The sequence below is a fragment of the Agrobacterium sp. LMR679 genome (assembly GCF_027157905.1).
Classification (GTDB): Bacteria; Pseudomonadota; Alphaproteobacteria; order Rhizobiales; family Rhizobiaceae; genus Agrobacterium; species Agrobacterium leguminum.
Map to the genome: position 1 here is coordinate 109,372 of NZ_JAPVOJ010000002.1, position 111,050 is coordinate 220,421.

General features: G+C 59.9%; 116 protein-coding genes, 4 tRNA genes, 2 pseudogenes and 1 riboswitch (2 of these 123 only partly in view). Of the genes and pseudogenes, 41 read left to right on the forward strand and 81 right to left on the reverse strand.

The window, feature by feature from the left end:
- Both alaS and recA read right to left on the reverse strand, forming a co-directional pair.
- Positions 1-1,230: the 5' end (the start) of an alanine--tRNA ligase gene (alaS, locus tag O3W47_RS11325; protein WP_137003705.1), read on the reverse strand. It extends 1,434 nt beyond the left edge of the window; 1,230 of the gene's 2,664 nt are visible here — the first part of the coding sequence; the start codon lies at positions 1,228-1,230; its stop codon lies beyond the left edge, outside the window.
- Between the two features lie 231 nt (positions 1,231-1,461).
- Positions 1,462-2,547: a recombinase RecA gene (gene recA / locus O3W47_RS11330; protein WP_003525161.1), complete on the reverse strand. Its 1,086-nt coding sequence runs from the start codon at positions 2,545-2,547 to the stop codon at positions 1,462-1,464.
- Between the two features lie 246 nt (positions 2,548-2,793).
- On the opposite strand from recA, the gene O3W47_RS11335 reads away from it, so the two are divergent.
- Together O3W47_RS11335 and O3W47_RS11340 are read left to right on the forward strand one after the other, a co-directional pair.
- A complete protein-coding gene (locus O3W47_RS11335) occupies positions 2,794-3,735 on the forward strand; it encodes a carbohydrate kinase family protein (RefSeq protein WP_269313801.1) in 942 nt (313 codons plus the stop codon).
- Positions 3,736-3,764: 29 nt separating this feature from the next.
- Complete coding sequence (locus tag O3W47_RS11340) at positions 3,765-4,688, forward strand: pseudouridine-5'-phosphate glycosidase (protein WP_269313802.1); 924 nt, start codon at positions 3,765-3,767, stop codon at positions 4,686-4,688.
- Between the two features lie 259 nt (positions 4,689-4,947).
- Here the strand turns inward: O3W47_RS11340 and O3W47_RS11345 are convergent.
- Positions 4,948-7,225, reverse strand: a pseudogene (locus tag O3W47_RS11345) (OmpA family protein).
- Positions 7,226-7,561: 336 nt separating this feature from the next.
- Between O3W47_RS11345 and O3W47_RS11350 the strand changes: the two are divergent.
- The 5 genes from O3W47_RS11350 to O3W47_RS11370 all read left to right on the forward strand — a co-directional run bounded on the left by O3W47_RS11350 (position 7,562) and on the right by O3W47_RS11370 (position 11,422).
- Positions 7,562-8,335, forward strand: coding sequence for an ABC transporter substrate-binding protein (locus O3W47_RS11350; RefSeq protein WP_269313803.1), 774 nt, complete (start codon positions 7,562-7,564; stop codon positions 8,333-8,335).
- 112 nt (positions 8,336-8,447) lie between these two features.
- Positions 8,448-9,251: an ABC transporter permease gene (locus O3W47_RS11355; protein ID WP_059760406.1), complete on the forward strand. Its 804-nt coding sequence runs from the start codon at positions 8,448-8,450 to the stop codon at positions 9,249-9,251.
- The gene (locus tag O3W47_RS11360; RefSeq protein WP_269313804.1) at positions 9,248-10,078 is read left to right on the forward strand and encodes an ABC transporter permease; all 831 of its coding nucleotides are present in this window, start codon (positions 9,248-9,250) and stop codon (positions 10,076-10,078) included. The genes O3W47_RS11355 and O3W47_RS11360 overlap by 4 nt, the downstream gene beginning before the upstream one ends.
- 168 nt (positions 10,079-10,246) lie before the next feature.
- Positions 10,247-10,513, forward strand: coding sequence for an usg protein (locus tag O3W47_RS11365; protein ID WP_003522173.1), 267 nt, complete (start codon positions 10,247-10,249; stop codon positions 10,511-10,513).
- Between the two features lie 84 nt (positions 10,514-10,597).
- Positions 10,598-11,422: a class I SAM-dependent DNA methyltransferase gene (locus O3W47_RS11370; RefSeq protein ID WP_269313805.1), complete on the forward strand. Its 825-nt coding sequence runs from the start codon at positions 10,598-10,600 to the stop codon at positions 11,420-11,422.
- A gap of 171 nt (positions 11,423-11,593) precedes the next feature.
- On the opposite strand, the gene O3W47_RS11375 is transcribed toward O3W47_RS11370, so the two are convergent.
- From O3W47_RS11375 to O3W47_RS11390, 4 genes are all read right to left on the reverse strand, one after another.
- Positions 11,594-12,559 carry an aliphatic sulfonate ABC transporter substrate-binding protein gene (locus O3W47_RS11375; protein ID WP_174022478.1) on the reverse strand — a complete coding sequence of 322 codons (966 nt, stop codon included), beginning with the start codon at positions 12,557-12,559 and terminating at the stop codon, positions 11,594-11,596.
- Between the two features lie 286 nt (positions 12,560-12,845).
- Entirely contained in the window at positions 12,846-13,334 is a 489-nt protein-coding gene (locus O3W47_RS11380) for an Lrp/AsnC family transcriptional regulator (RefSeq protein WP_003507846.1), read from the reverse strand.
- A 70-nt stretch (positions 13,335-13,404) separates the two neighbouring features.
- Complete coding sequence (locus O3W47_RS11385; protein WP_269313806.1) at positions 13,405-14,052, reverse strand: uracil-DNA glycosylase family protein; 648 nt, start codon at positions 14,050-14,052, stop codon at positions 13,405-13,407.
- Positions 14,045-14,638, reverse strand: coding sequence for a thermonuclease family protein (locus O3W47_RS11390; protein WP_269313807.1), 594 nt, complete (start codon positions 14,636-14,638; stop codon positions 14,045-14,047). Before O3W47_RS11390 ends, O3W47_RS11385 begins: the two co-directional genes overlap by 8 nt.
- Positions 14,639-14,746: 108 nt before the next feature.
- Here O3W47_RS11390 and pdhS2 point away from each other — a divergent pair, with 108 nt between their 5' ends.
- Complete coding sequence (gene pdhS2 / locus O3W47_RS11395) at positions 14,747-16,282, forward strand: two-component system sensor histidine kinase PdhS2 (protein WP_137453045.1); 1,536 nt, start codon at positions 14,747-14,749, stop codon at positions 16,280-16,282.
- 61 nt (positions 16,283-16,343) lie between these two features.
- Here the strand turns inward: pdhS2 and O3W47_RS11400 are convergent, their stop codons facing one another.
- A complete protein-coding gene (locus tag O3W47_RS11400; protein WP_020012886.1) occupies positions 16,344-16,748 on the reverse strand; it encodes a diacylglycerol kinase in 405 nt (134 codons plus the stop codon).
- A gap of 8 nt (positions 16,749-16,756) precedes the next feature.
- Positions 16,757-17,791: a nicotinate-nucleotide--dimethylbenzimidazole phosphoribosyltransferase gene (gene cobT / locus O3W47_RS11405; RefSeq protein WP_020012887.1), complete on the reverse strand. Its 1,035-nt coding sequence runs from the start codon at positions 17,789-17,791 to the stop codon at positions 16,757-16,759.
- A gap of 152 nt (positions 17,792-17,943) precedes the next feature.
- On the opposite strand from cobT, the gene O3W47_RS11410 reads away from it, so the two are divergent.
- The 4 genes from O3W47_RS11410 to ribB all read left to right on the forward strand — a co-directional run bounded on the left by O3W47_RS11410 (position 17,944) and on the right by ribB (position 20,718).
- Positions 17,944-18,729, forward strand: coding sequence for an adenosylcobinamide-GDP ribazoletransferase (locus tag O3W47_RS11410; RefSeq protein WP_331283560.1), 786 nt, complete (start codon positions 17,944-17,946; stop codon positions 18,727-18,729).
- A 19-nt stretch (positions 18,730-18,748) separates the two neighbouring features.
- The gene (locus O3W47_RS11415) at positions 18,749-18,940 is read left to right on the forward strand and encodes a DUF1289 domain-containing protein (RefSeq protein WP_080816691.1); all 192 of its coding nucleotides are present in this window, start codon (positions 18,749-18,751) and stop codon (positions 18,938-18,940) included.
- The gene (locus O3W47_RS11420) at positions 18,937-19,644 is read left to right on the forward strand and encodes a TIGR02281 family clan AA aspartic protease (protein ID WP_269313809.1); all 708 of its coding nucleotides are present in this window, start codon (positions 18,937-18,939) and stop codon (positions 19,642-19,644) included. The genes O3W47_RS11415 and O3W47_RS11420 overlap by 4 nt, the downstream gene beginning before the upstream one ends.
- Before the next feature lie 160 nt (positions 19,645-19,804).
- Positions 19,805-19,955: riboswitch (FMN riboswitch) on the forward strand.
- 121 nt (positions 19,956-20,076) lie between these two features.
- Positions 20,077-20,718 carry a 3,4-dihydroxy-2-butanone-4-phosphate synthase gene (gene ribB, locus O3W47_RS11425; protein WP_080816685.1) on the forward strand — a complete coding sequence of 214 codons (642 nt, stop codon included), beginning with the start codon at positions 20,077-20,079 and terminating at the stop codon, positions 20,716-20,718.
- A gap of 223 nt (positions 20,719-20,941) precedes the next feature.
- Here the strand turns inward: ribB and O3W47_RS11430 are convergent, their stop codons facing one another.
- The 4 genes and pseudogenes from O3W47_RS11430 to O3W47_RS11445 form a co-directional block, all read right to left on the reverse strand.
- Positions 20,942-21,730 carry an SDR family oxidoreductase gene (locus O3W47_RS11430; RefSeq protein WP_080839166.1) on the reverse strand — a complete coding sequence of 263 codons (789 nt, stop codon included), beginning with the start codon at positions 21,728-21,730 and terminating at the stop codon, positions 20,942-20,944.
- A gap of 14 nt (positions 21,731-21,744) precedes the next feature.
- Positions 21,745-23,223 (reverse strand): sugar ABC transporter ATP-binding protein, encoded by a 1,479-nt coding sequence (locus O3W47_RS11435; RefSeq protein WP_127758016.1) that lies wholly within the window; start codon positions 23,221-23,223, stop codon positions 21,745-21,747.
- Between the two features lie 119 nt (positions 23,224-23,342).
- Positions 23,343-24,272: a sugar ABC transporter substrate-binding protein gene (locus O3W47_RS11440; RefSeq protein WP_137453042.1), complete on the reverse strand. Its 930-nt coding sequence runs from the start codon at positions 24,270-24,272 to the stop codon at positions 23,343-23,345.
- Between the two features lie 132 nt (positions 24,273-24,404).
- Positions 24,405-25,384: pseudogene (locus O3W47_RS11445) on the reverse strand (ABC transporter permease).
- 230 nt (positions 25,385-25,614) lie between these two features.
- On the opposite strand from O3W47_RS11445, the gene O3W47_RS11450 reads away from it, so the two are divergent.
- The 5 genes from O3W47_RS11450 (at position 25,615) to O3W47_RS11470 (ending at position 30,756) form a co-directional block, all read left to right on the forward strand.
- Positions 25,615-26,424 (forward strand): transketolase, encoded by an 810-nt coding sequence (locus O3W47_RS11450; protein ID WP_137453041.1) that lies wholly within the window; start codon positions 25,615-25,617, stop codon positions 26,422-26,424.
- Positions 26,424-27,380, forward strand: coding sequence for a transketolase family protein (locus O3W47_RS11455; RefSeq protein ID WP_137453040.1), 957 nt, complete (start codon positions 26,424-26,426; stop codon positions 27,378-27,380). Before O3W47_RS11450 ends, O3W47_RS11455 begins: the two co-directional genes overlap by 1 nt.
- Positions 27,381-27,496: 116 nt before the next feature.
- A complete protein-coding gene (locus tag O3W47_RS11460; RefSeq protein ID WP_269314826.1) occupies positions 27,497-28,966 on the forward strand; it encodes an FGGY family carbohydrate kinase in 1,470 nt (489 codons plus the stop codon).
- A gap of 21 nt (positions 28,967-28,987) precedes the next feature.
- Positions 28,988-29,947, forward strand: a complete 960-nt coding sequence (locus O3W47_RS11465; protein WP_046798190.1) for a sugar-binding transcriptional regulator — start codon at positions 28,988-28,990, stop codon at positions 29,945-29,947.
- Between the two features lie 23 nt (positions 29,948-29,970).
- On the forward strand, positions 29,971-30,756 hold the full coding sequence (locus O3W47_RS11470) for an SDR family oxidoreductase (protein WP_269313810.1): 786 nt from the start codon (positions 29,971-29,973) through the stop codon (positions 30,754-30,756).
- Positions 30,757-30,922: 166 nt separating this feature from the next.
- On the opposite strand, the gene O3W47_RS11475 is transcribed toward O3W47_RS11470, so the two are convergent.
- From O3W47_RS11475 to O3W47_RS11495, 5 genes are all read right to left on the reverse strand, one after another.
- Complete coding sequence (locus O3W47_RS11475; RefSeq protein WP_003520396.1) at positions 30,923-31,684, reverse strand: ABC transporter permease; 762 nt, start codon at positions 31,682-31,684, stop codon at positions 30,923-30,925.
- Positions 31,681-32,607 carry an ABC transporter ATP-binding protein gene (locus O3W47_RS11480; protein WP_078052751.1) on the reverse strand — a complete coding sequence of 309 codons (927 nt, stop codon included), beginning with the start codon at positions 32,605-32,607 and terminating at the stop codon, positions 31,681-31,683. The genes O3W47_RS11475 and O3W47_RS11480 overlap by 4 nt, the downstream gene beginning before the upstream one ends.
- A gap of 104 nt (positions 32,608-32,711) precedes the next feature.
- Positions 32,712-33,533 carry a sulfite exporter TauE/SafE family protein gene (locus tag O3W47_RS11485; protein WP_035261319.1) on the reverse strand — a complete coding sequence of 274 codons (822 nt, stop codon included), beginning with the start codon at positions 33,531-33,533 and terminating at the stop codon, positions 32,712-32,714.
- A gap of 495 nt (positions 33,534-34,028) precedes the next feature.
- Positions 34,029-35,357 carry an extensin-like domain-containing protein gene (locus O3W47_RS11490; RefSeq protein ID WP_269313811.1) on the reverse strand — a complete coding sequence of 443 codons (1,329 nt, stop codon included), beginning with the start codon at positions 35,355-35,357 and terminating at the stop codon, positions 34,029-34,031.
- Between the two features lie 237 nt (positions 35,358-35,594).
- The gene (locus O3W47_RS11495) at positions 35,595-37,409 is read right to left on the reverse strand and encodes a methyl-accepting chemotaxis protein (RefSeq protein ID WP_269313812.1); all 1,815 of its coding nucleotides are present in this window, start codon (positions 37,407-37,409) and stop codon (positions 35,595-35,597) included.
- A 241-nt stretch (positions 37,410-37,650) separates the two neighbouring features.
- On the opposite strand from O3W47_RS11495, the gene O3W47_RS11500 reads away from it, so the two are divergent.
- Positions 37,651-37,965: a DUF1883 domain-containing protein gene (locus O3W47_RS11500; RefSeq protein WP_127758023.1), complete on the forward strand. Its 315-nt coding sequence runs from the start codon at positions 37,651-37,653 to the stop codon at positions 37,963-37,965.
- 113 nt (positions 37,966-38,078) lie between these two features.
- Here the strand turns inward: O3W47_RS11500 and O3W47_RS11505 are convergent, their stop codons facing one another.
- Together O3W47_RS11505 and O3W47_RS11510 are read right to left on the reverse strand one after the other, a co-directional pair.
- Complete coding sequence (locus O3W47_RS11505) at positions 38,079-39,395, reverse strand: replication-associated recombination protein A (RefSeq protein ID WP_269313813.1); 1,317 nt, start codon at positions 39,393-39,395, stop codon at positions 38,079-38,081.
- Positions 39,392-40,798, reverse strand: a complete 1,407-nt coding sequence (locus O3W47_RS11510; protein WP_137453035.1) for a DegQ family serine endoprotease — start codon at positions 40,796-40,798, stop codon at positions 39,392-39,394. Before O3W47_RS11510 ends, O3W47_RS11505 begins: the two co-directional genes overlap by 4 nt.
- Before the next feature lie 174 nt (positions 40,799-40,972).
- On the opposite strand from O3W47_RS11510, the gene O3W47_RS11515 reads away from it, so the two are divergent.
- A complete protein-coding gene (locus O3W47_RS11515) occupies positions 40,973-41,323 on the forward strand; it encodes a lysozyme inhibitor LprI family protein (RefSeq protein ID WP_080816653.1) in 351 nt (116 codons plus the stop codon).
- 5 nt (positions 41,324-41,328) lie between these two features.
- Here the strand turns inward: O3W47_RS11515 and O3W47_RS11520 are convergent, their stop codons facing one another.
- Positions 41,329-42,330, reverse strand: a complete 1,002-nt coding sequence (locus O3W47_RS11520) for a serine hydrolase domain-containing protein (RefSeq protein WP_269313814.1) — start codon at positions 42,328-42,330, stop codon at positions 41,329-41,331.
- 229 nt (positions 42,331-42,559) lie between these two features.
- On the opposite strand from O3W47_RS11520, the gene O3W47_RS11525 reads away from it, so the two are divergent.
- Entirely contained in the window at positions 42,560-43,042 is a 483-nt protein-coding gene (locus O3W47_RS11525; protein WP_269313815.1) for a GNAT family N-acetyltransferase, read from the forward strand.
- A 61-nt stretch (positions 43,043-43,103) separates the two neighbouring features.
- Here the strand turns inward: O3W47_RS11525 and ilvD are convergent, their stop codons facing one another.
- Positions 43,104-44,939 carry a dihydroxy-acid dehydratase gene (ilvD, locus tag O3W47_RS11530; protein ID WP_003521018.1) on the reverse strand — a complete coding sequence of 612 codons (1,836 nt, stop codon included), beginning with the start codon at positions 44,937-44,939 and terminating at the stop codon, positions 43,104-43,106.
- A 312-nt stretch (positions 44,940-45,251) separates the two neighbouring features.
- Here ilvD and msrP point away from each other — a divergent pair, with 312 nt between their 5' ends.
- The 3 genes from msrP to O3W47_RS11545 are packed head-to-tail and all read left to right on the forward strand — an operon-like array spanning position 45,252 to position 47,178.
- Positions 45,252-46,193, forward strand: coding sequence for a protein-methionine-sulfoxide reductase catalytic subunit MsrP (gene msrP / locus O3W47_RS11535; RefSeq protein ID WP_269313816.1), 942 nt, complete (start codon positions 45,252-45,254; stop codon positions 46,191-46,193).
- A 2-nt stretch (positions 46,194-46,195) separates the two neighbouring features.
- Positions 46,196-46,861: a protein-methionine-sulfoxide reductase heme-binding subunit MsrQ gene (gene msrQ, locus O3W47_RS11540; protein ID WP_137004353.1), complete on the forward strand. Its 666-nt coding sequence runs from the start codon at positions 46,196-46,198 to the stop codon at positions 46,859-46,861.
- Complete coding sequence (locus O3W47_RS11545; protein ID WP_269313817.1) at positions 46,858-47,178, forward strand: hypothetical protein; 321 nt, start codon at positions 46,858-46,860, stop codon at positions 47,176-47,178. Before msrQ ends, O3W47_RS11545 begins: the two co-directional genes overlap by 4 nt.
- A gap of 82 nt (positions 47,179-47,260) precedes the next feature.
- Here the strand turns inward: O3W47_RS11545 and rplQ are convergent, their stop codons facing one another.
- From rplQ to rpsL, 31 genes are all read right to left on the reverse strand, one after another.
- Positions 47,261-47,686 (reverse strand): 50S ribosomal protein L17, encoded by a 426-nt coding sequence (gene rplQ / locus O3W47_RS11550; RefSeq protein WP_003521014.1) that lies wholly within the window; start codon positions 47,684-47,686, stop codon positions 47,261-47,263.
- 120 nt (positions 47,687-47,806) lie between these two features.
- Positions 47,807-48,817 carry a DNA-directed RNA polymerase subunit alpha gene (locus O3W47_RS11555; RefSeq protein ID WP_003495228.1) on the reverse strand — a complete coding sequence of 337 codons (1,011 nt, stop codon included), beginning with the start codon at positions 48,815-48,817 and terminating at the stop codon, positions 47,807-47,809.
- 195 nt (positions 48,818-49,012) lie between these two features.
- A complete protein-coding gene (gene rpsK / locus O3W47_RS11560; RefSeq protein WP_003521013.1) occupies positions 49,013-49,402 on the reverse strand; it encodes a 30S ribosomal protein S11 in 390 nt (129 codons plus the stop codon).
- A 137-nt stretch (positions 49,403-49,539) separates the two neighbouring features.
- A complete protein-coding gene (rpsM, locus tag O3W47_RS11565) occupies positions 49,540-49,908 on the reverse strand; it encodes a 30S ribosomal protein S13 (protein WP_003516122.1) in 369 nt (122 codons plus the stop codon).
- Between the two features lie 302 nt (positions 49,909-50,210).
- Positions 50,211-50,801, reverse strand: a complete 591-nt coding sequence (locus O3W47_RS11570) for an adenylate kinase (RefSeq protein ID WP_003507790.1) — start codon at positions 50,799-50,801, stop codon at positions 50,211-50,213.
- Positions 50,798-52,138 carry a preprotein translocase subunit SecY gene (gene secY / locus O3W47_RS11575; RefSeq protein WP_269313818.1) on the reverse strand — a complete coding sequence of 447 codons (1,341 nt, stop codon included), beginning with the start codon at positions 52,136-52,138 and terminating at the stop codon, positions 50,798-50,800. The genes O3W47_RS11570 and secY overlap by 4 nt, the downstream gene beginning before the upstream one ends.
- A 328-nt stretch (positions 52,139-52,466) precedes the next feature.
- Positions 52,467-52,946 carry a 50S ribosomal protein L15 gene (gene rplO / locus O3W47_RS11580; protein WP_003521009.1) on the reverse strand — a complete coding sequence of 160 codons (480 nt, stop codon included), beginning with the start codon at positions 52,944-52,946 and terminating at the stop codon, positions 52,467-52,469.
- 16 nt (positions 52,947-52,962) lie between these two features.
- Positions 52,963-53,169, reverse strand: coding sequence for a 50S ribosomal protein L30 (rpmD, locus tag O3W47_RS11585; RefSeq protein ID WP_003495212.1), 207 nt, complete (start codon positions 53,167-53,169; stop codon positions 52,963-52,965).
- 11 nt (positions 53,170-53,180) lie between these two features.
- Complete coding sequence (gene rpsE / locus O3W47_RS11590) at positions 53,181-53,750, reverse strand: 30S ribosomal protein S5 (protein WP_004442585.1); 570 nt, start codon at positions 53,748-53,750, stop codon at positions 53,181-53,183.
- Positions 53,751-53,869: 119 nt separating this feature from the next.
- Entirely contained in the window at positions 53,870-54,232 is a 363-nt protein-coding gene (gene rplR, locus O3W47_RS11595; protein ID WP_003521008.1) for a 50S ribosomal protein L18, read from the reverse strand.
- Between the two features lie 12 nt (positions 54,233-54,244).
- Entirely contained in the window at positions 54,245-54,778 is a 534-nt protein-coding gene (rplF, locus tag O3W47_RS11600; RefSeq protein ID WP_003495204.1) for a 50S ribosomal protein L6, read from the reverse strand.
- A gap of 43 nt (positions 54,779-54,821) precedes the next feature.
- Positions 54,822-55,220 carry a 30S ribosomal protein S8 gene (gene rpsH / locus O3W47_RS11605; RefSeq protein WP_003521007.1) on the reverse strand — a complete coding sequence of 133 codons (399 nt, stop codon included), beginning with the start codon at positions 55,218-55,220 and terminating at the stop codon, positions 54,822-54,824.
- A 12-nt stretch (positions 55,221-55,232) separates the two neighbouring features.
- The gene (rpsN, locus tag O3W47_RS11610) at positions 55,233-55,538 is read right to left on the reverse strand and encodes a 30S ribosomal protein S14 (protein ID WP_003507785.1); all 306 of its coding nucleotides are present in this window, start codon (positions 55,536-55,538) and stop codon (positions 55,233-55,235) included.
- 33 nt (positions 55,539-55,571) lie between these two features.
- A complete protein-coding gene (rplE, locus tag O3W47_RS11615; RefSeq protein WP_003495201.1) occupies positions 55,572-56,126 on the reverse strand; it encodes a 50S ribosomal protein L5 in 555 nt (184 codons plus the stop codon).
- The gene (gene rplX, locus O3W47_RS11620; protein ID WP_003521006.1) at positions 56,119-56,427 is read right to left on the reverse strand and encodes a 50S ribosomal protein L24; all 309 of its coding nucleotides are present in this window, start codon (positions 56,425-56,427) and stop codon (positions 56,119-56,121) included. The genes rplE and rplX overlap by 8 nt, the downstream gene beginning before the upstream one ends.
- Before the next feature lie 12 nt (positions 56,428-56,439).
- Positions 56,440-56,808, reverse strand: coding sequence for a 50S ribosomal protein L14 (gene rplN, locus O3W47_RS11625; protein ID WP_003495199.1), 369 nt, complete (start codon positions 56,806-56,808; stop codon positions 56,440-56,442).
- A 234-nt stretch (positions 56,809-57,042) separates the two neighbouring features.
- On the reverse strand, positions 57,043-57,279 hold the full coding sequence (gene rpsQ, locus O3W47_RS11630; RefSeq protein WP_003495195.1) for a 30S ribosomal protein S17: 237 nt from the start codon (positions 57,277-57,279) through the stop codon (positions 57,043-57,045).
- Between the two features lie 11 nt (positions 57,280-57,290).
- Positions 57,291-57,491 carry a 50S ribosomal protein L29 gene (rpmC, locus tag O3W47_RS11635; RefSeq protein ID WP_003495193.1) on the reverse strand — a complete coding sequence of 67 codons (201 nt, stop codon included), beginning with the start codon at positions 57,489-57,491 and terminating at the stop codon, positions 57,291-57,293.
- A gap of 12 nt (positions 57,492-57,503) precedes the next feature.
- Positions 57,504-57,917, reverse strand: coding sequence for a 50S ribosomal protein L16 (gene rplP, locus O3W47_RS11640; RefSeq protein WP_003495190.1), 414 nt, complete (start codon positions 57,915-57,917; stop codon positions 57,504-57,506).
- 38 nt (positions 57,918-57,955) lie between these two features.
- Entirely contained in the window at positions 57,956-58,687 is a 732-nt protein-coding gene (gene rpsC, locus O3W47_RS11645) for a 30S ribosomal protein S3 (protein WP_004442600.1), read from the reverse strand.
- Complete coding sequence (rplV, locus tag O3W47_RS11650; RefSeq protein ID WP_003521005.1) at positions 58,687-59,076, reverse strand: 50S ribosomal protein L22; 390 nt, start codon at positions 59,074-59,076, stop codon at positions 58,687-58,689. The genes rpsC and rplV overlap by 1 nt, the downstream gene beginning before the upstream one ends.
- Positions 59,077-59,078: 2 nt before the next feature.
- Positions 59,079-59,357 carry a 30S ribosomal protein S19 gene (gene rpsS, locus O3W47_RS11655; protein ID WP_003507772.1) on the reverse strand — a complete coding sequence of 93 codons (279 nt, stop codon included), beginning with the start codon at positions 59,355-59,357 and terminating at the stop codon, positions 59,079-59,081.
- A gap of 15 nt (positions 59,358-59,372) precedes the next feature.
- On the reverse strand, positions 59,373-60,209 hold the full coding sequence (gene rplB / locus O3W47_RS11660; RefSeq protein WP_003521004.1) for a 50S ribosomal protein L2: 837 nt from the start codon (positions 60,207-60,209) through the stop codon (positions 59,373-59,375).
- Between the two features lie 43 nt (positions 60,210-60,252).
- Positions 60,253-60,546, reverse strand: coding sequence for a 50S ribosomal protein L23 (locus tag O3W47_RS11665; protein WP_003521003.1), 294 nt, complete (start codon positions 60,544-60,546; stop codon positions 60,253-60,255).
- A complete protein-coding gene (gene rplD / locus O3W47_RS11670) occupies positions 60,543-61,163 on the reverse strand; it encodes a 50S ribosomal protein L4 (RefSeq protein ID WP_003495173.1) in 621 nt (206 codons plus the stop codon). The genes O3W47_RS11665 and rplD overlap by 4 nt, the downstream gene beginning before the upstream one ends.
- A gap of 12 nt (positions 61,164-61,175) precedes the next feature.
- Complete coding sequence (rplC, locus tag O3W47_RS11675; RefSeq protein WP_003507769.1) at positions 61,176-61,817, reverse strand: 50S ribosomal protein L3; 642 nt, start codon at positions 61,815-61,817, stop codon at positions 61,176-61,178.
- 204 nt (positions 61,818-62,021) lie between these two features.
- Positions 62,022-62,330 (reverse strand): 30S ribosomal protein S10, encoded by a 309-nt coding sequence (gene rpsJ, locus O3W47_RS11680; RefSeq protein ID WP_003507767.1) that lies wholly within the window; start codon positions 62,328-62,330, stop codon positions 62,022-62,024.
- Between the two features lie 311 nt (positions 62,331-62,641).
- Entirely contained in the window at positions 62,642-63,817 is a 1,176-nt protein-coding gene (gene tuf / locus O3W47_RS11685) for an elongation factor Tu (protein WP_003525183.1), read from the reverse strand.
- 65 nt (positions 63,818-63,882) lie between these two features.
- Complete coding sequence (gene fusA, locus O3W47_RS11690) at positions 63,883-65,982, reverse strand: elongation factor G (RefSeq protein ID WP_003523732.1); 2,100 nt, start codon at positions 65,980-65,982, stop codon at positions 63,883-63,885.
- 34 nt (positions 65,983-66,016) lie between these two features.
- Positions 66,017-66,487 carry a 30S ribosomal protein S7 gene (rpsG, locus tag O3W47_RS11695; protein WP_003507761.1) on the reverse strand — a complete coding sequence of 157 codons (471 nt, stop codon included), beginning with the start codon at positions 66,485-66,487 and terminating at the stop codon, positions 66,017-66,019.
- 78 nt (positions 66,488-66,565) lie between these two features.
- Positions 66,566-66,937, reverse strand: a complete 372-nt coding sequence (gene rpsL / locus O3W47_RS11700; RefSeq protein ID WP_003507760.1) for a 30S ribosomal protein S12 — start codon at positions 66,935-66,937, stop codon at positions 66,566-66,568.
- Between the two features lie 526 nt (positions 66,938-67,463).
- On the opposite strand from rpsL, the gene O3W47_RS11705 reads away from it, so the two are divergent.
- The 3 genes from O3W47_RS11705 to O3W47_RS11715 all read left to right on the forward strand — a co-directional run bounded on the left by O3W47_RS11705 (position 67,464) and on the right by O3W47_RS11715 (position 69,303).
- On the forward strand, positions 67,464-67,757 hold the full coding sequence (locus O3W47_RS11705; RefSeq protein ID WP_003523731.1) for a hypothetical protein: 294 nt from the start codon (positions 67,464-67,466) through the stop codon (positions 67,755-67,757).
- A gap of 11 nt (positions 67,758-67,768) precedes the next feature.
- Positions 67,769-68,119 (forward strand): VOC family protein, encoded by a 351-nt coding sequence (locus O3W47_RS11710; protein ID WP_262533109.1) that lies wholly within the window; start codon positions 67,769-67,771, stop codon positions 68,117-68,119.
- A gap of 98 nt (positions 68,120-68,217) precedes the next feature.
- Positions 68,218-69,303, forward strand: coding sequence for a helix-turn-helix transcriptional regulator (locus tag O3W47_RS11715; protein ID WP_269313819.1), 1,086 nt, complete (start codon positions 68,218-68,220; stop codon positions 69,301-69,303).
- A gap of 140 nt (positions 69,304-69,443) precedes the next feature.
- Here the strand turns inward: O3W47_RS11715 and rpoC are convergent, their stop codons facing one another.
- The 9 genes from rpoC to O3W47_RS11760 form a co-directional block, all read right to left on the reverse strand.
- Positions 69,444-73,652 carry a DNA-directed RNA polymerase subunit beta' gene (rpoC, locus tag O3W47_RS11720; RefSeq protein ID WP_080816633.1) on the reverse strand — a complete coding sequence of 1,403 codons (4,209 nt, stop codon included), beginning with the start codon at positions 73,650-73,652 and terminating at the stop codon, positions 69,444-69,446.
- A 180-nt stretch (positions 73,653-73,832) separates the two neighbouring features.
- A complete protein-coding gene (gene rpoB, locus O3W47_RS11725; RefSeq protein WP_003523727.1) occupies positions 73,833-77,969 on the reverse strand; it encodes a DNA-directed RNA polymerase subunit beta in 4,137 nt (1,378 codons plus the stop codon).
- A 262-nt stretch (positions 77,970-78,231) separates the two neighbouring features.
- Entirely contained in the window at positions 78,232-78,609 is a 378-nt protein-coding gene (gene rplL / locus O3W47_RS11730; RefSeq protein WP_004442635.1) for a 50S ribosomal protein L7/L12, read from the reverse strand.
- Positions 78,610-78,668: 59 nt separating this feature from the next.
- Positions 78,669-79,187 (reverse strand): 50S ribosomal protein L10, encoded by a 519-nt coding sequence (gene rplJ / locus O3W47_RS11735; RefSeq protein WP_003523725.1) that lies wholly within the window; start codon positions 79,185-79,187, stop codon positions 78,669-78,671.
- Positions 79,188-79,540: 353 nt separating this feature from the next.
- Positions 79,541-80,236, reverse strand: coding sequence for a 50S ribosomal protein L1 (gene rplA / locus O3W47_RS11740; RefSeq protein WP_003523724.1), 696 nt, complete (start codon positions 80,234-80,236; stop codon positions 79,541-79,543).
- Positions 80,237-80,238: 2 nt separating this feature from the next.
- Complete coding sequence (rplK, locus tag O3W47_RS11745; protein ID WP_003523723.1) at positions 80,239-80,670, reverse strand: 50S ribosomal protein L11; 432 nt, start codon at positions 80,668-80,670, stop codon at positions 80,239-80,241.
- A gap of 144 nt (positions 80,671-80,814) precedes the next feature.
- On the reverse strand, positions 80,815-81,345 hold the full coding sequence (gene nusG / locus O3W47_RS11750; protein WP_003523721.1) for a transcription termination/antitermination protein NusG: 531 nt from the start codon (positions 81,343-81,345) through the stop codon (positions 80,815-80,817).
- Positions 81,346-81,390: 45 nt separating this feature from the next.
- Positions 81,391-81,591, reverse strand: coding sequence for a preprotein translocase subunit SecE (gene secE, locus O3W47_RS11755; RefSeq protein WP_003523719.1), 201 nt, complete (start codon positions 81,589-81,591; stop codon positions 81,391-81,393).
- A 186-nt stretch (positions 81,592-81,777) separates the two neighbouring features.
- Positions 81,778-81,853: transfer RNA gene (locus tag O3W47_RS11760), tRNA-Trp, on the reverse strand.
- A 185-nt stretch (positions 81,854-82,038) separates the two neighbouring features.
- Here O3W47_RS11760 and O3W47_RS11765 point away from each other — a divergent pair.
- The gene (locus O3W47_RS11765) at positions 82,039-82,626 is read left to right on the forward strand and encodes a histidine phosphatase family protein (RefSeq protein WP_174023634.1); all 588 of its coding nucleotides are present in this window, start codon (positions 82,039-82,041) and stop codon (positions 82,624-82,626) included.
- Between the two features lie 69 nt (positions 82,627-82,695).
- Here the strand turns inward: O3W47_RS11765 and tuf (O3W47_RS11770) are convergent, their stop codons facing one another.
- On the reverse strand, positions 82,696-83,871 hold the full coding sequence (gene tuf, locus O3W47_RS11770) for an elongation factor Tu (RefSeq protein WP_003525183.1): 1,176 nt from the start codon (positions 83,869-83,871) through the stop codon (positions 82,696-82,698).
- A gap of 402 nt (positions 83,872-84,273) precedes the next feature.
- Between tuf (O3W47_RS11770) and O3W47_RS11775 the strand changes: the two genes are divergently transcribed.
- Positions 84,274-84,906 (forward strand): TerC family protein, encoded by a 633-nt coding sequence (locus tag O3W47_RS11775; protein WP_035263395.1) that lies wholly within the window; start codon positions 84,274-84,276, stop codon positions 84,904-84,906.
- A 474-nt stretch (positions 84,907-85,380) separates the two neighbouring features.
- Here the strand turns inward: O3W47_RS11775 and O3W47_RS11780 are convergent, their stop codons facing one another.
- A complete protein-coding gene (locus O3W47_RS11780; protein ID WP_080816625.1) occupies positions 85,381-85,749 on the reverse strand; it encodes an MliC family protein in 369 nt (122 codons plus the stop codon).
- Between the two features lie 628 nt (positions 85,750-86,377).
- Positions 86,378-86,827, reverse strand: coding sequence for a hypothetical protein (locus tag O3W47_RS11785; RefSeq protein WP_035263391.1), 450 nt, complete (start codon positions 86,825-86,827; stop codon positions 86,378-86,380).
- Between the two features lie 317 nt (positions 86,828-87,144).
- Between O3W47_RS11785 and O3W47_RS11790 the strand changes: the two genes are divergently transcribed.
- Both O3W47_RS11790 and O3W47_RS11795 read left to right on the forward strand, forming a co-directional pair.
- Complete coding sequence (locus tag O3W47_RS11790) at positions 87,145-87,471, forward strand: BA14K family protein (protein WP_262533119.1); 327 nt, start codon at positions 87,145-87,147, stop codon at positions 87,469-87,471.
- 129 nt (positions 87,472-87,600) lie between these two features.
- Positions 87,601-87,795, forward strand: a complete 195-nt coding sequence (locus tag O3W47_RS11795) for a hypothetical protein (RefSeq protein WP_035263387.1) — start codon at positions 87,601-87,603, stop codon at positions 87,793-87,795.
- A gap of 179 nt (positions 87,796-87,974) precedes the next feature.
- On the opposite strand, the gene O3W47_RS11800 is transcribed toward O3W47_RS11795, so the two are convergent.
- Positions 87,975-88,048: transfer RNA gene (locus O3W47_RS11800), tRNA-Gly, on the reverse strand.
- A 25-nt stretch (positions 88,049-88,073) separates the two neighbouring features.
- Positions 88,074-88,158, reverse strand: a tRNA-Tyr gene (locus O3W47_RS11805).
- A 209-nt stretch (positions 88,159-88,367) separates the two neighbouring features.
- Between O3W47_RS11805 and O3W47_RS11810 the strand changes: the two genes are divergently transcribed.
- Together O3W47_RS11810 and O3W47_RS11815 are read left to right on the forward strand one after the other, a co-directional pair.
- Entirely contained in the window at positions 88,368-89,255 is an 888-nt protein-coding gene (locus O3W47_RS11810) for a TrmH family RNA methyltransferase (RefSeq protein WP_080816616.1), read from the forward strand.
- Between the two features lie 75 nt (positions 89,256-89,330).
- Positions 89,331-89,723 carry an acyl-CoA thioesterase gene (locus O3W47_RS11815; RefSeq protein WP_035263398.1) on the forward strand — a complete coding sequence of 131 codons (393 nt, stop codon included), beginning with the start codon at positions 89,331-89,333 and terminating at the stop codon, positions 89,721-89,723.
- Positions 89,724-89,808: 85 nt separating this feature from the next.
- Here the strand turns inward: O3W47_RS11815 and O3W47_RS11820 are convergent, their stop codons facing one another.
- Entirely contained in the window at positions 89,809-90,468 is a 660-nt protein-coding gene (locus O3W47_RS11820) for a hypothetical protein (RefSeq protein WP_127757212.1), read from the reverse strand.
- 337 nt (positions 90,469-90,805) lie between these two features.
- On the opposite strand from O3W47_RS11820, the gene O3W47_RS11825 reads away from it, so the two are divergent.
- Together O3W47_RS11825 and O3W47_RS11830 are read left to right on the forward strand one after the other, a co-directional pair.
- Entirely contained in the window at positions 90,806-91,210 is a 405-nt protein-coding gene (locus O3W47_RS11825; RefSeq protein ID WP_269313820.1) for a DUF2946 family protein, read from the forward strand.
- A 47-nt stretch (positions 91,211-91,257) separates the two neighbouring features.
- Positions 91,258-92,622 carry a PepSY-associated TM helix domain-containing protein gene (locus O3W47_RS11830; protein ID WP_269313821.1) on the forward strand — a complete coding sequence of 455 codons (1,365 nt, stop codon included), beginning with the start codon at positions 91,258-91,260 and terminating at the stop codon, positions 92,620-92,622.
- Between the two features lie 66 nt (positions 92,623-92,688).
- Here O3W47_RS11830 and O3W47_RS11835 read toward each other — a convergent pair whose 3' ends face one another.
- Both O3W47_RS11835 and O3W47_RS11840 read right to left on the reverse strand, forming a co-directional pair.
- Positions 92,689-93,165 (reverse strand): nuclear transport factor 2 family protein, encoded by a 477-nt coding sequence (locus O3W47_RS11835; protein ID WP_080816607.1) that lies wholly within the window; start codon positions 93,163-93,165, stop codon positions 92,689-92,691.
- A 12-nt stretch (positions 93,166-93,177) separates the two neighbouring features.
- The gene (locus tag O3W47_RS11840) at positions 93,178-93,789 is read right to left on the reverse strand and encodes an NAD(P)-dependent oxidoreductase (RefSeq protein ID WP_269313822.1); all 612 of its coding nucleotides are present in this window, start codon (positions 93,787-93,789) and stop codon (positions 93,178-93,180) included.
- A gap of 154 nt (positions 93,790-93,943) precedes the next feature.
- On the opposite strand from O3W47_RS11840, the gene O3W47_RS11845 reads away from it, so the two are divergent.
- On the forward strand, positions 93,944-94,327 hold the full coding sequence (locus O3W47_RS11845; RefSeq protein ID WP_065655871.1) for a winged helix-turn-helix transcriptional regulator: 384 nt from the start codon (positions 93,944-93,946) through the stop codon (positions 94,325-94,327).
- A 17-nt stretch (positions 94,328-94,344) separates the two neighbouring features.
- Here O3W47_RS11845 and O3W47_RS11850 read toward each other — a convergent pair whose 3' ends face one another.
- Positions 94,345-94,767: a GNAT family N-acetyltransferase gene (locus O3W47_RS11850; RefSeq protein ID WP_269314827.1), complete on the reverse strand. Its 423-nt coding sequence runs from the start codon at positions 94,765-94,767 to the stop codon at positions 94,345-94,347.
- Positions 94,768-94,873: 106 nt separating this feature from the next.
- Positions 94,874-95,227, reverse strand: coding sequence for a DMT family protein (locus tag O3W47_RS11855; RefSeq protein WP_003507620.1), 354 nt, complete (start codon positions 95,225-95,227; stop codon positions 94,874-94,876).
- Positions 95,228-95,495: 268 nt separating this feature from the next.
- Between O3W47_RS11855 and uvrB the strand changes: the two genes are divergently transcribed.
- Positions 95,496-98,462, forward strand: a complete 2,967-nt coding sequence (gene uvrB, locus O3W47_RS11860; RefSeq protein WP_174023644.1) for an excinuclease ABC subunit UvrB — start codon at positions 95,496-95,498, stop codon at positions 98,460-98,462.
- An 83-nt stretch (positions 98,463-98,545) separates the two neighbouring features.
- Here the strand turns inward: uvrB and O3W47_RS11865 are convergent, their stop codons facing one another.
- Entirely contained in the window at positions 98,546-99,322 is a 777-nt protein-coding gene (locus tag O3W47_RS11865) for a hypothetical protein (protein WP_269313823.1), read from the reverse strand.
- Here O3W47_RS11865 and O3W47_RS11870 point away from each other — a divergent pair.
- A complete protein-coding gene (locus O3W47_RS11870; protein ID WP_174023646.1) occupies positions 99,321-100,289 on the forward strand; it encodes an alpha/beta hydrolase in 969 nt (322 codons plus the stop codon). The two genes, O3W47_RS11865 and O3W47_RS11870, sit on opposite strands and share 2 nt — an antisense overlap.
- Positions 100,290-100,325: 36 nt before the next feature.
- Here the strand turns inward: O3W47_RS11870 and O3W47_RS11875 are convergent, their stop codons facing one another.
- Complete coding sequence (locus O3W47_RS11875) at positions 100,326-100,751, reverse strand: DUF1801 domain-containing protein (RefSeq protein WP_174023648.1); 426 nt, start codon at positions 100,749-100,751, stop codon at positions 100,326-100,328.
- Positions 100,752-100,893: 142 nt separating this feature from the next.
- On the opposite strand from O3W47_RS11875, the gene O3W47_RS11880 reads away from it, so the two are divergent.
- On the forward strand, positions 100,894-101,349 hold the full coding sequence (locus O3W47_RS11880; RefSeq protein WP_003522438.1) for a PRC-barrel domain-containing protein: 456 nt from the start codon (positions 100,894-100,896) through the stop codon (positions 101,347-101,349).
- Between the two features lie 159 nt (positions 101,350-101,508).
- Positions 101,509-102,117 carry a DUF922 domain-containing Zn-dependent protease gene (locus O3W47_RS11885; RefSeq protein ID WP_269314828.1) on the forward strand — a complete coding sequence of 203 codons (609 nt, stop codon included), beginning with the start codon at positions 101,509-101,511 and terminating at the stop codon, positions 102,115-102,117.
- 8 nt (positions 102,118-102,125) lie between these two features.
- Here O3W47_RS11885 and O3W47_RS11890 read toward each other — a convergent pair whose 3' ends face one another.
- Entirely contained in the window at positions 102,126-102,728 is a 603-nt protein-coding gene (locus O3W47_RS11890; protein ID WP_003522436.1) for a J domain-containing protein, read from the reverse strand.
- A gap of 396 nt (positions 102,729-103,124) precedes the next feature.
- Here O3W47_RS11890 and O3W47_RS11895 point away from each other — a divergent pair, with 396 nt between their 5' ends.
- Positions 103,125-103,478 (forward strand): nuclear transport factor 2 family protein, encoded by a 354-nt coding sequence (locus O3W47_RS11895; RefSeq protein ID WP_003522435.1) that lies wholly within the window; start codon positions 103,125-103,127, stop codon positions 103,476-103,478.
- Positions 103,479-103,534: 56 nt separating this feature from the next.
- Here O3W47_RS11895 and O3W47_RS11900 read toward each other — a convergent pair whose 3' ends face one another.
- Complete coding sequence (locus O3W47_RS11900) at positions 103,535-104,104, reverse strand: hypothetical protein (protein ID WP_080816595.1); 570 nt, start codon at positions 104,102-104,104, stop codon at positions 103,535-103,537.
- Positions 104,105-104,375: 271 nt separating this feature from the next.
- Positions 104,376-104,451, reverse strand: a tRNA-Thr gene (locus O3W47_RS11905).
- 213 nt (positions 104,452-104,664) lie between these two features.
- Between O3W47_RS11905 and O3W47_RS11910 the strand changes: the two genes are divergently transcribed.
- Positions 104,665-106,404 (forward strand): GGDEF domain-containing protein, encoded by a 1,740-nt coding sequence (locus O3W47_RS11910; RefSeq protein ID WP_269313824.1) that lies wholly within the window; start codon positions 104,665-104,667, stop codon positions 106,402-106,404.
- Between the two features lie 29 nt (positions 106,405-106,433).
- On the opposite strand, the gene O3W47_RS11915 is transcribed toward O3W47_RS11910, so the two are convergent.
- The 4 genes from O3W47_RS11915 to O3W47_RS11930 form a co-directional block, all read right to left on the reverse strand.
- Complete coding sequence (locus O3W47_RS11915; protein ID WP_120947559.1) at positions 106,434-107,543, reverse strand: endonuclease/exonuclease/phosphatase family protein; 1,110 nt, start codon at positions 107,541-107,543, stop codon at positions 106,434-106,436.
- Positions 107,544-107,758: 215 nt separating this feature from the next.
- Entirely contained in the window at positions 107,759-108,787 is a 1,029-nt protein-coding gene (locus O3W47_RS11920) for an ABC transporter ATP-binding protein (RefSeq protein WP_137453011.1), read from the reverse strand.
- Positions 108,775-110,469 (reverse strand): ABC transporter permease, encoded by a 1,695-nt coding sequence (locus tag O3W47_RS11925; protein WP_137453010.1) that lies wholly within the window; start codon positions 110,467-110,469, stop codon positions 108,775-108,777. The genes O3W47_RS11920 and O3W47_RS11925 overlap by 13 nt, the downstream gene beginning before the upstream one ends.
- Positions 110,470-110,478: 9 nt before the next feature.
- Positions 110,479-111,050, reverse strand: the 3' portion of a protein-coding gene (locus O3W47_RS11930; RefSeq protein WP_269313825.1) for an ABC transporter substrate-binding protein. 412 nt of this gene lie beyond the right edge of the window; only the last 572 of its 984 coding nucleotides appear in the window; its start codon lies beyond the right edge, outside the window; the stop codon is at positions 110,479-110,481.

The window sequence follows — 111,050 nt, forward strand, 5'->3', positions numbered from 1 at the left end:
TTCGCGGGCGCGCAGCGCATCCTGCGTCAGGTCGAGCGGGAAACCATAGGTGTCGTAGAGCTTGAAGGCGGTTTCGCCATCCAGCATGTCGCCCTTGTGCAGGGTCGAGGTGGCGTCTGACAGCAGCGACAGGCCGCGTTCCAGCGTCTTGCGGAAACGGGTTTCCTCAAGCTTCAGCGTCTCGGAAATCAGCGCCTCGGCACGGACCAGTTCCGGATAGGCGCGGCCCATCTGCTGCACCAGCGCCGGCAGCAGCTTGTAGATCAGCGGCTCGCGCGCGCCGAGAAGTTCGGCATGGCGCATAGCGCGGCGCATGATGCGGCGCAGAACATAACCACGGCCCTCATTGGACGGCAGGACGCCATCGGCGATCAGGAAGGCGGACGAACGCAGATGGTCGGCGATGACGCGGTGGCTGGCGCGCTTTTCGCCTTCGGCCGGAACGCCGGTCGCTTCCACGGAAGCGGCAATCAGCGCGCGGAACAGATCCGTATCGTAATTGTCATGCTTGCCCTGCAGCAGCGCCGAAATACGCTCAAGACCCATGCCGGTGTCGATCGACGGACGCGGCAGGTCGATGCGCTCTTCCTTCGTCAGCTGCTCATATTGCATGAAGACGAGGTTCCAGATTTCGATGAAGCGGTCGCCATCTTCTTCCGGCGAACCGGGCGGGCCGCCCCAGATATGGTCGCCATGATCGTAGAAGATTTCCGAACAGGGACCGCAGGGGCCGGTATCGCCCATCGCCCAGAAATTGTCGCTGGTCGGGATGCGGATAATGCGGTCGTCGGAGAAACCGGCGATCTTCTTCCAGAGATTAAAGGCCTCGTCGTCGGTGTGGTAGACGGTGACCAGCAGACGGTTGCGGTCGATGCCGAATTCCTTGGTGATCAGGTTCCAGGCATGGGTGATCGCCTCTTCCTTGAAATAATCGCCGAAGGAGAAATTGCCGAGCATTTCGAAGAAGGTGTGGTGACGGGCGGTATAACCGACATTGTCGAGGTCGTTATGCTTGCCGCCGGCGCGCACGCATTTCTGCGCCGAAGCGGCCGTGGAATAGGGACGGCTTTCAAGACCGGTGAAGACGTTCTTGAACTGCACCATGCCGGCATTGGTGAACATCAGTGTCGGATCGTTGCGCGGCACCAGCGGGCTGGAGGGCACGATCTCGTGTCCGTTCTTCTTGAAGTAGTCGAGAAAGGTCGACCGAATTTCATTCACACCGCTCATGCCCACACACCGCTCACAGCTGGAGTCCATCACTTCCACCCCGAAGGATGGCTATATTGCAAAATCACTGGCTTTTATCGTCCGCACCTGGCCCTGTCCAGCCATGGAGGCCCGCGAAGGCGCGCCGACAAACAAAAAGGGCCATGCGAGGCAAATCGCACGGCCTTTTGTAATGCCAATTCATGTCGAGCGCAGCAGCCGGGCGGAAAACACCCCGCGGCATCACCCAGATCAGCCGTCGTCACCGTCGCTGTCACCGGCTTCCGGGCCGCCATTCTGCAGGAAGCGGTCGGCGATCAGGCCGGCATTCTGGCGCAGCGCCAGTTCGATCTCATTGGCCGTTTCCGGATTGTCGCGCAGGAATATCTTGGCGTTTTCACGCCCCTGCCCCAGACGCTGGCTGTTATAGGAGAACCATGCACCGGACTTTTCGACGATGCCGGCCTTCACGCCGAGATCGACAAGCTCACCGGTCTTGGAAACGCCTTCGCCATACATGATGTCGAATTCCACCTGCTTGAAGGGCGGCGCCATCTTGTTCTTGACGACCTTGACGCGCGTCTGGTTGCCGACAACCTCTTCGCGCTCCTTGACGGAGCCGATGCGGCGGATGTCGAGACGAACGGACGCATAGAACTTCAGAGCGTTACCGCCCGTCGTCGTTTCCGGCGAACCGAACATGACACCGATCTTCATGCGGATCTGGTTGATGAAGATCACCATGCACTTGGACTTGGAGATCGACGCCGTCAGCTTGCGCAGCGCCTGGCTCATCAAACGCGCCTGAAGACCCGGCAGGCTGTCGCCCATCTCACCTTCGATTTCCGCCCGCGGCGTCAGCGCCGCAACGGAGTCGACGACCAGCACGTCGACCGCGCCGGAACGCACCAGCGTATCGGTAATTTCCAGCGCCTGTTCGCCCGTGTCGGGCTGCGAGATCAGAAGGCCCTGCAAATCCACACCGAGCTTGCGGGCATAGACCGGATCGAGCGCATGTTCGGCGTCCACGAAGGCGCAGATGCCGCCCTTTTTCTGGGCTTCGGCAATGGTCTGCAATGCCAGCGTCGTCTTGCCCGAGCTTTCCGGACCGTAAATTTCAATGATGCGCCCCTTCGGCAGACCGCCGATACCGAGCGCGATATCCAGGCTGAGCGAACCCGTCGAAACGGTCTCCACTTCAACCACGTTTTCATTGGAACCGAGCTTCATGATCGATCCCTTGCCGAACGACCGTTCGATCTGGGAGAGCGCCGCTTCCAGTGCCTTGCTTTTATCCACCGATTTATCCTCTACGAGACGCAAAGAATTTTGTGCCATCCGAACCACCTTTAGGTTATTGAAGCCGCACAGGCAATGAAGCAGTATGGAAACGGTATGTACTCTATTTGTTCTCATTTCGCAAGGCTGAGCCAGCATATTGAAAACAAATAGCGATAAGTCGTTTGTTCTGCTTTCGTTTTTCTGTGCCCGGCCCATGGCCGCAAACCGGATGCGAGGTCAGGAAGACGTCAGTTTAGGCCGAATCGTCCGGTCTTTCCATCCGCCAGAGAGGGAAACGCAAGCGTGAAGAAAATACTCGTTCTGGGCGGCGCGCATATCGACAGGCGCGGCATGATCGAGACTGAAACGGCGCCCGGCGCGAGCAACCCCGGCTCCTGGATGGAAGAGGCCGGCGGCGGCGGTTTCAACGCCGCGCGCAATCTTTCCCGCCTCGGTTTTCAGGTCCGCATCATCGCCCCGCGCGGCGGCGACGCGACCGGTGACGCGGTGGCGGAGGCCGCACGGCAGGCGGGCGTGGAAGACACACCCTTCACCTTCCTGGACCGCCGCACGCCAAGCTACACCGCCATTCTGGAGCGCGACGGCAATCTGGTCATCGCGCTGGCCGATATGGACCTTTACAAGCTCTTCACCCCGCGCCGCCTCAAGATACGCGCCGTGCGCGAGGCGATCACGGGGAGCGATATGCTGCTCTGCGACGCCAATCTGCCGGAAGATACGCTGACGGCGCTCGGCCTCGTCGCCCGCGCCTGTGAAAAGCCGCTGGCGGCCATCGCCATATCCCCCGCCAAGGCGGTGAAGCTTAAAGCGGCGCTCGGCGATATCGACATCCTTTTCATGAACGAGGCGGAAGCCCGCGCGCTGACCGGCGAGACGGCGGCCAATGTCCGAGACTGGCCCGACATTCTGCGCAAGGCCGGGCTTTCCGGCGGCGTCGTTACCCGTGGCGCAAGCGAGGTGGTGGCCTTCAGCAGGACGGAAACGGCGATCCTCCACCCGCCTCTCATCCGCGAGGTCAAGGACGTGACCGGCGCGGGCGACGCCATGGCGTCGGGTTATCTCGCCGCCATCGCCGAGGGAAAGACGATAGCGGAAGCGTTGCGGCAAGGCGCGGCGGCGGCCGCCATCACCGTGCAATCGCCCTTCGCCACCTCCCACGAACTATCAAAAGACAGTGTCGAAGCCATGTTGGGGCTTGTTCCCAGGGCTGAAATGCTGGCATGAACCCGCTTTTAAAAACTGGAACAGATGAAATGACCCGCCCTATCTCCCCGCTCCTGCCCATCGTCTATTCTCAGGAAGTCGCCGCCGCCAAGCAGCGCGGTGCGCCGATCGTGGCACTTGAATCGACCATCATCACCCACGGCATGCCCTATCCCGGCAATATCGAGATGGCGGAAAGCGTCGAACAGATCATCCGCGATCAGGGTGCGGTTCCGGCCACCATCGCGGTCATTCACGGCACCCTGCATATCGGCCTTGAGAAAGACCAGCTCGAGGCGCTGGCCAAGACCACCGACGCCATGAAGGTCTCGCGCGCCGATATCGCCTTTGCGATCGCCGAGCGCCGCACCGGCGCCACGACGGTGGCCGCCACCATGATCGCCGCCGCCCGCGCCGGCATCCGCGTTTTCGCCACCGGCGGCATCGGCGGCGTGCATAAGGGCGCGGAAGAGACCTTCGACATCTCCGCCGATCTGACCGAGCTTGCGAAGACCGGCGTGATCGTCGTCTGCGCCGGCGCCAAGGCCATTCTCGATATTCCGAAGACGCTCGAGGTTCTCGAAACCAATGGCGTGCCGGTCGTCACTTTCGGCTCGGAAGAATTCCCGGCTTTCTGGTCGCGCTCCTCCGGCCTGCCGAGCCCGCTCTCGCTCAACAGCCCGGCGGCAATCGCCAATTTCCAGACAACCCGCGAACAGCTGGGTATCGAGGGCGGTATGCTGGTGGCCAATCCCGTGCCGGAAGAGGACGAAATTCCGCGCGAGGAGATGGAAATCTACATCAACCGCGCCATCTCCCACGCCGAGCGCGACGATATCACCGGCAAGGAAGTCACCCCCTACCTGCTCGGCGACATCTTCCGCCTGACGGATGGCCGCAGCCTGGAAACCAATATCGCGCTGGTGCGCAACAATGCGCAGCTGGCTGCGGAAATCGCGGTGGCGCTGAACTGAGGGGCACACATCTCCTCTTCGGGCCGTTCGGCAGCGGACCCCAAAGAGATTGCTGTCGGAGCTTTGGAGGCTGGAACAAACACGTCTCCCGTCATGCTCGGGCCTGTCCCGAGCATCTGCTACGTCTCGACTGGAGGAAACGTGATTAGATCCTCGCCACAAGGGCGAGGATGACGTCGCGTATTTGGAAAGCCTGTCCCAATGAAAAAGGCCCGGAGAGCTTGCGCTTCCGGGCCTTTGTTTTTCCTGTCGAACCCGATCAGTTCTGGGCGACCGGCTTCACCAGCGGCGTCACGCGGCGGATGGTGACGCGGCGGTTCTGCTGTTCCGGGCCGAGCGTCTGGACCTTCAGATAACGCTCACCATAGCCTTGCGTCGCGAGGTTTTCCGGCGGAATGCCGTAAACATCGGTCAAGACATTGGCGACGGAAGCGGCGCGCTCGTCAGAAAGAACGAGGTTGCTTTCATCCGAACCGACGGCGTCGGTATGGCCTTCGATCAGGAAGGTTTCACCGGGATTCTTGTCCAGCGCCTTGTTGATCGCATCCGCCACCTTGCGCAGCGAACGGGCCTGCGTCATCGGGATTTCGGCGCTGCCGGTGGCGAAGGTGATGGTATCGAGGTCGATACGGCGCACCTTGTCGCGGATACGGGCCGAATAACGCACTTCATCCAGCGAATAGACACGCTCCACCGGCTCGACCGGCGGCTGTTCCAGGAAGCGGTAATAATCGCGGTCCGGATCGCTAGAGGTGTCGATGATGTAGTCCGTCACGGGAATGCGCAGACGCATCGGCGGCAGGTCGAGGCCCGGATCGCGATAGACGTAATCGCGGTCGGGATCTTCCATCAGCTCCGGCGCATAGAACAGCACATATTCGCGGCCGCGATCGTCGATGCGCGAGCGCTGGATCACGTCGCCATAACGGTTGCGGATCGTCACCACCTGCGTTCCGTCACGACGCTCCACGGTTTCGCGGACACGGCCGCCGGGCAGACGCTCGTAGTAGGGCTCGCCGCCATCGCGGATGAAGCGCTGGTTGTCGTCGCCGCGCACCACGACGCGGTCGCCGAATTGCAGGATGATCGGCGCATCGCGATCGCGGTCACGCGGACGGCCTTCGCGCGGCTGCCATTCGCGCACGCCTTCCGGCCGCTCATATTGCGGGCGACGGTCGACACGCTCGCCCTGCTGCGAAGTGATGGCTTCCATTTTGACGGGCGGCGGCGGGGCTTTGCCTTCAGCGGCGCCGGCGCGCTGCGCCTCGGCGTCGGAGGTCGGAACCTTCACGTCACCGGCCTGTTCGCGTTCGCGACGGCGCTCCTCGCGGGTCTGGCGATTGCCGGAGCGTTCCACTTCCTTGTCGCTGTCGAGCACGGCGGCGCCCTTGTCGACCGGCAGAATGACGGTATCGGCGGTCCTGGAGGGATCCTTGGCGATGGCCTTGGCCTTGTCCAGCTCTTCCTTCGTCATCGGCGGCGCTTCCGTTTGCGGCGTGGCTACCTGATTGGGAACGGGTTCACCGGCCGGCGCCTGTCCGGTCGTCGCACCGTTCGGCGGCGGCGTCGGCGCGCCCGGCAGCGGGGCTGCGGGTTCGGTTCTGCCCTGACCCTCTACCGGCGGCTGTTCCGAAGGCTGACGGCCGGGTGCGGGGTTGGGCTGGGCTTCAGGTGCCGGCGGACGCGCGGGCGTCGGCGCTTCGGTCGGAACCGGTGCTTCCTTCGCGGCGGGCTCGGGGGCGGCCGGTTTTTTCTCTGGAACGGCTTTTTCGGCCGGTTCGGCTTTCTGTTCCGGGGCCTTTTCCTCTACCGGTGGCTTTTTGGCAGGCGCCGGTTCGCGGGGCTTGGCCGGCTCGCCCGGCATTTTCAGGCCGTGCTGCGGGCTCCTGTTCGGCGGCAGGATCCTTGGCGCGCTCCTTGCGCGGACGCTCGGGACGCTGCTCGCCCTCACCTGCGGGCTGCTCGGCCCGTTCCGGCTTGCGCGGACGTTCTTTCGGCTGCTCTTCGGCAGGCGCGGCTTCGGGTGCGGCCTCGCGCTGGCGTGCGGGGCGCTGTTCGCCCTCGCCCTGCGGCTCCTGCGCGCGTTCGGGTTTGCGGGGACGCTCCTGCGGCTGCTCGGCCGGCGCGGGCTCCGGGCGAGCCTCGCGCTGCTGCGGTTCCCGCTGGGGTTCGGGCTGCGGCTCCCGCTGGGGTTCCCGTTGCGGCTCAGGGCGCGGTTCGGCAGGCGCGGCCTCGCGCTTGGGCTCCGGTTCACGCTGCGGCTCCGGCGCACGCTCCTGTCGTTGCGGCTCGGCCTGCGGCTGCTCCTCTTCGGCCTGCTTGCGGCGTTTGCGCAGTTCTTCTTCCGGGTTCGGTTCTTCCGGCTGCGCCTGCGCCAGAATCATCCGGCCGCTCGCAGCATCGCCGGGAAGCGCCTGCGACACCGGCGTCTGCGCCCGCGCAGCACCGGCAAAACCGGCCGCTGCCGGCTCCACCGCAATCGCCAGCGACATGAGGGGGAAAACCACCCCCGTCAGCAATGTGTTCTTCTTCAGCATCGGTGTTTCCTCATCTGCCATTATTGGTCGCCAGTCTTGCGACATCTTGATTCCGGCTGCGCGTGCAGGCGCTGGTCAACGCCTCGCACACGCTTCGGTTCCCATGATGGACAAAGCCTTCTGTACCGGAAATGAACAGATCAAGGCGTTTTCGTGGAAGCTCTGCGGCACAATCGCGGTCACTAATATTGCAGTTGCATTTTTTGACCAACCGGATGAATAATCGCATCCGCGCTGAAGGCTACAGGCGGTATCATCCGCTGCGCCCTGCGCCCATGGCGTCCGCACTGAAAACAACAACAGACCGCGGATGAACGACCAAAAGAGAGGATCGAAATGCCTATTTCCACCCGTCTGCTCGCAGCCGTATCGATTGCCGCCATCTCGCTGTTTTCCGGCGCAGCCCTCGCGCAGGACAAGATCGTCATCGGCACCGAAGGCGCCTATCCGCCCTTCAACAATCTCGAAGCCGACGGCACGCTGACCGGCTTCGACATCGACATCGCCAAGGCGCTGTGCGAACAAATGAAGGCCGAATGCACCTTCGTCACCAATGACTGGGACGGCATCATTCCCGCCCTTCAGGCCAAGAAGTTCGACGCCATCATCGCGTCCATGTCGATCACGCCCGAGCGTCTCGAGAAGGTCGACTTCTCCAAGAAATATTACAACACCCCGCCGGCCATCGCCGTGCCGAAGGATTCGCCGATCAAGTCCGTCGACGATCTGAAGGGCAAGTCGCTCGGCGCGCAGGGTTCCACCACCCACTCCAACTATGCCGAAAAGCATTTCCCCGATGCCGACGTGAAGATGTATCCGACCGCCGACGAATATAAGCTCGACATCGCCAATGGCCGTATCGACGCCGTCATCGACGATATCGTCGTTCTGTCGGAATGGCTGAAGACGGATGCTGGCACCTGCTGCAAGATCCTGACGCCGCTTCCGGTCGATGTCGAGATCAACGGCAATGGCGCGGGCGTCGCCGTCCGCAAGGGTGACACGGCGCTTGCCGACAAGTTCACCGCCGCCATCGCCGGCATTCGCGCCAGCGGCAAGTATCAGGAGATCAACAAAAAATACTTCGATTTCGACGTTTACGGCGAGTAAGCCCGTTCGATCTGTTGAAATCTCGTGGCGGAAGGCTTGCCCTTCCGCCATTTTTGTTTGAAAACGTCACGATAACAATCACGGCGGCTTAAGACCGCAGGGGAAAATTGGCATGAGCGGAGCATTTTCCGCCATAGGTGCGTTCTGGACCTATGTCTCGACACTTCTCGATCCCTTTTGCGGGCCGGTCGGTCTCTTCTCGCTTTTCGGAAACGGCACCCTGGTCGCCTGCGGCGATGCGGGCTGGGGCGATGAAATCGCCTTCGGCGTCAAGGTCACCATCTCGCTGGCGCTCGCCACCCTGCCCGTCGGGCTGCTGATCGGTTTCCTCATCGCGCTCGCCGCGCAATCGGAAGAAAAATCGCTGCGGCTGGCCACCGGTATCTACACCACCATCTTCCGCGGCCTGCCGGAACTCCTGACGCTCTTCATCGTCTATTACGGCATCCAGATGCTGCTGCAATCGGTGGCGGGTTATGTCGGCATCACCGGTCCGGTTGAGATCAACGCCTTCGTGGCGGGCATGGTGGCGCTGTCCGTGGTGTTTTCGTCCTATGCGTCCGAAGTGCTGCTCTCCGCCTTCAAGGCCATACCGAAAGGGCAATATGAGGCGGGTGCGGCACTGGGGCTTTCGCGGGGCCGCACCATGGTGCTCATCATCATTCCGCAGTTGGTCAGGATCGCCCTTCCCGGGATGACCAATCTCTGGGTCATCCTGCTGAAAGACACGTCCTACGTCTCGATCATCGGCCTTGCCGATATCGTTCGCCAGACCGGCATCGCCGCCCGCGTCAGCAAGGAAGCCTTTTTCTTCTACAGCATCGCCTGCCTGCTCTATCTCATCCTCGCGCTGCTTTCCTCCATCGGCATCGGCTTCATCGATCGCTGGTCGCGCAAGTCGGAGGTGAGCCGATGAGCCATATTCAGGAACTCATTCCCGCGCGCCCCGCCCCGGCCGTCGCGGACAAGCCGCTCAATATTTCGCGCATCGTCGGCATCGCTGTCATCACGCTCTGGCTGCTGCTCGCCGCCGCGCTGATCTTCGCCATGATCGAGGGCTGGGACTGGGATAAATTCCAGCGTTACGGGCCGCGCTATATCGATGGTCTCATCACCACCATCACCCTCGTCGGCAGCTCGATCATTCTCGGCGCCATTCTTTCCGTGCCGATCGCCTTCGGCCGCATGTCGGAAAACCGCATCATCGGCGCACTGGCCTATGCCTATGTCTACGTCTTCCGCAGCACGCCGCTTCTGGCGCAGCTTTTCCTGATCTATTACGGCCTCGGCAGTTTCCGCCAGGGGCTGGAAACCGTCGGCCTGTGGTGGTTCTTCCGCGAGGCCTGGTATTGCGGCCTGTTGTCGCTCACCCTCAACACCGCCGCCTATCAGGCCGAAATCCTGCGCGGCGCGATCCGCAGCGTGCCGCGCGGCCAGCATGAGGGCGCCGCCTCGCTCGGCCTGTCGAAACTCGTCACCTTCCGCAAGATCATCCTGCCCCAGGCGCTCATCGTCGCGCTGCGTCCCTATGGCAACGAAATCATCCTGATGATCAAGGGTTCGGCGGTGGTCTCCATCGTCACGGTCTTCGACCTGATGGGCCAGACCCGCTACGCCTTTTCCCGCACCTTCGATTATCAGGCCTATCTCTGGGCCGCGATCTTCTACCTGACGATCGTTGAAACGCTGCGGCATGTCTGGGCATGGCTGGAAGCCCGCCTGACCCGGCATCTCAAGCGCTAGTCGCAACGTTGGCAGCACTCATCAATGAAGGCTGCCAACATTTTGAAAAATATAAATATTTTGTGACAGTCCATGTCTTTGGCAAGCTTGGATTAACCATGACGTGTTCCCATATTCGATACAGCGGTAACGCTGTGATCGGCAATCATGGAAACGGGAACCGCCGTCATGAACAAGGACATGGAAATGATGCTGAGAGGCTACGGCCTCACCACCGCCCAGATATTTTATCGCCTGCCGGATCATCCGCTGGTTCTCCAGACCTATGTCTGGCAGGACTATGATCTTGCCCCGGACTTCCCTGAGATGCATGGCTTCCTCAAATTCTGGAAAGAAAAGCTCGACGGACCGCTGCACTCCGTCCGCTACGTGCACCGGCAGGTAATCTCGGCGCAGGAATGGCGCGCGCTCAAGGGGGAGTTCATCATCCACTGAGCCATCGCGCCACATAAACATTGCGCCCGTCCCCGATGCGGCTTACAGCAAACCTCAACTGAAGATGCTGACGGATAAGGCACGATGACGAAGAACCAGAAGATCGACGAAGAGGCGCTTGCCGAGGCCTATAACCGCGCGCTCGCGCTTGAAAAAGCCGGCGATGTGGACGCGGCGGTTAAGGCCTATGAAGAGGTTCTGGTCATCGATCCGGACGATCACGGCGGAGCGGCCGTTCGCATCGCCGCCATGGGCCGGGGCGAAACCCCGCCAAAGGCGCCCGACGCCTATGTCGAAACCCTGTTCGACCAGCATGCCGAAGCTTTCGAGGATATTCTTGTCGAACAGCTCGGTTACGCCGTGCCGATGATGGTGCGCCAGCGGCTGCAGACGCTGAACCTCGGCCCCTTCAAGCGCCTGCTCGATCTCGGCTGCGGCACCGGCCTTACCGGCGAGGCGCTGCGCGACATGGCCGACGATATCACCGGCATCGATATTTCCGAAAACATGGTCGAGATCGCCCATGAGAAGGACCTCTACGAGACGCTCTACGTCGCCGAAGCCGAGGATTTTCTCGAGGATAATGACGACGAACCTTTCGACATCATCACCGCCACCGATGTGCTGCCCTATCTCGGCGCGCTGGAACCGCTGTTTTTCGGCGCCGCCGAAAACCTCAATGCCGGCGGCCTGCTGATCTTCTCGTCGGAAACCCTGCCCGAAGAAACCCTGGCCGGACGCCCCTATATGGTCGGCCCGCACCAGCGTTTCGCCCATGCGGAAACCTATGTCCGCGAAAGACTGGCCGCGACCGGTTTCGAGGTTCTCGAAGTGACTGACATCAACGTACGCATGCAGGACGGCAATCCGACACCCGGCCATCTGGTGATTGCCAAGCTCAAGGGCTGATGCGACATAGGAGGCTTGTGCCCCCGACGTTTCGGCAGTTTTCTTCTCCCCGCCGGGGAGAAGAAACAAGCGGCACGGGCTCGCCCTATGCGGCAAGAATGGCATTTTCCTGAATCAACCTCTCAGCAACACCCGCCAGCAGGTTGAAGAGACTCACCTTTTCGGGCCCCCTCAGCTCGCCTTCGGCCGCCACACGATATCCGCCACGGTGAGTTTCTTCGGCACGATCTTCAGATCGTAGAACTCATCCGCAAGCGCCTGCTGATAGGCGATGGCCTCATCCGGAACCAGCGAAACCCGCCCGAGATCGGCGCCCGGCCGCGTCAGCGAGACCTTGGTGACATCCTCGGGAACACCGGTGATCGACGCCAGCGACTTTGCCGTTGCATCGATATCGGCCTGGGCTTTCGCACCCACATTAGCCAGCTCCTTGAGGATCAGCGGCACGAGATCGGGATTGGCCTCCACAAAATCGCCATTGGCAAGGAAATAACTCCACGGATCGACGATGCCTTCGGCGGTCGAAAGAACCCGTGTCGTCGGCTCTTTTTCCGCCACGGCGAAATAAGGATCCCAGATCGACCAGGCATCGATGCTGCCGCTGCGGAAGGCGGCGGCCGCATCCGGTGGAGCAAGATCGACGGGCGTGATGTCGCTCAACGTCAACCCTGCCTTTCGCAACGCCTTGACGGTGACATTGTGGGCGCTGGAGCCGCGCTTGAAGGCGACTTTCCTGCCTTTCAGGTCTTCCAGCGTCTTCAGCGGCGAATCCTGCTGCACGAGGATGGCCGATCCGCCGGCCGCCGCTTTGTAAGTGCCCACATAACGCAGATTGCCGCCCGCAGCCTGCGCGAAAAGCGGCGGCACATCGCCGGTCGGGCCGATATCCAGCGCGCCGGCACCCAGCGCCTCGAGAAGCGGCGGCCCGGAGGAGAATTCCGACCATTTGACCTCGATGCCGCGATCCTTCAGCAGCGCTTCGAGCGCACCCTGGCTTTTCGCGAGCGCTATCACGCCATTCTTCTGCCAGCCAATCCGCAATGTGGTGGTTGCGGCACTCGCCCGCCGGATGTGCGGCAGAAACACCGCCCCGGTCGCACCTGCAATCAGTCCCAATGTTCCGCGTCGTGTAAGCATATGGATATCCCTCGCTATTCCATCCTTCGACAGTAAAAGCGTAGATATTCGAGAGATTTTATCAAAATCCCAGTTTGCGCGGAGACAGGGCCGAGAGAATTGAATGTGCGAATTTGCCACTATGCGCGGAATAGAATTGTCGTGCCCCGGCAGCGGCCAACGGATAGACCTTCCGACAGGATCGCCCTGCGATGAGCCAGATCGGCGAGGAAAAGGTACCCGCAAATGAAAATGCCCTCCCCGGCAACCGGAAAGGGCATGGGTCGAAAAACTGACCGGCGGCGGATCACTCCTCGCCGGATTTCGGATTGTCCAGCAGCATGTAGTCGAGCGGCAGCTCGGTCGTATATTTGATCTGCTCCATCGCGAAGGCAGAGGACACGTCGCGAATTTCGATCTTGGCGATCATGCGCTTATAGAAGGCGTCATAGGCCGCAATATCAGGCACGACGACGCGCAGCAGATAGTCGACATCGCCGCTCATACGGTAAAATTCGACGACTTCCGGAAACTCGGAAACCACCTCGGAGAAACGCTTCAGCCATTCGATGGAATGGGAGGCGGTGCGGATGGAGACGAAAACCGTGACCTTGGTGTTGACCTTGACCGGATCGAGCAGCGCCACGCGCCGGCGAATAACGCCGTCTTCCTCCATCTTCTGGATACGCCGCCAACAGGGCGTCGTGGAAAGGCCGACCTTTTTCGCCAGATCGGCAACGGCCAGCGTGGAATCCTCTTGCAGAATGCGCAAAATCTTACGGTCTAGGCGATCCAATGCGTCTATCCTCCTGAATTAATTTCCTTTTAATACACTAATTCTTGCAGAAAAACAGAAAATTGTTTCACTAAAGCCGCATTTCCACATGTTGCCGTAGAACCGGCAGCAGTTCCTCCGTGAACCATGGGTTCTTTTTCAGCCAGCCCGTGTTGCGCCAGCTTGGATGCGGCAGGGGAAAAATGCCGGGGCCGGAATTGGCATGGAGAAAGCTGCGCCAGTCCTGCACCGTTTCCGTCATGGTCTTGCGCCGCCTTTCCCCCAGATGAAAAGCCTGCGCATATTGGCCGATGGCGAGGATCAGCTCCACCTGCGGCATCGCCATCATTACCCGCTCACGCCATTGCGGCGCGCATTCGCGCCGGGGCGGCAGGTCGCTGCCCTTGTCGTCATAACCGGGGAAACAGAAGCCCATGGGCACGATGGCGAAACGATCCGGATCGTAGAACGTCTGCCGATCGACATTCAACCATTGCCGCAACCTGTCGCCCGAGGCATCGTTGAACGGCAGCCCCGTTTCATGCACGCGAAGCCCCGGCGCCTGCCCGGCAATCAGGATGCGCGCCTTGGTCGACATGACGACCACCGGCCGGGGTTCGTGCGGCAGGCGATCGGCCATTCCCCTGAGCGGCTTGTCGCGACAGAGACGGCAGCGGGCGATTTCTCCGCGCAATCCGTCCAGCCCGTCATCACACGCGCCCTTCTCTCCTTCAACCATGATCCCACCCCAGAAGATGACGGACAACGGTGAGGAAACCTGCAGCAGGCGTTTCCAGATCCGCGGCACGGTGTTCCCGCCGCCACTGCGACGGTTTCTCGAACTCTCCCACCCAGATGCCGCGTGCCTGCCTGCGCGCCGCCGCCTGCTCGCTGGAGAACTGGAAATAACCGGATGCGACGGCAAAACCCGCCGACACCATTTCCGATGAGGCATCCCTGCCGCCGACGGAACAATAAACCAGCAGCCGCCCGTAACGGTCTCTCGAACTGCCGGAACAGGAAAAACCATCAGCCCCGGCCAGCCTTTGCAGAACACGGCGCGCTTCCTCGCCGCACGGCCAGCTTTCGCTGCCGCGCAGGCATGTCTGCGCAAGCTCCGGCGCATCGATGCCGAGCAACCGGAAACGTTCCTCACCCTTCGACAGCGTATCGCCATCGATCACGAAGAAGCGGCCGCTATAGGTTTCACTGTTGATCTGGTCGAGCTTGGCCGCGATCAGAATGCCGAGAAAAACCATGGCGAGAAAAAGCCCGCCATCGCGAAATGCCGAAAACCGCCTGCCCTTGCCTCCATTTCGTCTCATGTAACAACAAACCCTTGTCAGAAATGGCAAACAAATCCTTTCACGGCAGCATCTTCTTAAGATTTTGCGCGTAGTCTGCAAGGGTTCATGTCACCCTGCGTTGTAACAATGAGTAAAAGCGTCAGCACGTCCACCGACAAGATCATCGTCGACCGGTCGAAAAAGCACCGCAACAAGGCGGTCTTCGACACGGTGAAGACGACGCGTGAACGCTTGCAGCAGGGGGCCGGCGCAAGCGACGCCTATGAACGCGAAATGCTGACCATGCACATCGCCGAGACCTTGCAGGGCGCGATGATCATGCCGCTTTTCATCCTGCTCGCCTCCATCATCGGCCTTTATATCACCCGCGACATCAGCCTGATCATCTGGTCGCTGATTGCGCTGAGCTTCCACGCCTTTTCCCTGCTCTTGGCCAAGCGGGCGGCAAAACAGGAGATCACGGCCGACAATCTTCAGCACTGGAAAAGTCTCTTCCTCGGCATGCAGATCCTCATCGGCTGCGCCTGGGCAATGTTTGCGCTGGCCGAACCGGTGCGCAACGACCCGACGCTCGTTCTTTTCTTCAAGGGCTCGACGCTGCTGATCGCGCTTTCGCTGACCGCCATGGCCAATTTCATGCTGCGGCGGGCGACCTTCATGACCTTCCTGCCGGTGCTGGCGGCTCTCTGCATAACCTCGGCCATTTCACGCGATCCCTTCGATGTCGGCTTGGCGCTGATGTTCGGCATGGCGATCCTCTTCTGTCATCGCATTACCAGCCGGCTTTACCAGACCAGCATCAAGCTCCTCTCCTCGCAAACGGAAAAGGACGACCTGATCGCAGAACTCGAAGTCGCAAACTCGGTTTCGGACGAGGCGCGGCGGCGCGCGGAAGAAGCCAATCTGGCGAAATCGCGCTTCCTCGCCTCCATGTCGCATGAGCTCAGAACCCCGCTCAACGCCATTCTCGGTTTCTCCGAGGTCATGTCATCAGAGGTGCTCGGTCCGCTCAACAATCCGCTCTACAAGGAATATTCCGGCGATATCCATCGCTCCGGCCAGCATCTGCTTGATCTCATCAACGAAATCCTCGACCTGTCGCGCATCGAGGCCGGCCGTTATGACCTGAACGAAGAAGCGATCTCGATGCTGGAAATCGCCGAGGATTGCATCGGCATGATCCAGCTTCGCGCCCGCGCCAAGAACATCAAAATTTCCCAGCAGTTCGAAAACAGCCTGCCGCAGGTCTGGGCCGATGAGAAATCCATCCGCCAGGTCATCCTCAACCTGCTGTCCAACGCCGTGAAATTCACGCCGCAGGGCGGCGAAATCCTCGTGAAAGCCGGCTGGACCGCGGGCGGCGGCCAATATGTCTCGATCAGGGATAACGGTCCCGGCATTCCCGAGGACGAAATTCCCGTGGTGCTGTCCGCCTTCGGTCAGGGATCGATCGCGATCAAGAGCGCCGAACAGGGAACCGGCCTTGGCCTGCCCATCGTTCAGGCCATTCTCGCCAAGCATGACGGCCAGTTCATCCTGAAATCGAAACTGCGCGAGGGCACAGAAGGCATCGCCATCCTGCCAGCCAAACGTGTGCTGCAAAGCCTGCCCGCCGTGGAAGAAACCCACGCCATCCAGCCGCGCCGGCGGTCCTTCGCTTAGGGCATTTCCAGGAAAAGTGGGCCCCGGTTTTCCGTCCGGAAATGCCTTAAGGCTAACAACTTCAGAAGAATAACGTCGTCACGAGCGAATACAGCACGAAAAATCCGTTCGCCATCAACAGGCAGAAGACGGCAAAGGAACCGAGGTCCTTGGCATGCCGCCCGACCGAGGAGATTTCCGGTGAAATACGGTCCACCAGCTCCTCGATGGCGGTATTCAACGCCTCCACCGAAAACAGAAGCAGCATCAGCACCGTAAAGACAAGAAGATGCGCAAACGGCGCGCCGACGACCAGAAGCAGGGCAAGCCCGACGCCGAAGGCGAGAACCTCATGCCGGAACGCCGCTTCCTGCCACAGCCGGCCAAGCCCCTGCACGGAATAGCGCGCGGCGGCAAAAAGATGCCGCCAGCCTTTTTCCTTGCGAAAGGCGGGTTCCGGTTGCTTCTTTTGCGGCGTCACGTCCATCTTCGGCCTCAATGGTCGGTGCGGGAACTGATGCGGGTGTCCACACCCGCCGCTTCGAATGTCGCCATGCCGGAATGGCAGGCGGCGGCGGCCTTGACAATGCCGGCGGCAAGCGCTGCCCCCGTGCCTTCGCCAAGCCGCATGCCAAGCGCCAGAAGCGGCGTCTTGCCGAGCTTTTCGATGGCGGCCAGATGGCCGGGCTCACCCGAGACATGGCCAATCAGGCAATGGTCGAGCGCCGAAGGATTGGCAGCCTTGAGGAGAGCGGCAGCGGCCGTCGCTACATAACCGTCGATCAGCACGGGAATCCGCTGCACGCGGGCGGCAAGGATGGCGCCGGCAATCGCGGCGATCTCGCGTCCGCCGAGACGGCGCATGATCTCCAGCGGATCGGACAGATGATCCTTGTGGAACTCCACCGCAGCTTTCACCGCCGCGATCTTGCGGGCCATGACTTCGCCTTCCGAGCCGGTGCCCGGACCGGTCCATTCTTCCGCCGTGCCGCCATAAAGCGCGAGATTGATCGCCGCCGCAATGGTGGTGTTGCCGATGCCCATTTCGCCGACACAGAGAAGATCGGTGCCACCGGCAATCGCCTCCATGCCGAAGGCCATGGTGGCGGCGCAGTCGCGCTCGGAAAGCGCCGGCTCGCAGGTGATGTCGCCGGTCGGGTAATCGAGCGCCAGATCGAAGATTTTCAGACCAAGATCATTTGCAACGCAGATCTGGTTGATCGCCGCGCCGCCTGCCGCGAAATTTTCCACCATCTGCTGGGTCACGGAGGTCGGATAGGGCGTAACGCCGTGCCGGGTAACGCCATGATTGCCGGCGAAGATCGCCACCAGCGGACGGGTGACGGCCGGAGAACGGCCGGACCAGGCAGCCAGCCACATGGCGATTTCTTCGAGACGTCCGAGCGAACCGGCAGGCTTGGTCAGTTGCGCATTGCGCTCCTTGGCCGCCACAAGCGCGTGCGTATCCGGGCCGGGAAGCTCGCGCAGCAGCGCGCGGAAATCGTCGAAGGGCAATCCGCTCATGCTCATGATATCTGTCTTTCTCGTCGTCGGGTTGGCTGTCGCATCGGCTCATGCGTCCGGAACTTGTGTTTTCCGGCAAATCGGTCTTTGTTGCGCCTCTCATAATCGCGGATGCGCCGCGGAACAACCGGAAATGCAGCGACTGCAACGGAGAGAGCATGAAGGCCGGGGATTTTATAACAGATGTCATGCATTCCCTCGCCTTTCTGAGCCGCCTGCCCGTTCCCTCGCGGTTTTTCGATGATGCCGAGGGCGTGTCGATGCGCCGCACCGCCCGCGCCTTTCCCGCCGCCGGCCTGCTGATCGCCCTGCCCGCCGCTTTCCTTGTTGTGGTTTTCGCAGCCTTCGACGCCTCTCCGCAACTTACCGGCTGGCTCGTCATCGGCCTGACGGCGCTCATCACGGGCGCGCTGCACGAAGACGGCCTGGCCGACATGGCCGACGGTTTCGGCAGCGGCAAGGAAAAGGCGCGCATGCTTGAGATCATGAAGGACAGCCGCATCGGCAGCTATGGCACGATTGCCATCGTCCTGTCCTTTGCACTCCGCGCCACCGCGCTCGCCTCGCTCATTGAGACGCTGCCGGCAAAGACCGCCGCCGCTGCCCTGATCGCCGCGCTTGTCCTCAGCCGCGCCCTGATGGTGTGGCACTGGCAATCCCTGCCCGCCGCCAAAACCTCCGGCATCGCCGCCGGCGCCGGTCAGCCGGGCACAAGCGAGCGCAACATCGCGCTGGTGATCGGGTTTTTGCTTTTCACACTCTTCACGCTGCATGCCCTGCCGCTCCTGTCGATTGCCCTGGTGCTGGCGGCAGCCTTTCTGGCGGCGGTGCTTTTCGGCAGGCTCTGCGACAGGAAGATCGGCGGCCATACCGGCGACACTATCGGCGCGTGCCAGCAGATCACGGAGATCGTTACCCTCATCGCCCTTGCCCTTGCGGCGTGACGGCCTGATATAAATCATCATGGAAACACCCTGCATCCATATCTGCCGCCTCGATGAAACCATGAGCCTCTGCATCGGCTGCGGGCGAACGCTGGATGAAATCGGCGGCTGGGCAGGGTATAGCGACGAGAAGCGCCGCGACATCATGCGGTTGCTGCCGCAAAGACTGGCAAACCTGCCCGAGACCGCCAAGGAGACGCATACCGCATGAACAGGCTGACCATCGTTCTCCTCCTGCTGGCCGTCGGCCTTGGCCTGCTTCTCATCAATCACGACGGCGGCCGAACGCTCGGCATCGATAATGATCAATTCGCCCACGTGCTTTATCTTCTGCCCATTGCCGGCCTATTATCCGCCGGCATTCTGGCGGGAAGACGCGGCAGTTTCGGCACCGTCATCCGCCAGCTCGCCGTATGGCTCGTCATCATTCTCGGCCTCGTCTCGCTCTATCTCTATCGCTACGACCTGCAATCCTTCGGCGACCGGTTGCTAGGCGGCCTGATGCCCGGCCGCGCCGTGGTGGTGACGACGGCTAGCGGCGAACAGGAAATCGTCCTGCACAAATCGATGAGCGGCCATTTCGAGGCAAATGTCGGCGTCGAGGGCAAGACGATCCACATGCTCGTCGATACCGGTGCAAGTTCCGTGGTGCTCGCCAATGCGGATGCGGCCGCAATCGGCATCGACACCGCAAATCTCCGCTATACCGTACCGGTGATGACCGCGAATGGCCGCACGGCGGCAGCGCCCGTTACCCTTTCGGAAATCAGCATTGGCCCGATCATGCGACGCAACATCCCCGCCCTCGTCGCACAGGATGGCCAATTGGGCCAGAGCCTGCTCGGCATGAGCTTCCTGTCGACGCTCGGTTCGCTGCAGATGCAGACCGATGAATTGCGGTTGCGGGATCGGTAAACCTCAGGCATCACGGGGTCCGCCGCAACACCCCGCACTCGTCATCGGCTGTAGAAAGGAAATACCCCGTTTTAGGCACAATCGGGATGTTCTTTTCGCACCGACCGGTCGTCGCAGAGCATTGCCCCTTGATTACTTCCCATTTGATAATTTATGTTGGTTCCGTTCTCAGGGCGGGGTGTAATTCCCCACCGGCGGTATCGGGATTTTTCCTGGAGCCCGCGAGCGCTTCCGGTCTCCAAAGCCGGAAGGTCAGCAGATCCGGTGAGAGGCCGGAGCCGACGGTATAGTCCGGATGGAAGAGGACAAGGCATAAGGCGCCCGCGCGTGAGCGGGCTTCGCATTGCATTGTTCGCCCAAGGGATATTTGGCGCTTCTTGAAGCGCGAAAATGCCGCAAAACGGCATAACCCCTTGAAAGGCTTGAAATAGAATGACCATTGCTAAAATTGAAGACGCGATCGACGCCATTTCCCGTGGCGAGATGGTGATTGTGGTTGACGATGAAGACCGCGAAAATGAAGGCGATATCATCGCCGCTTCCGACAGCATCACGCCGCAGCAGATCGCTTTCATGATGAACCATGCGCGCGGGCTGGTCTGCGTCGCCATGCCGGGTGAGCGCCTCGATGCGCTCGACATTCCGCTGATGGTGTCGCGCAACACCGAATCCCTCAAGACGGCTTTCACCGTCTCGGTGGACTATATTCCGGGCACAACGACAGGCATTTCCGCCGCTGACCGGGCAGAGACAGTGCGTGCGCTGGTGTCGGAGGGTTCGCGCCCGGAAGACTTCGCCCGTCCCGGCCACATCTTCCCGCTGCGCGCCAATCCGCAGGGCGTTCTCGGCCGCACCGGCCACACGGAAGCCGCCGTGGACCTCTGCCGCCTTGCCGGGAAATTCCCGTCCGGCACCATCTGCGAAGTCGCCAATGACGACGGCACCATGGCCCGCCTGCCCCAGCTCGAAGTCTTCGCCGAACGCCACGGCCTGCTCGTCGTGACGATCAAGGACCTCGTTGCTTACCTCAAGGGCGAGGTTGTTGAAGACGTGGTGCAGAAGCAGGTTGCGTGAACTGCTGCTTGTGGTGTGAATACGAAAACGCCCGGCGCAAGCCGGGCGTGAAATTGAGGTAGACCTTACCTCTTACGCAACGTCATCCTCGGGCTTGTCCCGAGGATCTAAACACGTCTCGTAAAATCAATAGGTTGCAGATTCTCGGGACAAGCCCGAGGATGACGCCGGTAAGCTTCTCAGACCTCGTTAGCCTTTCAAGCAGCGTTACCGCACCAAAACCCTACCAGCAGCAGAAACCACCATCCACCAGCAGATCCACGCCCGTCACGAAGCTCGCGGCGTCGGACAGCAGGAAGATCGCCGGGCCGACCATCTCATCCACGCCCGCCATGCGCTGCATCGGTGTCTGCTCTTCGAACAGCTTGGTCTGGTGCACCATTTCCGGCCGTGTATTCATCGGCGTTGCCGTGTAACCTGGCGAGATGGTGTTGACGCGGATGCCGCGCCCCACCCACTCCATCGCCATGGATTTCGACATGTGGATGACGCCGGCCTTCGAGGCGTTGTAATGGCACTGCATCAGCCCGCGATTGACGATGACGCCGGACATGGAGGCGATGTTGACGATTGCGCCGCGGCCGTTCTTCAGCATGGCACTGGCTTCCGCCTGGCAGGAGAGGAAAACGCCCTTGAGGTTGATGTCCATCATCGTCTGGAACTGGCTTTCCTCCATCTCCTCGGCCGGATTGGCATTGGCGATGCCGGCGGCATTGACAGCGAGTGAAAGCGCGCCAAGCTCGGCCTCAGTACGCGCAACCGCTTCAGTCAATGCCTGCTTGCTGGTGACGTCAGCCGCAATCTGGATCGATTTGCGCCCGGCCTTGGCGATGAAATCTGCCGTCTGCGCCAGACCGTCATCGGTGCGGCGATCAAGCAGCGCGACATTGGCGCCGGACTGGGCAAGCCCCATGGCGATGCGCTGGCCGATGCCGGAGCCGGCACCGGTGACAAGTGCCACCTGGCCGGAAAGATCGAACAGTTTCGGCGCGTTGAGCGTGATGGTGGACATCGGTATTTCCCTCTTCAAATGGTAGCCAGTTCCATGACCGAAACGTCGTTTGCTTCGTCACGGTTGAGGATGCCGGCCTGTTTTCCCTGCGCGAGCACGAGGATGCGGTTCGATACGCCCAGCACTTCCTCGAGATCGGAACTGACGACGATGACGGCCACGCCGCTTTTGGCCAATCCGACGATGATATCGTAAATGCCCGCGCGTGCGCCGACATCGATGCCGCGGGTCGGCTCGTCCAGCACCACCACGCGCGGATTGCGGGCAAGCCATTTGGCAATGACCACCTTCTGCTGGTTGCCACCGGAAAGATCCGACGCCGGCTGTTCGCTACGGCCCTTCACCCCGAATTTGGCGATGGCTTCCTTGGTAAAGGCGCGCTTGATGCGCGGCGTGATCCAGCCAGTGCCGACGCGGTCGAGATTGGCATAGATCAGGTTCTCGCCGATCTCGTGCTCCACCACCAGCCCCTGCAATTTGCGGTCTTCCGGCACCATGACGATGCCCTTCTCTATCGCGTCCGCCGGGCTTTTCAGCGTCAGCACCTTGCCATCCAGCAGCACCTCACCCGCACTCGTCGGGTCGGCACCGGATATCGCCCGCACCAGCTCGGTGCGTCCCGCGCCGATAAGACCGGCGATACCAAGGATTTCGCCGGCGCGAACGCCGAAGCTGATGTCGCGGAAGGCATTGGTCGCGCCGGTCAGCCCTTTTACCTCCAGCACCACCTTGTCCTGCGGTTCCGGCAACGCCGGGAACAGGCGCTCCAGCGAGCGGCCGACCATGCTTTCAACGATGGTACGCACCGGCGTCGCGCTATCGGCAAATTCATGCACCCGCTCGCCGTCGCGCAACACGACGATGCGGTCGGTGATCTGTTTGATCTCTTCCATGCGGTGGGAAATATAGATGATGCCGACACCCTCGGCGCGCAGCTTGCGCACCTGCTCGAACAGCGCCTGCGTTTCCGCACCGCCAAGCGCCGCCGTCGGCTCATCGAGGATCAGAAGTTTCGCATCCAGCGCCAGCGCCTTGGCGATTTCGATCAGCTGCTGGTTGGCGGTCGAAAGGCCGGCCACCTTGCGGGTGGCGGGAATGTGGAGATTGAGGCGCGCCAGCTGCTGCTGGGCTCTGCGCACCATCTCGGCGCGGTCGATAACGCCGTTCTTCATCAGCCAGCGGCCGATGAACACGTTCTCGGCAATGGAAAGCTCCGGCAGAAGCTTCAGCTCCTGGTGGATGAGCACGATGCCCTTGTCGATCGCCTCGCGTGGCGATGCAGGCGCGTAAGGCTGCCCAAGCCATGTCATCTTGCCCTCGGACGGCTCGCGCGAACCGGCGATGATACCTGACAGCGTGGATTTGCCCGCGCCGTTTTCACCCAGCAACGCCACCACTTCGCCCGGATAGACATCGAGATCGACGGCTTTCAGGACCTCAAGCGGACCATAACGTTTGCTGATGCCACGGAGCGAAAGAACCGGCTCGCGCATGACGGGACCTCCCAGGACACCTTAAGCAGCGGGAATGCCCAAAGCCTTGCGTCCGAAATAATCTAAAGACAAACCAGTGAATGCCCCGCGCATCCCATGGGTCGCGCGGGGCAGCAGGATCAGGGATGGTTGGCGATGAAGCCTTCGACATTTTCCTTTGTCGTCAGCGTCGCATCGGAGAGTTGCACGGCCGGAACCTTCTCGCCGCCGACGATCTTGACGGCCATTTCCACAGCCATGCGGCCCATCTTCTGGGTCTGCTGCGTCGCGGTCACGTCGAACACGCCGTTCTTCAGCGCTTCAAGCGCTGCCGTATCACCATCAAAGCCGCCAACGACGATCTTCTGCGAAGGGTTGGCGACCTTGATTGCCTGTGCAGCGCCGAGCGCCAAACCGTCGGCCTGTGCAAAGACGATTGAAACATCCGGATTGGCCTGCAGCATGTTCTGCATGATCTGGAAGCCTTCATCCTGGCTCCACATGTTGGACCACTGTTCGGCGACGATCTTCACGCCGGAATTGGCGTTTACCGATTCCATGCAGCCCTTGGTGCGGTCCACTTCCGGTGTCGTGCCCTTCTGGCCATGGATGATGACCATCTTGCCCGAACCACCGGCCTGCTTGATGATGTAATCGCAAACCGCCTTGGCGGAGGCGACGGAATCGGTGGCAAGGAAGGTATCGCCCGGCGCGCCATCGGCATTGCGGTCGATGTTGATGACCGGGACGCCCGCAGCCTTGGCAAGCTTTACCGGAACGGTCGCAGCGGCGGCACCGGCCGGAATGTAGATCAGCGCATCGATATTCTGGGTCAGCAGATCCTGGATCTGGTTGACCTGCGTCGGGCCATCGCCCTTGGCGTCAACGGTGACGACGGCAATGCCGCGCGTCTTGGCTTCAGCTTCAACGGCCTGCTTGATCTGGTTGAAGAAGTTCGCCTGAAGATTGGCGACGGCAAGGCCGATCTTCTTGACTTCGGCGGCATTGGCCTGGCCGAGCGATAGGGCGAGAAGGGCGGCGGATGTCAGCAGAATGCGTGAAAATTTCATGATTATTCCTCCATTTGTTGATTGTTGACCTTCGGGCAGATCGAACCTCCTCCCCTCCGGCCGTTTTTCACGCCTCCCATATCGGGAGGGTCGTTTATTGCGCGGACGGCTCATCACCGTCCGCAGGCAAATTCAGCTTCTGCGGCGACGCAAAGTTTCAGCGCCCACGGCCAGCACGATGACCACACCGATGATGACCTGCTGCAAAAAGGGAGAGACGTTGAGCAGATTGAGGCCATTGCGCAGCACGCCGATGATGAGCACGCCGATAAGTGTTCCGCCGATGCCGCCCGCACCGCCCGAAAGCGAGGTTCCGCCGATGACGACCGCCGCAATCGTGTCCAGTTCGTAACCGAAGCCGCTGGAGGGCTGCACCGAGTCGAGACGTGCTGCAAGAACGATGCCGGCCAGACCGGCCAGAACCGCACAGGCGACATAAACGCAGATCGTCACCAGCGGCACGTTGATACCCGCAAGACGCGCCACTTCCGGGTTGCCGCCAACAGCATAAACCGTGCGGCCTTCGGAGCGGAAACGCAGAAAAATCCAGGTCACAAGCACCACGACCAGCATCAGCAGCACGGTTGCGGTCAACACGCCGAAATGGCGCTCAATCGCCAGCATCATGAACCAGTCAGGGAAACCGACGATCTGCTGTCCATCGGTGATCATATTGGCGAGACCGCGCGCCACCGACATCATCGCCAGCGTGGCAATGAAAGCAGGCACCCGGAAGGCCGTCACCAGAATACCGACCACGAGGCCGCAGGCGGCAGAGGCGACAAGCGCCAGCACGATGGCCATGCCCATCGGCATGCCCGCGACATTGGCCGTCCAGCCCATGATCATCATCGACAGCGCCAGCACCGAGCCGACGGACAGATCGATGCCGCCAAGCAGGATCACGAAGGTCATGCCGACGGCCATGATGCCGAGCACTGTGATCTGGTCGAGAATGTTGAGCCCGTTTCGGAGCGACAAGAAGTTCTCGCTGGCGAAAGTCAAAAGACACACAGCAGCAGCAGGCCCAAAAGCGGTCCGGTCGCACCACTCAGCCAGGCAAGCGGGCTCCTGGTGTGCGTGACCCCCTCATTGCGTTCAAGCGCGGACATGGCTCCTCCCGATGACTGTCTTGCATTTTTTAAACCGATTAGAATAATTATTCATCATCGGTGAAACATGCATAAGCCAGTTGAGAGAAGCTTGTCAATAGGGCTTTGACGGCAATGCCGATACCGCCGGACGATAAACAATCCGCAATTCCATCTTGACAGAAACGCCACTTCTGCAATTATATAAATAGATGCATAAATATTCACACGCATGTTTTGAAGAGGATTCCATGCAGTCCCAGGAGCTAGAGCGCATTGCGCGCCAGATTCGCCTTCGCGACGTACAGGCTGTTTTCGAAGCGGGTGCGGGCCATGTCGGCGGCGAAATGTCCGCGATCGACATCATGACGGCCCTTTACTTCCGCGTCCTGCGCATCTGGCCGGATGATCCGAAGAACCCTGCCCGCGACCGTTTCGTGCTTTCCAAGGGCCATACGGCCTGCGCGCTGTATGTGACGCTTGCCAAGCGCGGTTTCATCCCGGAAGAGGAAATCTCGACGTTCCTGCAGCCGAATTCGCGCCTCAACGGCCATCCGAACTGTAACAAGGTTCCGGGTGTGGAAACCAATACCGGCCCGCTCGGTCACGGACTGCCGGTTGCCGTTGGCATGGCAAAAGCAGCCAAACTTTCTGGTGCGAACTACCACACCTATGTGATGACCGGCGACGGCGAGATGCAGGAAGGCTCCAACTGGGAAGCCATCATGTCCGCCGCGCAATTCGGCCTCAACAATCTGACGCTGATCGTTGATCACAACCGCTTCCAGCAGGGTGCGGCGCTTTCGGAAACCAATGATGTCGCGCCGCTTCGCCCGAAGCTCGAGGCTTTCGGCTGGGAAGTCAGCGAAATCAACGGCAACGCCATGGCGGAAGTCGTGCCGGCGCTGGAGCATCGCGGCGACCGCCCGCATTGCATCGTCGCCCACACCAACAAGGGTCACGGCATTTCCTTCATGCAGGACCGCGTTGACTGGCACCACAAGGTTCCGAGCAGGGAACAATATGAAATCGCCGTCAAAGAACTTTCGGAGACATTGTAATGAACGCGCCCGTAACCGCCGCCAAGCTTTATGACTGCCGCGACGCCTTCGCCGAAACGCTGGAAGCGCTGGCCGCCGGCAATGACAGGGTCGTCGCCGTCTGCAACGATTCGGTCGGCTCCTCGAAGCTCGGCGGCTTCAAGTCGAAATTCCCGGAACGCCTCGTCAATGTCGGCATTGCCGAACAGAACATGGTCGGCGTCGGCGCCGGTCTCGCCAATGGCGGCCAGTTGCCCTTCGTCTGCGGCGCATCGTGCTTCCTCACCGGCCGCGCGTTGGAGCAGATCAAGGCTGACCTTGCTTATTCCAACGCCAATGTGAAGCTGATCGGCATATCCTCGGGCATGGCCTATGGCGAACTCGGCCCGACGCACCACTCCATCGAGGACTTTGCCTGGACCCGCGTTCTGCCGAACCTGCCGGTCATCGCCCCCTGCGACCGCATCGAAACGGCCGCCGCCGTCAAATGGGCCGCGGACTATGCCGGCCCCTGCTTCCTGCGCCTGTCACGCGTCGGCGTGCCGGATCTTCTGCCGGAAGGCCACGTCTTCGAACTTGGCCGCGCCAACCTGCTGCGTGAAGGTTCCGACCTAACGCTGATCGCCAATGGCACGCTGACCCACCGCGTCGTCAAGGCCGCCGAAATTCTGGCCAGCCGCGGCATCAAGGCTCGGGTGCTGAACATGGCGACCGTACGTCCCATCGATGAGGCGGCGATCGTCGCCGCAGCGAACGAAACCGGCGCGATTCTGACGGCTGAAGAACATTCGATCTTCGGCGGCCTTGGTTCGGCCATTGCCGAAGTCGTGGTCGAGCAGGCCCCGGTGCCGATGAAACGTCTCGGCGTTCCCGGTGTCTTTGCCCACACCGGTTCGGCCGAATGGCTGCTGGATGAATTCGGCATGGCGCCGGCCGCCATTGCGGATGCGGCCGAAGCGCTGATCAAGAGAAAATAAAGTCTCCTCCCAGAGTCGTCGCGTGTCTTCGGATGCGCGGCGACACCCTTTCTGCAATATCGTCGTTTACTCGCCGCAAGGCGGAAACGAAAAACTGCCGACGAAAGACTCCCATGATGCGCGCCATTCTGTCCATCGATCAGGGCACCACCAATTCCAAGGCCATACTCGTCTCGGAAAGCGGAGAGTTGCTGGCGCGCGGCTCATCTCCCGTCGGTATCACCTATCCGCAGCCCGGTTGGGTGGAACAGGATCCGAACCGCATCTGGGCCTCGGTCCGTGAAGCGATCTCCGCCTGTCTCGCCGCCGCACCATCTGCGATCGATGTCGCGGCCATCGCCATCTCCAACCAACGCGAATCCGTCACCATCTGGGATGGCGAAACCGGCGAGCCGCTCGGCCCGGTGCTCAGCTGGCAATGCCGCCGCACGGCGCAGGACTGCGCCGAACTGATCGAAAAGGGCCATTCCGAGCGCGTCATGGCGCTGACCGGCCTGCCGATCGACCCCATGTTTCCCGGCGCAAAAATGCGCTGGCTGCTGGAGCGTGCCCCGAAGGGGCGCAGACTCCGTGTCGGCACCATCGATAGCTGGCTCATCCATTGCTTCACGGGCGGTAAAGTCCATGCCTGCGACGCCTCCAACGCCGCCCGCAGCCAGGTGCTCGATCTCAACCGGCAGGTCTGGAGCGATGAGCTTTGCGAGCTCTTCGGCATCGATATCAACACCCTGCCCGATCTGCGCGACAGCAGCGGCGATTTCGGCACCACATCAGGCGTTCCCGGTATCAAGGACGGCACACCGATCCTCGCCGCCATCGGCGACAGCCACGCAGCCCTCTTCGGTCACGGCGCCTTCAACCCCGGCGATGGTAAGGTCACTTTCGGTACCGGCTCATCTGTGATGACCACTCTGCCGCATTTCATCGCGCCCGAACGCGGCATCACCACCACCGTTGCATGGCGGCTCGGCGGCAAAACAACCTTTGCCTTTGAAGGTAATATTCTCGTTTCGGCAGCCTCCCTGCCCTGGATGACGGAGATTCTCGGCCTGCCGGATGTCGCCGCGCTGGTGGAACTCGCCGCCACTGCCGAGCCAAACGGCCCCGGTTTCGTGCCGGCCTTCGTTGGCCTCGGTGCGCCCTATTGGGATACCAATGCGCGTGCATTGTTCTCGCAGATCAATTTCAGCACCACGCGTGCCCAGATGGCCCGCGCCGTCACTGACTCGATTGCCTTTCAGGTCCATGACGTCTTCGCCGCCATGCGCGCACAGTCGCCTTCGGGCTTTGGACGCCTGTTCGTGGATGGCGGCCCGAGCCAGAACCGTTTCCTGATGCAATGTGTCGCCGACATGCTGCAACACCCCGTCATCCAACGCGACGCGCCGGAAGCCTCGGCACTGGGTGCCGCCTATCTCGCCGGCCTCGCCCTCGGTGTCTGGAGCGATCTCGATGCCATCGCGGCGTTGAACAGCAACGGCAACACCATCGGGCCGTCCGCGAGCGAAAACAGCCAGCGGCTCAGCGTCTGGCGCGATGCGATTGCCCGCTCGACCTTGCCTGTAACCTCGGGTAATGGTGAATAAAAATTCACCCCTGGAGGGCTTATGGGTAGGCTAAACGAACTTCGAATGATATCCCGCGTGGCGCAGATGTATTTCAGCGAGCACAAAAGGCAGGCGGAAATTGCGCAGCATCTCAACCTGTCGCAGGCCACCGTCTCGCGCATGTTGAAGCGTGCCGAGGCGGAAGGCATCGTCCGCACCAGCATCATTCCGCCGCCCGGTACCTATAGCGATCTGGAAGCGCAGCTGCGCGAACGTTTCGACCTGCCGGAAGCCATCGTTGTCGATTGCAGCGAGGATCGCGACGGCGCAATCATGGCCCGCATTGGCGAGGCAGCGGCGCATTTTCTCGAGGTAACGCTGTCGCAGAACGAGATCATCGGTGTTTCCAGCTGGAGCCAGACGATCTTCAAGATGGTGGAAAACATCCACCCGCTTAAAGGTGCCAAGGCGCGTTATATCGTCCAGACGCTGGGCGGCATGGGCGATCCTTCCGTTCAGACGCATGCGACCCAGATCACCACTCGACTGGCGCGGCTGACGGAAGCCGAACCGAAGCTGCTGCCCGTGCCGGGCGTCGCCACCTCGCGCGAAGCCAAGCTCTTGATGCTCGCCGATCCCTTCGTGCGCGAAACCATCGATCTCTTCGGATCGATCACGCTCGCCATCGTCGGCGTCGGCGCCGTCGAACCATCGGAGCTTCTCGCCCGGTCCGGCAACATTTTTTCCGCCAAGGAACTGGCCGATCTCGCCCAAGCGGGTGCGGTGGGCGACATCTCGCTGCGCTTCTTTGACAAGGACGGCAAACCGGTGAAGACGCCGCTCGACGACCGGGTCATCGGCCTGCCGCTGGAAAACCTCTCCAATGTCGACCGCGTCATTGCGCTGGCCGGCGGCTCGAAAAAGACCGAGGCGATTGCCGGGGCACTCAGGACCGGTGTGATCGACGTGCTCGTCACCGATAAATTCACCGCCGAACGACTGGTCGGCAAGGAAACATAGCCAAAATCCCATAAGGAGGAGACATGAGGCGCTTTGAAGGTCAATCCGTATTCGTGACCGGAGGCAACAAGGGCATCGGATACGGCATCGCCCGCCGTTTTGCCGAGGAAGGCGCGAAGGTCGCCATCGCCTCTGTCGACAGGGACACCTATGACGCCGCCAGAAAACTGGCGGACGAAACTGGCGCGGTCACCCACGGCGTCATCCTCGATGTGCGCGACGCGGCAGCGGTGCGCGACGCCTATGGTGCCGCCGAAGAGGCGATCGGCGCGCTGTCCATCTCCGTCCAGAATGCCGGCGTCATCACCATTTCCAAGATCGAGGAACTGACGCAGGAACAGTGGGATTTCAATCTCGACGTCAATACCAAGGGCGCGTTCCTCTGCTGCCAGGAGGCTATCCGCCGCTTCCGCGAAAGCGGCATCAAAGGTCGTCTCGTCAACACCGCTTCCGGCCAGGCGCGTCAGGGCTTCATCTATACACCGCATTACGCCGCCTCGAAATTCGGCGTTATCGGCCTGACGCAAAGCCTTGCCAAGGAACTGGCGCCTGAGGGCATCACCGTCAACGCCATTTGCCCGGGCATCATCCACACCGAAATGTGGGACTATAACGACCGCGTCTGGGGCCAGATGCTGGGCGATTACAAGCCGGGCGAACTAATGGCCGAATGGGTGCGCAACATCCCCATGCGCCGCGCCGGAACGCCCGCCGAAGTGGCCGCACTGGTGGCGTTTCTGGCTTCCGACGATGCGGCATACATCACCGGCCAGACGATCAATGTCGATGGCGGGTTGATCATGTCGTAAGGCTTGTTTGGGAACGGGGCAGACGCCCCGATCTCCCTCATCCCTGTGCCTGTCACAGGGATCCAGCCAGCCCAAGTCCTTGGGCTGAAAGGACCTCCCCGCCGCGCAGACGCGCGTCGGCTGGATTCCTGTGACAGGCACAGGAATGAGGGGAATGCGGATGCCGTCAGTTGCGCAGCCTATACCCCGTCTTGAACATCCAGCCGACAACACCGAGGCACAGCGCCAGAAACAGCGTGATCATCGCCAGGCTGATGGCAGGATTGACGTCGGCGATCTCATAAAAACTCCAGCGGAAACCGCTGATGAGATAAAGCACCGGGTTGAAGTGGCTGACCGTCTGCCAGAAGGGCGGCAGCATGTCGATGGAATAGAAGCTGCCGCCGAGGAAGGTCAGCGGCGGCACCACCAGCATGGGAATGAGGTTCAGCTGCTCGAAATTCGTCGCCCAGATGCCGATGATGAAGCCGAACAGGCTGAAGCTCACCGCCGTCAGCACGAAGAACAGGATCATCATGAACGGGTGAGCGATGGTGATATCCACGAAGAAGGAAGCGGTAATCAGGATAATCGTGCCGATCATCAGCCCCTTGGTCGCCGCCGCCCCGACATAACCGGCCAGAATTTCCGTCATCGCCACCGGTGCGGAGAGGATTTCATAGACCGTACCGGTGAATTTCGGGAAATAGATGCCGAAGGAGCCGTTGCCGATACATTGCGTCAGAAGCGTCAGCATGATGAGGCCGGGCGTTATGAACGCGCCATAGGAAACACCGCCAACCTCCTGAATCCGCGAACCGATCGCGGTTCCGAATACGATGAAATAAAGCGATGTGGAAATGACCGGGGAGACCACGCTCTGCAGCAGTGTGCGCCGCGTGCGCGCCATTTCGAACAGATAGATGGCCTTGATGGCTTCGAAATTCATTTCTGGCCTCCCACCAGCGAAACGAAGATATCCTCAAGCGAACTCTGCCGCGTTGAAATATCCTTGAAATGGATGTTGGCGGCGAAAAGAGCGCTCAGAACATCGGCAATGCGGCTCTGCTCGCCATTATCCTCGATTTCGTAGGTGACGGTGCAGCGGTCATCGGAAAGCGTCAGTCCGAAGGGCGCAAGACTGTCGGGCAATTGCTCCACGGGCTGGGCAAGCTCCAGGAAAAGCTGCTTGCGGCCGAGTTTCTTCATCAGCGCCGTCTTTTCTTCCACCAGCAGCAATTCACCGCCATTGATGACGCCCACCCGATCGGCGATTTCTTCCGCCTCTTCGATGTAATGCGTGGTGAGGATGATGGTGACGCCCTTGGCGCGCAGCTCGGAAACCACGTTCCACATATCGCGGCGCAGCGCCACATCCACGCCGGCCGTCGGCTCGTCAAGAAACAGAACCTTCGGCTCATGCGCCAGCGCCTTGGCGATCAGCACACGCCGTTTCATGCCGCCGGAAAGCTCCCGCAGCATATTGTCCTTCTTGTTCCAGAGCGACAGGGATTTCAGGATACGCTCGATCAGTTCCGGATTCTTCTTTTGCCCGTGCAGGCCGCGCGAGAAGCTGACGGTGTTCCACACCGTCTCGAACTGGTCGGTGGTCAGTTCCTGCGGCACGAGGCCGATCAGGGCGCGGGTCTGGCGAAAATCCTTCACCACATCGTGCCCGCCGACAAGCACCGAGCCTTCACCGGGATTGACGAGGCCGCAGACGATGGAGATCAATGTCGTCTTGCCAGCACCATTCGGACCGAGAAGAGCGAGGATTTCCCCCTCTTTGATATCGAGGCTGACACCTTTGAGCGCCTGAAAGCCGTTTGCGTAGGATTTTGTCAGATTCCGTATCGAAACAATGGCATTCATGGCGAATCTTTCGAAAAACCGAGTAAGATGCACGCCATATAGGCCGTAGAATGCGCAAATGCCAGTCCGACGGGCTGAACACTGCGTTCGGCGATTAAGGAAAATCAGCCGTAAACGCTATAGAAAAACTGCGCCGCAACAAAGACCAGAAACAGTCCGAAGGCGCGCTCCAGCTGCTTCTTGCTGAGCGCATGCGCCAGCCGCGCGCCATAGGGCGCGACCACGAGCGTAATGGGGATCAAGAGCACCACGGCGATCCAGTTGATGAAGCCGGTGGAAAACGGCGGCAGGCCCGCATCACCCCAGCCGGCCCAGATGTAACCCAGAAGACCTGGCAGCGAAATCAGCACGCCGACGCCGGACGACGTGGCGACTGCCTGATGAATGGTGCGTCCGTAGAGCGTCATGAAGGTGTTGTTCATCACCCCGCCGCCCACACCCATCAGGCCGGAAAAAAGCCCGATGCCGGTGCCCACCAGAAAACGGCCCGGGTTTTGCGGCAGGTCGGAACCGAGATGCCAGCTTGCCCGGTTGAAGATCATCCGGAAGGCAAGCGCCAGCGCGATGAAGGCGAAGATCAGCCGCAGCGCAACGCTCGAGGCATGCGCGGCAACCACGGATGCGAGGATGGTGCCGAGCGGCACGGCGACGATCCAGCCCTTCAGCAGATCGATATCGACCGCGCCTTTCTGACGATGCGTCAGGAACGAACGGATGGAGGTGGGCACGATAATGGCAAGCGAGGTGCCGAGCGAAAGATGCATGCGCACCGCCTCCGGCACATCCAGCAGCCCGAAGACCTGGTAAAAGACGGGCACCAGCACCGCGCCGCCGCCAATGCCGAACAGCCCCGCCAGAAGACCGGCGACCACACCCGCTGCCGCAAGCGCCGCAGCAAAGACCATCAGCTCTGAAACAGGGGGCATAAAGGCAGGCTCCCGAGGGCCGTTGTCACAAACATGTGACCCTCATAGCGTATCAGAAGAGCGCGGCAAGCCATGTTGGCCGCAGGTCAGTACGGCGCGATATCTTTTGCCGCACATCCGCGCCGGATGGACCACTCCATGGGATCGTTTCCCATTGCATGCCCTTGCAAAGACGCCGATATCCCCCCGATAAGGCTGTCTTCTTCAACCGGCCTTCGGGCCGGTCTTTTTGTGGGAATGTGACGGGCGGCTATCGAGCTAGCGGCAGAGAAGCATCCCCAACCTTCGTCATTCCGGCCTGACCCAAAAATCCACCGCCTGTGTCATCGGCGGCAGCCCGATGACAAGCCGCACTCCGTATTCGACGTCATCCTCGGCCTTGTGCCGAGGATCTGCCGACGTATCGCCGATCGCTACGTTGCAGATGCTCGGGACAGGCCCGAGCATGACGGAGGAGACGCTTTCAAACTCAGCGTCAACCTCCACCGGCGCGACTTAATCGCAATGCCTGTAACCTGACTTGCGGGTGCGCAGGTCGAAGTGAAAATGATTCCAGTGATTGGGATCGCTGCCCGGCCCGAGAACGGTGGAGAAATATTTGCAGCTGTCGGACCTCACCGCCTTCAGCAACGCCTTTTCGCGGAAGGCGAAGAAGCTTTTCTTGCGCACGTCGATTTCCTTGCCGTTCTTCAGCGTGATGGTGCCGATATCGATGGCGTTGCCGCGTGCATGTTCGGACCACGGATTGCTGGAGCGTGAATTCATCTTGCGACACGAATAACCGCCCATCGGCGTGATGCGCCCGACGCCGGAGAGATAACGAAAGCGCGAGGATGGCACGAGCTCGAACTTCACCCATTTGGCGAAGGCAAGCGTGACCTGGCAATTGAGCTTCACCGCCGGCCGGATGGCGACGCCGCTGGCGAGACCGCTGAGCTCGATCGGATAGTCGATACCGCAGGTCGGACCGTCGGCAATGCGCGCAACATCCCGGAAAGCAACGCCGAGGCGGCGCAACTCGGAACGGCAGGCAACTTCGGAAGATGGCATGACGCCGGGCGGCATCGAGCGGTTGCTTTGCAGCCCGCCACCCGCCATCGGATCGTTCGGCATCACCATCGCCACTTCCTCCACCGGCTGACGACGGGAGGAGGAGCCGAGCGGCGGCGGCGGGATGAGCCGCGATTGGCTGGCCCGTTGCGGCTGGCGGGCCGGAGGAACGGCCACGGGATTGTCCGTGCCGATACCATCCACCACCGGTTGCGCCGACGTGCCTTCGGCAATATCCGCATCCTGTTCTTCGGCAAGTCCGCGGACCGGCTCCACGCCCAGCATGGAATCCATGTTCACGCCGCCTTCGCCTTCGGCGATCTGGTTGCTGGTCATCTGCTGCGCGGGCATGGTCTGCCCCTGCATCGTCTGCCCCTGCATCGTCTGCCCCTGCATCGTCTGGCCCTGCATTGTCTGGGCCGGCATATTGCCATGGCCGCTGGCCGCCATGCGCGCCTGGTGCTGGGAATCGAGTGTCGAATAACCCTGCCCGCCCTGCGGCGATTGCAACAGGGCATCCTGCGAGGCGTAAGGCTCCGGCATCGGCTGTGAAACGGCTGCCGGATAATCGGCGCCCTGCCCGGCCTGCTCGGCCTGATACACCGCACCCGCCGGCGCGCTGTAACCCTGCTGCCGCGATGAGCGGATGGCGCTGACGCGTGTGGTGCCATCCACCTCCGCCGGTGGCACGAGGCCCTCCGCCGAACACGACACCATGACCGTGGAAATCATCAGCAACGTCACAAGACGACGCGGAAGGGAAACATACGCCATACGAGAACCTGTACCTTCAGCGGCCGCTATTCGCGGCAATACAGGATAAATTTTAAAGAAATGAGGTAAACGAAACCTTATTGGTTGCGGGAAATAACGAATGATGTGTTTGGCGCAGTCCCATCCGCACAAGACCGCGACAATTGCGCCGGATGACGGAGCGGTCGGATAAAGTCCTGTCCATAACAAAGGGCGCGGCCAAAGCCGCGCCCTTCAACCTTCCTGAAACACCTGAAATCACGCGGCCCGCGAAACCTCGCGTCCGGCACCATGTCCAAGCTCGAAACGCGACAGCAGCGAGCGCAGCTGGCGGCTTTCCTCGGCGAGCGTCTGGCTGGCCGCCGTCGTTTCTTCCACCATGGCGGCGTTCTGCTGTGTCATCTGGTCCATGTGGTTGACGGAGGTGTTGATCTCCTGCAGGCCGGTCGCCTGCTCGCGCGCCGCCGTGGCGATGGAGTTCACATGGCCATCGACACGATTGACCAGCGCCACGATCTCTTCCAGCGCATCGCCCGTCGAGCGCACCAGTGCGACGCCGCCGCCGACCTCTTCCGCCGAACGGTTGATGAGGGTCTTGATTTCCTTGGCCGCATTGGCGGAACGTTGCGCCAGTTCGCGAACCTCCTGCGCCACCACGGCAAAACCACGCCCGGCTTCGCCCGCACGCGCCGCCTCAACACCGGCATTCAGCGCCAGAAGATTGGTCTGGAAGGCGATTTCATCGATGACCGAGATGATCTGGCCGATGCGCTTCGAAGACTCCTCGATGCGGCCCATGGCGTCGACGGCATTGCGGACGATCTCGCCCGAGCGGCCGGCGCTGGTTTTCGTGTCCTGCACCATCTGCCGGGCCTCGTTGGCACGCTCGGAAGCGGTGCGCACCGTGGCGGTGATCTCGTCCAGAGCAGCCGCCGTCTCCTCCAGCGCCGCCGCCTGCTGTTCGGTCCGGCGGGAAAGATTGCCGGTCGCGCCGCTGATGTCGGAGGCGCTGTCATTGACCACATGGCCGGTTCTGGCAATCGCCTCGATCGCGCCGTGCAAGGCGCCGACAGCACGGTTGAAGTCCAGGCGCAGCTTTTCATAGTCCGCGCCGATATCCGCAAGCGAAACGGTCAGGTCGCCATTGGCGAGCGCCTCAAGCGCATCGCCCAGTCGCTCCATGGCATGGGCCTGCCGCTCGGAAGCGGAGCGCAGAACCATCTCGTTACCGTGCCGCTCCTGCTCCAGCGCCCGCTGCTGGTCGGCCTCGCGGGCCTGCAGCGCGCTGCGCTCATTGACGCTGTCGCGCAGCACCAGCAGCGTCTTGGCAATCGCGCCGATTTCATTGCGACGGTCGGCGAACTGTATATCCGCCGCGCCGTCACCGTCGGCAATGCGCCGCATGCTCTGGCGGATAAGATCGATCGGCCGCGTCACGCTGCGCACGACGGCTGCGGCCACGCCGACAACCAGAAGACCGGCGGCGATGCAAAGACCGCCATTAAAATAGACGTCGCGCCAGAACACCGCTTCAAGATCGTCAACATAAACACCGGTGCCGACAATCCAGCCCCAGGGAGCGAAACCGGCGACATGGGAAAATTTCTCGACCGGCTCCGGCGCGCCGGGCTTCGGCCAGTAATAATCGACAAAGCCCTTGCCGCCCGCCTTGACCGTGTTCACGAACTCAACGAACAGCGCCTTGCCGTTCGGGTCCTTGTTGGCGGTAAGGTCCGTGCCGTTCATCTCGGGTTTGATCGGATGCATCACCATTTTGGGATGCATGTCGTTGATCCAGAAATAGCCGCTGCCATTGCCGTAGCGCATTGCCGCAATGGTCGTCTTGGCCTGCTGTTGCGCCGCCTCCCGCGTCAGGCTTCCGCCCTGCTCCAGCCGGTAATATTGATCGAGAATGGCAACAGCGGTTTCGTTCATTGCCGCAAGCCCGGCTTTCCGTTCGCGCTCCATCTCGTGGTAGCTTTCAAACAGGCTGAATGTCAGCGCCGCGGCCAGTATTGCCACAAACAATGCGACGAGCGCATAAAGCCGCGTAGATATCGTTACGTTTTTCATGTTCCCCCTCAACGTCGCTGATGCACTTCGACCAGCCGATGTTAAAGGCAAAAAATTTATTATTATTAAATACACATATTATACGTTGGTATTGTTCTTATATGCTCATACTCCTTGGCGCCATCATGCCAGACAGGCACAGCAAGCGTGAATTTTCAAACCGGCCGGCGGCATTTAAAGACACCGTTAACCGTGCGGCCCCTATCCTCTTTGACCGAAATTACTTTACAGGGAGGGCGCGATGGCCCGGCCGAATTTTCGCTATACGCATTATGACCTGAAGGAATTGCGGGCAGGAACTACCCTTGAAATATCCCTGTCAGCCGTCAACAATGTCCGGCTGATGACGGGCGCGAATTTCCAGCGTTTCACCGAACTGCTCGATTTCAAATATCTCGGCGGCGTCGCGAAAAAATCGCCGATCCGCATCGCCATTCCCGAGACATTGCACTGGCATCTGGTGATCGATGCCGAAGGCCATAGCGGCCTGGCGGAATCCTCGGTCAAGATGCTGCCCGCGCAGCCGCAGGCCGCACAGCATCGCAAGGCATCCTGATCTTCCTTAAAAAACAGCGAGTTGTCGCGGTTTCGCGACTCTTTTTGCCAGCAGCCTGAATCTTTTTCTTAAGATCGGCCGCGATATGGCTTTCGGCGCAATCGCGTAAAATGCTAGCGCGATCCACGCTCGCGACGCAGCTTCGCCCACCAGTCCAGACGCTTGCGGATTTCCCGCTCAAAACCCCGATCCGGCGGATCGTAAAAGGTCGTGCGCCCCATTTTTTCCGGGAAATAGTCCTGTCCGGAAAAGGCATCCGGCTCGTCATGGTCGTAACGGTAACCGTCGCCATAACCCTCACCCTTCATGAGCTTGGTCGGCGCGTTCAGAATATGTTTCGGCGGCACCAGCGAGCCGTTTTCCTTGGCCGCCCGCATCGCCGATTTAAAGGCGGTATAGACGGCGTTCGATTTCGGCGCGGTGGCGAGATAGACGCAGGCCTGCGCCAGCGCCAGCTCACCCTCGGGTGAACCGAGATAATCATAGGCATCCTTGGCGGCATTGCAGACGGCGAGCGCCTGCGGATCGGCAAGGCCGATATCCTCCACCGCCATGCGCACCAGCCGCCGCCCGAGATAGAGCGGATCTTCGCCGGCATCGAACATGCGGGCAAGATAATAAAGCGCGGCATCCGGGTCCGAACCGCGCACGGATTTATGCAGCGCGGAAATGAGATTGTAATGGCCGTCCTGGCTCTTGTCGTAGACGGGCGCACGGCGCTGCACGATGCGCGTCAGCCCTTCGGTATCGAAGGTCTCATCTTTCCTCGCCGCCCGCCACACCTCTTCGGCGAGCGTCAGCACGGCGCGGCCATCGCCATCGGCCATACGGATCAGACTGGCCCGTGCCTCTTCCGTCAGCGGCAGCGACTTGCCCTCCGCCTCCTCGGCGCGCTTCAGAAGCTCGCTCAGGCTCTCCTCGTCATGCGAGCGGAATGTCAACACACGCGCCCGCGACAACAGAGCGGCATTGAGTTCGAAAGACGGGTTTTCGGTGGTGGCGCCCACCAGAATGATGGTGCCGTCTTCCATGACCGGCAGGAAGCTATCCTGCTGGGCGCGGTTGAAGCGATGAATCTCGTCGACGAAAAGCAGCGTCTGCCGGCCATTCATCCGCCGTGTGCGCGCCGCTTCGAAAACCTTCTTGAGATCGGCGACCCCGGAAAAGATCGCCGAGATCTGCTCGAAAGCCAAACCCGCCTCGCCGGAAAGCAGGCGGGCAACCGTTGTCTTGCCGGTGCCGGGCGGTCCCCAGAAAATCATCGACCCCAGTGAGCCGCTTTCGATCATGCGGCGCAGCACGCCCTCCTCGCCCGTCAGATGCGGCTGCCCGCTCACCTCCGCCAGCGTCTTCGGACGCAGACGATCAGCGAGAGGCCGCCGGTTGGCGACCTCCACGGGCACTTGCGGGGCGAAGAGATCGTCGCTCATCGCAGGAACTGCCGGATGCGCTGTCCGTCACGCAGGATTTCCACCCGCCAGAATCCGGGATTGTCATCCAGCGCCTTCTCAACCGCAGCGGTGGTGGCGATATCCGCGCCGTTCAGCGACAGGATCACGTCTTTCGGCTGGAAACCGACACGATAGGCCGGCGAGCCACGCTTCACATCGGTAATGACGACGCCTGTCACCTGCGAGGGCATACGCAATTCATCGGCAAGCTTCGGCGAAAGATTGGCGACAGTCGCGCCGGCGAAGGGATTGCGGCCCTCGATCAGCCGTTCATCGCGCGGTGCGGTTTCCGGCGCGGTATCGAGCGCGATGGTCACCTTTTTCTCTTTCCCCTTGTCCATGACAGTCAGTTCAGCGGATTTGCCGATGCCGGCGGTCGTCAGGCGATAACCCAGCGCATCCGGATGTTCCACCTCGAGGCCATTGACGGCGGTGACGACCTGCCCCGGCTCGATACCCGCCTTCTCCGCCGGACCGTCCTTGATGACACTGACGACCAGCGCACCGCGGGCGCGATGCAGGCCAAGCGCCTCGGCGACATCCGATGTCACCGGATCGAAGGTCGCGCCGATATAGGGTCGCTCGAAGCTCGCATCGCCACGCTCGGCGGCAGCGACGAAAACCCTGACCAGATTGGCGGGAATGGCAAAACCGATACCGTTCGAGCCGCCGCCCTTGGAGAAGATGGCCGTATTGATGCCGATCAGCTCGCCCGCCATGTTCATCAATGCGCCGCCGGAATTGCCGGGATTGATGGAAGCGTCGGTCTGGATGAAGAAGCCGAAATCGCCCTGCGTCACCTGGTTGCGTGCCAGACCCGAGACGATGCCGCTCGTCACCGTCTGGCCGACACCGAAGGGATTGCCGATGGCCAGCACCAGATCACCCACTTCAATCGCATCGGAATTGCCGAGCGACAGCACCGGGAACTGCTCCTTCGCATCGATCTGCAGAATGGCGAGATCGACGCGGTCATCCTTCAGCAGCACCTTGGAGGAGAACTCGCGCCCATCCGCCAGCGCCACCTTGATGTCATCGGCACCGTCGATGACATGATTGTTGGTCACCACGAGGCCGCCGGCGGTCACGATCACGCCGGAGCCGAGCGACGACTGCTTTTCCGTGCGGTTCGGCATCTGCTGGCCGAAGAACTGTTCGAAGAAAGGATCACCGGCAAAGGGCGACAGACGCCGCTGCACGACACGTTCGGCATAGACATTCACCACCGCGCCTGCGGTGCGCTTGACCAGCGGCGCGAAGGAAAGCTGCATTTCCGTGTGGCTCGACGGCACGGTCCTGTTATCCTGCGCCGCAGCACCCACGGGCAGGAGAATGAGTGCGGCGAGAAAGCCGGTGGACAGATACTTCAACACGCTTCGCATGTGATTCCTCATCGTCATCAGTATGATGGAGTTATAACGCCAAAGCCTGTAAAGCAAAGAGCGGCAAGATGATGGCCGTCCTTTTCCAGGCATGGATCGGTGGGCGACATTGGAACCAATAGCGCCCCTTTTCGGTTTCACCGGCACATGACTTTCCTTAAAAAGAGACGACCCATGCATCTGAAACCGATCCTCCTTGCCTGCGGCATCCTCCTCTCCCCCTCTTTCGCTTCGCTGGCCAGCGCGGCGAGCTTCGATTGCGCAAAGACCGATCTGGCTGCGGATGAAAAGGCGATCTGCGACAACCGTACGCTGAACGATCAGGATGTGAAGATGGCCACCACCTTCGACATCCTCACCCAGCTGATGGCCATGGGCGCACGCGACACGCTGCGCGACGAGCAGAGCCAGTGGCTGAAGAAACGCCAGGAATGCGCAGCGGACGTTGCCTGCCTTACCAGCGCTTACGAGGAACGGATGAAACGTCTCGGAGAGGCGTTCCAGAGCATCAACCGGCCGCTCTGACCTCCTCACACCGCCCGGATGATGTTTTCCATAAGGCCATGTAACTGGTCACGATAACCGGTTCGGGCGGAAGGTGCGTCCTCGCGAGAGGTCATCACAACCGATAGCCGTCTGGCGGGTACGATATAGAGCATCTGGCCGCCATAACCCCAGGCATAATAGACCGTCTCGCCTGCCATCTCCTTGATGAACCAGCAATAGCCATAGCCGTCGCCGTTGAAGACGGAATTGGTACGTTGCCGCCACGATTGCTCGATCCAGCCCTGAGAAATCAACCGCTCACCGCCGGGTGTCACGCCGCCTAGGCGATAAAGCTCGCCGAAGGCCAGCAAAGACCGCGCCGTCATCGCCATCTGGTTGCCGCCGAGATAGATGCCCTGCGGATCGCGCTCCCAGCCGCCGATGGAAAATCCTTCGAGCGGACGGAACCAGTCGCGCGCAAGCGACAGCGTCGAACGGCCGGAAGCTTTTGTCAGGATCGCCGAGAGCAGATGGGTGGAGCCGGTGGAATAAAGCATGCCGCCGCCCGGTTCCCCGACAAAACCGGAACCCAGCGCCATCCGCACCCAGTTGCGGCTGGCGACCCAGCGGCCGTAATTGGGGCCGGACATGCGCTCCAGGCCGGATTGCATCGACAGCAGGTTGCCGACGGTGATCCGTTCCAGCCGGGGATCGGGATTTTGCGGAAAATCGCCGCGCAGAACGGTCGCGATCGGCTGGTCGGCGCTTTCGAGAATCTTGCGATCGATGGCCATGCCGACCAGAGCGGAGATGATCGATTTCGAGGCCGACTTGATATTGGTGGAGCCGTTCAAACCGGCGCCGTGATAGGCGCGGCTCGCGACCTCTTCGCCATCGATGCTGACAATGACCGCCTTGAGGCTGGAGAGCGCATCCGCCTCCCGCAGCAACGGATCGAAACGGATGCCATTGCCGGTGCCTTGCGCACGGGCAAGCGGGGCGAAAGGCAGGGAAGCGATAAGGGCAAGTGCGGTTCGTCTTTTCATGTCACTGAGCTAGGAAGCCATACGGCGATGAAAAGAGGAAACGCCGCCAATCACTCCAATGTGACCTGATTTCAAGCACCGGATTTCCACACCCCAATTCGATGGTCTCGCGAAATCTCTATGAAAACAAGGCGTTGGCCTGCATTCCGGAATCGAGATGCAAAGCGCTTGAATCAGTTTCTGATCTTGAGGACTATTGCCCTGCCGCAAATGCAAAAGACGGGAAGCGATGCCGCAACTGAAATCATCACGCCTTGTCCTGCGGCCTTTTAAAATGACGGACGCCTCGCCACTCGCCCGGTTGACGAACGACCCGCTCATTTTGCGCAATCTGCTGCGCACGGCCTACCCTTTCGAACCCGATGATGCACGGGGCCTCATCAGGCGCATTACTGAGCGTCGGCTGCCGGTATGGGCGGTGGATGATGACAGGCTGGTCGGTCTCATCGGCCTTTCAGGCGAATTCGGCCTTTGGCTTGATCGCCGCGTCTGGGGAAAAGGCTACGGAGAAGAAGCCGGACGCCTCGTCATCGATTATGCCTTTCAGCACATGGGCATCAGGACCCTGCATGCCAATCCCCTGTTTGACAACAGGGCGTCGCACCGTCTGATGGAGAAGCTAGGCTTTGTTGCGACCGGCCGTGCAAATGCCTTTTGCAGGCAACGGCGGAAAATCATGCCGCTTCGACCTTATCGGCTCGATAAAGAGTGATCGGCATAAAAAAGCCGCCGTTTATCAACGGCGGCTTTTTATCATCTAGCAAATCCGGAAATTATTCCGGCAGAATCCGCACTGCACCCTTGTCGGCGCTGGAAGCAAAGGCTGCATAGGCCTTCAGCGCCGTCGTGACATTGCGCTTGCGTGGCGCTTCCGGCTTCCAGCCCAGTTCTTCCTGCTCGGCACGGCGCGACGCCAGCTCCGCATCGGTGACCTTCAGGTTGATCGTACGGTTCGGAATGTCGATTTCGATCAGGTCGCCCTGACGCACGAGGCCGATGGCGCCGCCCTGCGCCGCTTCCGGCGAGGCGTGACCGATGGAAAGGCCGGAGGTGCCGCCGGAGAAACGACCATCGGTAATCAGCGCGCAGGCTTTGCCGAGGCCCTTGGATTTCAGGTAACTGGTCGGATAAAGCATTTCCTGCATGCCCGGCCCGCCCTTCGGCCCTTCGTAACGGATGACGACGACGTCGCCCGCCTTGACCTCGTTGCCGAGAATGCCCTTCACCGCCGCGTCCTGGCTTTCGTAAACCACTGCCGGACCGGTGAATTTCAGGATGGATTCATCGACGCCCGCCGTCTTCACGATGCAGCCGTCGAGCGCGATGTTGCCGTAAAGCACGGCCAGACCGCCATCCTTGGAGAAAGGCTTCTCGACTGAGCGAATGACGCCGTTTTCGCCGTCCGTATCCAGATCGTCCCAGCGCGAGGACTGGCTGAAAGCCACCTGCGTCGGCACGCCGCCGGGGGCGGCCTTGAAGAACTGGCGCACCGTCTCGCTGTTGGTGCGGGTGATGTCCCAGCGGTCGATGGCGTCGCCCAGCGTCGCCTCATGAACGGTATAGGTATCGCGATTGATGAGACCGCCGCGTTCCAGCTCGCCGAGAATGCGCATGATGCCGCCGGCGCGGTGAACATCTTCCATGTGCACGTCCTGCTTGGCGGGCGCGACCTTGGAAAGGCAGGGAACCTTGCGGGAAAGACGGTCGATGTCTTCCATGCCGAAATCGACGCCGCCCTCATGCGCCGCCGCCAGAATATGCAGCACCGTGTTGGTGGAGCCGCCCATGGCGATATCCAGCGACATGGCGTTTTCAAACGCCGCCTTGTTGGCGATGGTGCGCGGCAGAACGGTTTCGTCCTCCTGCTCATAATAACGGCGCGCCAGATCGACGATCAGGTGGCCGGCCTCGACAAACAGCCGCTTGCGATCGGAATGGGTGGCGAGCGTCGAACCATTGCCGGGCAGCGACAGACCCAGCGCCTCGGTCAGACAGTTCATGGAATTGGCCGTGAACATGCCGGAACAGGAACCGCAGGTCGGGCAGGCCGAGCGTTCGATGACCTTCACATCCTCATCGGAAATCTTGTCGTCTGCAGCCGCAACCATGGCGTCGACCAGATCGAGCGCGACCGTCTTACCGTGCAGGACGACCTTGCCGGCCTCCATCGGACCGCCGGAAACGAAGACCGCGGGGATGTTGAGGCGCATTGCCGCATTCAGCATGCCGGGGGTGATCTTGTCGCAGTTGGAAATGCACACCATCGCATCGGCGCAATGGGCATTGACCATATATTCCACCGAATCCGCGATGATCTCACGCGACGGCAGCGAATAGAGCATGCCGTCATGGCCCATGGCGATACCGTCATCGACGGCGATGGTGTTGAATTCCTTGGCCACACCGCCGGCCGCCTCGATTTCGCGGGCAACGAGCTGGCCGAGATCCTTCAGATGCACATGGCCCGGCACGAACTGCGTGAAGGAATTGACCACCGCGATGATCGGCTTGCCGAAATCGCTGTCCTTCATGCCGGTGGCGCGCCAAAGGCCGCGCGCGCCCGCCATGTTGCGGCCGTGGGTTGTCGTTCTGGAGCGATAGGCTGGCATGGTGTTTTCCTCAATCTCTTGGGCGAAGACGCGTCTTCCGTAGCGCGGTCAAAACGGCCTCTGCCCTATTTTGCGGTTTTTCTAGCGCAAACCGCAAGCCCTGTCACTGTCACCTTGGGGCAAAACAGTACGGTTCGGTACGGTACGCTTTCTCTTCATCGTGCTATCGGGCCGCGCCTTCATCACAAATGCGCGATTTCCGCCGCCCCACCGTTGTTTTTCCGCAGAGCGCTGAAACATATCTGTGCAGCGGCCGTATTGGCTATCATAATCGATTTATCGCCGATGTACCCGGCTTTTGTGGAGGTTCCAATGCCCGCCTATCGTCCGCCCCTCATCTCGGCAAATGAAATCACGCCGAAGAATATCTACCTGTCCAGACGGGGCTTCCTCGGCACGGCGGCGGGGCTGGCGGCAATCGGGCTGACAGGGCGCGAGGCTGTTGCCGCGCCGCTTTCCGCAAAACCCGGCGCCTACAAGCTGGATGAGAAGCTCACCCCGCTCGATGCTGTCACCAGCTATAATAATTTCTACGAATTCGGCGTCGGAAAATCCGACCCGAAGGAAAATTCCGGCAAGTTCAAGCCTACCCCCTGGACGGTGAAGGTGGATGGCCTCGTCTCCAAACCGCAGGAATTCGGCATAGAAGAGCTGATGAAATATCCCCTCGAAGAGCGCACCTATCGCATGCGCTGTGTCGAGGGCTGGTCGATGGTCATTCCGTGGATCGGTTTCCCGCTCGCCACCCTTCTCGACAAGGTGGAGCCGCTTGGCAGCGCGAAATATGTCGCTTTCGAAACCGTGGTGCGGCCGGACGAAATGCCGGGGCAAAGCGGCCTCTTTCAGCCTCTCTCCTGGCCCTATGTCGAGGGGCTTCGCCTCGACGAAGCGCGCCATCCGCTCACCATTCTCGCCGTCGGCCTTTATGGAGAGACCCTGCCCAACCAGAACGGTGCACCGATCCGCCTCGTCGTTCCATGGAAATACGGTTTCAAAGGCATCAAATCCATCGTCCGCATTTCGCTGGTCGAGAAACAGCCGGAAACGACATGGAAAAACTCCAACGCCCGCGAATATGGCTTCTATTCCAACGTCAATCCGAATGTGGATCATCCCCGCTGGAGCCAGGCGACGGAACAGCGCATCGGCGAAGGCGGCTTCTTTGGCACCCAGAACCGCCCTACCCTGATGTTCAACGGTTATGACGAGGTGGCGAGCCTTTATACCGGCATGGATCTGAAAGCGAATTATTGACCATGGCCTTCGCCCTGCCTCTTCCCTCGCTGCCGAAGCGTTACCAGCCGGCAGCAATCTGGTCGCTTTATGCGATCGGCCTCTGTCCGGGCCTCTGGTATTTCTATCTCGCGGCAACCGGCGGCCTCGGCTTCAATCCGGTCAAGGATTTCGAGCACCTGCTCGGCATCTGGGCGCTGCGCTTCCTCTGCCTCGGGCTTCTGGTGACGCCGCTGCGCGATCTCTTCAACATCAACCTCATCGCCTATCGCCGCGCGCTGGGGCTGATCGCCTTTTATTACGTGCTGGCGCATTTCACCGTCTATCTGGTGCTGGATCGCGGCCTGATCCTCGGTTCCATCGCCGGCGATATACTGAAGCGCCCCTATATCATGCTCGGCATGGCCGGCCTTCTCATGCTCATTCCTCTGGCGCTCACCTCCAACCGCTGGTCGATCCGCAAACTCGGCAGCCGCTGGAACACGCTGCACAAACTCGTCTATCTCGTGCTCATCGTCGGCGTGCTGCATTTCGTGCTGGCGCGAAAGTCGATCACGCTGGAGCCGGTGTTTTATATCAGTACGATGGTGGTATTGCTCGGCTATCGGCTGGTGCGGCCATCGATCATGGCAAGGAAGCGGGGGAGACGCGCTGACAGGAACTCTCTGCAACGCCCATCACGATCATGAAGCCGACCGATCAAAACCTCCGAACTGCCCACCGCCCTGAAATCTCCATTTCCGGTCAAGCGGCTCTCTCCGAAATATTCAACACAATGGCAACTGGCGCGGCTTTCGACCCTGCTCGAATTGCCCGCGCCTTGAACAGTGCTCATCGGCAGGCGTTATCAGGGCTTGTTGAACGCATTGAGAACGACGACGTTAAAGAAGAAGACCTGCAAAGGCTCTGGCTCGCGCATCATGTTTCGGACCGCATTGTTCTGATGGCCACACTTGTTGACCTTATTCGTCAAATCAGCCGCTACTTGCCGGGTCGACAGCCTTAAATCCGGAAAGTGCAGCAACAAAAAAAGCCGGGCAATCTCTCGCCCGGCTTTTTAACTCATGACGCCTGAACGGCGTCAAACCTTATGCAGCTTCGGCAGCAGCAGCTTCAGCGGCAACGCGAGCCTTGTCGGCTGCGCCCTTGGCGTCAACGTCGCGCTCGACGAATTCAATGACGGCGAGAGCGGCATTGTCGCCCTGGCGGAAGCCGGCCTTCATGATACGCAGGTAGCCGCCATTGCGGTTTGCGTAGCGGGCTGCGATCGCGTCGAACAGCTTGCGAACGGCGTCCTGATCCTTGATCTGCGAGATCGCCTGACGACGAGCGTGCAGGTCGCCGCGCTTGCCGAGGGTGACGAGCTTCTCAACGATCGGGCGAATTTCCTTCGCCTTCGGAAGCGTGGTTACGATCTGCTCATGGGTGATGAGCGAAGCAGCCATGTTGGCAAACATTGCCTTGCGGTGGCTGGCGGTTCTATTGAGCTTGCGGCCTGAATTACCGTGGCGCATTGCTATTCTCCTTCTTCGCAGGTTCCTTCTCTAAGGCCTGCCGTTTCCTGGCACATGCAGGTGACTTACCTGCTGTTTGACGGGGAAAGGCAGTCTTTAAAGGGTCTGCCTTTTTGATTGTTAGTACTGGTCTTCGTAACGCTTTGCGAGATCTTCGATGTTCTCAGGCGGCCATGCCGGCACTTCCATGCCGAGGTGCAGACCCATGGAAGCGAGAACTTCCTTGATTTCGTTCAGCGACTTGCGACCGAAGTTCGGCGTGCGAAGCATTTCGGCTTCGGTCTTCTGGATCAGGTCGCCGATATAAACGATGTTGTCGTTCTTCAGGCAGTTTGCCGAACGAACGGACAGTTCGAGCTCGTCGACCTTCTTGAGAAGCGCCGGGTTGAACGCGAGTTCGGTAACCGATTCTTCTTCTGCTTCCTTCTGCGGCTCGTCGAAGTTGACGAAGACGCCGAGCTGGTCCTGAAGAATGCGAGCGGCGAAGGCAACGGCGTCTTCGCCGGAAACCGAACCGTTGGTCTCGATCGTCATGATCAGCTTGTCATAGTCGAGAACCTGGCCTTCACGGGTGTTTTCCACCTTGTAGGACACTTTCTTGACCGGAGAATAGAGGCTGTCCACCGGAATGAGGCCAATCGGGGCATCTTCCGCGCGGTTGCGCTCAGCCGGTACGTAACCCTTGCCGTTGTTGACGGTGAATTCCATGCGGATTTCAGCGCCATCGTCCAGCGTGCAGATCACGTGGTCGGGGTTCAGGATCTCGATATCGCCAACTGTCTGGATGTCACCAGCGGTCACGGCGCCCGGACCCTGCTTGCGCACGACCATGCGCTTGGAATCATCGCCGTCCATCTTGATGGCGATTTCCTTGATGTTGAGCACGATATCCGTCACATCTTCCCGAACGCCGGGGATGGAGGAGAATTCGTGCAGGACACCGTCGATCTGCACGGCCGTTACAGCAGCGCCACGCAGAGAAGACAACAGAACGCGACGCAGCGCGTTGCCGAGGGTAAGACCGAAACCACGCTCCAGCGGCTCGGCAACCAGCGTTGCCTTGGTGCGGCTGGACGAGGTGAACTCGACCTTGTTCGGCTTGATAAGTTCCTGCCAGTTCTTCTGAATCATCTTTAAACCTTCCGTTCGCCGCCACCATCCAATCGTGACGGACCGAGCATGAAAACACCGAGAGGAACCTAATTCAGCGGTTCATCGGTGGGTTCTTGAGCGCAAGTCCGTCGATCGAAATCGACGCGCACACGCCAGATACACGAAAATTCCGCCAGACCTGAGGTAAGGCGGAATTTCCGAACCACGGTCGCGTCAGACGCGGCGCTTCTTGCGCGGACGGCAACCGTTGTGCGGGATCGGCGTCACGTCGCGAATGGAAGTGATCATGAAACCGGCAGCCTGCAGGGCGCGAAGTGCCGATTCACGACCGGAACCCGGACCGCAAACTTCAACTTCAAGCGACTTCATGCCGTGTTCCTGAGCCTTCTTCGCGCAATCTTCAGCAGCGATCTGGGCAGCGAACGGAGTCGACTTGCGCGAACCCTTGAAGCCCTTGGCACCAGCGGACGACCAAGCAATAGCATTGCCCTGTGCGTCGGTGATGGTGATCATCGTGTTGTTGAAGGTCGAGTTGACGTGCGCAACGCCCGACGTGATGTTCTTACGTTCGCGACGGCGAATACGTGCGGCTTCCTTGGCCATTTTATACCTTTCGTTGATCTCTTCACCGCCGTAACACCAGCGGCTACACCGGCGATCAACCCCATCGGGGCTTCACGCCAAACTCAGAAAGGCTGGCGCGGACTGCACCAGCCTCCCCTTTCCGGAGAACCGGAAAATTACTTCTTCTTACCAGCGATAGCCTTCGCCGGACCCTTGCGGGTGCGGGCGTTGGTGTGCGTGCGCTGACCGCGGACCGGAAGGCCACGACGGTGACGCAGGCCGCGGTAGCAACCGAGGTCCATCAGACGCTTGATGTTCATCGAGGTCTCACGACGCAGGTCGCCTTCGACCTGGTAGTCGCGGTCGATGGCTTCGCGGATCTGAAGAACTTCAGCATCCGTCAGCTGATGAACGCGCTTGTCAGCCGGAAGACCGACCTTGTCCATGATTTCCTGCGCGAATTTCGGACCGATCCCGTGAATGTAGGTCAGCGCAATAACAACGCGCTTCGCGGTCGGGATGTTGACGCCAGCGATACGTGCCACGTCTCTTCTCCTTGGTTCCAGTTGCCATCCGGCAAGTGGTGATTCCATTCGAGCGGCCGACAAGACCGCCAGTTCAAATTGGTGTCCGTGACAAGTCAAAACGACCGAACCCGGATCTCCCTTCCCTTAGGGAAATCCGCGCCAGTCGCTTGGGATGTCGCGAGTTGGCGCGGTGTTTAACGGAATCAGCGCAAAAAAGCAACCGGCTCCGCCAAGATTCTTTTACGATCCAAAGGATCTGCCGCCATGCGCAAGCGAGATATGGGCAAGAGCGCAACAGCCTCGCCCATCCGCTCCGTCGATCAGGCGGAGGCTTTCTCGAGAACGCGCTCGATAGCCTCGGTGACGGCATCGACGTCAGCCATGCCATCCAGCGTCACGAGCTCGCCCTGTTCGCTGTAATAGGCGGACAGCGGCGCGGTCTTCTCGCGATATTCCGTCAGGCGCTTGCGGAACGCTTCCGGATTGTCGTCCGAGCGAACCGTACCGCCGGCGGCAATGGTTTCAGCCACGCGGTTTTCGATTCGGCGAATCAGCGCCTCTTCGTCCACCTTGAGTTCGATGACGGCATCGAGGACCAGATTCTTCTTGCGCATGTTGTCAGCAAGCGCCTTGGCCTGCGGAACGGTGCGCGGATAGCCGTCGAGAATAAAGCCCTTGGCACAGTCCGGTGCTTCGATGCGTTCGGAAACGATCTGATTGACGATATCGTCGGAAACAAGCCCGCCGGCGTCCATGACGGCCTTGGCGCGTTTGCCGATTTCGGTGCCCGCGCTGACCGCAGCGCGAAGCATGTCACCGGTGGAAAGCTGCGGGATCCCGTACTTGTCCGTCAGCCGCTTGGCCTGGGTTCCCTTGCCCGCACCCGGCGGACCCAAAAATATCAGTCTCATCGTCCCCTCTTTCCTCCACGCAACTTCGACTTCTTGATCAGCCCTTCATACTGCTGCGCGATCAGGTGGCCCTGAATTTGCGCAACCGTGTCCAGAGTTACACTGACAACGATCAAAAGCGAAGTACCACCAAGGGCTAATGGAATGCCCGTGCGTGCGATAAGTGTCTCAGGAAGGATACAGACGAAGACAAGATAAATCGCGCCGACCACGGTGATGCGGGTCAGGACGTAATCGATGTACTCCGCGGTGCGCTCGCCCGGACGGATGCCCGGAATGAAGCCACCATGCTTCTTGAGGTTATCTGCGGTGTCCTTCGGATTGAAGACGATCGCCGTATAGAAAAACGCGAAGAACGCGATCAGCAGGCCGTAGAGCGCCATGAACAGCGGCTGTCCGTGCTGCAGCGACGCGATGATCGAGGTTGCCCAGCCCGGCAGGTTGGTGTTTCCGGCAAAACCCGCAGCCGTTGCCGGCAGCAGCAGCAGCGACGATGCGAAGATCGCGGGAATGACGCCGGCCGTGTTGAGCTTCAGCGGCAGATGCGAGGTATCGCCCTGGAACATGCGATTGCCGACCTGTCGCTTCGGATATTGGATCAACAGGCGGCGCTGCGCGCGCTCCACGAAGACGATGAGCGCGATGACGCCGATGGCGACCACAACGACCGTCAGGATGAGCGGGGTGGAAAGCGCACCGGTACGGCCGAGTTCCAGCGTCCCGGCCAGCGCCTTGGGCAGGCCTGCGGCAATGCCCGCGAAGATGATCAGCGAAATACCGTTGCCGATACCGCGCGAGGTGATCTGCTCGCCGAGCCACATCAGGAACATCGTGCCGCCGAGCAGTGTGATGACGGTGGAAATGCGGAAGAACCAGCCCGGATCGACCACGAGACCGTTGCCGCTTTCGAGGCCGACCGCAATGCCATAGGCCTGCAGCGTGCCGAGCAGCACCGTGCCGTAGCGCGTATACTGGTTGATGATCTTGCGGCCGACTTCGCCTTCCTTCTTCAACGCTTCGAGCGAGGGCACGACCGAGGTCATGAGCTGCACGATGATCGAAGCGGAGATGTAAGGCATGATGCCGAGCGCGAAAATCGCCATGCGCTCGACGGCGCCACCCGCAAACATGTTGAAAAGACCGAGAATACCGTTGGCCTGGCCACGGAAGGCCTGCGCATAGGCTTCGGGGTTCAGACCCGGAAGCGGAATGTGGGTGCCGAGACGGTAGACGAGAAGTGCGGCAAGAGTAAACCAGAGACGCTTTTTCAGATCCTCCGCCTTAGCGAAGGTCGAAAAATTCAGGTTCGAAGCCAGTTGTTCCGCTGCTGAAGCCATAAATTTCTCCGAATGACCCTTGCCAGCCAGCGCAACCGGCCGATGCGGAAAGGTCTAAAAGATACTGGTCAAAACCGGGCTTCGGACAAACGCGGCTCTGCGCCGCCATCATGCCTCACCCTGTTTTTTATGTCCTATCCCCTCCCCTACGGAAGTTCAAGAACTGTGAGGCTCTCCCTGCAGCACTTTCTGCCGCAAGCGGGGCCGTGGAAGCACACCGCGAAGAGATTGCCCTGATGCTCCATAAATCGATTTAGATCGAAAGCACCATAGGCCAGGGAGCGCAAACGCCCGGAGCGACGAGCCCCGGGCGTCTGAAGTCTATATATTACTCGGCGGCTTCTGCTGCAACTGCGAGAAGCTTGATCGAACCGCCAGCCTTTTCGATCTTTTCGATTGCGGGCTTGGAAGCGCCGGCAACTTCGAAAGCGACCTTGGCCTTCAGCTCGCCGTCGGCGAGAATGCGTACGCCGTCCTTGGCGCGGCGGATAACGCCGGCAGCCTTGAGAGCAGCGGCATCGATCGTTGCGGAAGCGTCAAGCTTCTTGGCGTCGATGGCGGTCTGAATGCGGCCGAGCGATACGACAACATATTCGGAAGCGAAGATGTTGTTGAAACCGCGCTTCGGCAGACGACGGTAGATGGGCATCTGACCGCCTTCGAAGCCGTTGATGGCGACGCCCGAACGAGCCTTCTGGCCCTTCACACCGCGACCACCGGTCTTGCCCTTGCCGGAACCGATACCGCGACCTACGCGGATACGATCCTTGGAGGCGCCTTCGTTGTCTCTGATTTCATTGAGTTTCATGATAGGTTACTCCGTCTCACTTCTCGTCAACGACGCGAACGAGATGCTGGACCGCACGGATCATGCCGCGAACCGCCGGAGTGTCTTCCAGGGTGCGCTGACGATGCATCTTGTTGAGACCCAGACCGACCAGCGTCTGACGCTGGATTGCCGGGCGGCGAATAGGGCTGCCGATCTGTTCGACCGTAACAGTCTTCTTGGCTTCAGTAGTTTTCTTGGCCATGATCCAGCTCCTTATTCTTCAGAAGCGTTGCCGGAAGCGGCACGACGAGCCTGAAGGGTCGCATACTTCAGACCGCGCTGTGCAGCGATGTCCTTCGGATGAACCTGATGCTTCAGAGCGTCGAACGTGGCGCGAACCATGTTGTACGGGTTCGACGAACCGGTCGACTTTGCAACAACGTCATGAACGCCGAGCGTTTCGAAAACGGCGCGCATCGGACCACCGGCGATGATACCGGTACCGGCCTTGGCCGAACGCAGCAGAACCTTGCCTGCGCCGTGACGGCCATTGACGTCGTGGTGCAGCGTGCGGCCATCGCGCAGCGGAACGAAGATCAGATCGCGCTTTGCGCTTTCAGTTGCCTTGCGGATCGCTTCCGGAACTTCACGAGCCTTGCCGTGACCGAAGCCAACGCGGCCCTTCTGGTCGCCAACGACGACGAGAGCGGCGAAGCCGAAGCGACGGCCACCCTTAACAACCTTTGCAACGCGGTTGATCGCGACCAGCTTGTCGACGAATTCGCTATCGCGCTCTTCGCGGTTCTGACGCTCTTCGCGGGAACCTCTTTTATCCTGTGCCATTGTCCTTGTCCTTTTTCTTTTACGGGTGGAACGGCAAACGAAAAGACCAGCGGCCCCGATGAAGAGATCCGCATGGTCCGGTGAAATTCCGCCCGGATCGTTGTCCGGGCGGAAAAAAATCAGAAGTTCAGGCCGCCTTCGCGGGCAGCGTCTGCCAGGGCCTTGATGCGGCCGTGGTAGATGAACGCGCCACGGTCGAATACTACATCCTTGACGCCAGCCTTGACGCCACGCTCGGCAACCAGCTTGCCTACGACAGTTGCTGCTGCAACGTCGGCGCCGGTCTTAAGCGAGCCGCGCAGATCGGCTTCGAGCGTGGAGGCAGACGCAAGCGTCTTGCCAGCAACGTCATCAATGATCTGGGCGTAGATGTTCTTCGACGAGCGATGAACCGACAGGCGCGGGCGGCCGTTGGCAACCGCCTTGATCTGGCGGCGCACACGGCTCGCGCGACGTGCAAGTGCTTCTTTCCTGCTAGCCATTTCGCGTGATCCTTACTTCTTCTTGCCTTCTTTGCGGACAATACGCTCTTCAGCGTACTTCACGCCCTTGCCCTTGTAGGGCTCGGGACCGCGGTATTCGCGGATTTCCGCGGCTACCTGGCCAACCTGCTGCTTGTTGATGCCGGAAACGATGATTTCCGTCGGCTTCGGAACGGCAATGGTGATGCCGACCGGAGGCTCGTAAACAACGTCGTGGCTGAAGCCGAGAGCCAGCTGCAGGTTCTTGCCCTGCATGGCGGCACGGTAACCGACGCCGTTGATTTCGAGCTTGCGCTCATAGCCGTCCTTAACACCCTTGAAGATGTTCTCGATCATCGTGCGGGACATGCCCCACTTCGAACGAGCTTCCTTGGTGCCGTTAGCCGGCGTTACGGAAACGCCGTTATCTTCGAGCTTCAGCTGAATGTCGTCGTTAGCGACGAAAAACAGTTCACCCTTCGGGCCCTTAGCAGTAACCTTCTGGCCGTCGACATTGGCCGTCACACCTGCTGGAACCGGAACGGGCTTTTTACCGATACGAGACATTATTCAATCCTGTCTGTTCGTTATGGAGATCCTTGCTCGGGTCTTAGAAGACCGAGCAAAGAACCTCGCCACCAACGTTCTGTTCGCGAGCCTGGTGATCGGCCATCACGCCCTTCGGGGTCGAAAGGATGGTGATGCCGAGGCCGTTCGCGACCTGCGGAATGGACTTTACCGAGACATAAACCCGGCGGCCCGGCTTGGAAACGCGGCCGATCTCACGGATCACGGACGCGCCTTCGTAGTACTTCAGCTCGATCGTGAATTCGGACTTGCCGTTTTCGAAATCGACCTTGGAATAACCGCGAATGTAGCCTTCAGCCTGCAGCACGTCGAGAACGCGTGCGCGGAGGCTGGAAGCCGGCGTGCTTACCGAAGACTTGCGGCGAGCAGCACCATTGCGGATGCGGGTGAGCATATCACCCAAAGGATCAGTCATGGTCATGTGCCCGTCTCCTTACCAGCTCGACTTGACAATGCCCGGCACCTTGCCGGAATTGCCCAGCTCACGAAGCGCGATACGCGACATCTTGAGCTTGCGATAGAACGCGCGCGGACGGCCCGTTACTTCGCAGCGGTTGCGGATACGCGTCTTCGAGCCGTCACGCGGCAGCGAAGCGAGCTTCAGAGTGGCCTTGAACCGGTCTTCGATCGGAAGGGACTGGTTCATAACGATCGCCTTGAGAGCAGCGCGCTTGGCGGCCTGCTGGGCGACCGACTTGCGGCGGCGCTTGTTCTTTTCAACTGCGCTTGTTTTCGCCATATCGGAGTTCCTTTTCTACGCTCGTCGTTACGGTTAGTGACGGAACGGGAAGTTGAACTCTGTCAGCAGAGCCCGAGCTTCGTCGTCCGACGTCGCCGTCGTGCAAACGATGATGTCCATGCCCCACATCTGATCAACCTTATCGTAGTTGATCTCAGGGAACACAATGTGTTCCTTGATGCCCATGGCGAAGTTGCCACGGCCGTCAAAGCTCTTCGGGTTCAGGCCCCGGAAGTCGCGAACGCGCGGCAGCGCGATGTTGACCAGACGATCAAGGAATTCGTACATGCGGGCGCCACGAAGGGTAACCTTCGCACCGATCGGCATGCCTTCGCGAACCTTGAAACCAGCGATCGAGTTGCGAGCGCGGGTAACGACCGGCTTCTGGCCGGCAATCGCAGCCAGGTCACCGGCAGCAATCGTGGGCTTCTTGGAGTCGGCAGTTGCTTCGCCAACACCCATGTTGATCACGATCTTTTCAAGCTTCGGGATCATCATGACGTTTGCGTAGGAGAACTTCTCCTGCATGGCGCCACGGATACGGGAAACGTATTCCGTCTTGAGACGCGGCTCGTACTTATCAGCCATCGATCACTTCTCCCGAACGCTTGGCCACGCGGACCTTCTTGCCATCCACAACAGAGAAGCCAACGCGGGTCGGCTTGCCATCCTTGTCGACGATGGCGATGTTGGAGATGTGCAAGGATGCTTCCTTGTTGATGATGCCGGCTTCCTGGGCCTGGGTCTGGCGCTGGTGACGCTTCACCATGTTAACGCCACGCACAACGGCCCGATCTTCCTTCGGCAAAACCTGGATTACTTCGCCGGTACGGCCCTTGTCCTTACCGGTCAATACGACAACCTTGTCGCCTTTACGAATCTTCTGCATCGCTTTCGCTCCTTACAGTACTTCCGGAGCCAGCGAGATGATCTTCATGTGGTTCTTGGCGCGAAGTTCGCGCGGAACCGGTCCGAAGATACGGGTGCCGATGGGCTCTTTCTTGTTGTCGATAAGAACGGCTGCGTTGTTATCGAAACGGATGACGCTGCCGTCAGCGCGGCGGATGTCCTTGGCGGTGCGCACGACAACCGCCTTCATCACGTCGCCCTTCTTGACGCGGCCGCGCGGAATAGCTTCCTTGATGGAAACGACAATAATGTCGCCAACAGAAGCATATTTGCGCTTCGAGCCGCCCAGCACCTTGATGCACATGACACGACGTGCGCCGGAATTATCCGCCACGTCGAGGTTTGTTTGCATCTGAATCATGTCAGGTCGCCTTCTTGTTGTTACCGGAACGGTTGGGCAAACTCTCCCGAGCGAGCCCCCTGCCCCAGCTTATGAATATCTCTTTTTTTGCGCGGAAATGTCGTGACAGGGTGGTTTCCCGAAGGACCTTCCGTGCGCATCAAAGCAAAAGACGCTCGGGTCACGAGCGTCCTTGCGCTGCTTCATACAGGAATTCGCGCCAAGTGCAAGACACAAGGCGCGATTCTGATGAAATTAAGCCTGGGCGGAAACGACCGTCCAGCGCTTGTCCTTGGAGATCGGTGCGCATTCCTCGATGGAAACGACATCGCCGACCTTATACTGATTGTTTTCGTCGTGTGCCTTGTACTTCTTCGAACGACGAACGGTCTTCTGAAGCAGCGGGTGAGCGAATCGACGCTCAACGCGAACTACGACAGTCTTCTCGTTCTTGTCGGACACAACGACGCCCTGCAGAATGCGTTTCGGCATATTATTCTTCCTTAGGCCTTGGCTTCTGCCGCCTTCTGGCGGGCAATGGTTTTAACGCGGGCGATATCCTTGCGGACTTCGTTGATGCGCGAGGACTTCTCCAGCTGACCAGTTGCCTTCTGGAAGCGCAGGTTGAACTGCTCCTTCTTCAGATCGGCGAGCTTGTCCTTGAGCTGGTCGGCGCTGAGGCCGCGAACTTCATCGGCTTTCATGTGCCTTGCTCCTTACTCTGCGATGCGCTGTACGAAGCGCGTCTTGACCGAGAGCTTGGCAGCGCCGAGACGAAGCGCCTCACGGGCGATCTCCTCGGACACACCGTCGATCTCGAACATCATACGACCGGGCTTGACCTTGCATGCCCAGTAATCGACCGAACCCTTGCCCTTACCCATACGAACTTCGGTCGGCTTTGCCGTGACCGGAACGTCGGGGAATACGCGGATCCACACGCGACCTGCGCGCTTCATGTAACGCGTGATCGCGCGGCGGGCCGCTTCGATCTCGCGTGCATTCACGCGGTTCGGTTCCTGCGACTTCAAGCCGAATTCACCGAATGCCAGGTCAAAGCCGCCCTTGGCGACGCCCTTGATGCGTCCCTTGAACTGCTTACGGTACTTAGTACGCTTTGGCTGCAACATTTTCTTACTTCTCCGAGCTTATCTTTCGCCAGCGTCAATCAAGCGTTTTCGCGACGACGATCGCCACGATCGCCACGCTCACGGCTTGCAGGGCCCTGTGCGTCGCCTTCGAGACCGCGACGCTCAGAAGCCATCGGATCGTGCTCAAGGATTTCGCCCTTGAAGATCCAGACCTTGATGCCGCAAATGCCGAATGCGGTTTCAGCTTCAGCCGTGCCGTAGTCGATGTCCGCACGCAGCGTGTGCAGCGGAACGCGACCTTCGCGGTACCATTCGGTACGAGCGATTTCAGCACCGCCGAGACGGCCGCCGCAGGTGATCTTGATGCCTTCGGCGCCAAGACGCATTGCGGACTGAACAGCACGCTTCATCGCACGGCGGAAAGCCACGCGGCGCTCGAGCTGCTGAGCGATCGACTGGGCAACCAGCGTCGCGTCGATTTCCGGCTTGCGCACTTCAACGATGTTGAGGTGCGTTTCGGAGTTGGTCATCTCGGAAAGCTTCTTGCGAAGCTTCTCGATGTCCGCACCCTTCTTGCCGATGATCAGACCCGGACGAGCCGAGTGGATCGTAACGCGGCACTTCTTGTGCGGACGCTCGATGACGACCTTGGCGATACCGGCCTGCTTGAGTTCCTTGATCAGGTAAGCCCGGATCTTCAGGTCTTCATGCAGCAGCTTGCCGTATTCCGCGGTGTCAGCGTACCAGCGGCTATCCCAGGTACGGTTGATGCCGAGGCGGAAGCCGATCGGATTGATTTTCTGACCCATTATGCGGCCTCCCCTTTTTCCTCGACTTCACGAACAACGATCGTGAGGTGAGCGAACGGCTTTTCGATGCGGGAAGCACGACCACGGCCACGAGCGTGGAAACGCTTCATGGTGATGGACTTGCCAACATAGGCCTCGGCGACGACGAGAGCGTCGACGTCGAGGTCGTGGTTGTTTTCCGCATTGGCAATTGCAGATTCCAGCGTCTTCTTGACGGTGCCTGCAATGCGCTTGCGGGAGAATTCGAGCTCGGCGAGAGCGCGATCAACCTTCTTGCCACGGATAAGAGCGGCAACCAGGTTCAGTTTCTGGGGGCTGACGCGGAGCGTACGGGCAACGGCCTGAGCCTCGTTGTCCTTCAGCCGGCGTTCGGTCTTAGCCTTCGCCATGATTACTTCCTCTTTGCCTTCTTGTCCGCGCCGTGACCGTAATAGGTACGGGTCGGAGAGAATTCACCGAACTTGTGTCCGACCATGTCTTCGTTGACGGAGACGGGCACATGCTTGCTGCCGTTGTAGACGCCGAAGGTCAGACCAACGAACTGCGGCAGGATCGTGGAGCGACGGCTCCAGATCTTGATTACTTCGTTACGTCCGCTCTCGCGCACCTTCTCAGCCTTGGTGAGAAGATAGCCGTCAACAAACGGACCTTTCCATACTGAACGAGCCATTAGTGACTACCTCTCTTACTTCTTACGCTGATGGCGCGAGCGCATGATGAACTTGTCGGTCGACTTGTTCGAACGGGTGCGCTTGCCCTTCGTGGGCTTGCCCCACGGAGTAACCGGGTGGCGACCACCCGACGTGCGACCTTCACCACCACCGTGCGGGTGGTCGACCGGGTTCATGACGACGCCGCGAACGTGCGGACGCTTGCCGCGCCAACGGGAACGACCGGCCTTGCCGTCGTTGATGTTGGCGTGGTCCGAGTTCGAAACAGCACCGATCGATGCGAGGCAGGAGCCGTGCACCAGACGCTGTTCGCCCGAGTTGAGACGCAGGATGGCCATGCCGGCATCGCGGCCGACGAGCTGGACATACGTACCGGCGGAGCGGGCGATCTGACCGCCCTTGCCCGGCTTCATCTCGACGTTATGGATGATCGAACCGACCGGAATGTACTGAAGCGGCATGGTGTTGCCGGGCTTCACGTCCACTGCCTTGTCGGAGGCGATCACCTTGTCACCGGCAGCGAGACGCTGTGGCGCGAGAATGTAAGCCTGTTCGCCGTCGGTATACGTAACCAGCGCGATGAACGCGGTGCGGTTGGGGTCGTATTCCAGACGCTCAACGGTGCCTTCTACGTCGAACTTGCGACGCTTGAAGTCAACCAGACGGTAGGTCCGCTTGTGACCGCCACCCTGGAAACGGACGGTGATCCGGCCCTGGTTGTTACGGCCACCCTTGGAGCTGAGGCCCTGGGTGAGAGCCTTTACCGGCTTGCCCTTGTAGAGCGAAGCGCGGTCCACGATAACCAGCTGGCGCTGGCTCGGCGTGGTCGGATTGAAACTTTTCAATGCCATTTTCTTGTTCCCTTTTGGGTCTTTGCCCGCTTGGGCCTAACCTTTAGAGTCCGGTGGACACGTCGATGGATTGACCTTCGGCGAGCGTGACGACGGCTTTCTTGACGTCCTTCAGCTTACCGGCGAATCCACGGAAACGACGGGTCTTACCCTTGCGGATAAGCGTGTTCACAGCCGTGACTTTGACGCCGAAGAGAGCTTCCACGGCAGCCTTGATTTCAGGCTTGGAAGCGTTCTTGGCGACGTTGAATACGACCTGGTTCTGTTCGGATACCAGCGTCGACTTTTCCGTGATCGAAGGAGATACGATCACATCGTAGTGGCGAAGATCCGTCATTTGAACCGCTCCTCCAGAGCCTCTACAGCAGCCTTGGAAAGCACCAGCTTGCCACGGCGCAGGATGTCGTAAACATTGATGCCCTGAACCGGCAGAACGTCCACGTTCGGGATGTTCTGAGCAGCGAGCTTGAAGTTGCCATCAAGTTCGGCGCCGCCGATAACGAGAGCGTTGGTCAGGCCAAGCGAAGCGAAGCTGCCCAGCAGAGCCTTGGTCTTTGCTTCGGACGCGACGAGCTGATCGACGATGATCAGTTCTTCAGCCTTCAGCTTTGCAGACAGGGCGTGACGCAGAGCGAGCGCACGAACCTTCTTCGGAAGATCGTGTGCATGGCTGCGAACGACCGGGCCGTGGGCCTTGCCGCCGCCGCGGAACTGCGGTGCGCGAGCCGAATGGTGACGAGCGCGGCCCGTACCCTTCTGCTTGTACATCTTCGCGCCGGTGCGGGAAACTTCCGACCGGTTCTTGGACTTGTGGGTTCCCTGCTGCTTCTTTGCAAGCTGCCAGCGAACCATGCGGGCCAGGATGTCCTGGCGGGGGTCGAGGCCGAAGATCTCATCCGACAGAGAAACCTTGCCGGCGTCTTTTCCCTCGAGGGTCTTGACGTTCAATTCCATGATAAGGCTCCCTTACTTCGCAGCCGACTTGACGGCGTCGCGGACGATGATCCAGGAACCCTTCGAGCCGGGAACTGCACCCTTCACGAGGATGAGGCCACGGTCTTCATCGGTCGAAACGACTTCGAGGTTCTGGGTCGTAACGCGCGTCTGGCCCATATGACCAGCCATGCGCTTGCCCTTCCAGACGCGGCCCGGATCCTGGTTGTTACCGGTCGAACCGTGTGCACGGTGCGATACGGAGTTACCGTGCGAAGCGCGGCCACCACCGAAGTTGTGACGCTTCATAGCACCGGCAAAACCTTTACCGATCGTGGTTCCAGTGACGTCGACCAGCTGGCCGGACTGAAAATGATTTGCGGTCAGTGTTGCACCGATGTCGATCAGGTTCTCGGGGGAAACCCGGAACTCGACGAGCTTGGCTTTCGGTTCGACATTGGCAGCGGCAAAATGACCGCGAAGCGCCTTCGTCGTGTTCTTGACCTTGGACTGGCCGGCACCGAGCTGAACTGCGGTATAGCCATTCTTGTCTTCCGTGCGCTGGGCAACGACTTGTACGTTATCCAGTCGCAATACTGTTACGGGGATATGTTCACCTGCGTCGTTATAGACGCGTGTCATACCCACTTTCTGTGCAATCACACCTGAACGCATTGGTTCATCCTCTTGCGAGCCTTGAAGGGAAAACCCTCTCTGGCCTTTGTTAAGGAGTGCCCTTCGACATCTCACGATGTTTCCGGTCTCCGGTTTGGAAGTCGTTGGATTACTCCACGTACCTTCCTTGTTATTGCCCCCCACCCAAAAGTGAGGTCCGGCCTTGTTACTTCAGCCCTCACCTTTAATGGATCGGGCCGGGTCTCAGAGCTTGATTTCCACGTCAACGCCAGCAGCGAGGTCGAGCTTCATCAGAGCATCGACAGTCTGCGGGGTGGGGTCAACGATATCGAGAAGACGCTTGTGCGTCCGCATTTCGAACTGTTCACGGCTCTTCTTGTCAACGTGAGGAGAGCGGTTGACGGTAAACTTTTCGATGCGGGTGGGGAGCGGAACCGGGCCGCGAACGCTGGCGCCGGTGCGCTTTGCGGTCGACACGATTTCACGGGTAGAGGCATCGAGGATCCGGTGATCGAACGCCTTGAGGCGGATACGGATATTCTGGCCGTTCATTCGTCTTGTCCTTGTTCTTTGTTATTCGTTTCCGCACGCGGAAACACATGAACTTCTATTGATCGTGGCGCCGCAGATTTTCAAAAATCGAGAGAAATGCGCTGTCGCATCCCAATCATTTCAGTTGTCTGTATTGCTAAAACACCGCGTTTCGCAATCGCTTGCGAATCCAGCGGTGAGTGTGAGTGCGCGTTTACGCGCTTTCACCGAATTTTTCAAGCACTAAAAATGCAACGCCGCCAGGCTTTTTACCAAAAGTCCGGCGGCGGTGTTGTTCACACCGCCGCCAGTCAGAATTTCAAAGGTCGAAATTACTCGACGATCGAGGCAACGATGCCTGCGCCGACGGTACGGCCGCCTTCGCGGATAGCGAAGCGCAGCTTTTCTTCCATCGCGATCGGAACGATCAGCTCGACGTCAACGGTGACGTTGTCGCCAGGCATAACCATTTCCGTGCCTTCCGGAAGCGTAACGATGCCCGTTACGTCCGTCGTGCGGAAGTAGAACTGCGGACGGTAGTTCGTAAAGAACGGCGTATGACGGCCGCCTTCTTCCTTCGTCAGGATGTAGGCTTCAGCCTTGAACTTCTTGTGCGGCTTGACCGAACCCGGCTTGCACAGGATCTGACCACGCTCGACGCCGTCACGGTTAACACCGCGAACGAGAGCACCGATGTTGTCGCCGGCCTGGCCCTGGTCGAGCAGCTTGCGGAACATTTCAACGCCGGTAACAGTCGTCTTCGAGGTCGGACGGATGCCGACGATTTCGACTTCTTCACCAACCTTGACGATACCGCGCTCAACGCGACCCGTCACAACCGTACCACGGCCGGAGATCGAGAACACGTCTTCGATCGGCATCAGGAACGGCTGGTCGATCGGACGCTCAGGCGTCGGGATGTAGGCGTCAACCGCAGCCATCAGCTCGCGGATCGCGTCTTCACCGATCTTCTTGTCGGAATCTTCAAGAGCGGCAAGAGCCGAACCCTTGATGATCGGGATATCATCGCCCGGGAAGTCGTAGGACGACAGAAGTTCGCGAACTTCAAGCTCGACGAGCTCGAGAAGCTCGGCGTCGTCAACCTGGTCGACCTTGTTGAGGAACACGACGATTGCCGGAACGCCAACCTGACGGGCAAGCAGGATGTGCTCGCGGGTCTGCGGCATCGGGCCGTCGGCAGCCGAGCAAACCAGGATCGCGCCGTCCATCTGGGCAGCACCGGTGATCATGTTCTTCACGTAGTCGGCGTGGCCGGGGCAGTCGACGTGCGCGTAGTGACGGGCAGGCGTTTCGTATTCAACGTGTGCCGTCGAAATCGTGATACCACGGGCCTTTTCTTCAGGCGCGGCGTCGATCTGGTCATACGCCTTGAATTCGCCGAAGAACTTCGTGATCGCTGCCGTCAGCGACGTCTTGCCATGGTCAACGTGACCGATCGTGCCAATGTTGACGTGCGGCTTATTGCGCTCAAACTTGCTCTTTGCCATTAGTGGCTCTCCATTCTTGTCCCTTGACGGGAATAATCTTCAAAATTCGGTGGGGCGTACCCCGATCACTTCTGACCGGAGTACTTAGCCTGGATTTCCTGCGCCACGTTCGACGGAACCGGCGAATAGTGGTCGAACGTCATCGAGTACTGTGCACGGCCTTGGCTCATGGAGCGCAGGTTGTCGACGTACTTGAACATGTTCGCAAGCGGAACATGCGCGTTGATGACGACGGCGATACCACGGCTTTCCTGGCCCTGGATCTGACCACGACGGGAGTTCAGGTCGCCGATAACGTCACCGACATAGTCTTCCGGCGTTACGACTTCGACCTTCATCATCGGCTCGAGAAGCTGTGCGCCAGCCTTCTTCGCTGCTTCACGGAAGCAGGCACGCGATGCGATTTCGAAGGCGAGAACCGACGAGTCAACATCGTGGAATGCACCGTCGACCAGCGTCGCCTTGACGCCGAGCATCGGGAAGCCAGCCAGCGGACCGGAAGACAGAACGCTTTCGATACCCTTCTGAACGCCCGGGATGTATTCCTTCGGAACAGCACCGCCGACGATCTTGGACTCGAACTTGAAGTCTTCGCCTTCGGGGTTCGGTTCGAAGATGATCTTGACGCGCGCGAACTGACCGGTACCACCGGACTGCTTCTTGTGCGTGTAGTCTTCTTCGTGCTGACGCGTGATGGTTTCGCGGTAGGCAACCTGCGGAGCGCCGACGGTTGCTTCAACCTTGAACTCGCGACGCATACGGTCAACGAGAATGTCGAGGTGAAGTTCGCCCATGCCCGCGATGATCGTCTGACCGGATTCTTCATCCGTCTTGACGCGGAACGAAGGATCTTCAGCAGCCAGACGGTTGAGCGCGAGGCCCATCTTTTCCTGGTCGCCCTTGGTCTTCGGCTCGATCGCGATCTGGATGACCGGCTCGGGGAATTCCATGCGCTCGAGGATAACCGGCTTCAGCGGATCGCAGAGCGTATCGCCAGTGGTGGTTTCCTTGAGGCCAGCCAGAGCAACGATGTCGCCGGCAAAGGCTTCTTCGATGTCTTCACGGCTGTTGGAGTGCATCTGCAGCATACGGCCGACGCGCTCGCGCTTGTCCTTGACCGTGTTGATGACGGACGTACCCTTTTCGAGCTTGCCCGAGTAGATACGTGCAAAGGTCAGCGAACCGACGAAGGGGTCGTTCATGATCTTGAACGCGAGCATGGAAAGCGGCTCGCTGTCGTCGGCATGACGCTCGATTTCGGCTTCGGTCTTGAAGTCGATACCCTTGATCGCCGGAATGTCCAGCGGAGAAGGCAGATAGTCGACAACAGCGTCGAGAAGCGGCTGAACGCCCTTGTTCTTGAACGCGGTACCGCAGAACATCGGGTGGAACTTCACGTCGATGGTGCCGCGGCGAACGAGCGCACGGATCTTGTCGTTGTCGGGCATGATGCCGTTCAGGTAGTCTTCCATCGCTTCTTCGTCGATCTCGACAACGGTCTCAATCAGCTTTTCGCGATATTCGTCAGCCTTGGCCTTCATGTCTTCCGGGATTTCGACGACGTCCCACTGAGCGCCGAGCGATTCGTCGCGCCAGATGAGTGCGTTCATCTCGATCAGGTCGATAACGCCCTTGAACTCGGTCTCAGCGCCGATCGGCAGCTGCATGACAACGGCGATGGCGCCGAGACGGGTCTTGATCATTTCTACCGAGCGGTAGAAGTCAGCACCGGTCTTGTCCATCTTGTTGCAGAAGATCATGCGCGGAACATGATACTTCTCGGCCTGACGCCAGACGGTTTCCGTCTGCGGCTCAACACCGGCGTTGGCATCGAGCAGCGCGATGGCGCCGTCGAGAACGCGCAGCGAACGCTCGACTTCAATGGTGAAGTCGACGTGGCCGGGGGTGTCGATGATGTTGAAGCGGCGCATCTTGCCGTCGCGACCCTTCCAGAAGGTCGTGGTGGCAGCGGAGGTGATGGTGATACCACGCTCCTGCTCCTGCTCCATCCAGTCCATCGTGGCAGCGCCATCGTGAACTTCGCCGATCTTGTGCGACTTACCGGTGTAATAAAGGATACGCTCGGTGGTCGTCGTCTTGCCGGCGTCGATATGCGCCATGATACCGAAATTGCGGTAGTCTTCGATTTTATATTCGCGAGCCATAATGGACTGCCTTTCGATATGCGACCGGTTAAGATTACCAGCGGTAATGCGAGAATGCGCGGTTGGCGTCGGCCATCTTGTGCGTGTCTTCGCGCTTCTTGACAGCGGAACCGCGGTTGTTCGCAGCGTCCATGAGTTCGCCGGAAAGGCGATCGACCATGGTCGTTTCGTTGCGCTTGCGGGCAGCCGTGATCAGCCAGCGGATAGCGAGGGCCTGACGGCGCTCGGGACGAACGTCGACGGGAACCTGATACGTGGCACCACCAACGCGGCGCGAACGCACTTCAACGTGCGGAGCAACGTTGTCGAGGGCGGAGTGGAACACGCCGAGCGGCTCCTGCTTCGTCTTGCCCTGAACGACGTCGAACGCGCCGTAAACGATGCTTTCTGCGACCGACTTCTTGCCGTGAAGCATGATGGCGTTCATGAACTTGGTGACGACCAGATCGCCGAACTTCGGGTCCGGGTTGATCTCACGCTTTTCTGCACTATGGCGACGGGACATATTCTTTGTCTCTCAATGTTATTGACGCTAAACCACGCGGAGAACCTCGCGCAGCGCCGGAATTTGTTGAAACCCGAATTACTTCGGACGCTTCGCACCGTACTTGGAGCGGCGCTGCTTGCGGTTCTTGACGCCCTGGGTATCGAGAACACCGCGGATGATGTGGTAACGCACGCCCGGCAAGTCCTTTACGCGGCCGCCGCGGATCATGACCACGGAGTGTTCCTGAAGGTTGTGACCTTCGCCCGGAATGTAGCCGATGACTTCGAAGCCGTTGGTGAGGCGGATCTTGGCAACCTTACGCAGAGCCGAGTTCGGCTTCTTCGGGGTCGTCGTGTAAACGCGGGTGCAAACACCACGCTTCTGCGGGTTTTCCTGAAGAGCAGGAACCTTGTTGCGCTTTACCTGTGCCTGGCGAGGCTTGCGGATCAGCTGGTTTACGGTAGGCATATAACCATCCCTTGCAAAAACTACTTTAGCCACCCTCACGGGTGGCGGCTATGCCGTTGCCGGCGACGATGCACGCATATATCCTCATGCGCAAAACGTGGCCCGATCCGTTTTCACGGATGGACCACCAAGAGCAGAGGACACCGGATGAGGCGTCTTGCGTGCAACATTCGTGTCTTCTACGTGCAATGGAGACCCGTTTGAGATGATGTTCGGGAAAAAGGTTACCGAACGGCCAGCACCCACAGAGGCTCCGATGGCGGGCGTACTACTGTTTTAGCCAGCTTTCGTCAAGGGTGAATCCACATTTTGCGCCGCCACCCATGGCCGCAAAGCCCACGTCCGGGCCATTTCCAACCCGCTTTAACATAAGTCGGCACGGAAGGCAGCGATTTTGACCTCCGCGCTTTGGCTTTTCATAAAATCCGTCTATTGATTCCCCATGGCGGGCCGGAGCGGCTTCGCCATGGGCGGGACCGATTCCCTCGGCCCGCATCACAGCAACGACAGATCAAGGAACCGCGTCATGAGCACCCTCCCCGACAACGACAACGGACGCGACGAGCCGATGGTCTTCATCGTCATCGGCAAGGCCTATGAGACCGACAATTCCGAGGGCATCGACATCCACGTCATCCTGCGGGCGCCGGACGACGATACCGCCGTGCGCGAAACGCTGAATGCCCTTTCCGAGGAAGGTTTCATCGAAGCCGATCTCGACCAGATCGGCATGCTGACCGAAATCCCCGATGAAGAGCCGCACGCCTCCGCCTATCAGGGCGCGCTCGAAGGCGAAGTCGCCATCATCCGTTTTGCCTGAGGCGCAGGTCCGTGGCGGTAAGACGTGTCGTCGCCAACATCGCAACGCCCGATCCCGCTCGGGCTCAGGCGTTCTATGGCGATATTCTCGGCATGACCGTCGCCATGGACCACGGCTGGATACTGACCTATGCCAGTCCGCTCGAAGCCAGGGCGCAGGTCAGCTTCGCAAGCGAAGGCGGCTCCGGCACGGCAGTGCCGGACCTTTCCATCGAGGTCGATAATTTCGAAGAGGTCCACGAAAGAATCCTGAAAGCGGGCTTGCCGATCGACTATGGCCCGGTTACCGAGGCCTGGGGCGTGCGCCGGCTGTTTCTGCGCGATCCCTTTGGCAAATTGGTCAATATATTAAGTCACTCATAGATTATATACTTTGAATACAATAGTATTATTTGATTATACGTTGAACAATACCGGAATATGATGTTTAAATACACCCGACGCAAGATTCCAGTGACGGGTTGAATACTATATTGTCGGCAGACATTATCGATGACATTTATGAGGCAGCGCTTTTCCCCGATCGTTGGGCACAGGTCATTGCCGCCATCGGCCACCGGCTGGATTTCTGGGGTGGCGCCCTTACCTGGGGCAAGGGTGAAGAAGAAGCCTGGCTTTACACGCCCAATTTCCAGGAGCTGATGCAGGCCTTCATGGATGGCGGCTGGAACCGCCGAAACGACCGCCTGACCCGCGCAATCCGTGAGGGGCAATTTTCCTTCGTGCAGGATTTCGATGTCTTTACCCATGATGAATGGGCGGGACTGCCGATCGTGCGCGATTTCCTCATGCCGCGCGGCCTGGGATATGGCGCGGCCACCCAGGTTGCCCCGCCCGACCATCCGGCAATGACGGTACTTTTCGAACGCAAGCTCGATAGCGGCGTCATCGGGCCGGAAACCATGGCGGCGCTGGGCCGGCTGAGGCCGCATATTGCCCGCAGCCTCACGCTGGCAACCCGCTTGCAGCGGCAGAAAGCCGATGCCATGACGCTTGGGCTGAACGCCATTGGCGCGCCGGCGGCGGTGCTTCAGGCGAGCGGCCGTGTGCTTTCGGCAAACGACATGTTTCTCTCCCTCAGGAAATGTATTTCCACCCGCGCCCACGACAGGCTCGTGATCTCCGACGAAAGAGTGAACCGACTGCTCTATAAGGCGCTTGCCGGGCATAATATCGGCTCGTTCCCCCTGCCGACCGGCGAAGACCGCTCCTGCATCCTGCACGTCATACCGTTGCGCAGGAACGCGCTGGATCTGTCCCCGAAAGGCTGCGCCATCGTGCTGATATCGCAACCCATGGGCACCGTCGCCGACGCGACCTCACTGCTGAAGGGGCTTTACGACCTCACCAGAGGCGAGGCCCGTGTGGCGCTGGAAATCATGAAGGGGCTTTCGCTTCCCGCCGTGGCGAAGCAGTTGCAGATTTCCCACGAAACGGTGCGCAGCAACGCCAAGTCGATCTACGCGAAGACCGGCAGCACCGGCCAGACCGATCTCGTTCGCCGGCTCTCCGTCCTGACCCGTTATAACATCCGCGAACAGGGCTGACCCCGCCGCACGTGGCTGGAGACACCGGCCGACCGCAAAAGCGACAGCCCCTATTCCGCACAAACAAAAACGCCCGGATTGCTCCGGGCGTTTTGTTCTGAACTTTGGCGGGGCTTCGCAAAGCCCCTGCCCTTCCCGCCTTATTCGGCGGCCGGAGCCTGGTCCGTCATGTCCTGCAGCATCTGGTTCGCGGAACCTGCACCGGTGCCCTTGCGGCGTTCCTCGAGAATGAGGTCGTCGCGCGAGGTGGCGATGCGGCGGATCTGCGTCATGGTGCCGCCGGTACCGGCCGGGATGAGACGGCCGACGATGACGTTTTCCTTGAGGCCCTGCAGCGTGTCCGTCTTGCCGGCGATCGCAGCTTCCGTGAGAACCTTGGTGGTTTCCTGGAAGGATGCGGCCGAGATGAAGGATGGCGTCTGCAGCGAAGCCTTGGTGATACCAAGCAGAACAGGATCGCCGTAAGCCGGCTTCTTGCCCTCTTCGATCAGACGGTCATTCATGTCGTCCAGCTCGATACGGTCGACATTGTCGCCGACGATATACTGGCTGTCACCAGCATCGGTGATCTCGACCTTCTGCAGCATCTGGCGAACGATCACCTCGATGTGCTTGTCGTTGATCACAACGCCCTGCAGTCGGTAGACTTCCTGGATTTCGTTCACGAGGTAGGAAGCCAGAGCCTCCACGCCCTTGATCGCCAGAATGTCGTGCGGCGCCGGGTTACCGTCGAGGATGTATTCACCCTTTTCGATATAGTCGCCTTCCTGAAGGTGGAAGGGCTTGCCCTTCGGGATCAGGTATTCGACCGGCTCGACGCCGTCTTCCGCAGGCTCGATCATCACGCGACGCTTGTTCTTGTAGTCGCGGCCGAGGCGGATCGTACCATCGATCTCGGCGATGATGGCGTGGTCCTTCGGACGACGGGCTTCGAACAGTTCGGCAACGCGCGGCAGACCGCCGGTGATGTCCTTCGTCTTGGCGCTTTCCAGCGGCGAACGTGCAAGCACGTCACCCTGGGAGACCTTCGCACCCGGCTCGACCGACAGGATGGCGTCGACCGACAGCTGGAAGCGGGCTTCGCCACCACGGGCAAGCTTCGCAACCGCACCGGAAGCGTCCTTGATGACGATAGCAGGCTTGAGGTCAGAACCGCGCGGCGTCGAACGCCAGTCAATGACCTGACGCTTGGTGATGCCGGTGGATTCGTCGGTCGCTTCCAGAACGGAGAGACCATCGACGAGGTCTTCGAAGTGAACGGTACCTTCCACTTCCGTCATCATCGGACGGGTGTAGGGGTCCCACTCTGCAAGACGCTGACCGCGCTTAACCTTGTCGCCATCGTCCACGAAGATCTTCGAACCGTAGGCCACACGCTGCGTGGAACGTTCCGCGCCGCGCTCATCGAGGATCGTAACGGACATGTTACGGCCCATGGCGATGAGAACGCCTTCGGAGTTCCGCAGGATGTTGCGGTTCTTGATCTGGATCGTGCCTTCATACGAGGCTTCGAGGAACGACTGGTCGACCACGTTTGCCGTACCGCCAAGGTGGAACGTACGCATGGTGAGCTGCGTGCCCGGTTCACCGATAGACTGTGCGGCGATGACGCCGACGGCTTCGCCCATGTTGACAGGCGTACCGCGTGCAAGGTCGCGACCGTAGCAGACGCCGCAGACGCCGATCTGCACTTCGCAGGTAAGCGCCGAGCGGATGCGGACGGACTGGATGCCGGCCTTTTCGATGGTCGCAACGTCGGCTTCGTCGATCAGCGTTCCAGCCTTGACGATGTTCTCGCCGGTGACCGGATTGTCGATGTCATCCAGAGCCGTACGGCCGAGGATACGCGCGCCGAGCGAGGCAACGACCTGACCGGCATCGACGATGGCGGTCATGGTGAGGCCCTTGTCGGTGCCGCAATCCCTGGAGTTGACGATGCAATCCTGCGCGACGTCGACGAGACGACGGGTCAGGTAACCCGAGTTCGCCGTCTTCAGGGCGGTGTCTGCCAGACCCTTACGGGCACCGTGGGTCGAGTTGAAGTACTCGTTAACGGTCAGGCCTTCCTTGAAGTTCGAGATGATCGGCGTCTCGATGATTTCACCCGACGGCTTCGCCATCAGGCCGCGCATGCCGCCCAGCTGACGCATCTGGTTCGGAGAACCACGAGCACCCGAGTGGGACATCATGTAGATGGAGTTCATCGGCTTCTGGCGGCCCGTTTCCGGATCGAACTCGACAGCCTTGATGCGTGCCATCATTTCTTCGGCGACCTTTTCGGTTGCCTTGCCCCAGGCGTCGACAACCTTGTTGTACTTTTCGCCCTGGGTGATGAGACCATCATTATACTGCTGTTCGTATTCCTTCACGAGAGCTTCGGTGTCGCCGACGATCTTCACCTTGCTGTCCGGAATGACCATGTCGTCCTTGCCGAACGAAATGCCGGCGCGGCAGGCATGGGCAAAGCCGAGCTGCATGATGCGGTCGCAGAAGATGACCGTGTCTTTCTGGCCGCAATGGCGGTAGACCGTGTCGATCATCTTGGAGATGTTCTTCTTGGTCATTTCCTGGTTGCAGACGTCGAAAGGCACGTTGACGTTCTTCGGCAGAAGTTCGCCAATCAGCATACGGCCAGGGGTCGTCTCATGGATCTTCGAAACCGGCTTGCCATCGGCATCCACGGTCTTGAAGCGGCCGCGGATCTTGGCATGCAGCGTCACGACCTTGTTTTCAAGTGCGTGATGCAGCTCACCGATATCCGAGAAGGCCATGCCTTCGCCCGGCTCGTTCTGGTTCATGATCGACAGGTAGTAAAGGCCGAGAACCATGTCCTGCGACGGAACGATGATCGGGTGGCCGTTTGCCGGATGCAGGATGTTGTTGGTCGACATCATCAGCACGCGTGCTTCCAGCTGGGCTTCCAGCGAAAGCGGCACGTGAACAGCCATCTGGTCCCCGTCGAAGTCGGCGTTGAAGGCCGTGCAGACGAGCGGATGCAGCTGGATCGCCTTGCCTTCGACCAGCATGGGTTCGAAAGCCTGGATACCCAGACGGTGCAGCGTCGGTGCGCGGTTCAGGAGAACCGGATGCTCGCGGATGACCTCGTCGAGGATATCCCAGACTTCCGGCTTTTCCTTTTCAACCAGCTTCTTGGCCTGCTTGACGGTCGAGGAATAACCCTTGGCGTCGAGGCGGGCGTAGATGAACGGCTTGAACAGTTCGAGCGCCATCTTCTTCGGCAGGCCGCACTGGTGCAGCTTCAGTTCCGGACCGGTCACGATGACCGAACGACCGGAATAGTCGACGCGCTTGCCGAGAAGGTTCTGGCGGAAGCGGCCCTGCTTGCCCTTGAGCATGTCGGAGAGCGACTTCAGCGGACGCTTGTTAGCACCCGTGATGACGCGGCCGCGACGGCCGTTGTCGAACAGCGCATCGACGGATTCCTGCAACATACGCTTTTCGTTGCGGATGATGATGCCAGGCGCACGAAGCTCGATCAGGCGCTTCAGACGGTTGTTACGGTTGATGACGCGGCGATAGAGATCGTTAAGGTCGGACGTCGCGAAACGGCCGCCATCCAGCGGAACCAGCGGACGCAGGTCCGGCGGAATGACCGGAACGACCTTCATGATCATCCATTCAGGACGGTTGCCCGACTCCATGAAGTTCTCGACGATCTTCAGGCGCTTCATCAGCTTCTTCTGCTTGAGATCAGACGTGGTCTCAGCAAGTTCGGCACGCAGGTCGCCGGCGATCTTTTCGAGGTTCATCGAAGCCAGCATCTCGTAGATGGCTTCAGCGCCGATCATGGCGGTGAACTGATCTTCGCCGAACTCGTCAACGGCGATCATGTACTCTTCTTCGGACAGAAGCTGGTTCTGCTTCAGCGAAGTGAGGCCAGGCTCGGTGACGATGTAGTTCTCGAAATAAAGAACGCGTTCGACATCCTTCAGCGTCATGTCGAGCAGGGTCGAGATACGCGAGGGAAGCGACTTCAGGAACCAGATGTGGGCAACCGGCGCTGCGAGCTCGATGTGGCCCATGCGCTCACGGCGAACGCGCGACAGCGTGACTTCGACGCCGCACTTTTCGCAGATGATGCCCTTGTACTTCATGCGCTTGTACTTGCCGCACAGGCACTCGTAGTCCTTGATCGGTCCGAAGATACGCGCGCAGAAGAGACCGTCGCGTTCCGGCTTGAACGTACGGTAGTTGATGGTTTCCGGCTTCTTGATCTCGCCGTAGGACCACGACAGGATTTTTTCCGGCGAAGCAATCGAAATCCGGATGGAATCGAAATGCTGCGCAGGCACCTGAGGATTGAAAAGATTCATGACCTCTTGGTTCATGCCTTGTCTCCTTGAGAGGCTAGCTGCTGCCCCTGTTTGCATCCGGACCGGCTTCTTCCCGGGTCACCGTCCAGAGCTTTAAATACGGATTAACCGCATAATGCGGCGAAAGTGTCCCGAACCGGCCAATACCGTTCGGGAAACCGGCAGGCGCCCTTGAAGGCGCCCGCCTCTATCGTCTTATTCCGCCGCGTCGGGCAGTTGGTCTTCGGGCTGGTTCTCGATCTTCGAGTTTTCCAGTTCGACCGAAAGACCGAGCGACCGCATTTCCTTGACGAGAACGTTGAAGCTCTCCGGAATACCGGCTTCGAAGGTGTCGTCGCCACGGACGATCGCTTCGTAAACCTTGGTGCGGCCCGCCACGTCGTCCGACTTGACGGTGAGCATTTCCTGCAGCGTGTAAGCCGCACCGTATGCTTCCAGAGCCCAGACTTCCATTTCCCCGAAGCGCTGTCCGCCGAACTGCGCCTTGCCGCCCAGCGGCTGCTGGGTAACGAGCGAGTAAGGACCGATCGAGCGAGCATGGATCTTGTCGTCGACAAGGTGGTTCAGCTTGATCATGTACATGTAGCCGACGGTGACCTTGCGGTCGAACGGCTCACCGGTACGACCGTCGTAAAGGACGGACTGACCGGATTCATGCAGACCTGCCTTCTTCAGCATCGCGGCAACGTCAGGCTCATGCGCACCGTCGAAAACCGGGGTCGCGATGGAAACACCGCGCTTGGCTTCTTCGGCAAGCTTGACCAGCGAGTCGTCATCGAAACGCTGAACCTCGTCATTGGCTTCAGACGCGTAGATTTCCGTCAACTCGCTGCGAAGCTCGCTGATGTCCATCGTCTTGCGATACTCTTCGAGCATCTCGCCGATCTTCTTGCCCATGCCTGCGCATGCCCATGCGAGGTGGGTTTCGAGGATCTGGCCGACGTTCATGCGCGAAGGCACGCCGAGCGGGTTCAAGCAGATGTCGACATGCGTGCCGTCTTCGAGGAACGGCATGTCCTCGACCGGAACGATACGCGAGACGACGCCCTTGTTACCGTGACGGCCGGCCATCTTGTCGCCCGGCTGGATCTTGCGCTTAACGGCAACGAAGACCTTGACCATCTTCATGACGCCCGGAGGCATTTCATCGCCGCGCTGGACCTTTTCGACCTTGTCCATGAAGCGCTGTTCAAGGCGCGACTTGGATTCGTCGTACTGGCCACGAAGCGCTTCCAGCTCGGACTGAGCCTTTTCGTCTTCGACTGCGAACATCCACCACTGCGAGCGGGGATATTCGGAAACGACGGCGTTGGAAAGCTCGACGCCCTTCTTGAAGCCCTTCGGACCGGCGATGGAAACGTGGCCACGCAGCATGTCGATCAGACGGCCGTAGACGTTACGGTCGAGGATCGCCTGCTCGTCGTCGCGGTCCTTCGCCAGACGCTCGATCTCTTCGCGCTCGATAGCCATCGCGCGCTCGTCCTTCTCCACACCGTGACGGTTGAAGACGCGAACTTCCACGACCGTACCGAACGTGCCCGGAGGCATGCGCATGGAGGTGTCGCGAACGTCGGAAGCCTTTTCACCGAAGATGGCGCGCAGAAGCTTTTCTTCCGGCGTCATCGGGCTTTCGCCCTTCGGCGTGATCTTGCCGACGAGGATGTCGCCCGGCTGAACTTCCGCACCGATGTAAACGATACCGGCTTCGTCGAGGTTCTTCAGCGCTTCTTCCGAAACGTTCGGAATGTCGCGCGTGATTTCTTCCGGACCAAGCTTCGTGTCGCGCGCCATCACTTCGAATTCTTCGATGTGGATGGAGGTGAACACGTCGTCGGAAACGATACGCTCCGACATCAGGATCGAGTCTTCGTAGTTGTAGCCGTTCCAGGGCATGAACGCGACGAGCGCGTTGCGGCCGAGAGCCAGATCGCCGAGGTCGGTCGACGGACCGTCCGCGATGATATCGCCCTTGGAGATGTTGTCGCCGACGGAAACCAGCGGACGCTGGTTGACGCAGGTGTTCTGGTTTGAACGCTGGAACTTCTGCAGACGGTAGATGTCAACACCGGACTTGCCGGCATCGAGGTCTTCTGTGGCGCGGATAACGATACGGGTCGCATCCACCTGATCGACCACACCGCCACGACGGGCTGCAATGGCAGCGCCGGAGTCACGGGCAACGATCGGCTCCATGCCGGTACCGACGAACGGTGCCTCGGCGCGCAGAAGCGGAACGGCCTGACGCTGCATGTTCGAGCCCATGAGAGCGCGGTTGGCGTCGTCGTTTTCCAGGAACGGAATGAGAGCCGCTGCGACCGAAACGAGCTGCTTCGGCGAAACGTCCATCAGGTTGATGTTGTCGCGCGGTGCGAGCATAACTTCGCCCGAGTGACGGCAGACGACGAACTCTTCCGAGAACGAACCGTCTTCATTGAGCGGCGCGTTGGCCTGCGCGACGTAATACTTGGCCTCTTCCATGGCGGAGAGGTAGATCACGTCGTTGGTCACCTTGCCGTCGACGATCTTGCGGTACGGGCTTTCGATGAAGCCGTACTTGTTGACGCGGGCGAAGGTTGCAAGCGAGTTGATCAGACCGATGTTCGGGCCTTCCGGCGTTTCGATCGGGCAAATACGGCCGTAATGGGTCGGGTGAACGTCGCGGACTTCGAAGCCGGCGCGCTCGCGGGTCAGACCGCCCGGTCCAAGAGCCGAAAGACGGCGCTTGTGGGTGATTTCCGAAAGCGGGTTCACCTGGTCCATGAACTGCGACAGCTGCGAGGAACCGAAGAATTCGCGAACGGCGGCGGCTGCCGGCTTCGCGTTGATCAGGTCCTGCGGCATCACGGTGTCGATTTCGATCGAGGACATACGTTCCTTGATCGCACGTTCCATGCGCAGAAGGCCCAGACGATACTGGTTTTCCATCAGTTCGCCGACAGAACGGACACGGCGGTTGCCGAGGTTGTCGATGTCGTCGATTTCGCCCTTGCCGTCGCGCAGTTCGACCAGCATCTTGACGACGGCGAGGATGTCTTCCTTGCGCAGCGTGCGCACGGTGTCTTCCGCATCGAGGTCGAGGCGCATGTTCATCTTGACGCGGCCGACGGCCGACAGGTCGTAACGCTCTGCATCGAAGAACAGCGAGTTGAACATCGCTTCCGCCGATTCCATGGTCGGCGGCTCACCCGGACGCATGACGCGGTAGATGTCGAACAGGGCTTCCTGACGGTTCTCGTTCTTGTCCGCAGACAGCGTGTTGCGGATATAGGCGCCAACATTGACGTGGTCGATGTTGAGGACCGGAATCTCGTCGAAGCCGGACTGCAGGATGAGACCGAGGGTCTTCTCGTCGATTTCGTCGCCGGCTTCGAGATAGATTTCACCCGTCTCGTAGTTGACGATGTCTTCGGCCAGATAGTTGCCGTAGAGGTCTTCGTCGGTTGCCTTCAGCGCCTTCAGGCCCTTCTCCGTCAGCTGACGGATCAGGCGCGGGGTCAGCTTCTTGCCACCTTCGACAACGACTTCACCGGTATCGGCGTCGATCATGTCGGTGATGACCTTGGCGTTCTTCAGCGTCTCGGGCTGGAACGGAATGCGCCAGCCGTCGCCGTCGCGCTCATAGGAAGCCTTGGTATAGAAGGTCGACAGAATATCTTCGCCATCCATGCCAAGCGCCATCAGCAGCGAGGTCACGGGGATCTTGCGGCGACGGTCGATACGCGCATAGACGATGTCCTTGGCGTCGAACTCGATGTCGAGCCAGGAACCGCGATACGGGATGACGCGGGCAGCGAAGAGCAGCTTGCCGGAAGAATGGCTCTTGCCCTTGTCGTGATCGAAGAACACGCCCGGCGAACGGTGCATCTGCGAAACGATGACGCGCTCGGTGCCGTTGACGATGAACGTACCGTTATTGGTCATGAGCGGCATGTCGCCCATGTAGACGGACTGTTCCTTGATGTCCTTGATGGACTTCGCGCCCGTATCTTCATCGATATCGAACACGATGAGGCGCAGCGTCACTTTCAGCGGCGCAGCATAGGTCAGATCGCGCTGACGGCATTCCTCGACGTCGAACTTCGGCGCTTCGAATTCGTAGGACACGAATTCAAGCATGGATGCGCCGGAAAAATCGGTGATCGGGAATACGGACTTGAATACCGCATTCAATCCCTCGTCGGGACGGCCACCCTTGGGCTCGTCAACCATGAGAAACTGGTCGTACGAAGCCTTCTGAACCTCGATGAGGTTCGGCATTTCCGCTACTTCTGGAATTTTGCCGAAAAACTTGCGTACGCGCCTGCGACCGTTAAACGAAAGGGTCTGAGCCATCGTCGCTCCTTTAAAATTGCATCCGGGCCTGCAACGGACGGGAACCGATGGCCAGTCGATCCCGTCAAGCAATGGGTATCATCAATCTCGTTCCACATCCCGGATCGATCAGGCCGGATTGCCTAGATGAGCCGGTTCGGAACCATTCTCTTGAAGAACCCATTACCCAAAAGCCATTTTCACGCGGCTTTTGGGTAATGAGTTTTAAAAACGATGACGACGGAAAGGGGCATGAAGCCCCTTCCCGCCAGCAATCGCAAGATTACTTAACGTCAACCTTGGCGCCTGCGTCCTCAAGCTTCTTCTTGAGATCAGCAGCTTCAGCCTTGGAAACGGCTTCCTTGACCGGCTTCGGAGCGCCTTCAACGAGGTCCTTGGCTTCCTTGAGGCCGAGGCCGGTGATGCCGCGAACTTCCTTGATGACGTTGATCTTGTTGGCGCCAGCGTCAACCAGGATAACGTCGAACTCGGTCTTTTCTTCTTCCGGAGCAGCAGCAGCAGCAGCGCCGCCAGCAGCAGCAACGGCTACCGGAGCAGCAGCGGAAACGCCCCACTTTTCTTCGAGAAGCTTGGACAGTTCTGCAGCTTCCAGAACGGTCAGCGAGGAGAGGTCTTCTACGATCTTTGCGAGATCAGCCATTTTGATAGTTCCTTTTGTTCAGTTCGAACCAGTTTGAATATTTACAGCGAAAAACCGCCTTAAGCGGCTTCGTCCTTCTTGGCGTAAGCCGAGAACACCCGTGCCAGCTGGCTTGCAGGTGCGGCGACAACCGTAGCGACGCGAGTTGCCGGGGCGTTGAGAAGGCCCAGCAGCTTTGCGCGCAGCTCGTCCAGCGAAGGCAGGGTCGCAAGCGACTTGACTGCTTCGGCGTTGAGCGTGGTTGCACCCATGGCGCCACCGAGAACAACGACCTTGTCGTTGGTCTTGGCGAAATCCATGACGACTTTCGGAGCGATCATCGGGTCGACGCTGTATGCAATCAGCGTCTGGCCCTTGAAGAGATCTGTCATCCCTTCCGACTCCGTGCCCTGAAGAGCGATCTTGGCCAGGCGGTTCTTCGCGACCTTGACGGTGCCTCCGGCAGCGCGCATCTTCGAACGGAAGTCGTTCATCTGCGCAACGGTGACACCAGCATAGTGGGCCACGACAACCGAACCGGAAGCCTTGAAGACTTCGTTCAGCTCCGTGACGAATTCGCGTTTTTCCGCTCTTTCCACTGTCTGTCTCCAGTAGACGGGAACACAACATGTGAACCCGTCGGGTTTGCCTTTGCCCCAAGGGACCTTTTTACAAAGATCCCGAGCGACGCTCGAGGATCCTGTCCCCCGCTCTGTCGCCGCAAACGGCTTCAGGCACAGGCACACCAGGTTCGAACCGGACAGTCAGGCATCCACGATGCCTCAAATCCAGCCTCACCCGTCTCATGCAGGTTGAATGATTAAGGCCAGTTCCCGAAAGACATGGCCACCCGCAATCTCGGACAGGAGTTCCGGGTTTCCCCGGAAATCTCCGGCTCCTGGGAGCCGGAAATTCTTTTATTCACACTTCCCTTGGGAAGCGCGAGAATTGATTAAGCCGTAACCGACGAAGGGTCGATCTTGACGCCCGGACCCATGGTCGAGGAAATCGCGACGCGCTTGACGTAGTTGCCCTTGGCACCGGTCGGCTTTGCCTTGATGACGGCATCGGCAAAAGCCTTGATGTTTTCTTCAAGAGCCTTGGCGTCGAACGAAGCCTTGCCAACGCCAGCGTGTACGATACCGGCCTTTTCGACGCGGAACTCGACAGCGCCGCCCTTGGACGCCTTGACGGCGCCGGCAACATCCATCGTCACCGTACCGACCTTCGGGTTCGGCATCATGCCACGCGGGCCGAGTACCTTGCCGAGACGGCCGACGAGCGGCATCATGTCCGGGGTCGCGATGCAACGATCGAAGTCGATCTTGCCGCCCTGAACGATTTCAACCAGTTCTTCTGCACCAACAACGTCAGCGCCAGCAGCCGTGGCTTCATCAGCCTTGGCGCCACGGGCGAAGACGGCGACGCGAACGTCACGGCCGGTGCCGTTCGGCAGGTTGACAACGCCACGAACCATCTGGTCCGCATGGCGCGGGTCAACGCCGAGGTTCATCGAAACTTCAACGGTTTCGTCGAACTTGGCAACTGCACGTTCCTTGACCATCGAAATGGCGTCGGTGAGGACGTAGAGCTTGTTCGGATCCACGCCTTCGCGGATCTTCTGAATGCGCTTTGCTACCTTGGCCATGATCAACCTACCACTTCCAGGCCCATGGCGCGGGCAGAGCCCTCAACCATTGCCATTGCGCCTTCGATGTCGGCTGCGTTCAGATCCTTCATCTTGGCTTCAGCGATCGTCTTGACCTGAGCCTTGGTGATGGAGCCGACCTTGGCGCCCTTGCCAGGCGTCTTGGAACCGGAGGTGATCTTTGCTTCCTTCTTCAGCCAGTAGGTCATCGGCGGCTGCTTCATGACGAAGGTGAAGGACTTGTCCTGGTAATAGGTGATGACGACCGGGATCGGCATACCCTTTTCCATTTCCTGCGTGGCGGCATTGAACGCCTTGCAGAATTCCATGATGTTAATGCCACGCTGACCAAGTGCCGGACCGATCGGCGGGGACGGATTGGCCGCCCCGGCCTTTACCTGCAACTTGAGCTGGCCTGCAACTTTCTTAGCCATATCTCTCTGCCTTTCAATTCAAACCGGTTGCCCGGCTTCTCTTAAGCCGGATTGCTCCGGCGGCTGCGGTTGCGTGGTGCGGCGCCCTGCCCCGGCTTAAAGAGCCAGTTAGCCTTCCACGCGCTTGGGGCTTCGCCCCGCCAATCAGACCTTTTCGACCTGATTGTATTCCAGCTCGACCGGCGTAGCGCGGCCGAAAATCGACACTTCCACCTTCAGGCGCGAACGCTCTTCGTCGACATCCTGAACCACGCCGTTGAACGACGCGAACGGACCGTCGGAAACGCGAACCTGCTCGCCGATCTCGAACGAAACCGAAGACTTCGGACGCTCGACACCTTCCTGAACCTGACCGAGGATACGCTCGGCTTCATAATCGGGAATCGGAACAGGCTTGCTGTCCGAACCGAGGAAACCGGTAACCTTCGGCGTGTTCTTGATGAGGTGATAGGCCTCATCCGTCAGGTTGGCGCGCACCAGCACGTAACCTGGAAAAAACTTGCGCTCGCTGTCGACCTTGCGGCCGCGACGCACCTCGACCACCTTTTCGGTCGGCACGAGGATTTTCTCGAAAAGATGATCCAGACCCTTCTGACGGGCCTTTTCCTCGATCGACTCGGCGACCTTCTTTTCGAAATTCGAATATGCGTGAACGATATACCAGCGCGCTGCCATTTTTATTCTCCGTTCGATCCTTCCACCGGGCCTTTGACCGCGCCGTTACCGGCCTACGTTCAGCACCAGGCTGAGCAGCCAGCCGATGAGCTGATCCGCAGCAAAGAAGAACAGAGCCGCAAAAATGACCATCACCAGCACCATAGCCGTCGAAATCATGGTCTCGCGGCGCGACGGCCAAGTGATTTTTGACGCTTCGGCGCGAACCTGCTGCAGAAACGTAAACGGATTGGTTTTGGATGCCATTGACTGCCCACGCAATTACGGCGCGTAAAGCCGATACTGATCAGCCCCACGCACCGCGTGTCTGTTTTGACCCTACATAAACACCGATTCCCATTTTAACAAGAGGAAATCGACATTCCGCGAAATTCGCCGGAAATCCGGCACCCATCTGCCATGCAGCGAGGACCCGCGCTTGCGAATGGAAAGTGGCAGGGGCAGAGGGGCTCGAACCCCCGACCTGCGGTTTTGGAGACCGCCGCTCTACCAACTGAGCTATACCCCTTGATCACCTGAACCGGCCGCGAAATCGCTTGGCCAATTCGGTATGCGCTCCTTTAAGGTGCAGGGAAAAGAATGGCAAGTGTGTTTTTTGTTTTTTCACATTGTCTGGCAAAATACCCCGGCACACGCGCCCACGGGGTACATCGTTCAATTCGCTGATCTTCCCCGCATTTCACAGGAACGCCCATGAGCATCTATCTCGTCCGTCACGGCCAGACCGAATTCAACGCCGTTCGCCGCTGGCAGGGTCAGGTCGATTCGCCGCTGACGGAACTGGGGCGACAACAGGCGATACGCATGGGCCGCAGGCTCGCCGCGCTGATCGAAACCGATGAAGTCCATATTTTCTCCAGCCCGCTCGGCAGGGCGAGACAAACCTGTGAGATCGTCGCAGGCGAAATCGGCATGATCGACGGCATCACCCTCGATCCCGGCCTGATGGAGATCGGCATGGGCGTATGGGATGGCATGACGGATTACGAGATCGATTATGAATATCCCGGCATGCGCGACGGGTTGGATCGATACGAATGGTTCTTCCACGCGCCGGGCGGTGAGACGTTCGAAAAAATGACAAGCCGGGTGGCCCGCAGCCTGGAGACCATTCAGCAGAGACAGGCTCGCGATGCGATCGTCATCTGCCACGGCATCACCAGCCGCCTGTTGCGCGGCGTCTATGCAAACCTTCCAAAGGAGGAAGCATTGCGCCTTGATGTGCCGCAGGACGCATTCTTCCATCTCAAGGATGGCGACATCGTCCGCATCGACTGCTGAGCCCCTTCAGGCAATAAAAAACCCCGCTGTCTCCAGCGGGGTTTTCTCAAATCCCTTGCGGGTTTGAAATTACTCGACGATCGAGGCAACGATGCCTGCACCGACGGTACGGCCGCCTTCGCGGATAGCGAAGCGCAGCTTTTCTTCCATCGCGATCGGAACGATCAGCTCGACGTCAACGGTCACGTTGTCGCCAGGCATAACCATTTCCGTGCCTTCCGGAAGCGTAACGATGCCCGTTACGTCCGTCGTGCGGAAGTAGAACTGCGGACGGTAGTTCGTGAAGAACGGCGTATGACGGCCGCCTTCTTCCTTCGTCAGGATGTAGGCTTCGGCCTTGAACTTCTTGTGCGGCTTGACCGAACCCGGCTTGCACAGGATCTGACCACGCTCGACGCCGTCACGGTTAACACCGCGAACGAGAGCACCGATGTTGTCGCCGGCCTGGCCCTGGTCGAGCAGCTTGCGGAACATTTCAACGCCGGTAACAGTCGTCTTCGAGGTCGGACGGATGCCGACGATTTCGACTTCTTCGCCAACCTTGACGATACCGCGCTCAACGCGACCCGTCACAACCGTACCACGGCCCGAGATCGAGAACACGTCTTCGATCGGCATCAGGAACGGCTGGTCGATCGGACGCTCAGGCGTCGGGATGTAGGCGTCAACCGCAGCCATCAGCTCGCGGATCGCGTCTTCACCGATCTTCTTGTCAGAATCTTCAAGAGCGGCAAGAGCCGAACCCTTGATGATCGGGATATCGTCGCCCGGGAAGTCGTAGGACGACAGAAGTTCGCGAACTTCAAGCTCGACGAGCTCGAGAAGCTCGGCGTCGTCAACCTGGTCGACCTTGTTGAGGAACACGACGATTGCCGGAACGCCAACCTGACGGGCAAGCAGGATGTGCTCGCGGGTCTGCGGCATCGGGCCGTCGGCAGCCGAGCAAACCAGGATCGCGCCGTCCATCTGGGCAGCACCGGTGATCATGTTCTTCACGTAGTCGGCGTGGCCGGGGCAGTCGACGTGCGCGTAGTGACGGGCAGGCGTTTCGTATTCAACGTGTGCCGTCGAAATCGTGATACCACGGGCCTTTTCTTCAGGCGCGGCGTCGATCTGGTCATACGCCTTGAATTCGCCGAAGAACTTCGTGATCGCTGCCGTCAGCGACGTCTTGCCATGGTCAACGTGACCGATCGTGCCAATGTTGACGTGCGGCTTATTGCGCTCAAACTTGCTCTTTGCCATGTGAATTGCTTCCTGTGAACGTGAAGTAGTTTCCCCGGCGTACCGGTTTGGTGTCGCCGTTTAAGGCTTTGTAAGCGAATGCGCAAGACTTAATTGTGAAAGCGTCTTCGCGCGCGCCCTAAGCGTGCCTTGAGGCCCGTATATGGTATCTGATTTGCGACATTCAAACCCTCGCGAGCGCGAGGCGGGCATCCGCCCGACGGCCCCCTCCTCCGGAATGGCCGATCACTAAATAAGATATTTCTATCACAACTTCTTTACCTGCACCGGCATGATGGCTTAAGGACATTTCATCGCCGGGGGGAGACGGGCGACTGGAATCCGGCGCGGGCGCGCCATCCCAAGCCATATCTCGATCCGTCGCCTCCCTCGCGACCTCTCTATCCGTTTCAGGACCATCCCATGGAAATCTTCACAGCCGCCGGTTTCACGGCATTCTTACAGGTCATCGCAATCGACCTCGTGCTGGCGGGCGACAACGCCATCGTCATCGGCCTTGCCGCCGCCGGTCTGCCCGCTCACCTTCGCCGCAAGGCGATCCTGGTCGGCATCATCGCCGCCACGGTTCTGCGCATCGGCTTTGCCGCCGTCACCGTGCAGCTTCTCGCCATTGTCGGCCTGCAATTGTTCGGCGGCCTGCTGCTCGCCTGGGTGTGCTGGAAGATGTGGGTCGAGCTGCGCGAAGCCGCAGGCTCCATCGAAGACGAGGTGACGGACGAAGAGGCCGACCTGACCAAGGGTCACAAGACCTTCTTCCAGGCCGCGACCCAGATCGTCATCGCCGACGTCTCCATGTCGCTCGATAACGTCCTTGCCGTCGCCGGCGCCGCACAGGAACATGTGACGGTGCTCATCATCGGCCTCGTCGTTTCGATTGCGCTCATGGGTCTTGCCGCCAACTTCGTCGCCAAGCTGCTGCACCGCTACCGCTGGATTTCCTATCTCGGCCTGATGGTCATCATCTATGTCGCCCTCAACATGCTGTATCACGGCACCCTCGAGGTTCTGCCCTATCTCCAGCCCTATCTGAGCTGAAACGACCAGCAGACACGCTTCTCCAGAAGGCCCGGAAACGCCAGTTTCCGGGCCTTTTTTCATGGCCTGCGCCCGTTAGGTCTCCTCATCCTCTTTGCCGTCGCAGGACAGGAAGAATCAACCGTCGCGCTTGCTGCAACATCGGGAGAAGACAGGGAAATCGTGAATTTTCGCCGATGGATTCTGACAATTGAGGTCAGCCACGGGCAAGCCTAGGGAGCTAGGCAATAAGTCATAATAATAAAAAGAAAGGTAAAGCTGCCAATGGCTTATGACTGGAGCGGCGGTCGCACCCGCCGCCTTCGCAGGGTGAGGCTCGGTGTTGTCGCCAGCTCTCTTATCCTGCTGGCGCTTCTTGCGTCGCTCGTTCTTGGCTGAACGCGCCGCGCGCGCACTCCCACGCTGACCGGCGGCATGGCAAGGTTTTCAAAAAACCGCCCTGCCGCCGCTCCTTTGAGGCAAAGCTCCCGACGGTCAGGATTTCTTCGCTTCCACGCAATGAACCGGCTTTTTCATCTCCGGATCCGCCATCAGATCGTAAAGATCCGCCTCCTCGCCCTTCGACCACCAGACATAAATGCCGCCCTGATATTTGGCGCCCGACCCGGAAATGACATTTGCGGCAACGGTGACGCCATCCTTCAGCCCCAGCCGTACGAGGCTGATCTCACCGGCATTGAAATAGACGGCCTCCACCTTATCAGTGGCGCATTGATAGACGGTCTCCACCTTTTCGACCGTCGTGTCTTTCGGAAGCGGAATCACCAGCTCTTCAGCCATGGCGCCAGTAGCGACCGACATGGAGAAAGCTGCAAGGCATGTCGCGGCAACGGATTTTTTCATGATGACCCTTTCCTGATTTCACCGAACCATAAGGTCACGCCAGTGAAGCCGAAATGGGGCGGCCGCCTCTCACCATAGCAAATTTTCGGGAATATCGGCCTCCCAGGCGCAAGGCAGCTTTATCGCCGCACAGGCCCTGCGGCGCTATCGTTCAGGCCGGCAAGCTGTGGCAAAACCTATCGAAAAAGCCAATAAACGACGCCAAGGATCACCGTCCACATCAGCAGCGATATGGCCAGCACGGTGAGATAGTTTCGAAATCGTCTGGTCATCCGCCCACATTGCCGGCGAGCCGTCATCGGACAGCCGCAGCCGTTGAATTGCTGGATGCGGATCGAGCCGCAGGGTCAAGTCTTTCTATCAAGAGACTGAATCGCAAGCCATTCGCAGATTTTACCCGCCCGAAAACGGGGTTGCCCCATGCCGCGCGTTTCCACCCATCAAGGAACGGACTCATCCGCGATCAGGTCCTGATCGCGGACAGGAAGCGATATCCGCATCTGCCGGCGAATGGCGGCTAGGGGAAAAGTGCCCAGGGGCAAACGACCACGGCCAGATCGGCTCACGCGTTATCCGAAACCATGTCGGATAACGCGCCAGTCCCGGAGGTAATCCGCCCCTGCCTGTCTCAGCTCTTCAGGGCCGTGTTGCACAGGCTCCAGTAGCCGCCGCCTTTCTGGATCCATTTCAGATCGCCGAGCGTGCCGTCATTCTTGTTCTTGTGATAGGAGTCGACACAGGTTTTCAGGCGGGCCTTTGCAGGCGTCTCGCTTGAATATTTCTTATCGACAGCACTCGGGAAAGCGACGCCCTTCGGGGCCTTTGTCGTCGCTTTTGCGGGTTCTTTTTCGGTGGTGGCCGCGACCTGCTTGTCGTCGGCCGCATCCTCGGCTGCCGCCTCGCTGCCGCAGAACTTGGCGCGATAGTCGTTCCACTTGACGTCCTTGGCCGACCCGTCGGCTTTCGCCGCCTGATATTTCACGCTGCACTCCTTCATGGTGAGTGCGGCTGCGGGGGAGACAAACGCCGCCGATGCCAGCAGCGCAAAGGATGAGAGAATGACAACCCTGTTAAACATTGAAGACTCCCGTTTGCATGATTGCCGGCCGACTATCTGACCGGATTTTCCGCTTGTCAACGAGCAGTGCGAAAGGACGGGAAGCGAAGCAGGCGGGAATGGAACTTGCTCACCGGACACACCGTCTTCCCGGTGAGGGCAGCATCGCACCGTCATCATGAAAGCCGCCGCAGGACCGAGAGCACCCCGATATTGCCGCTTCAACCGCCTCCCGCGCCCAGCCCGGAGAATCACGTGTTCGTGTGGCGTCAACCCTTCACCGGAACGAATTTCCTAAGTTTTCGTTAGCATACCGAACGAATAACGAGGATTTATCGATGTTGAGGATGCCGAAGACCATCTCCGCGCTCGCTCTTGGCGTCGCGATATCTGCCGCTGCTGTCGTGCCCGCCCATGCGTTGAGCCTCATACAGCCGGCCTACGAAACACAGGCGCAGGCGCAGAATTCAGATCAGCGAGGCTACCCCGCGTCTGCCTTTGCGGCCGGGAAAGGCGAAGAAGCCACGCCCAACGGCTATGCCCTGTCTCAAGCCGAGATCGACCATATAAAATGGTGTGCGGCGCGTTACGCATCCTACCATCCCACCGACAACAGCTTTATGGCCCCTGCCGGCACGCGGACGCAGTGCCGTTCACCCTATTGATTCGGCTGAGGCCCGGGCTGCATCCCCAGTACGGGCCGTTGCCGACAAGATAAAATTTACCTTAAATTCTACTGATCTGAACCTTTTGCCCTGCGAGCCGTTTCGACGCGTGCCAACGGGGAAAACGCGATGTTCTGGAATCTGGAAAAGCTTGAGCAGGAACGACTTGATCTGATCGAAGTCATCACGGCCCTGCGTCGCGTGGAGCGCCTGTCGAAAACGGATCGCACCTCGATCTTTGAGGAAATCACGGCGCATATGGGAAGGCTGAGCGAACTGGATGCGGAGAAACTGCGGATCCAGTCGGCGCTGGAGCCATCCTGAAAGACGAGGTCTGCATGGCAGGAGCCCACAGACGCAATCCTTAGACCTCAGAACAAAGCGCTCAGGAAGAACGCTTCCTAGAGGTGGAAAAATGCCAGAAGACGGCCGCATGTTTCCACCGAGGCAAAAGGCGGAAAAACGGCGCTAAAGAAACTTTATCGATGATATTGGGGAGAAGCTGGAGCGGGTAGCGGGAATCGAACCCGCGTATTCAGCTTGGAAGGCTGCTGCTCTACCATTGAGCTATACCCGCGGTGGTGATTTCGATCCGTGCAGAATGGTGGAGGGAGTTGGATTTGAACCAACGTAGGCGTAGCCAACGGATTTACAGTCCGTCCCCTTTAACCACTCGGGCATCCCTCCAGCTTTCTGCTAGGATCGAGCGACCAAGCTCTTCAGATTTCGCTGCGGCGAAGCGCCGTTGCGTCGTCTGTGGCGCGTATATGACGGCCTCGTTCGTTTCTGTCAACACGCCCTTTCACGAATTTTCGGGAAAAAATTCAAACCTCTTTACGGCCCTGTGGATTATCGCGGGGGCTGGTGCGCGCCTCACGGCAGAGATATAAGGCGCCATGAGCAAAGACGATCCCAAGAACAAATCCACCCGCGACACGCACTATGCCAACCTGCGCCGCGCCGTGCGCGACGCCAAGCGCGAGCGCGGCGAAATTCCGACCCCGCAGCAGCCGAAGCGCAAGAACCGTGGCGCAGACGACTGGAAGCCGCCGCAGCTTGCGCCCGATCAGGTGCATCTTTACGGCCTGCATACCGTGCGTGCGGCGCTCGCCAATCCCGAACGGCAGATTGTCAGGCTCTCCGTCACCCAGAACGCCTTTGCGCGGCTGGATATCGGTGAGGCGGATGCCCAGCCCTTCCCCGTCGAGATGGTTTCGCCGCAGGATATCGACAGGGTCCTCGGCCCCGAGGCCATCCACCAGGGCGTGATGCTAGAAACCCGGCCGCTGCCGGTCAAGCGTCTCGGGGCGCTGAAGGACAGCCCGCTCATTCTCGTGCTCGATCAGGTCACCGATCCGCACAATGTCGGCGCCATCATGCGCTCGGCGGTCGCCTTCAACGCCGGCGCCGTCATCACCACCATGCGCCACAGCCCGACCGAGTCAGGCGTACTGGCGAAATCGGCTTCCGGTGCGCTGGAACTCATTCCCTATATCCAGATCACCAATCTGGCCGATGCGCTGGGCGAGCTCCACAAGCTCGGCTTCTTCTCCGTCGGTCTGGATTCGGAAGGCCCCGCCCCCATCGAACAGACGTTCAGCGGCGAAAAAATCGCGCTGGTGCTGGGCGCCGAAGGCAAGGGCCTGCGCCAGAAAACGCGCGAAACCGTCTCGGCGCTCGCCCGTCTCGATATGCCGGGCGAGATCAAATCGCTCAACGTTTCGAATGCCGCAGCCATCGCCCTTTATGCAACGCAGCAATTTCTGGGCAAAGCGTCGTCCTGACGCTTCGCCTTCCTTGCGAAATCGCAAAGCGCAACGCATGCTGCGCTTTTGTCTTCGCAAGGAGCAAATTTCAACATGACCGACCAGACCATCAAACCGACCGGCGAGCTGACGCTCAGAACGCTCGCCATGCCGGCCGACGCCAATCCGGCCGGCGATATTTTCGGCGGCTGGGTCATGTCGCAGATGGACTTGGCGAGCGGCATCCGTGCAGCGGAGCGTTCCCGCTGTCGCGTCGTCACCGCGGCGGTCAAGGAAATGGCCTTCGAGCTGCCGGTGAAGATCGGCGATACGCTGTCCATCTATACCGATATCGCCCGCGTTGGCCGCACCTCCATCACGCTGACGGTGGAAGCCTGGGCGCAGCGGTCGCGTTACGACAAGCTGGAAAAAGTCACCGCGGGAACCTTCATCATGGTGGCGATGGACGAAACCGGACAACCCACGCCCATTCCGGCAGCGGAATAAGCGCGCTGCGGCGCTGGGCTTCAGCGCCGCTCTCCATTTAGGGATATATCCGGCAAGCCACGTCGGCCCACACGCATTGCCTCGATCATTCTTCGCGGGCAAGCCGGGTTTGCGGGAACGCGGCGCAATAAACGCCGATATTGGCTTTGAACCGCTCCGCAAAATGCAGGGTGAATGAATTGTCGAGCGGGAACGGGCTTTGCAGCACCTGCCACGGCAGTTGCTTGAAGAGAACCGACTGGCCGTATTTTGGCAGGATGTTGATGACGAAACTGCCCTGCTCATAGGCTGGTCCCGCCCATCGCGCATCCCGGCATCGCCACTGCTCGCCGTGCTGTTCCCATTGGTCCGGCCGATACAGCGCCGCCCACTCCAGCATAAGCTCCAATGCGAGAGTACCCTTGCAGATGAACACGCCCGCATTGAAGGGACTGCGCCAGTAAGGGTTATCCGAGGCATATATGAAAACCTCTTCTCCCACGAAAAACCGGGTGACGGGTACCGAAAGATCGTGAACGACCGCATCGGTATCCAGCCATAACACGATGTCATAGCCCGACCGCAGATAGGACGTCACGACAAGAGGCTTTGCCCAGAAGGGCGGAATATCTATCCCGAGCCGATTGACAAAAAAATGCTCGTACCCCTGCTGTTCTGCATAATGCGAATTGCGGACGATTAACGGCGCGAGAATTCCCAGCGCATCGAGCGGACGGCTATCGAACTGCACGATGGCTATTTTCATGAAAGGGATACCCTGCGGCCGCCGTTTTTTTGTCTCGCCAAGTGCACCAAATTACAGAAACTCCGGATCATGATCGCGGCATGAGCGAAATGACGTGAGATAATTCAGTTATTTTATTTCCACGATACAAACAAAATAACATGATTATATTCGTATTCTTAAATAAAAATCGTATCTATGCAGAGACATAAACGGATTTAATTTATAAATCCAATTAAAATCGAAAGTAATTATCAGTATAATTACATGGCCGGGTCAGGATGCTGAGGGTCGCTGACCTGTGTTGCCGTCATTGTGTCGCGGTGACATCTCGCCGCAAATATGACATTCCGATTGCATGGGATTCATTCGCAGGATCATGCAGGACAGAAGTTCGGCTGGCGCCATCGCCATGCTGGCGGTTCTGCTTTTCCTTTTGCAGGGTCTCGCCAATGGCCTGACCAGCGGCAACATGGCGATGGCCGCGCTGGCGGCGGATGAGATCATCTGTTCCAGCCATATGCCGGAAGGCGGCTCCGGCAAACAGAACCCCGCCGGCAAGATTGCTGACGACTGTTGCGGCACGCTCTGCCGTCTGGCCTCGGCGACGGTCGCCGCTCTTCCAGCTATTCCCATCGAGCGCACGGACAATATTCTCCCTGCGGTCGAAGTCACCTTCCTGAACGCCGACGCGGCGTTGCCGCCATCGCCGCCCAATCTGGAATCGCGCCCACGCGCACCTCCCTCCGCTTCGCAGCGCTAGAACACTGTCCGGCCTGCCGGAAAATCAATTCTCTTGCGGAGACATCCATGTCCGTTACGACCTCTTTCGGGGGCGAGCGTGCGCCTGCGCATTCCTCGTCCGCAAATCTTTATCGCGCCGTGTGGCGCTGGCATTTCTACGCCGGTCTGCTCGTCCTGCCCTTCATGATATCGCTCGCCGTCACCGGCGCGCTTTATCTCTTCCGGGACGAGTTCGATAATCTCATCCATTCGGATCTGAAGCGGATCGAAGTGGTGCAAGACGCGCCGAAAGCGCTGCCTTCCGAGATCGTAACCGCAGCGCTTGCGGCCGTTCCCGGCACCGCCGTCAAATATACCACCCCCGCCGATCCGGGCGCGTCGGCGGAAATCACCGTCAATACGGCAGATGGGAAACGCGCCGTCTACGTCAATCCCTACACTGCTGAGGTGGCCGGCTCCCTGCCGGATCGCGGTACCGTCATGTGGACGGTCCGTTATCTCCACAGCCTGAAATATTTCGGCACCTATGCCCGCTATCTGATCGAGATCGCCGCCGGCTGGTCCATCCTTCTCGTCGCCACCGGCATCTATCTCTGGTGGCCGCGAAAGCAGACCGGCGGTGTCGTGACCGTGCGCGGCACGCCGAAAAAGCGGGTGTTCTGGCGCGATACCCATGCCGTCACCGGCATTTTCGTCGGCTTTTTCATCGTTTTCCTTGCCGTCACCGGAATGCCCTGGTCCGGCGTCTGGGGTGCGAAGGTCAACGAATGGGCGAATGGCAGCAACTTCGGATATCCGGCGGGCATTCGCACCGATGTACCGATGTCGGGCGAGCATCTCGATCACGTGGCGAAAACAAGCTGGTCGCTGGAGCAGGCGAAAATCCCGAAATCCACCCATTCCGCGGAAGGCCAGCCAATCGGGATCGACGAGGCGATAGCACGTTTCGACGCGCTCGGTCTTGCCGCCGGTTACGCTGTCGCCCTGCCGGGAAAACCAACGGGCGTCTATAGCGGCTCCGTCTATCCCGACGATCTGGCGCAGCAACGGGTCGTCCATCTCGACCAATATAGCGGCGAGCCGCTGATCGATATGAGCTACGCCGATTACGGCCCGCTCGGCAAGGCGCTGGAATGGGGCATCAACGTGCATCTGGGCCAGCAATATGGCCTCGCCAACCAGATCGTGCTTCTGGCAGCCTGTATCGGCATTGTGCTGCTTGCCGTATCCGCCGGCATCATGTGGTGGAAACGCCGTCCGAAAGGGTCGCTCGGCGTGCCGCCTTTGCCGCAGGAAAAACGCGTCCTGTACGGCCTGCTCGCCATACTCGCCATCGGCGGCATCATTTTCCCGCTGGTGGGCGCGAGCCTGCTGGCCATGCTGGCGCTGGATCTGATCGTACAGTCCCGCCAGAAACGACGCACAATCTGAAAATGAAAACAGCCGGGCGAAAATCCCGGCTGTTCCCTGTTATCGGCAATGCGACGGCAACGGCCCTCAGAACATCGTATTGTTGTTCGCCGCCTTTTCCGGCACCTCCTGGATCACGTCCCAGTGCTCGGTGATCTTGCCATCGGTAACCCGGAAGATATCGACGATGGCCCTGCCGCGATCGCCTTCATTTTCCGTCGAATGGATGTGCAGATAGACCAGATCGCCATCCGTGGCGCTGCGCACGATCCGCGCTTTCGACTGCGGATTCTCCTTGAAGAAGCCGGTAAAATAATTGACGAACGGCGCCTTGCCGTCCGGCACCATCGGATTGTGCTGCTTGTAGCTGTCGACGAGGACGGCGGCGCCCTTCGCCACATCATGCTTGTTGAAGACCGTGTCGTAAAACTCGATCACCAGTTTGCGGTTGGCTTCTTCCTGCGCGAAATCCCGCGTTGCGGTTTGCGCCAGAACGGGTGCCGCCATCAAGGCGGGCACGAGGGCGAAGGCGGCGATGGCAAGACGGCGTGTTACGAAATTCATGGGTGATACCTCTCAATAACCGACGGTGAAACGCTGGCGGGAATGCTGCGGCTTCTCGATTTCATCGACAAGCGCGATGGCATAATCTTCGAAGGAAATGCGGCTGCCCTTATCGTTGCTGAGGAGATTATCCTTGCCGATGCGGAATTTGCCCGTTCTTTCGCCCGGCACGAATTCGGCGGAGGGCGACAGGAAGGTCCAGTCGAGCTGTTTTTCCTGTTTCAGAATATCCAGAAACTCCGCACCCTTGGTCGCTTCGGCCTTGTAGGCGGCCGGGAAATCCGGCAGGTCGACCACACGCTGGCCCGGCGCGATTTCAAGGCTGCCGGCGCCGCCGACGACGAGATAGCGCTGAACGCCGGAGGCGCGCACGGCCTCGATCAGCGTTGCCGGATCGCTGGCGGTGAAATGCACCGAGCTGATCACGGCATCGTGACCCTTCAGCAGTTCCGAAAGCCCTGCCTGATCGAAAACATCGCCCTTCTTTGCCACCACATTCGGCAGGCTGGCGATCTTTTCAGGATTGCGGGCGATTGCCGTCACCTGATGTCCCCGGTCGGAAAGTTCCTTCAGAATACGGGACCCGGCATTGCCGGAAGCGCCGATGAGCGCGATTTTAGCCATGGCTTCTTTCCTCTTGTCACTATCGTTGCCGGTCTAGATTATAGACCGCGAAGAAGAGCTATGGTATCGCAGCCATAGTCGCAAGAAGTCAGCGGCGGCTGATCTGGTCACATGGCGATGACCTGCAAGGGTAAAAAGGGCAAGGGATAAGGACATGGCGGATACGCAGACGAAAGAAGTTTTTGCCTTCGACCAGCCCTGTCCCATCCGCGACGTGCTGGACCGTATCGGCGATCAATGGAGCCTCTTGGTTCTGGAAGCCCTGCAGGGCGGCGTGCTGCGCTTCAACGAGCTGAACCGCAGGATCGACGATATTTCCAAGCAGATGTTGTCCCGCACCCTGAAACGGCTGGAAGAGGATGGCTTCATCCGCCGCACGCTTTATGCCGAGGTGCCGCCGCGCGTTGAATATGAGCTGACCAATCTCGGCCGCTCGTTTCTGGTGCCGATGCAATTGCTGGTGCAATGGGCTGACGAGAACCACGTTCGCATCTGCAAGGCGCGCCTGCAATATTCCGAAAACGACAATCGCGGCTGACCGGAAGCAGGCCGCGTCTAGCCCAGCCGGTAAACCTTGCAGACCAGCCCTTCCGGCTGGCGATAGGTCGTGAAGCCCATGGCGTCGTAATAACTCTGCCCGAGCATGTTGTCCGCGCCGATGCTGGCATCGATATTTTTAAGGCCCCGCGCCTCCGCCGCCCTGCGCGTTGCCGCGAAGAGGGCGGATCCCACACCTCTTCGCGCCGCCCGCGGGCTGACATGGGTGCCGATGATGCCCCAGCCTTCCGCCACGCCATAGGGATTGTCCGTCCGCGCATAACGCAGCGACTGGAACCCCAGGATACGCCCGTCGTCGTCCTCGGCGACCGAGCATTCGATACGGTCGGCGTGCTGGATGTAATTCTCCAGCACCGCCGTGATATCCGTCGGCGCTTTTCGAAGGCCGACCGAGAATATCTCGTTCTGAACCGCCGCCATTCCCGTTGCATCGTCAACTTTCGCAGGCCGTATTTTCATCGATACATCACCTCATATCCGTTGCGACTGGTTCCAGGCCGGCAAGCGCCGGTCTATTCGTTGGTTTTCAGGAGCGGAAAATGAAGGACGCACCGAAAGCGATCAGCGCGAAACCGATCACGTGATTGATGGTGATGCTTTCCTTCAGCCAGAAGATCGAAAACAGCGCGAAGACCGCGAGCGTGATGACTTCCTGAATGGTCTTGAGCTGCGCGGTGGAATAGACCTCCGAACCGATGCGGTTCGCTGGAACGGCAAGCACATATTCGAAGAAGGCTATACCCCAGCTGGCGACAATCGCCAGAAAGAGCGCGCTGCCCTTGTGCTTGAGGTGGCCGTACCAGGCGAAGGTCATGAAAACATTGGAGGCGATAAGCATCAGGACAGGCCAGATATGGGCAGGGCTGATTGAGAACGGCATGATGGGTCCTGGAAAAAAGGGAGGGATGTCATGAAATGTGGCAGGAGAAGGCAGTCAGAAGGGAACCCTCATTCTGCCCGTATGGATTTGCTCTAGCGCATCCGCCCGAAAACCGGAATCGATTTTCTAAGGATTTTATCAGAGCTATCGTCAGCCGCTACGCAACGCATTCGGCCAAAATTTGTTCCCCGCGCTTCGTTTCCTTTTTGTACTCATTTTTTCACCACATCCCCTTCCCTTTATGCGTGACTCCCTCCATATTTCGCCCATGGCCAGATCACCGAAAAAGTCCCCCTCCTCGCCCTCGGGCTTCGAGGAAGCTCCGCAATCGTCCTTCGAAGGCGCGCCGCTCAGCGGCAGCGTCGCTGACTGGGTGAAGCAGCTCGAGGCGGAAGCGGAGGCGTCCTCCGTGGAAACCCAGCGCGAAATCGCCTCGAAGGCGGGCAAGCACCGCAAGAAGATCGAGATCGAGGCACGCAAGGAGGCCCAGAAAGCCCCCCCGAAGACGGCCAAGAACACCACCGCCTCCAAGACCGCACGCGGCGTTTCCATCGGCGCATCCAGCGATCCGAAAACCCGCGCCGCCGCGGGTCTCAATCCGGTCGCCGGCATGGATGTGTCGCTGGAGGATGCCGCCAACCTCGCGCCGGGCGCAGTCACCGCAACGGTGGACGCGCTGTCGAAGCTGATCGAGAGCGGCAATCCGCTGTTCAAGGACGGCAAGCTGTGGACGCCGCACCGCCCGGCCCGCCCGCCGAAGTCCGAAGGCGGTGTCGCCATCCGCATGGCCTCGGATTACCAGCCCGCCGGCGACCAGCCGACCGCCATTGCCGATCTCGTCGAAGGCATCAATTCCGGCGAGCGCAGCCAGGTGCTGCTCGGCGTCACCGGCTCGGGCAAGACCTTCACCATGGCCAAGGTGATCGAGGCGACGCAGCGCCCGGCCGTCATTCTCGCCCCCAACAAGACGCTGGCCGCGCAGCTCTATTCGGAGTTCAAGAACTTCTTCCCCGACAATGCGGTGGAATATTTCGTCTCCTATTACGATTATTATCAGCCGGAAGCCTATGTGCCGCGCTCCGACACCTTCATCGAGAAGGAATCTTCGATCAACGAACAGATCGACCGGATGCGCCACTCCGCCACCCGTTCGTTGCTGGAACGCGACGACTGCATCATCGTCGCTTCGGTTTCCTGCATCTACGGTATCGGTTCGGTGGAAACCTATACGGCCATGACCTTCCAGATGCAGGTGGGCGACCGGCTGGACCAGCGCCAGCTTCTGGCCGACCTCGTGGCCCAGCAATACAAACGCCGCGACATGGATTTCCAGCGCGGTTCGTTCCGTGTGCGTGGCGATACCATCGAAATCTTCCCCGCCCACCTTGAGGACGCCGCCTGGCGCATCTCGATGTTCGGCGACGAGATCGATTCCATTACCGAATTCGACCCGCTGAGCGGCCAGAAGACCGGCGAGCTGCAATCCGTCAAGATTTACGCCAATTCGCACTATGTCACCCCGCGCCCGACGCTCAACGGCGCGATCAAGTCGATCAAGGAAGAGTTGAAAGGCCGCCTCGCCGAACTGGAAAAGGCCGGACGCCTGCTGGAAGCCCAGCGGCTGGAACAGCGCACCCGCTACGATGTGGAAATGCTGGAGGCGACCGGCTCCTGCGCCGGCATCGAGAACTATTCGCGTTATCTCACCGGCCGCAATCCCGGCGAGCCGCCGCCGACCCTGTTCGAATATATCCCTGATAACGCGCTGCTGTTCATCGATGAAAGCCACGTATCCGTCAGCCAGATCGGCGGCATGTATCGCGGCGACTTCAGGCGCAAGGCGACGCTGGCCGAATACGGCTTCCGCCTGCCCTCCTGCATGGACAACCGGCCGCTGCGCTTCGAGGAATGGGACGCGATGCGCCCGCTCACCGTGGCGGTTTCGGCAACCCCCGGCTCGTGGGAAATGGAGCAGTCCGGCGGCGTCTTCGCCGAACAGGTCATCCGCCCGACCGGCCTCATCGATCCACCGGTGGAAGTGCGCTCCGCCCGCAGCCAGGTCGACGACGTTCTCGGCGAAATCCGCGAAACCGCCGCCAAGGGTTACCGCACGCTCTGCACCGTGCTGACCAAACGCATGGCCGAGGACCTGACCGAATATCTGCATGAACAGGGCGTTCGCGTCCGTTACATGCACTCTGACATCGACACGCTGGAGCGCATCGAGATCATCCGCGACCTGCGCCTCGGTGCCTTCGACGTACTCGTCGGCATCAACCTGCTGCGCGAGGGCCTCGACATTCCCGAATGCGGTTTCGTCGCCATCCTCGATGCCGACAAGGAAGGCTTCCTGCGCTCGGAAACCTCGCTGATCCAGACCATCGGCCGCGCCGCCCGTAACGTCGACGGCAAGGTCATCCTCTACGCAGACAACATCACCGGCTCGATGAAGCGGGCGATGGAGGAAACCTCCCGCCGCCGCGAAAAGCAGATGGCCTATAACGCCGAACACGGCATCACGCCGGAATCGGTCAAGGCGAAGATCTCCGACATTCTTGATTCTGTTTATGAGCGCGATCACGTAAGGGCCGATATTTCTGGCGTTTCCGGCAAGGGCTTCGCCGATGGCGGCCACCTCGTCGGCAACAATCTGCAGGCCCATCTCAACGCGCTGGAAAAATCCATGCGCGACGCCGCAGCCGATCTCGACTTCGAAAAAGCCGCCCGCCTGCGCGACGAAATCAAACGCCTCAAGGCCGCCGAACTGGCGACCATGGACGACCCGATGGCCAAGGAGGAGGCCCGCGCCATCGAAGGCGGCGGAAAGAACAACAGACGAAGCCACTTGTCGATCTCCCCGCCGGAGGCTGAGACATCCGGCAGGACGGAGGCGGGCGCCGCAGCGAACGAAAGCGGCAAATCCCTCTTCGCCAAACCCTCGCTGGATGAAATGGGCCCCGGCTCGGATGCGGGAAAACCGCTTTTCCGCAGGAACACGCTGGACGAGATGACGGTGGGCAGGACCGAAAAACCCGTGCGCGGCGCGGTGCCCGACAAGCCCGAGACCGAGCCCGGCAAACGGTTCTCACCACTTCTCGAAGGTCAGCCCGAACGCGCCACGGATGACCCGCGGCCGCTGGTGCGTGGCAAGATTGGCGCGGGTTCCTATGAGGATGCCGGTGAGCAGAAGCGCAAGAGCCGGACCAAGGGCAAGACGGGCCGGCCGGGGCGCTAACGCACGCGCCCGCGATCTTCGACGCCAGGCGTGTCTATTGGGAAAAACATGGCCGGAGCACTTGCGCGCTCCGGCAACGGCGATCAGCTTTCGCACTGCCTGATCCGCGCCGCTACCTCGCCCGCACCGAAGACTCTTACCAGATCGGCATCCATGGTCATGGGAATATAGTCTTCATTTTCCGCCGGCTTGATGTAAGTCGAGAAATAGATCGGCCCGGTCGGGAGGACGCCCGCGACACAGGCACGCAATATCTCGATCTCCGTGCTTCCCCTGATGCGTGGCCCCTCGATGCGGGAACGGCGCACCTTCTCCTGCAATGTTGTAAGCCTTGAAACCTCCTCGGGCTTTATTCTCCACACGCTTGTGGCAGTTCCCGCCCGCTTTTCGGCGTGGAACTGCGCGCGGGCAACGGTGTCTGCATCCTCGATCAACGCAAATGTGTCGACAGTCTCGCCCTTTACGCCATCTGTAGCGCTGCGAATAATCATCACCGCATCACCGGAACCTAACGAAAGATAGGCAGGAAGCTGCAAACCCACCCGCACATGCTCGAAATTCATTGTCAAAAAATCGAGCCGCATGAGCTTGGGAATGCTGGAAATGGGCACTGTCATGCAGCCGGAAAGAAGCAGGAGCAAAACAAGCAATCGTGTGAAATGCGATAAAGTCGATTTTATCATGATCAAAACCTGAAAAGCAGCAGCGATGCAGAACGGTTGCCGGATCGGGTTTTCCGAAACCGTTGCATCGCGCGCAAACTTGCACGGTCGACATTGCCGCAACATTATGGGTTCCGGAACGCCCAGTGCGCGCGCACGTTGATATGTTCTCGGAACGGCAGCAGGGAGCGACCGCATGTATCGAAAAAATCTGGCGGCATTCTGCCTTCTCGTCACCTGCACCCCGACCTTTGCCGGACAGATCGAGGATGCGACCTTCCATAGTCCCGTCCTGAACGCGCCGCTTCCCGTCAACATCTATCGCCCGGACGGCGCGCCGCCGGAAAACGGCTGGCCGGTGCTTTACCTCCTACACGGCCATGATGGCGACCAGAACAGCTGGCGCGATCTCGGCAATATCGAAAAGACGCTCGATACGCTCATCGCTGCCGGCGCCATCCGCCCGCTGGTCGTCGTCATGCCGGGCGTCAAGAACAGCTGGTATGTGGATTCCGCCGCTGTCGGCGGCCCCGGCGATTACGAAACCGCCCTGACTGGCGATCTGCGCCACCAGATCGAAAAAACGCTGCCGGTGCGCAAGGATCGGCAAGGCCGCGCCATCGCCGGCCTCTCCATGGGCGGTTTCGGCGCCCTGCATCTCGCCTATGGCCATGAAGACCTCTATGGCGCAGTGGCCAGCCTGTCGGGCGCCATCTGGCAGAATGTCCCCGCCTCCGATCTCGACAAGACGCCGGCCGAACTCAAGCTCATTCAGGACAGCGCCTTTTTCCACCGGGTCGACCGCACCACCGTCACCAGCGGCATCGTGCTTCCCTCAACCGGCGACCATTTCTCCGGCGCCTTCGGCACACCTTTCGATGCAAGGCTCTTCAACGAAAAGAACGTCTTCACCCTCGTGGCGCAGCATGTGGCCGAAAGCCAGGATTTGCCCGCCACCTATCTGACCGTCGGCGACGATGACGGCTTCTTCCTCTGGCGCGGCGCCATCGCCCTGCATGAAACGCTGCAGGCCGACAAGCGCAAATCCGAATTGCGGGTGACCGACGGCGATCACGTCTGGTCGGTGTGGAAGGTTTCGATTATCGACGCGCTGAAGTTCATCGATGGGGAATGGGACAAGGCTGCCGACAAAGCCAAGGATTGAGGCGTGGGCCTCTTTCTCCTCACCGGATAAATCCGGTTACTTTCCGGCCCGCTTTTTCCCGCCCTTCCCCACCGCGTTCAACGCCACCGCCGCCCGGATCAGCGCCGCCAGCGCCTCCTCATTCACGATATCCCCCTCGTGAAAATCAATCGCCCGCCGCATATTGCCCTCAAGGCTCGAATTGAACAGCCCCGCCGGGTCCTCCAGCGAGGCGCCCTTCGCAAATGTCATCTTCACCGCGCTTTTGTAGGTTTCGCCGGTGCAGAGGATACCCGCATGCGACCAGACCGGCACGCCGCGCCATTTCACCTCTTCCACCACCTCCGGATCGGCCTTCCTGATCACCGCGCGAATATGCGCGAGCGTCTCGCCGCGCCAGTCGCCGAGCTCCGCGATCTTGCGGTCGATGAAGTCCGATGGTGCGGTCTCCTCCGCATCTTTCGTCATCGTGTTTTTCGCCATGGCTTCCTCCCGATTTCGACGCACGCCTGTTCCTTTTTTTCAGCATAGACGAAATTTTCCTGTCCTCCCATGAGGAACCAAATCCGCCTCCCGCCGTTTCCTCCCCGAACGCAACGTTCAGCATACAAAGGGAAGAAACATCATGAAAATCAAGGTCATCGCTCTCGCTGCGGCAGCAGCGCTCTCCTCTTCCGTGGCTTTTGCCCAGACGGCCACTACTGCTCCTGCTGCCGGCGCGGACGCCACTTTGTCCGGCCCAGGCATTACCATGGGCACCAAGGCCAGCGGCCCGCTGAAGTTCGTCAATGTCCAGAAGACCGACCTCACCGCGTCCCAGCTCGATGGCATGGACATCTATAACGCGCAGAACGAAAACATCGGCGAAATCGAGGATGTCGTCATCGGCGACGGCAAGTCGGTGATCGGCCTTGTGGCCAGCGTCGGCGGTTTCCTCGGCATCGACAAAAGCTATGTGGTGCTCGACCCGGCTTCCGTCGCGGTCCACAACGACAACGGCACCTGGAAGGCCTATGTCGACACTACCAAGGAAGCGCTTCAGAACGCCCCGAAGCTCGATTACGACAAGCTGGACGACTGATTACCCCTGCAGTCCGCAAGCTTGTCCCCCCGCGCCCTGTCGCGGGGGTTTTCATATGTGGCACCCTATGGAAAAACCCGGCACGCCCCGCCGGAGGGCACTTGCCTGACGGCGCGCGCCTCGCCTATCTTCGGCGCGCAAATCACCAAGGATCGCTGCGTGCCCGCCAATAGCCTCTTTTCCTTTGCCATCAGCACCGCCATCGCGCTCGGCGCCCTGCCGCTGTCAGCGCAGGCGGCCGACTGGAAACCGGCCGAGCAGATAAAAACCTACGCCATCAACGGCAATTCGGGCGGTGCGCTTTATCAATCGATTGGCGAGCGTGGTCCGACCGCCGGCGTGCAGGCCATTGCCCACACCACCTTCAAGCTGACATGGCGGCGGGATTACCGTCCGCAGCCGGATGGCGCCTGCGTGCTGGCCACCGCGAGGCCCAATCTCACCATCATCTACACCTGGCCGAAAGCGCCGGCCAATCTGCCGCCCGGCGTCGCCGCCAGCTGGAGAACCTTCATCTCCGGCGTGGAAACCCACGAGCGCGTCCATGGTGACCATATTCTCGACATGGTGAAAAAGATCGAAGCCTTCAGCATCGGGCTGAGGGCGGAGAACGATCCAAAATGCCAGAAGGTGCGCGCCGTTCTGCAACAGCGTCTGGGTGAGCTTTCCAACGAGCAGCGCCAGCGCGGCCGCGATTTCGACCGCGACGAGCTTTCCCCCGGCGGGCGGGTGCATCAGCTCATCCTCGCCCTCGTCAACGGCCCCTGAACGGCCGCCTATTCCGCCGCCTCGCCTTTCAGCAGGGGCTCGGCCAGCGTCACGCTTTCCAGCTCGTAGGAATAACCTTCGAGCATCGTATAGGCCTGTTCGATTGCCTCGATCTGGGCTTCGGCATTACGGATGGCTTCGGCGATGGACTGGCTGCGGGCGCGCAGCATCGAACTCAGCACATCGGTTTCCGGCTTGCGGCCGAGACGGTCCATATGTTTGCGAACCCGGGTGCGGTGCCGTTCCAGCTCGAGAATATGGAAACGGCTTTTCAGAATATCGTCGGTCAGCTTGCGGCGCATGGCGGCCACGGGGTCGAAACTGCCGGGTTCGCGTTCGTCCAGAATGAATTCATTCACCAGCGTTTCCAGCATCAGCAAGCCCTTGAGGTCCTTGGCGTCGGCAAGCTGCGGATCGTAGCCGGTATCGTCGAATACCTTGCGGCGCACCGGATCCTTCAGCAGCTCATAGGCCGTCTGCAGGCGCGCGAATTGCTCGGCATCGCCGCCGCTATCGGGATGCGCGGCCTTGGCCACCTTGCGGTAGGCCGACTTGATCGCCGCCTCGTCGGCATCGCGCTCCACGCCAAGCAAAACATAGGGATCAATCACAAAAACACCTTCAAACGCAAACTGTTACCCGCATGCCCAACACCACTCCCGTCTGGCACGCGGGCGGATCATAGGCCAATTCCGCCCGGCGCGGCACCCCGCCCCGGCGGTTAAACCGGCAAAGCCCACACAAAGCCTCGCGGCGCGCCGCATCGTAACGGGCGGAAAAGCCCTTGATGCCGAAATTTGTCGGACCCAAGGCGACTATAATGACAGGCGGGACAAAATTGTGGAAAGCGGCGGCAAAACATGCCGCACGGTTCCGCACCGCGCCCGCCGCAACCGGCCGGAAAACACCATGGGGAGAAGCGTAACCGGCGCGTTTTCAGGGGGTTATGGTGGAAAGACGCCAACGGGTGTAAGCTCGGCTTTTGGATTGAAAGGGAGGACGATCCGATGCCGCAAACGATTACCCAGACCGTCACGGACTATGTCCATGCCATGGCCTATGCGGATGAGAGCCTGATGCGCGACGTTTTCGACCCGCGCGCCAGCATCGTCGGAACCTTCGAAGGCGAAATCGAATGGCTGTCCCTGGAGGACTTTGTCGACCAGATGCGCAAAAGCGAACGCGGCCTCCCCGATCACGATCCCGCTTTTGAAATCATGGGCATCGACAAGGAAGGCGACAGCGCCTCGGTGAAGCTGACGACCCGTTTCGACGGCATGGATTTTTACGAATATCTCTCCCTGCTGGAACGCGACGGCAACTGGTCGATCGTGCACAAGCTCTATCACATAAAGCCGTAGGCGATCATCGAAACCGCCACCCCGCTCGCGATCCGGTTACTTTTCCGATGAAGGAGTTAGAACAGGTCGCTGTAGATCGCCGTTATCCAGAGCGCGTTAAAGAAGAGCCAGATAACACCGAGCCACATGATTTTGCGGCTGCTATCGGTTCTCATCGCCACAATCGCGATAAGCAGACCGCCGACTATCCTTGCCAGATACCATGGCCCGAGCTGCTCGAAGTGTTCCCTGCCCTTGATGTAGGTGTCCAGCAGATCGAAGACGAACGAGGCGGCAAACAGGGCAAAGAATGCATGTCGCCTGCGCACGAAAAAACTTTCCCGTTCGGACAATTCCTGAATGTGATCGGGATAAAGCAGCGTCGACATCAAAAAGAACAGCGACGTGTAGACCAGAACGAAAATGTAAATCCAGAAATTCCAGTTGTGGATCAGCCGCAGGGCAAACTCCCACCACCAGAAATGAACAGCTCCAAGAAGCAGGACAATCGACCAGACGATCTGCGCGTGCATGCGGTCGGTTTTCTGCGGCTCCTGCAGCCTTCTGGAAAGTCCGGACAACACCCTGGTAATGGCCAGGCCGAGGATGAGGCTTACCAATATCCGCAAATGACCATATGCATCCATTGAAAGCGCCCGCTGTTGCTCAACTTATCCGCCGAACAATATGCTTAAACCTTCGGGCTTTACAACTCTGGCGGATGCCCCGCCCTTCCCGATCTCGCCTTCCAGTGGGCAGGACCAGCTTCCCGATGCGAAAGTTCCCCGGGCCGGCACGCCGAAGCCGGGCATTCCAGTTTCATCGGGGCTCAACCACCCGCAGCGGCAGACGCAAAGCGTCACCCGTCGCACGGTTCATTCAACCAAATAGATTTCAGGATTAAGCGATTGATTTTACTGGTGCCCCCGGCAGGGTTCGAACCCGCGACCCCCTGATTACAAATCAGGTGCTCTACCAACTGAGCTACAAGGGCAAGCCAGTGCCTTGCCAACTATCAGATTCTGACTTGGTGTAAAGTAAAAACTAACACCGTGGCACCGACAGACCGCTTTTCCACACCGTCGCCGGCCGGGCTGTCCTCATGATCGCAATTGTAGCAAAAGGCCCGGAAAATAAGCGAAGTATTTACGCAGCACCACTAGAATGGCGATGAAACATAACCATTCCAGTGAGAACAACGCATCATATGCGCGCGAGCATACAGAAAATCCAGCTGACGGGCACGATCATCATCGCCGTAAGCTCCATCCTGCTGGCAACCCTTGCCGCGCTGCCCAGCGTCTATAATTATCTGCGCTATCGCACCAATGCCGCGCAGCTCAGCCGCTTTGAAACCGCTCTCCAGTCCGCATGGCTGGTGTCGGCCGAGCGAGGCCCCGCCAATAATCTGATGGGCGCATCCGTGCCGGACGCAAGGCTGACCGAAGGGCTTGCCGCCGCGCGCAAGGCAACGGACGACAAGCTGTCGGAGCTGGAGAAATCCTTCGCCAACGATATCAGAACACAGCCTGAACTGGCGAAGTCGCTTGCTGATACCCGCCAGAAGCTCGAGCAATCGCGGGAACTGGTCGATCAGGTTGCCGCGCTCCCCCCTGACGCGCGTAACCACGGCGCGATGTCCAATGCGATTGCATCGATGTTCAAGGCGGCGGACAGCGTCAATCTGCTGCGCGGCAGGGCCGCACGCGCCATCATCAAGGTGACGCCCGACGTGGCGATCGACATCGCCATGACGGGCACGGCGGGCGTGATGCGCGACCGTATCGGTCGCCTCGGTTCCTATGTCATCATGAGTCTCAAGGCGAACAGGCAGGAAAAGCTCGGTTATCGCGCCAAGTTCGATACCGAGATGCAGAGCCTGCTGTCGCTGAAAGCATCGCTGACCAATTATACCGCCGCCTATCTCTCGACGCCGCGACTGGACGGCGCATTGCGCGATCTTGAAACCCAATATTTCGGTCAGGCTTTACGTTACGCGCAGAACACGATCGTGATGGCGGTGCCATCCGCCCAGCCAAGCGCGCTTGAATTCTCCAGAAACTATATTGCCGGCATGCGGTCGTCAGACACCCTGCGCGACCTTATTCTGTCCGAAACGCGTGCGCGGATCGAAAAGAAAAAGCAGGAGGCCCTGATCTATGGCGGCACCTCGCTCTTTCTCGCCGGCATCGCTGTGCTGGTGCTGTTGCGGCTGACATCGGTTTACAAAACCGCGCTGTTCCGTCCCATGCAATCCGTCCAGACGCAGATCGCCGCCATCGCTGGCGGTGATCTTTCCGAGAGCAATCATGAGGACAGGGTTGCTCCGGAAGTGAAGAAGATGTTCGAGGAACTGGATTTCCTGCGCGAACAGCTTCGCCAGAAGGGCGAAATGGAAAACCAGCAGCGTGCGCTGGCCGAACAACTGCGCACCCTTTCCGAAACCGATGCGCTGACGGGCGTCTTCAACCGCCGCGCACTCGAAAAGGCGGTTCGTTCCATATTGACGGGCGACGAACAATGTCAGTCGCTTGGCGTGATGATTGTCGATATCGACCATTTCAAATCGATCAACGACCGTTACGGCCATGCCATGGGTGACATCGCGCTTCAGAAGACCGCAGGCCTGCTGCGCAGCGCATTGCGCAAGCACGACATTCTCGCCCGATATGGCGGTGAGGAATTCGTCGTCGTGCTGCAGGATGTCAGCCATGCCACGGCGACGGCCACGGCCGACCGCCTTCGCCGCCTGATCGAAGCCCAGACCATCGACGAGCAAAGCGGCCTGTCACTGACGGCAAGTTTCGGCGTGGTCTGGCAGGAAGCGCGTGCGATCAACAGCTGGGACGAGTTGATCGCCATCGCCGACGACCGGCTTTACGAAGCCAAGCGCGCGGGCCGCAACCGGGTCTGGGCAACCTATTTCCCAAAGGTCGCGAACGGTTAAGAAATCGCCGGCGGCGGGTTTTGCTTCGACTAGATCAAATCCAGCGTCATGACCACGGGGCAATGATCGGAAGCCTTGGGGCGATCCCAGCCGGTGCGGGGATAACGTTCGACCTCCTGCCCCGGCGGGAATACCGTCCGGAAAGGTTGCCCATTGCGGATGATCTCGGGGACATGCGTGGCGTTCGTCTCCGCCAGACGCGGGGACAGCCAGATATAGTCGAGCTGGCACAGATGCTGCTCCTGCGGCCCGCGTGAATGGTAAAGCGTCCAGCGATCCATGACATCACGCCGCATCATCGGATTGACCACGAAACCATCGGCCGAAAGGATATCAAGGGCGCTGCGCTCCTCTTTGACGGGCGCGAAGCTGTAGCCGCTGCGCCTGTCGCCGGAAATCGCGACACGCTCCTGATAATCGTTCATATCGCCACAGATCGCGAAATTCTTGTTGCGGGTATTGCCCACACCCCAGCGGTTTTCAATGATACGGCGCACGGCCATGGCCTCCGCCTCGCGGATCGGCATGGTGGCGATGCGGGCGTCGACCGCATCGCGGGCATTGGTCATGGATTTGAAATGCGTGACGTAAAGCGTGAGCGGCTTGCCGCCGATCCTCAGATCGATTTCCAGGCAATCCCGTTTGAAAATCTTGTCGTCGATCTGGTTTGTGGCGGCAAGCGCGGGATTGAAGAGATCGAGATTGCGATAGGTCAGCGCCGCATGGCTCTTGATATCGACCACCTCGATCCTGTCGCCGTCCCGCGTCTCCTCGCGCATGACAACGGCGACATCGATGCCGCGGCTGTCATTGCCCTCGACCAGATATTTCTGCAGGTAGCCATTGCCGACCATGCGATAGAGATAGCCATATTCGAAGGCCTGCAGCGCGGCCATGTTGTCCACTTCCTGCAGGCAGAGAATATCGGCATCCGCATCGGCGATGGCGAGCGCCGAAAGCTGGCGCGTATCGTCTGTGGAAGACACCATCCGCGCGCTTTCCAGCGCCTGATAGGTCGCCTCGTCGCGAATATCGAAAAGCTGGATCGCCCTGTCGCGCCGCGTCTGGTTGCGAAAGCCGGTGAAATCGAAACGAGTGAGGAGATTTTCGATATTGAAGGTGGCAAGCCGAAGCGACATGAATCAATCCTATTGCTACAGCGAAAGCTTAGCCGGTGTCGCGCCGCCTCGCCAGTAGCTAGGGCCACGTCCTTCACCCTCCCTCATTCCTGTGCTCGTCACAGGAATCCAGTCAGCCCAAGGACTTGGGCTGAAAGGACTCTTTTCGCCGCGCAGACGCGCGTCGGCTGGATCCCTGTGACAAGCACAGGGATGAGGGAAGTACACTTATCGCACTAAAGCCGCCATGCCGCGCGAATGGCGACCGGCAGACGGTCCCCGACGTCAACCGCTTCGCGCGAATAGGCTCTGAGCGCCTGCCCGTCCGGCAGGTCGAGACGCAGGGAATAACGCTCGCCCTCATAAAGAACCGAGGTGACGGTGCAGGCGATGCCGTCTGCATCCCGCACCACATCCTGCGGCCGCACGAGAATATCCGCCTTCGGCAATTGCCGGCCGCTTTCCATCGCGACCCGAAGCGCCGTCCCGTCGATATCCCGAGAGGTGCCTTCCGGAACCGGCACGGTGAGGATTGACCCCTGCCCCACCAGCGAGCCGACCAGCCTGCCTTCAGGCCGCGCATAAAGCTCCGCCGGTGGCGCGACCTGCAGCAGCTTGCCCTGCGACATGACGGCGACATCGGTTGCCAGCGCCATGGCTTCGGCCTGATCGTGGGTGACATAGATCATCGTTGCGCCGGAGCGGATATGGAACTCGCGGAATGTCTCCTCCATCTCCTGCCTGAGATGCCGGTCGAGATTGGCGAGCGGCTCGTCGAGCAGCACCACGTCCGGCTCGGTAACGAGGCAGCGGGCAAGCGCCACGCGCTGCCGCTGGCCACCGGACAATTCGGCGGGGCGGCGATCGGCGAAGCTCTCGAGGCGGACGGCGGCCAGCGCCTGACGCACCTTCTCGCGATATTTCTCGCCGGAAATACCGCGCACCTTCAAGGGATAACCGGCATTGTCGGCAACCGACATATGCGGCCACAGCGCATAGGACTGGAACACCATCGCCATGTTGCGCCGCTCCGGCGGCACCATGCTGCCGGCATCGGCCAGCACCCGCTCGCCGAGCAGGATGGAACCATCGGTCGGCTGTTCGAAACCGGCGATCATGCGCAGCACCGTCGTCTTGCCGCAGCCGGAAGGCCCGAGCAGAGCGAGAAAACCACCGTCACGCACCGTCAGCGACACATCGTCCACGGCTGGCTTCGAACCGGCACCGAAACTCTTCGACAGGCGGTTGAGGATCAGTTTCGCCAAGGGACCACTCCTTTCGGCAGATAGCGCCCCAGAATTTCCAGCAGAGCCATGAGGAAAATCACCATGATGACGACAAGCACCGAAAGTGCCGAGGCGAGATCGAAGCTGCCGCTATCATCGAGATTGTAGATGAGCACGCCGAGCGTCTGCGTGCCCGCGGACCACAGCAGCGCCGAGACCGTCAGCTCATTGCAGGCGATCAGGAAAACGAGAATGACCGAAGCCCCCGCTGCGGGCCCGACCAGCGGCAGGATGATATCCTTCAGCCGCCGCCAGAAACCGGCGCCGGAGAGCCTTGCCGCCTCTTCCAGTGACGGATCGAATTGCAGGAAGGCGCTGACCATGGGTTTCAGGCTGACGGCGAAGAAGGAGGAGAAATAGGCGAGCAGAATGATCCAGATCGTGCCGTAAAGCGTGATGCCAAGCAGTGGAATGGGAGCGGCGAAAAGCAGCACGAAGGAGACGGAAATCACCACCCCCGGCAGCGCATAGGGAATATCCACCAGCGCCGAGAGCAGGAACATGAAACGGCTTTTGCCGCGCACGAGGAAATAAGCCGTCAGCACCGTCACCGCCAGGAGACACAAGGATGTCGCCGTCGCCAGAAACAGCGAATTGCGGAACGCCGTACGGGTTACGCTCTGCCGATAGAGCAACTCTTCATAAGCATGCAGCGTCGCCGTCTTGAGGCTGAGCGGCACGCCATAGGCGGGCGCGAGCGAGCTTGCCACCAGCGCCGTCAGCGGCGCCACCAGCATGAAAAACAGCACGAGCCACAGGGCAAGCTCCGCCGCCACCCGCCACAGCCCCAGCCGGAAGGTCGCCGCCTTGCCGGAAAGGCCGATGATGCGATAGTCCCTGCCCTTCATCGCCCGTTCCTGCAGCGCAAGCCCGGCGACGGAGATGATGGCGATCATGGTGGAGAGAATGGCGATATCGCCGAATGTGCTTGTGCCGAAACTGGCAAAACGGCTGTAGATCAGCGTCGGCAGGGTAAAGATCGAGGCGGGGATGCCGAGGATCGCCGGAATGCCGAAATTGCCCACACTGGAGACGAAGGAGATCGCCGCGCCTGCGATCAATCCCGGCGTCGACAGCGGCAGGATGATATCGAACAGTACGCGACGCGGCGACGCGCCGGAGAGCTTCGCAGCCTCGATGCCGTCCTGCGGCAAGGCGAGCAGACCGGCGCGCAGCGACAGATAGACGAGCGGCGCATGCTGCACACCGAGCAGAAGCGCGATGCCCGCAATCGAATAAAGCGGCTGCGGCGACCCCATCGGCGGCGCAAGGCCGAAGGCCTTCAACAGCGTGCTCGAAGGACCGGTCATGCCGATCCACGACAGCGCCGTCACCTGCGGCGGGATCATCATCGGCAGCATGAACAGGAAACTCAGGATCGACTTGCCGCGTATGTCGCAAAGCGTCAGCGAAAGCGCGAAAGCGCCGCCGATCAAAAGCGAAATCAGCATGCCGAAAAACGATGTGGAGAGCGTGTTCAGCGCCGCATCCCACAGGGCCGGATCGGCGAGAAGCCGCCATATGTCACCGTTAAGTGACGAAATGATGCCGGTATAGGCGAGCCGGCCGAGCGGCAGGGCGCTGAGCGCAAAAACAACGCTGACCACAAAAGGAAACAGCCAGCGCGGCTGGCTGCTTCCATAGGCATTGGAACGGGTCATTCCGCTATATCAGCCCTTGGAGCCGAAGATGTCGGAGAAGGTCTTCAGGTCCTGTTCGGAATTCTTCAGCGCATCGGCAGCGTTGAGCGGCAGGACCTTGATCTTTTCGCGGGCCGGGAAACCTTCCGGCATGCCGGCATCGGCGCGAACCGGGATGTAGCCGAGCTTGACGAAGCCCTGCTGGCCCTTTTCGGACAGCACGTAATCGACGAACTTCTTCGCCGCTTCCTCATGCTTGGTGCCCTTGATGATCGCGACCGGCTCGGTGACGGCCGAAACGCCCTCTTCCGGGAAGACGAACTCGACCGGCGCGCCCTTCGCCTTTTCGCGGATCGGCATGTAATCGACGACCACGCCATAAGCCTTTTCGCCCGAAGCGACCGACTTCAGAACCGCACCGTTGCCGCCGCCGGCAATGGCTTCATTGGCCTTCAACTGCTTGTAATAATCCCAACCGAGGCCGTTTGCGGCGGCAAGCGTCTGCGCATGGATCAGCGCTGCACCCGAGGTCAGCGGGCTTGGCATGGTCACCAGACCCTTGGCTTCCGCCTTCGCCAAATCCTTCCAGCTCGTCGGCTTCA

Bases quoted from the DNA above. Each gene is read 5' to 3' on its own strand.
- recA (WP_003525161.1), bottom strand. From the start codon at position 2,547: ATGGCACAAAATTCTTTGCGTCTCGTAGAGGATAAATCGGTGGATAAA.
- O3W47_RS11340 (WP_269313802.1), top strand. From the start codon at position 3,765: ATGACCCGCCCTATCTCCCCGCTCCTGCCCATCGTCTATTCTCAGGAA.
- O3W47_RS11350 (WP_269313803.1), top strand. From the start codon at position 7,562: ATGCCTATTTCCACCCGTCTGCTCGCAGCCGTATCGATTGCCGCCATC.
- O3W47_RS11355 (WP_059760406.1), top strand. From the start codon at position 8,448: ATGAGCGGAGCATTTTCCGCCATAGGTGCGTTCTGGACCTATGTCTCG.
- O3W47_RS11360 (WP_269313804.1), top strand. From the start codon at position 9,248: ATGAGCCATATTCAGGAACTCATTCCCGCGCGCCCCGCCCCGGCCGTC.
- O3W47_RS11365 (WP_003522173.1), top strand. From the start codon at position 10,247: ATGAACAAGGACATGGAAATGATGCTGAGAGGCTACGGCCTCACCACC.
- O3W47_RS11370 (WP_269313805.1), top strand. From the start codon at position 10,598: ATGACGAAGAACCAGAAGATCGACGAAGAGGCGCTTGCCGAGGCCTAT.
- O3W47_RS11375 (WP_174022478.1), bottom strand. From the start codon at position 12,559: ATGCTTACACGACGCGGAACATTGGGACTGATTGCAGGTGCGACCGGG.
- O3W47_RS11385 (WP_269313806.1), bottom strand. From the start codon at position 14,052: ATGGTTGAAGGAGAGAAGGGCGCGTGTGATGACGGGCTGGACGGATTG.
- O3W47_RS11390 (WP_269313807.1), bottom strand. From the start codon at position 14,638: ATGAGACGAAATGGAGGCAAGGGCAGGCGGTTTTCGGCATTTCGCGAT.
- pdhS2 (WP_137453045.1), top strand. From the start codon at position 14,747: ATGAGTAAAAGCGTCAGCACGTCCACCGACAAGATCATCGTCGACCGG.
- O3W47_RS11400 (WP_020012886.1), bottom strand. From the start codon at position 16,748: ATGGACGTGACGCCGCAAAAGAAGCAACCGGAACCCGCCTTTCGCAAG.
- cobT (WP_020012887.1), bottom strand. From the start codon at position 17,791: ATGAGCATGAGCGGATTGCCCTTCGACGATTTCCGCGCGCTGCTGCGC.
- O3W47_RS11410 (WP_331283560.1), top strand. From the start codon at position 17,944: ATGAAGGCCGGGGATTTTATAACAGATGTCATGCATTCCCTCGCCTTT.
- O3W47_RS11415 (WP_080816691.1), top strand. From the start codon at position 18,749: ATGGAAACACCCTGCATCCATATCTGCCGCCTCGATGAAACCATGAGC.
- O3W47_RS11420 (WP_269313809.1), top strand. From the start codon at position 18,937: ATGAACAGGCTGACCATCGTTCTCCTCCTGCTGGCCGTCGGCCTTGGC.
- ribB (WP_080816685.1), top strand. From the start codon at position 20,077: ATGACCATTGCTAAAATTGAAGACGCGATCGACGCCATTTCCCGTGGC.
- O3W47_RS11430 (WP_080839166.1), bottom strand. From the start codon at position 21,730: ATGTCCACCATCACGCTCAACGCGCCGAAACTGTTCGATCTTTCCGGC.
- O3W47_RS11435 (WP_127758016.1), bottom strand. From the start codon at position 23,223: ATGCGCGAGCCGGTTCTTTCGCTCCGTGGCATCAGCAAACGTTATGGT.
- O3W47_RS11440 (WP_137453042.1), bottom strand. From the start codon at position 24,272: ATGAAATTTTCACGCATTCTGCTGACATCCGCCGCCCTTCTCGCCCTA.
- O3W47_RS11450 (WP_137453041.1), top strand. From the start codon at position 25,615: ATGCAGTCCCAGGAGCTAGAGCGCATTGCGCGCCAGATTCGCCTTCGC.
- O3W47_RS11455 (WP_137453040.1), top strand. From the start codon at position 26,424: ATGAACGCGCCCGTAACCGCCGCCAAGCTTTATGACTGCCGCGACGCC.
- O3W47_RS11460 (WP_269314826.1), top strand. From the start codon at position 27,497: ATGCGCGCCATTCTGTCCATCGATCAGGGCACCACCAATTCCAAGGCC.
- O3W47_RS11465 (WP_046798190.1), top strand. From the start codon at position 28,988: ATGGGTAGGCTAAACGAACTTCGAATGATATCCCGCGTGGCGCAGATG.
- O3W47_RS11470 (WP_269313810.1), top strand. From the start codon at position 29,971: ATGAGGCGCTTTGAAGGTCAATCCGTATTCGTGACCGGAGGCAACAAG.
- O3W47_RS11475 (WP_003520396.1), bottom strand. From the start codon at position 31,684: ATGAATTTCGAAGCCATCAAGGCCATCTATCTGTTCGAAATGGCGCGC.
- O3W47_RS11480 (WP_078052751.1), bottom strand. From the start codon at position 32,607: ATGAATGCCATTGTTTCGATACGGAATCTGACAAAATCCTACGCAAAC.
- O3W47_RS11485 (WP_035261319.1), bottom strand. From the start codon at position 33,533: ATGCCCCCTGTTTCAGAGCTGATGGTCTTTGCTGCGGCGCTTGCGGCA.
- O3W47_RS11490 (WP_269313811.1), bottom strand. From the start codon at position 35,357: ATGGCGTATGTTTCCCTTCCGCGTCGTCTTGTGACGTTGCTGATGATT.
- O3W47_RS11495 (WP_269313812.1), bottom strand. From the start codon at position 37,409: ATGAAAAACGTAACGATATCTACGCGGCTTTATGCGCTCGTCGCATTG.
- O3W47_RS11500 (WP_127758023.1), top strand. From the start codon at position 37,651: ATGGCCCGGCCGAATTTTCGCTATACGCATTATGACCTGAAGGAATTG.
- O3W47_RS11505 (WP_269313813.1), bottom strand. From the start codon at position 39,395: ATGAGCGACGATCTCTTCGCCCCGCAAGTGCCCGTGGAGGTCGCCAAC.
- O3W47_RS11510 (WP_137453035.1), bottom strand. From the start codon at position 40,798: ATGCGAAGCGTGTTGAAGTATCTGTCCACCGGCTTTCTCGCCGCACTC.
- O3W47_RS11515 (WP_080816653.1), top strand. From the start codon at position 40,973: ATGCATCTGAAACCGATCCTCCTTGCCTGCGGCATCCTCCTCTCCCCC.
- O3W47_RS11520 (WP_269313814.1), bottom strand. From the start codon at position 42,330: ATGAAAAGACGAACCGCACTTGCCCTTATCGCTTCCCTGCCTTTCGCC.
- O3W47_RS11525 (WP_269313815.1), top strand. From the start codon at position 42,560: ATGCCGCAACTGAAATCATCACGCCTTGTCCTGCGGCCTTTTAAAATG.
- ilvD (WP_003521018.1), bottom strand. From the start codon at position 44,939: ATGCCAGCCTATCGCTCCAGAACGACAACCCACGGCCGCAACATGGCG.
- msrP (WP_269313816.1), top strand. From the start codon at position 45,252: ATGCCCGCCTATCGTCCGCCCCTCATCTCGGCAAATGAAATCACGCCG.
- msrQ (WP_137004353.1), top strand. From the start codon at position 46,196: ATGGCCTTCGCCCTGCCTCTTCCCTCGCTGCCGAAGCGTTACCAGCCG.
- O3W47_RS11545 (WP_269313817.1), top strand. From the start codon at position 46,858: ATGAAGCCGACCGATCAAAACCTCCGAACTGCCCACCGCCCTGAAATC.
- rplQ (WP_003521014.1), bottom strand. From the start codon at position 47,686: ATGCGCCACGGTAATTCAGGCCGCAAGCTCAATAGAACCGCCAGCCAC.
- O3W47_RS11555 (WP_003495228.1), bottom strand. From the start codon at position 48,817: ATGATTCAGAAGAACTGGCAGGAACTTATCAAGCCGAACAAGGTCGAG.
- rpsK (WP_003521013.1), bottom strand. From the start codon at position 49,402: ATGGCCAAGGAAGCCGCACGTATTCGCCGTCGCGAACGTAAGAACATC.
- O3W47_RS11570 (WP_003507790.1), bottom strand. From the start codon at position 50,801: ATGAGACTGATATTTTTGGGTCCGCCGGGTGCGGGCAAGGGAACCCAG.
- secY (WP_269313818.1), bottom strand. From the start codon at position 52,138: ATGGCTTCAGCAGCGGAACAACTGGCTTCGAACCTGAATTTTTCGACC.
- rplO (WP_003521009.1), bottom strand. From the start codon at position 52,946: ATGAAACTCAATGAAATCAGAGACAACGAAGGCGCCTCCAAGGATCGT.
- rpmD (WP_003495212.1), bottom strand. From the start codon at position 53,169: ATGGCCAAGAAAACTACTGAAGCCAAGAAGACTGTTACGGTCGAACAG.
- rpsE (WP_004442585.1), bottom strand. From the start codon at position 53,750: ATGGCACAGGATAAAAGAGGTTCCCGCGAAGAGCGTCAGAACCGCGAA.
- rplR (WP_003521008.1), bottom strand. From the start codon at position 54,232: ATGGCTAGCAGGAAAGAAGCACTTGCACGTCGCGCGAGCCGTGTGCGC.
- rplF (WP_003495204.1), bottom strand. From the start codon at position 54,778: ATGTCTCGTATCGGTAAAAAGCCCGTTCCGGTTCCAGCAGGTGTGACG.
- rpsH (WP_003521007.1), bottom strand. From the start codon at position 55,220: ATGACCATGACTGATCCTTTGGGTGATATGCTCACCCGCATCCGCAAT.
- rpsN (WP_003507785.1), bottom strand. From the start codon at position 55,538: ATGGCGAAAACAAGCGCAGTTGAAAAGAACAAGCGCCGCCGCAAGTCG.
- rplE (WP_003495201.1), bottom strand. From the start codon at position 56,126: ATGGCTGATAAGTACGAGCCGCGTCTCAAGACGGAATACGTTTCCCGT.
- rplX (WP_003521006.1), bottom strand. From the start codon at position 56,427: ATGCAGAAGATTCGTAAAGGCGACAAGGTTGTCGTATTGACCGGTAAG.
- rplN (WP_003495199.1), bottom strand. From the start codon at position 56,808: ATGATTCAGATGCAAACAAACCTCGACGTGGCGGATAATTCCGGCGCA.
- rpsQ (WP_003495195.1), bottom strand. From the start codon at position 57,279: ATGCCGAAACGCATTCTGCAGGGCGTCGTTGTGTCCGACAAGAACGAG.
- rpmC (WP_003495193.1), bottom strand. From the start codon at position 57,491: ATGAAAGCCGATGAAGTTCGCGGCCTCAGCGCCGACCAGCTCAAGGAC.
- rplP (WP_003495190.1), bottom strand. From the start codon at position 57,917: ATGTTGCAGCCAAAGCGTACTAAGTACCGTAAGCAGTTCAAGGGACGC.
- rpsC (WP_004442600.1), bottom strand. From the start codon at position 58,687: ATGGGTCAGAAAATCAATCCGATCGGCTTCCGCCTCGGCATCAACCGT.
- rplV (WP_003521005.1), bottom strand. From the start codon at position 59,076: ATGGCGAAGGCTAAGACCGAACGCCGGCTGAAGGACAACGAGGCTCAG.
- rpsS (WP_003507772.1), bottom strand. From the start codon at position 59,357: ATGGCTCGTTCAGTATGGAAAGGTCCGTTTGTTGACGGCTATCTTCTC.
- rplB (WP_003521004.1), bottom strand. From the start codon at position 60,209: ATGGCATTGAAAAGTTTCAATCCGACCACGCCGAGCCAGCGCCAGCTG.
- O3W47_RS11665 (WP_003521003.1), bottom strand. From the start codon at position 60,546: ATGACGGATCTTCGCCACTACGATGTGATCGTATCTCCTTCGATCACG.
- rplD (WP_003495173.1), bottom strand. From the start codon at position 61,163: ATGGAATTGAACGTCAAGACCCTCGAGGGAAAAGACGCCGGCAAGGTT.
- rplC (WP_003507769.1), bottom strand. From the start codon at position 61,817: ATGCGTTCAGGTGTGATTGCACAGAAAGTGGGTATGACACGCGTCTAT.
- rpsJ (WP_003507767.1), bottom strand. From the start codon at position 62,330: ATGAACGGCCAGAATATCCGTATCCGCCTCAAGGCGTTCGATCACCGG.
- tuf (WP_003525183.1), bottom strand. From the start codon at position 63,817: ATGGCAAAGAGCAAGTTTGAGCGCAATAAGCCGCACGTCAACATTGGC.
- fusA (WP_003523732.1), bottom strand. From the start codon at position 65,982: ATGGCTCGCGAATATAAAATCGAAGACTACCGCAATTTCGGTATCATG.
- rpsG (WP_003507761.1), bottom strand. From the start codon at position 66,487: ATGTCCCGTCGCCATAGTGCAGAAAAGCGTGAGATCAACCCGGACCCG.
- rpsL (WP_003507760.1), bottom strand. From the start codon at position 66,937: ATGCCTACCGTAAACCAGCTGATCCGCAAGCCTCGCCAGGCACAGGTA.
- O3W47_RS11705 (WP_003523731.1), top strand. From the start codon at position 67,464: ATGAGCACCCTCCCCGACAACGACAACGGACGCGACGAGCCGATGGTC.
- rpoC (WP_080816633.1), bottom strand. From the start codon at position 73,652: ATGAACCAAGAGGTCATGAATCTTTTCAATCCTCAGGTGCCTGCGCAG.
- rpoB (WP_003523727.1), bottom strand. From the start codon at position 77,969: ATGGCTCAGACCCTTTCGTTTAACGGTCGCAGGCGCGTACGCAAGTTT.
- rplL (WP_004442635.1), bottom strand. From the start codon at position 78,609: ATGGCTGATCTCGCAAAGATCGTAGAAGACCTCTCCTCGCTGACCGTT.
- rplA (WP_003523724.1), bottom strand. From the start codon at position 80,236: ATGGCCAAGGTAGCAAAGCGCATTCAGAAGATCCGCGAAGGCGTGGAT.
- rplK (WP_003523723.1), bottom strand. From the start codon at position 80,670: ATGGCTAAGAAAGTTGCAGGCCAGCTCAAGTTGCAGGTAAAGGCCGGG.
- nusG (WP_003523721.1), bottom strand. From the start codon at position 81,345: ATGGCAGCGCGCTGGTATATCGTTCACGCATATTCGAATTTCGAAAAG.
- secE (WP_003523719.1), bottom strand. From the start codon at position 81,591: ATGGCATCCAAAACCAATCCGTTTACGTTTCTGCAGCAGGTTCGCGCC.
- O3W47_RS11765 (WP_174023634.1), top strand. From the start codon at position 82,039: ATGAGCATCTATCTCGTCCGTCACGGCCAGACCGAATTCAACGCCGTT.
- tuf (WP_003525183.1), bottom strand. From the start codon at position 83,871: ATGGCAAAGAGCAAGTTTGAGCGCAATAAGCCGCACGTCAACATTGGC.
- O3W47_RS11775 (WP_035263395.1), top strand. From the start codon at position 84,274: ATGGAAATCTTCACAGCCGCCGGTTTCACGGCATTCTTACAGGTCATC.
- O3W47_RS11780 (WP_080816625.1), bottom strand. From the start codon at position 85,749: ATGAAAAAATCCGTTGCCGCGACATGCCTTGCAGCTTTCTCCATGTCG.
- O3W47_RS11785 (WP_035263391.1), bottom strand. From the start codon at position 86,827: ATGTTTAACAGGGTTGTCATTCTCTCATCCTTTGCGCTGCTGGCATCG.
- O3W47_RS11790 (WP_262533119.1), top strand. From the start codon at position 87,145: ATGTTGAGGATGCCGAAGACCATCTCCGCGCTCGCTCTTGGCGTCGCG.
- O3W47_RS11795 (WP_035263387.1), top strand. From the start codon at position 87,601: ATGTTCTGGAATCTGGAAAAGCTTGAGCAGGAACGACTTGATCTGATC.
- O3W47_RS11810 (WP_080816616.1), top strand. From the start codon at position 88,368: ATGAGCAAAGACGATCCCAAGAACAAATCCACCCGCGACACGCACTAT.
- O3W47_RS11815 (WP_035263398.1), top strand. From the start codon at position 89,331: ATGACCGACCAGACCATCAAACCGACCGGCGAGCTGACGCTCAGAACG.
- O3W47_RS11820 (WP_127757212.1), bottom strand. From the start codon at position 90,468: ATGAAAATAGCCATCGTGCAGTTCGATAGCCGTCCGCTCGATGCGCTG.
- O3W47_RS11825 (WP_269313820.1), top strand. From the start codon at position 90,806: ATGGGATTCATTCGCAGGATCATGCAGGACAGAAGTTCGGCTGGCGCC.
- O3W47_RS11830 (WP_269313821.1), top strand. From the start codon at position 91,258: ATGTCCGTTACGACCTCTTTCGGGGGCGAGCGTGCGCCTGCGCATTCC.
- O3W47_RS11835 (WP_080816607.1), bottom strand. From the start codon at position 93,165: ATGAATTTCGTAACACGCCGTCTTGCCATCGCCGCCTTCGCCCTCGTG.
- O3W47_RS11840 (WP_269313822.1), bottom strand. From the start codon at position 93,789: ATGGCTAAAATCGCGCTCATCGGCGCTTCCGGCAATGCCGGGTCCCGT.
- O3W47_RS11845 (WP_065655871.1), top strand. From the start codon at position 93,944: ATGGCGGATACGCAGACGAAAGAAGTTTTTGCCTTCGACCAGCCCTGT.
- O3W47_RS11850 (WP_269314827.1), bottom strand. From the start codon at position 94,767: ATGGCGGCGGTTCAGAACGAGATATTCTCGGTCGGCCTTCGAAAAGCG.
- O3W47_RS11855 (WP_003507620.1), bottom strand. From the start codon at position 95,227: ATGCCGTTCTCAATCAGCCCTGCCCATATCTGGCCTGTCCTGATGCTT.
- uvrB (WP_174023644.1), top strand. From the start codon at position 95,496: ATGGCCAGATCACCGAAAAAGTCCCCCTCCTCGCCCTCGGGCTTCGAG.
- O3W47_RS11870 (WP_174023646.1), top strand. From the start codon at position 99,321: ATGTATCGAAAAAATCTGGCGGCATTCTGCCTTCTCGTCACCTGCACC.
- O3W47_RS11865 (WP_269313823.1), bottom strand. From the start codon at position 99,322: ATGCGGTCGCTCCCTGCTGCCGTTCCGAGAACATATCAACGTGCGCGC.
- O3W47_RS11875 (WP_174023648.1), bottom strand. From the start codon at position 100,751: ATGGCGAAAAACACGATGACGAAAGATGCGGAGGAGACCGCACCATCG.
- O3W47_RS11880 (WP_003522438.1), top strand. From the start codon at position 100,894: ATGAAAATCAAGGTCATCGCTCTCGCTGCGGCAGCAGCGCTCTCCTCT.
- O3W47_RS11895 (WP_003522435.1), top strand. From the start codon at position 103,125: ATGCCGCAAACGATTACCCAGACCGTCACGGACTATGTCCATGCCATG.
- O3W47_RS11900 (WP_080816595.1), bottom strand. From the start codon at position 104,104: ATGGATGCATATGGTCATTTGCGGATATTGGTAAGCCTCATCCTCGGC.
- O3W47_RS11910 (WP_269313824.1), top strand. From the start codon at position 104,665: ATGCGCGCGAGCATACAGAAAATCCAGCTGACGGGCACGATCATCATC.
- O3W47_RS11915 (WP_120947559.1), bottom strand. From the start codon at position 107,543: ATGTCGCTTCGGCTTGCCACCTTCAATATCGAAAATCTCCTCACTCGT.
- O3W47_RS11925 (WP_137453010.1), bottom strand. From the start codon at position 110,469: ATGACCCGTTCCAATGCCTATGGAAGCAGCCAGCCGCGCTGGCTGTTT.